Origin of the sequence: Oceanospirillum beijerinckii DSM 7166, assembly GCF_000422425.1 — a bacterium.
In the GTDB taxonomy this organism is placed as follows: Bacteria; Pseudomonadota; Gammaproteobacteria; order Pseudomonadales; family Halomonadaceae; genus Oceanospirillum; species Oceanospirillum beijerinckii.
The window spans coordinates 46,460-150,076 of the sequence record NZ_KE383830.1 but is presented as its reverse complement, the minus strand read 5'-3'; the positions used below and the strand labels follow the sequence as shown (position 1 = coordinate 150,076).

General features: G+C 46.6%; 83 protein-coding genes and 1 tRNA gene. 26 read left to right on the top strand and 58 right to left on the bottom strand.

What is annotated here, in order from left to right; genetic code table 11:
• A partial coding sequence (locus H579_RS0121635) for a transposase (protein ID WP_028301876.1) occupies window positions 1–228 on the top strand: 228 nt, incomplete at its 5' end.
• A gap of 706 nt (window positions 229–934) precedes the next feature.
• Here H579_RS0121635 and H579_RS0121630 read toward each other — a convergent pair.
• Window positions 935–2,242 carry a hypothetical protein gene (locus tag H579_RS0121630; protein ID WP_028302398.1) on the bottom strand — a complete coding sequence of 436 codons (1,308 nt, stop codon included), beginning with the start codon at window positions 2,240–2,242 and terminating at the stop codon, window positions 935–937.
• A 299-nt stretch (window positions 2,243–2,541) separates the two neighbouring features.
• Between H579_RS0121630 and H579_RS0121625 the strand changes: the two genes are divergently transcribed.
• Together H579_RS0121625 and H579_RS27005 are read left to right on the top strand one after the other, a co-directional pair.
• Window positions 2,542–3,522, top strand: a complete 981-nt coding sequence (locus H579_RS0121625; protein WP_028302397.1) for a response regulator transcription factor — start codon at window positions 2,542–2,544, stop codon at window positions 3,520–3,522.
• 9 nt (window positions 3,523–3,531) lie between these two features.
• Window positions 3,532–4,452, top strand: coding sequence for a helix-turn-helix domain-containing protein (locus H579_RS27005; protein ID WP_036567122.1), 921 nt, complete (start codon window positions 3,532–3,534; stop codon window positions 4,450–4,452).
• Between the two features lie 143 nt (window positions 4,453–4,595).
• Here H579_RS27005 and H579_RS0121615 read toward each other — a convergent pair whose 3' ends face one another.
• From H579_RS0121615 to H579_RS0121585, 7 genes are all read right to left on the bottom strand, one after another.
• Window positions 4,596–5,102: an NlpC/P60 family protein gene (locus H579_RS0121615; protein WP_028302396.1), complete on the bottom strand. Its 507-nt coding sequence runs from the start codon at window positions 5,100–5,102 to the stop codon at window positions 4,596–4,598.
• A 178-nt stretch (window positions 5,103–5,280) separates the two neighbouring features.
• Entirely contained in the window at window positions 5,281–6,489 is a 1,209-nt protein-coding gene (gene lhgO, locus H579_RS0121610) for an L-2-hydroxyglutarate oxidase (protein ID WP_028302395.1), read from the bottom strand.
• A 25-nt stretch (window positions 6,490–6,514) separates the two neighbouring features.
• Entirely contained in the window at window positions 6,515–8,647 is a 2,133-nt protein-coding gene (locus H579_RS0121605; protein WP_028302394.1) for a TRAP transporter permease, read from the bottom strand.
• A 134-nt stretch (window positions 8,648–8,781) separates the two neighbouring features.
• Window positions 8,782–9,825 carry a TAXI family TRAP transporter solute-binding subunit gene (locus tag H579_RS0121600; protein ID WP_211224774.1) on the bottom strand — a complete coding sequence of 348 codons (1,044 nt, stop codon included), beginning with the start codon at window positions 9,823–9,825 and terminating at the stop codon, window positions 8,782–8,784.
• A gap of 355 nt (window positions 9,826–10,180) precedes the next feature.
• On the bottom strand, window positions 10,181–11,536 hold the full coding sequence (locus H579_RS0121595; protein ID WP_028302392.1) for a sigma-54-dependent transcriptional regulator: 1,356 nt from the start codon (window positions 11,534–11,536) through the stop codon (window positions 10,181–10,183).
• A 111-nt stretch (window positions 11,537–11,647) separates the two neighbouring features.
• Window positions 11,648–13,501, bottom strand: a complete 1,854-nt coding sequence (locus tag H579_RS0121590; protein WP_157834685.1) for a sensor histidine kinase — start codon at window positions 13,499–13,501, stop codon at window positions 11,648–11,650.
• Window positions 13,502–13,537: 36 nt separating this feature from the next.
• Window positions 13,538–13,753: a TIGR02450 family Trp-rich protein gene (locus tag H579_RS0121585; protein ID WP_028302390.1), complete on the bottom strand. Its 216-nt coding sequence runs from the start codon at window positions 13,751–13,753 to the stop codon at window positions 13,538–13,540.
• Window positions 13,754–14,309: 556 nt separating this feature from the next.
• On the opposite strand from H579_RS0121585, the gene H579_RS0121580 reads away from it, so the two are divergent.
• The 6 genes from H579_RS0121580 (at window position 14,310) to H579_RS0121555 (ending at window position 23,747) form a co-directional block, all read left to right on the top strand.
• A complete protein-coding gene (locus H579_RS0121580; RefSeq protein ID WP_028302389.1) occupies window positions 14,310–15,479 on the top strand; it encodes an isovaleryl-CoA dehydrogenase in 1,170 nt (389 codons plus the stop codon).
• 207 nt (window positions 15,480–15,686) lie between these two features.
• Window positions 15,687–17,321: a carboxyl transferase domain-containing protein gene (locus H579_RS0121575; protein WP_425411362.1), complete on the top strand. Its 1,635-nt coding sequence runs from the start codon at window positions 15,687–15,689 to the stop codon at window positions 17,319–17,321.
• A 17-nt stretch (window positions 17,322–17,338) separates the two neighbouring features.
• Window positions 17,339–18,172, top strand: coding sequence for an enoyl-CoA hydratase/isomerase family protein (locus H579_RS0121570; RefSeq protein ID WP_051228164.1), 834 nt, complete (start codon window positions 17,339–17,341; stop codon window positions 18,170–18,172).
• 13 nt (window positions 18,173–18,185) lie between these two features.
• Window positions 18,186–20,204: an acetyl/propionyl/methylcrotonyl-CoA carboxylase subunit alpha gene (locus tag H579_RS0121565; protein WP_028302386.1), complete on the top strand. Its 2,019-nt coding sequence runs from the start codon at window positions 18,186–18,188 to the stop codon at window positions 20,202–20,204.
• 1 nt (window position 20,205) lies between these two features.
• Complete coding sequence (locus H579_RS0121560) at window positions 20,206–21,117, top strand: hydroxymethylglutaryl-CoA lyase (protein WP_028302385.1); 912 nt, start codon at window positions 20,206–20,208, stop codon at window positions 21,115–21,117.
• 236 nt (window positions 21,118–21,353) lie between these two features.
• Window positions 21,354–23,747, top strand: a complete 2,394-nt coding sequence (locus tag H579_RS0121555) for a sensor domain-containing protein (protein WP_036567121.1) — start codon at window positions 21,354–21,356, stop codon at window positions 23,745–23,747.
• A 186-nt stretch (window positions 23,748–23,933) separates the two neighbouring features.
• Here the strand turns inward: H579_RS0121555 and H579_RS27000 are convergent, their stop codons facing one another.
• Window positions 23,934–24,836: a DMT family transporter gene (locus tag H579_RS27000; RefSeq protein ID WP_051228162.1), complete on the bottom strand. Its 903-nt coding sequence runs from the start codon at window positions 24,834–24,836 to the stop codon at window positions 23,934–23,936.
• Between the two features lie 357 nt (window positions 24,837–25,193).
• Complete coding sequence (locus tag H579_RS0121545) at window positions 25,194–25,886, bottom strand: glycerophosphodiester phosphodiesterase (RefSeq protein ID WP_028302383.1); 693 nt, start codon at window positions 25,884–25,886, stop codon at window positions 25,194–25,196.
• Window positions 25,887–26,280: 394 nt separating this feature from the next.
• On the opposite strand from H579_RS0121545, the gene H579_RS0121540 reads away from it, so the two are divergent.
• The gene (locus H579_RS0121540) at window positions 26,281–28,230 is read left to right on the top strand and encodes an acetoacetate--CoA ligase (protein ID WP_028302382.1); all 1,950 of its coding nucleotides are present in this window, start codon (window positions 26,281–26,283) and stop codon (window positions 28,228–28,230) included.
• A gap of 364 nt (window positions 28,231–28,594) precedes the next feature.
• Here the strand turns inward: H579_RS0121540 and H579_RS0121535 are convergent, their stop codons facing one another.
• The 20 genes from H579_RS0121535 to H579_RS0121440 all read right to left on the bottom strand — a co-directional run bounded on the left by H579_RS0121535 (window position 28,595) and on the right by H579_RS0121440 (window position 48,502).
• A complete protein-coding gene (locus H579_RS0121535) occupies window positions 28,595–28,912 on the bottom strand; it encodes a c-type cytochrome (RefSeq protein WP_028302381.1) in 318 nt (105 codons plus the stop codon).
• A gap of 122 nt (window positions 28,913–29,034) precedes the next feature.
• A complete protein-coding gene (locus tag H579_RS0121530) occupies window positions 29,035–29,271 on the bottom strand; it encodes a hypothetical protein (protein WP_028302380.1) in 237 nt (78 codons plus the stop codon).
• A 273-nt stretch (window positions 29,272–29,544) separates the two neighbouring features.
• Window positions 29,545–29,952, bottom strand: a complete 408-nt coding sequence (locus H579_RS0121525) for a GFA family protein (RefSeq protein ID WP_028302379.1) — start codon at window positions 29,950–29,952, stop codon at window positions 29,545–29,547.
• A gap of 100 nt (window positions 29,953–30,052) precedes the next feature.
• Window positions 30,053–31,309 (bottom strand): DEAD/DEAH box helicase, encoded by a 1,257-nt coding sequence (locus tag H579_RS0121520; RefSeq protein WP_028302378.1) that lies wholly within the window; start codon window positions 31,307–31,309, stop codon window positions 30,053–30,055.
• Window positions 31,310–31,484: 175 nt separating this feature from the next.
• On the bottom strand, window positions 31,485–32,552 hold the full coding sequence (locus H579_RS0121515) for an Rpn family recombination-promoting nuclease/putative transposase (RefSeq protein ID WP_028302377.1): 1,068 nt from the start codon (window positions 32,550–32,552) through the stop codon (window positions 31,485–31,487).
• Window positions 32,553–33,312: 760 nt separating this feature from the next.
• Complete coding sequence (locus tag H579_RS0121510) at window positions 33,313–33,852, bottom strand: cysteine hydrolase family protein (RefSeq protein WP_036567119.1); 540 nt, start codon at window positions 33,850–33,852, stop codon at window positions 33,313–33,315.
• A gap of 69 nt (window positions 33,853–33,921) precedes the next feature.
• Window positions 33,922–34,209, bottom strand: coding sequence for a DUF4351 domain-containing protein (locus H579_RS0121505; RefSeq protein WP_028302375.1), 288 nt, complete (start codon window positions 34,207–34,209; stop codon window positions 33,922–33,924).
• Between the two features lie 285 nt (window positions 34,210–34,494).
• Window positions 34,495–35,466 (bottom strand): Rpn family recombination-promoting nuclease/putative transposase, encoded by a 972-nt coding sequence (locus H579_RS0121500; protein ID WP_028302374.1) that lies wholly within the window; start codon window positions 35,464–35,466, stop codon window positions 34,495–34,497.
• 218 nt (window positions 35,467–35,684) lie between these two features.
• Complete coding sequence (locus tag H579_RS0121495; protein WP_028302373.1) at window positions 35,685–36,227, bottom strand: DUF6155 family protein; 543 nt, start codon at window positions 36,225–36,227, stop codon at window positions 35,685–35,687.
• 436 nt (window positions 36,228–36,663) lie between these two features.
• On the bottom strand, window positions 36,664–37,056 hold the full coding sequence (locus H579_RS28240) for a hypothetical protein (protein WP_051228160.1): 393 nt from the start codon (window positions 37,054–37,056) through the stop codon (window positions 36,664–36,666).
• A 305-nt stretch (window positions 37,057–37,361) separates the two neighbouring features.
• The gene (locus H579_RS0121485; RefSeq protein WP_028302372.1) at window positions 37,362–37,631 is read right to left on the bottom strand and encodes a hypothetical protein; all 270 of its coding nucleotides are present in this window, start codon (window positions 37,629–37,631) and stop codon (window positions 37,362–37,364) included.
• Window positions 37,632–38,310: 679 nt separating this feature from the next.
• Window positions 38,311–40,362: a hypothetical protein gene (locus tag H579_RS0121480; protein ID WP_028302371.1), complete on the bottom strand. Its 2,052-nt coding sequence runs from the start codon at window positions 40,360–40,362 to the stop codon at window positions 38,311–38,313.
• A 4-nt stretch (window positions 40,363–40,366) separates the two neighbouring features.
• Entirely contained in the window at window positions 40,367–40,804 is a 438-nt protein-coding gene (locus H579_RS0121475; protein WP_028302370.1) for a hypothetical protein, read from the bottom strand.
• Window positions 40,801–41,916, bottom strand: a complete 1,116-nt coding sequence (locus H579_RS0121470) for a S1 family serine peptidase (RefSeq protein WP_028302369.1) — start codon at window positions 41,914–41,916, stop codon at window positions 40,801–40,803. Before H579_RS0121470 ends, H579_RS0121475 begins: the two co-directional genes overlap by 4 nt.
• Window positions 41,913–42,920, bottom strand: coding sequence for a ComEC/Rec2 family competence protein (locus H579_RS0121465; protein ID WP_051228158.1), 1,008 nt, complete (start codon window positions 42,918–42,920; stop codon window positions 41,913–41,915). The genes H579_RS0121470 and H579_RS0121465 overlap by 4 nt, the downstream gene beginning before the upstream one ends.
• A 417-nt stretch (window positions 42,921–43,337) precedes the next feature.
• Window positions 43,338–45,104 (bottom strand): hypothetical protein, encoded by a 1,767-nt coding sequence (locus H579_RS0121460; RefSeq protein ID WP_028302367.1) that lies wholly within the window; start codon window positions 45,102–45,104, stop codon window positions 43,338–43,340.
• 544 nt (window positions 45,105–45,648) lie between these two features.
• Window positions 45,649–46,203 carry a YbhB/YbcL family Raf kinase inhibitor-like protein gene (locus H579_RS0121455; RefSeq protein ID WP_028302366.1) on the bottom strand — a complete coding sequence of 185 codons (555 nt, stop codon included), beginning with the start codon at window positions 46,201–46,203 and terminating at the stop codon, window positions 45,649–45,651.
• Between the two features lie 78 nt (window positions 46,204–46,281).
• Window positions 46,282–47,115, bottom strand: a complete 834-nt coding sequence (locus tag H579_RS0121450; RefSeq protein ID WP_245583335.1) for a helix-turn-helix transcriptional regulator — start codon at window positions 47,113–47,115, stop codon at window positions 46,282–46,284.
• A 43-nt stretch (window positions 47,116–47,158) separates the two neighbouring features.
• Window positions 47,159–47,476, bottom strand: a complete 318-nt coding sequence (locus H579_RS0121445; RefSeq protein WP_028302364.1) for a DUF2834 domain-containing protein — start codon at window positions 47,474–47,476, stop codon at window positions 47,159–47,161.
• A 114-nt stretch (window positions 47,477–47,590) separates the two neighbouring features.
• Complete coding sequence (locus H579_RS0121440; protein WP_028302363.1) at window positions 47,591–48,502, bottom strand: LysR family transcriptional regulator; 912 nt, start codon at window positions 48,500–48,502, stop codon at window positions 47,591–47,593.
• A 106-nt stretch (window positions 48,503–48,608) separates the two neighbouring features.
• Between H579_RS0121440 and H579_RS0121435 the strand changes: the two genes are divergently transcribed.
• Entirely contained in the window at window positions 48,609–49,802 is a 1,194-nt protein-coding gene (locus tag H579_RS0121435; protein WP_028302362.1) for a glycine C-acetyltransferase, read from the top strand.
• 147 nt (window positions 49,803–49,949) lie between these two features.
• On the top strand, window positions 49,950–50,981 hold the full coding sequence (gene tdh / locus H579_RS0121430) for an L-threonine 3-dehydrogenase (RefSeq protein WP_211224775.1): 1,032 nt from the start codon (window positions 49,950–49,952) through the stop codon (window positions 50,979–50,981).
• Between the two features lie 186 nt (window positions 50,982–51,167).
• Here the strand turns inward: tdh and H579_RS0121425 are convergent, their stop codons facing one another.
• The 10 genes from H579_RS0121425 to H579_RS0121380 all read right to left on the bottom strand — a co-directional run bounded on the left by H579_RS0121425 (window position 51,168) and on the right by H579_RS0121380 (window position 66,944).
• Window positions 51,168–52,028, bottom strand: a complete 861-nt coding sequence (locus tag H579_RS0121425; RefSeq protein ID WP_028302360.1) for a nuclear transport factor 2 family protein — start codon at window positions 52,026–52,028, stop codon at window positions 51,168–51,170.
• 96 nt (window positions 52,029–52,124) lie between these two features.
• Window positions 52,125–53,021 carry an AraC family transcriptional regulator gene (locus tag H579_RS26990; RefSeq protein WP_036567117.1) on the bottom strand — a complete coding sequence of 299 codons (897 nt, stop codon included), beginning with the start codon at window positions 53,019–53,021 and terminating at the stop codon, window positions 52,125–52,127.
• Between the two features lie 106 nt (window positions 53,022–53,127).
• Window positions 53,128–54,123, bottom strand: a complete 996-nt coding sequence (locus tag H579_RS0121415; RefSeq protein WP_028302359.1) for an aldo/keto reductase — start codon at window positions 54,121–54,123, stop codon at window positions 53,128–53,130.
• A gap of 164 nt (window positions 54,124–54,287) precedes the next feature.
• Window positions 54,288–54,965, bottom strand: a complete 678-nt coding sequence (locus H579_RS28235; protein WP_028302358.1) for an adenosylcobinamide amidohydrolase — start codon at window positions 54,963–54,965, stop codon at window positions 54,288–54,290.
• A 246-nt stretch (window positions 54,966–55,211) separates the two neighbouring features.
• Window positions 55,212–55,496, bottom strand: a complete 285-nt coding sequence (locus H579_RS26980) for a DUF1289 domain-containing protein (RefSeq protein ID WP_051228157.1) — start codon at window positions 55,494–55,496, stop codon at window positions 55,212–55,214.
• 40 nt (window positions 55,497–55,536) lie between these two features.
• Window positions 55,537–57,975 carry a GAF domain-containing hybrid sensor histidine kinase/response regulator gene (locus H579_RS28230; RefSeq protein WP_051228155.1) on the bottom strand — a complete coding sequence of 813 codons (2,439 nt, stop codon included), beginning with the start codon at window positions 57,973–57,975 and terminating at the stop codon, window positions 55,537–55,539.
• A gap of 235 nt (window positions 57,976–58,210) precedes the next feature.
• Window positions 58,211–58,690 (bottom strand): hypothetical protein, encoded by a 480-nt coding sequence (locus H579_RS0121395; protein ID WP_028302357.1) that lies wholly within the window; start codon window positions 58,688–58,690, stop codon window positions 58,211–58,213.
• A gap of 262 nt (window positions 58,691–58,952) precedes the next feature.
• Window positions 58,953–61,532, bottom strand: a complete 2,580-nt coding sequence (locus tag H579_RS26970; RefSeq protein ID WP_051228153.1) for an EAL domain-containing protein — start codon at window positions 61,530–61,532, stop codon at window positions 58,953–58,955.
• Window positions 61,522–65,034: a response regulator gene (locus tag H579_RS28225; RefSeq protein ID WP_051228151.1), complete on the bottom strand. Its 3,513-nt coding sequence runs from the start codon at window positions 65,032–65,034 to the stop codon at window positions 61,522–61,524. The genes H579_RS26970 and H579_RS28225 overlap by 11 nt, the downstream gene beginning before the upstream one ends.
• A complete protein-coding gene (locus H579_RS0121380; RefSeq protein WP_157834684.1) occupies window positions 65,031–66,944 on the bottom strand; it encodes a hypothetical protein in 1,914 nt (637 codons plus the stop codon). Before H579_RS0121380 ends, H579_RS28225 begins: the two co-directional genes overlap by 4 nt.
• A gap of 484 nt (window positions 66,945–67,428) precedes the next feature.
• Between H579_RS0121380 and H579_RS0121375 the strand changes: the two genes are divergently transcribed.
• Together H579_RS0121375 and H579_RS0121370 are read left to right on the top strand one after the other, a co-directional pair.
• Complete coding sequence (locus H579_RS0121375; protein WP_157834683.1) at window positions 67,429–68,850, top strand: ATP-binding protein; 1,422 nt, start codon at window positions 67,429–67,431, stop codon at window positions 68,848–68,850.
• Window positions 68,851–68,899: 49 nt separating this feature from the next.
• On the top strand, window positions 68,900–69,604 hold the full coding sequence (locus tag H579_RS0121370) for a response regulator (RefSeq protein ID WP_036567114.1): 705 nt from the start codon (window positions 68,900–68,902) through the stop codon (window positions 69,602–69,604).
• Between the two features lie 155 nt (window positions 69,605–69,759).
• On the opposite strand, the gene H579_RS0121365 is transcribed toward H579_RS0121370, so the two are convergent.
• Together H579_RS0121365 and H579_RS0121360 are read right to left on the bottom strand one after the other, a co-directional pair.
• Window positions 69,760–70,257 carry an META domain-containing protein gene (locus tag H579_RS0121365; RefSeq protein ID WP_028302353.1) on the bottom strand — a complete coding sequence of 166 codons (498 nt, stop codon included), beginning with the start codon at window positions 70,255–70,257 and terminating at the stop codon, window positions 69,760–69,762.
• 120 nt (window positions 70,258–70,377) lie between these two features.
• Window positions 70,378–71,316, bottom strand: a complete 939-nt coding sequence (locus H579_RS0121360) for a LysR family transcriptional regulator (RefSeq protein ID WP_028302352.1) — start codon at window positions 71,314–71,316, stop codon at window positions 70,378–70,380.
• 310 nt (window positions 71,317–71,626) lie between these two features.
• Between H579_RS0121360 and H579_RS0121355 the strand changes: the two genes are divergently transcribed.
• The 3 genes from H579_RS0121355 (at window position 71,627) to H579_RS0121345 (ending at window position 74,802) form a co-directional block, all read left to right on the top strand.
• A complete protein-coding gene (locus H579_RS0121355) occupies window positions 71,627–72,649 on the top strand; it encodes a TRAP transporter substrate-binding protein (RefSeq protein ID WP_028302351.1) in 1,023 nt (340 codons plus the stop codon).
• Window positions 72,650–72,781: 132 nt separating this feature from the next.
• A complete protein-coding gene (locus H579_RS26960) occupies window positions 72,782–73,474 on the top strand; it encodes a TRAP transporter small permease subunit (protein WP_245583334.1) in 693 nt (230 codons plus the stop codon).
• 5 nt (window positions 73,475–73,479) lie between these two features.
• Entirely contained in the window at window positions 73,480–74,802 is a 1,323-nt protein-coding gene (locus H579_RS0121345) for a TRAP transporter large permease (protein ID WP_028302350.1), read from the top strand.
• Window positions 74,803–74,909: 107 nt separating this feature from the next.
• Here H579_RS0121345 and H579_RS0121340 read toward each other — a convergent pair whose 3' ends face one another.
• From H579_RS0121340 to H579_RS0121325, 4 genes are all read right to left on the bottom strand, one after another.
• Entirely contained in the window at window positions 74,910–75,449 is a 540-nt protein-coding gene (locus H579_RS0121340) for a hypothetical protein (RefSeq protein ID WP_028302349.1), read from the bottom strand.
• A 493-nt stretch (window positions 75,450–75,942) separates the two neighbouring features.
• A complete protein-coding gene (locus H579_RS0121335; RefSeq protein ID WP_028302348.1) occupies window positions 75,943–77,889 on the bottom strand; it encodes a methyl-accepting chemotaxis protein in 1,947 nt (648 codons plus the stop codon).
• 252 nt (window positions 77,890–78,141) lie between these two features.
• The gene (locus H579_RS0121330) at window positions 78,142–78,951 is read right to left on the bottom strand and encodes a flagellar motor protein MotB (RefSeq protein ID WP_157834682.1); all 810 of its coding nucleotides are present in this window, start codon (window positions 78,949–78,951) and stop codon (window positions 78,142–78,144) included.
• Window positions 78,952–79,040: 89 nt separating this feature from the next.
• Complete coding sequence (locus H579_RS0121325) at window positions 79,041–79,814, bottom strand: motility protein A (protein ID WP_028302346.1); 774 nt, start codon at window positions 79,812–79,814, stop codon at window positions 79,041–79,043.
• 259 nt (window positions 79,815–80,073) lie between these two features.
• Between H579_RS0121325 and H579_RS0121320 the strand changes: the two genes are divergently transcribed.
• Complete coding sequence (locus H579_RS0121320) at window positions 80,074–80,679, top strand: MarC family protein (protein ID WP_028302345.1); 606 nt, start codon at window positions 80,074–80,076, stop codon at window positions 80,677–80,679.
• 121 nt (window positions 80,680–80,800) lie between these two features.
• On the top strand, window positions 80,801–81,442 hold the full coding sequence (gene pdxH / locus H579_RS0121315; RefSeq protein ID WP_028302344.1) for a pyridoxamine 5'-phosphate oxidase: 642 nt from the start codon (window positions 80,801–80,803) through the stop codon (window positions 81,440–81,442).
• Between the two features lie 149 nt (window positions 81,443–81,591).
• On the opposite strand, the gene H579_RS0121310 is transcribed toward pdxH, so the two are convergent.
• Window positions 81,592–84,345, bottom strand: coding sequence for a bifunctional acetate--CoA ligase family protein/GNAT family N-acetyltransferase (locus tag H579_RS0121310; RefSeq protein WP_028302343.1), 2,754 nt, complete (start codon window positions 84,343–84,345; stop codon window positions 81,592–81,594).
• Between the two features lie 110 nt (window positions 84,346–84,455).
• Here H579_RS0121310 and H579_RS0121305 point away from each other — a divergent pair, with 110 nt between their 5' ends.
• Together H579_RS0121305 and H579_RS0121300 are read left to right on the top strand one after the other, a co-directional pair.
• Window positions 84,456–85,385 carry a histone deacetylase family protein gene (locus tag H579_RS0121305; RefSeq protein WP_028302342.1) on the top strand — a complete coding sequence of 310 codons (930 nt, stop codon included), beginning with the start codon at window positions 84,456–84,458 and terminating at the stop codon, window positions 85,383–85,385.
• A gap of 150 nt (window positions 85,386–85,535) precedes the next feature.
• The gene (locus tag H579_RS0121300; protein ID WP_036567111.1) at window positions 85,536–87,053 is read left to right on the top strand and encodes a sensor domain-containing diguanylate cyclase; all 1,518 of its coding nucleotides are present in this window, start codon (window positions 85,536–85,538) and stop codon (window positions 87,051–87,053) included.
• A 145-nt stretch (window positions 87,054–87,198) separates the two neighbouring features.
• Here H579_RS0121300 and H579_RS29970 read toward each other — a convergent pair whose 3' ends face one another.
• The 3 genes from H579_RS29970 to H579_RS0121285 all read right to left on the bottom strand — a co-directional run bounded on the left by H579_RS29970 (window position 87,199) and on the right by H579_RS0121285 (window position 90,121).
• Window positions 87,199–88,554: a methyl-accepting chemotaxis protein gene (locus H579_RS29970; RefSeq protein ID WP_028302340.1), complete on the bottom strand. Its 1,356-nt coding sequence runs from the start codon at window positions 88,552–88,554 to the stop codon at window positions 87,199–87,201.
• Entirely contained in the window at window positions 88,551–89,084 is a 534-nt protein-coding gene (locus H579_RS0121290; RefSeq protein ID WP_028302339.1) for a PAS domain-containing protein, read from the bottom strand. Before H579_RS0121290 ends, H579_RS29970 begins: the two co-directional genes overlap by 4 nt.
• 296 nt (window positions 89,085–89,380) lie before the next feature.
• Window positions 89,381–90,121, bottom strand: coding sequence for a DUF599 domain-containing protein (locus tag H579_RS0121285; RefSeq protein ID WP_102049406.1), 741 nt, complete (start codon window positions 90,119–90,121; stop codon window positions 89,381–89,383).
• A 73-nt stretch (window positions 90,122–90,194) separates the two neighbouring features.
• On the opposite strand from H579_RS0121285, the gene H579_RS0121280 reads away from it, so the two are divergent.
• On the top strand, window positions 90,195–90,788 hold the full coding sequence (locus H579_RS0121280) for a transglutaminase-like cysteine peptidase (protein ID WP_028302337.1): 594 nt from the start codon (window positions 90,195–90,197) through the stop codon (window positions 90,786–90,788).
• 194 nt (window positions 90,789–90,982) lie between these two features.
• On the opposite strand, the gene rimO is transcribed toward H579_RS0121280, so the two are convergent.
• From rimO to H579_RS29780, 4 genes are all read right to left on the bottom strand, one after another.
• Complete coding sequence (gene rimO / locus H579_RS0121275) at window positions 90,983–92,305, bottom strand: 30S ribosomal protein S12 methylthiotransferase RimO (RefSeq protein ID WP_028302336.1); 1,323 nt, start codon at window positions 92,303–92,305, stop codon at window positions 90,983–90,985.
• Window positions 92,306–92,528: 223 nt separating this feature from the next.
• A complete protein-coding gene (locus H579_RS0121270; RefSeq protein WP_028302335.1) occupies window positions 92,529–93,128 on the bottom strand; it encodes an indolepyruvate oxidoreductase subunit beta in 600 nt (199 codons plus the stop codon).
• Window positions 93,128–93,925, bottom strand: coding sequence for a thiamine pyrophosphate-dependent enzyme (locus H579_RS29785; protein ID WP_245583333.1), 798 nt, complete (start codon window positions 93,923–93,925; stop codon window positions 93,128–93,130). Before H579_RS29785 ends, H579_RS0121270 begins: the two co-directional genes overlap by 1 nt.
• 1 nt (window position 93,926) lies before the next feature.
• A complete protein-coding gene (locus tag H579_RS29780; protein ID WP_245583332.1) occupies window positions 93,927–95,039 on the bottom strand; it encodes an indolepyruvate ferredoxin oxidoreductase subunit alpha in 1,113 nt (370 codons plus the stop codon).
• A 262-nt stretch (window positions 95,040–95,301) separates the two neighbouring features.
• Here H579_RS29780 and H579_RS28220 point away from each other — a divergent pair, with 262 nt between their 5' ends.
• Window positions 95,302–96,357, top strand: a complete 1,056-nt coding sequence (locus tag H579_RS28220) for a ParB/RepB/Spo0J family partition protein (RefSeq protein ID WP_051228147.1) — start codon at window positions 95,302–95,304, stop codon at window positions 96,355–96,357.
• A 208-nt stretch (window positions 96,358–96,565) separates the two neighbouring features.
• Window positions 96,566–96,946, top strand: a complete 381-nt coding sequence (locus H579_RS0121255) for a rhodanese-like domain-containing protein (protein ID WP_028302334.1) — start codon at window positions 96,566–96,568, stop codon at window positions 96,944–96,946.
• Window positions 96,947–97,038: 92 nt separating this feature from the next.
• Here H579_RS0121255 and sohB read toward each other — a convergent pair whose 3' ends face one another.
• A complete protein-coding gene (gene sohB, locus H579_RS0121250) occupies window positions 97,039–98,106 on the bottom strand; it encodes a protease SohB (protein WP_028302333.1) in 1,068 nt (355 codons plus the stop codon).
• A gap of 285 nt (window positions 98,107–98,391) precedes the next feature.
• Here sohB and H579_RS0121245 point away from each other — a divergent pair, with 285 nt between their 5' ends.
• A complete protein-coding gene (locus tag H579_RS0121245) occupies window positions 98,392–98,706 on the top strand; it encodes an SCP2 sterol-binding domain-containing protein (RefSeq protein WP_028302332.1) in 315 nt (104 codons plus the stop codon).
• Between the two features lie 193 nt (window positions 98,707–98,899).
• Here the strand turns inward: H579_RS0121245 and gorA are convergent, their stop codons facing one another.
• Both gorA and H579_RS0121235 read right to left on the bottom strand, forming a co-directional pair.
• Entirely contained in the window at window positions 98,900–100,261 is a 1,362-nt protein-coding gene (gene gorA / locus H579_RS0121240) for a glutathione-disulfide reductase (protein ID WP_028302331.1), read from the bottom strand.
• A 280-nt stretch (window positions 100,262–100,541) separates the two neighbouring features.
• A complete protein-coding gene (locus H579_RS0121235) occupies window positions 100,542–102,443 on the bottom strand; it encodes a propionyl-CoA synthetase (protein ID WP_028302330.1) in 1,902 nt (633 codons plus the stop codon).
• Between the two features lie 463 nt (window positions 102,444–102,906).
• Here H579_RS0121235 and H579_RS0121230 point away from each other — a divergent pair, with 463 nt between their 5' ends.
• Window positions 102,907–103,191: an ArsR/SmtB family transcription factor gene (locus H579_RS0121230; RefSeq protein ID WP_028302329.1), complete on the top strand. Its 285-nt coding sequence runs from the start codon at window positions 102,907–102,909 to the stop codon at window positions 103,189–103,191.
• 332 nt (window positions 103,192–103,523) lie between these two features.
• Here H579_RS0121230 and H579_RS0121225 read toward each other — a convergent pair.
• Window positions 103,524–103,610, bottom strand: a tRNA-Leu gene (locus H579_RS0121225).
• Between the last annotated feature and the right edge of the window lie 7 nt (window positions 103,611–103,617).

Genomic DNA, 103,617 nt, shown 5'->3' with positions numbered 1-103,617 from the left:
ACAAGGGCATCTCCAGCAGAGAAGATGGCACATAAGTTAAGGACCAAGGCAGGACGAGCGATCTATGCCTTACGTAAACAAACGGTTGAGCCGGTCTTCGGTATTATCAAATCGGTCTTGGGCTTCCGTCAGTTCTCGCTACGAGGACTGAAGGGAGTGACAGGAGAATGGAGCTTGGTGTGTATGGCCTGGAATCTAAAACGAATAGCCAAGTTGCGCCTAAAATAAGGTATTGAACAGGGATATTCTCAAAAAATAGGAATATCCCTGCATAAATCGCAATTTTTTCTGATTTTTAAGCCTATTGACAGCTTAAGTCCGACAGGCTGCTAGGTGCCAATAAGAAAGCTCTTCGACACTTATCCTCTTCTTGCGCTCTTCTTGCCCTCTCCGGCCACTCACCGAAGGGGGTGATTTCCTTATGCTGGCATGTGCAAGTTTACATGAAGTTATAACATGTAAAATATTGTTTTTTCAGGTTCAATTATGATCAGATTACCATCAAATATCGGCGACTCTGTTAAAATTAAATCCATGCAAAATTATGTATGGATCTTCTGAAAAGCAGGATATTTATGAAACCTTTACTATTAACTCTAGCTTTGTCTTCTTTGTTTTTATCAGGCTGTCAGCTTACCCGGGTACAGGGACAGGTCGATGATATCGATGTCGATATTAAGAAGACACAAGAGCAAAGCAGTGAGCCTGCACCTAAATCGAAACATTGCCCTCCGGGACATGCGAAAAAAGGATGGTGTTAGCCAGACTCTTAGAAATTAGTTGCGATAGCAAACTGATAAGGAAGGGCCAACGGCCCTTTCCTGGATGGGATAAGGCACCTGAGAAATTATGCCAGAGACCTATTGCCAACAGCACTTTATCCTAAGCTTTGATAACAACGATACGGAGCCGGGGGAAACCAGCTCCCTTCGCATCAGAAACTGCGATTGATTGAGTTACCTGTTTCCGGTTCAAACTCCACGATACCAATCAAATCCTGTCCAAAAATCAGATTACCCGTATTTTTATTCAGCCACATAGGGCCGTAGTTCAATGAGTTAATCTTCAGAGGGCCGCCCATGCATAGCGGAAACCATTCCCAGTCTGATCGTTTACCGCAGCTTTTATGCGCCAGCAGGTATTTATTCAGCTTTGGATCATAAGCTGTCACCGTAACAGAGTTCATTTTACCAGAGACCCAGAACACTTCCCTTTTATCGTCCCAGACTACACGACGCCAGGCAGGTGGTTTAGGAGCTTTTCGAGTCAGCGCCTTTCTGTTGCCTGTAGCGGGGTCAATCTCAAAGAAGGTTTTCTCTCCACTGGAGTGAGTGTAAATTTTCCCATTATGCAGATACAGGCCTAACATAGGTCCACGCATATCAAACCCTCTGCCCACCTCCAGGCCATCATCTCTTCTGCCACTCAGCGTCACAAAGTCACACTTTGAGCCATCCGGGGAAATACGGGCAATACCTGTGCCCCCCATTTTATTGTTACTGAACGAAAGCAGGAATGAACCATCTGCCTGATCAATGGCAAATGCTTGCTGGGTATATTGCACATATTTCTGTGATTCTATTTTGATACTTTTCCGGCCAGATGGACATTGGCCATATTCTGCCGTCCGCCCTTGCCAGACTACACTTCGGTCGCCAGTCTCAGGGTCCACACGGAAAATTCTGGCCCCGCCACCCGATTTACCCTGCTCATAACCAAAACCGTACCAAAAGCCATCAATACCCGGCTGAATATCTTTCAGCTCAAAAAAGCGGGGGCCTTTAGCAATGACCCGATGGCCATATTCATCTTCTGCATCACCACTGATAAAGCGCCGGGACCAATCAGATAAGTTATAGGCTACAACCAGTCCCTTAGACTCTGCCCCCGCATCCCATTGCACCGAAGCAATCAGCTCATTTCTGTCGTAATCAATAAAACCACCGGTTAGCTCAGAATTGTAGTAATTCGCAAAAGAGGGCCCTTCTGCGATATTGATTCCCATATTTCTTGCTACTTCTGTTGGTCGCTGACAGACATTCAAACCTCCGGTATTCGCTCTGTTATTACCACAGCGGCAATCTGCAGGCAGTGCGGTTTTATGCTCAATATACTGTTTTAAGACACAGCTTCTATTGGCATATTCTGCATCGGGATTGGATAGCGATATTTCCTGCGCAGAAGCCGAAAAAGGCAATAAAACTGTAATCAGACTGGTGAATAGCAATTTATAAGGTTTCATCATTTCTCCATAAATGTAGCCTGCTGATGCGTAAAAACCGAGGGAGTTTTTACAATCGGCGAACCGGTGACGCCTATGTGAACGTGAATTTTATGGAGTCAATTAAACCTGAACAATCGGGGGTTAGTAGCAGCTTTTTTGGCTCTGCGGTACACTGCGTATAGAGCATAAATGGAAAAATCTTCTACTCTCTGCGCTATGTTTCAGCCTGCCGGCCGTTTCATACATGCAGAGAATCAATATCACTATAGGGGAAAAGGGCTAATCTCAAGCTGCACAGAGATATCGCCTCTGATTCAATGGATAGTCAGATCAATCTTTATCACTCGCTCGATGATGTTATCAGCCAACTTTATCAACTGGCCTTAACGACACCACATAGCTCATTCAAGGAGTCTGCATTTAAAGTTTTTGCCCGCTGTTTAAAAGCGGATAGTGGCGTATGGCTAACCCGTGCAGAACAACAGATTCCTTTTTATGAACAGGATGCCTTTACTCTTAATCTGCCAGAAGGCTTTATGGAGGATTACCATCACCTGTCGTCAGTATCGCAACAAGTACAGCAGGTATTTGGCATCATGCTGGGGTGTTTAGGACAGACAAAGGATATTCTTGATATTGTTCCCAAAGATGAGTGGCTGAATTCGGACATGTATCGTCTGTATTGTGAAAAATACTCACTGCATCACTCTTTAATGACCATATCCGTCGCACCTGAAAACCAGTTGATGCATATCGTCACACTGGCACGGCATGACGCAGATAAGCCGTTTACAACGGAAGAAAAGCAGATAAAAGAGTACTTAGTACCTAGCCTGATCGGCGCACTTAAGGTCAATATCCTTAATGGTTTTCAATCGACCTCACTCCCTACTGACGATATGGCCAAAAATGCCAGAGCCGTATTGGATCATTATGGCAATATTATTGAGGCCGAGACGGGGTTCTGGGATTTAAGCCAGCAGCATCAGCTGATTCATCAAGGTAAACTGTCTATCCCGGAAACCTTGCTCGATGGTATTTTTGAAGTTAAGGGGATTCCTTTTACCGCTCAAAGCGCTCATGGCCTGCTATACATTCAAGTACATAATGACCATAAACGCTTGTTAAGCCAGCGTCAGAAGCAAGTTCTGGAACTGATCCGCCAGGGTAGATCGAATAAGGAGATTGCATCTCTGCTGCAGATCACTGAAGCGACGGTGAAAAATCATGTTAAATCAATTCTGAAGCTCACCCACTGTTCATCCCGACAACACCTGATTTCTCAGCCAGACTATTAAGGACAATACATGGCGTTGCTACAATTGACTCCACCAAAAAAGCCACTGCAGCCTGGACAACAAATTGCCGGAATGTATGAAGGGATAAAAATATCGGATGAACTGGCTTTCAAAAAAGCCGTTATAAAACAATTAGCTTCTATAGTTGCAATAGAAAGTTTTTATTGGCTTGTGCAAGATTCAGAACACCAGCCTGATTGTATTACCTACTCAAACTCTGACTTTCATACAGCGTGCTCTCTAACTGAAGAGCAAATTACCATACTCAAAAAGCTACCTTTGACCAAAAAGCCAACCCCCCTGAGCCTGGATATTTTTCCGACAAAAAGCCAGCCCCTCTATATATCATCTCAATGCAATAAAACGGGCTTAATTCATACGCTGGTTGTTTCCGTTCTCAATGAAACAACAGAATACGGTGAACAGACAACAGATCTGCTGACATTGTTTTTACCACACATAATACAAGCATCTGCCCTGCAACAACTGAATGCCGCACGTATAAGCTGTTCGCAACCAGGTAGTCTATATGCAATATGTGGCTCATCAGGCGCCATAATAGAAGCCTCTGAATCCTTTGAAACGCTACTGGATCAAATGGGAGGACAATGGCTGGAGTGCATCTGTGCCTCGGCACCGGGCTTTATAGAAACAGACGATGTATTATGCAGAACGTACCTGTTACATGGCTTTACCTGTCTGGAAGCAATGCCACTACCCGATAGCTTTTCAGTATTGACATCAAAAGAGAAACAGGTCTGCTTTTTTCTGAGCAAGGCCTACACCAACAGAGCGGTTGCGGAACAACTGGGAAGTTCAGAGAAAACAATTGAGAACCAACTGACCAGTATCTATAAAAAATCAGGAGTCCGGTCAAGGGCAATGCTGATCCATACAATAAAGACTCACAGCTATACAGGTACCCTTTAAGCAAAGAGAAACAGTACCTGCATAAAGAGTTTTTGACATTTACACCCTTATCCTCTCCGACCGTTGGCCAAAGAAGAAAAAACCTCTGTATTTGCGCACTTACAAGACTGTATGATGACCTCGTCAGTATCAGTAGTATCAAATTAACGAGTCATTCGTCTGGAGTGCCAATATTTTTCTTTCCAGTAGGGATTATCCAGCCTTGATAAGATGACACCTTTTGACGTCGATGCATGCAGGAACTGATTACCTTCAACATAAATTCCCACATGTCTGACCTTTGAGCCTGTTCTGAAAAAGACCAGATCTCCGGGGCGCAGAGAGTTTTGCTTAATCCACACCCCTGTCTTTGATTGATATAGAGTGGTGCGTGGTAGCTCAATACCAAACTGTTTTTTGTAAACAACATATATCAATCCAGAACAGTCAACTCCCTTTTTGCTCGTGCCGCCAAGAGTATATCGAGTACCTTTCCAGTACTGATATTCTCGGTATAGGGCGGCTTTAACTGCCTGGGCATCAGAAAAACTGATTTCCTTGCCATGGCTAACAGCAGGGATTTCTGTTGTTGATCGCTTGGTGGAAGAGCCACAAGCCACCATCAAAAATGAAAGCAGTGCCACAACAACAATGGATAAGGACCTGTTCATGATGATACCTTCTCAACGAGAAAACCAGACATCCCAATCTATCCAATTGATTTATATGCAGTAAGTCATAATGTCTACTGATGTCACTACCCGATAGTATGCTGATTCTCAGTGATCAGCAAGATAAGACAGGTTATCTGACAAGGGCTTCCAGGAAGGCAAGGTGTACTGAGCTATATTATGTCTCAGATTGAGCCTTTATCACCCGTTCAACAATATGGCGTCCAATAGGAATGGCGGAAGTTGCAGCCGGTGACGGTGCATTACACACATGCAGTGAACGCGGGCTTTCAGCAAACAGGAAATCATGAACCAAGGTGCCATCCTTCAGCACGGCTTGTGCTCGGATACCTGCAGGATAAGGCTCTAAATCCTGCAGTTTTACTGAAGGGCAATATTTCTGCACCAGCTTGAGATAACCCGGTTTCCAAAGGGAATTCTTGGTTTCCACCAGACCGGTAAACAGGTGTTTTTTCAGTACACGCCAAAAGCCCGGAAAACGCACCATATCCCAGATATCGGTTGGGCTAATATTAATCTTGCCATAGCCTTCCCGCTTCCAACCCTGAACCGCATTGGGCCCTACGGTGACTGAGCCATCGATCATACGGGTCAGATGCACCCCCAGGAACGGCAGATCAGGATCAGGAATAGGATAGATCAGGTGTTTGACCACATCACTTTTATCTTCCGGTAAGCGATAGTATTCCCCCCGAAACGGCACGATCTGGAAATCGGTTTCGATACCCAGCATACGGGTCATACGATCCGCCATCAGGCCGGAACAACAGATCAGATAACGACAGTGAAAAGTGCCCTGATTGGTCTGTACCCGAATTTCGTCGCTATCTTCTTCCATCGCAGTCACTTGGGTGTTTAACAGTGTCTGACCACCCGTTTCACGAAAGCGCTCAGCCATCTTATTGCATACCTGGCGATAATCGACGATACCCGTTGTTTTGACCAGAATAGCACCCAGACCCTGAATATTAGGCTCTCTTTCTTTTAGCTGGGCCGCATCCAGCAGCTCTACATCCAGTTGGTTCTGATGACAGCGCTCATAGAGCGCCAGCATACGTTCATGTTCCAGTGGGTTAGTGGCTACCAGTAGCTTGCCACACTGGTCATATTTGATGCCGTTGTCCTGACAGAACTGGATGGTTTTCTCAACACCTTCCCGACAAAACTCCGCTTTCAGGCTACCGGGGGCGTAATAAACACCCGCATGGATCACACCGCTGTTATGGCCGGTTTGATGTTGGGCAAATGCAGACTCTTTTTCCAGCAGTACAATGCGTTTATCTGGACATTGCTGCTGCAACTGCCAGGCGGTGGAAAGCCCCACTATACCACCGCCGATAATCAAATAATCATATTGTTCGGTCATGATTGCTCTCAAATAGATAATCCACTTAAGCTTCGCTGGCTTTCAGTGCTTTACGGCTGTAAGTAAAAATAGCCAGAAAAACAATCAAGCCTGCTACGCTGATCAGCAGCTCATTATGGGGCCAGATCATAGCCACGCCTGCCAAACCGCTTAATACCCGCAGCGCCAGATTCAATTGGCTCTCCAGATAACCTTCCATAAAACCAGCTAAGGCATAGATACCAAACAGAGAGAAGAAGAAAATCGAAAGTACTTCTGACCAGCTGCCACCGATAAAGCCGGTATAGGCAAATAACAGTGGCACAATATACAGACCTTTTGCCACTTTCCACGCCATAAAACCGGTGGCCATCGGGGGCGTTTTGGCAATTGCTGCGGCAGCAAATGCGGTCAAACATACCGGAGGCGTGACATTACTGTCCTGAGATAACCAGAAGATAATCATATGGGCCGACAGCAGGATCATCGCCAATGTATCCGGGTCCAACGCCATTTCTAACAACTGGCCTTTAAAATCCCCAGGCACCAGTGCCAACAGCTGTTGAGCATCCAACTCACTCATAGGTGCCGATAATAACGCCGCTTTCTCAGCGTCAACCAAAAGAAAGATAGTTTGCGCTGCTTCAGGCAAGTTACCCGCCGCCATCATAGTCACCAGCCGCATCTCCGCAATCAGGCCATATAGTGCCGGAGCCGAAAGCGTCGCTAATACAATATAGGATGCGGTTACCGGCAGGCCCATACCCAGAATCAGAGAGGCCAGAGCAACCAGGATTAGGGTGATCAACAGACTACCACTGGCCCACTCAGTCACCATCAGGGAGAAGGTGTTACCGATGCCGGTCATCGCAACCACATTAACCACCAGCCCCACAGCAATCAGCAACATCGCTGTGGTTGCCATATTTTTCGAGCCTTGAGCCAACGCATCCAGAATATCTTTTAATCCCATGGGATGTTTGGATAACCAGGACGCCACCACAACGGAAATGATCGAGATACCCGCGGCATAGGTCGGCGTAAAGCCGTAGATCAGTAACGCAACCAACACCACCAGAGGCAATAGATAGTGCCAACCATCTTTAAATACTTCGCCTAATGGACGGCTTTCCAGTTCCACTGAACCTGCGTGGCTACGCATCGCTTCGATACGGACAAAAAAGCCTACCGACATAAAGTAAAGTAACGCTGGCAAAGCGGCGATTGAGATAATATCGACATAAGGAATCTGGGTATAAGACGCCATAATAAAGGCACCAGCCCCCATTACCGGTGGCATCAGCTGCCCACCGGTAGACGCCGCAGCTTCAACACCCGCTGCGAACTTGGCCGGGAAACCTGCTTTACGCATCAAAGGGATGGTGATCACACCGGTCGAAACGGTATTAGCTACCGATGAACCTGAAACCGAGCCCATCAAACCTGAACCCAATACCGCGACAAAGCCCGGACCACCAACAAAACGCCCCGCTGCACAGCGCGACAGTTCGATAATAAAATCCCCGGCACCGGACTTCACCAGAAAGGCACCAAACAGGATAAACATAAAGACATAGGTCCAGGAGATACGTGCGATCTGACCAAACATACCCTCGGAAGAGAAATAGCTACGATAAAGCACGGTTTCCAGGCTCAAGCCTGGAAAGCCAAACACACCGTCAATATACTGCCCCCACCAAAACACATAGGTCAGTGCGGTGACAATCATTGCAGGGATAAACCAACCGGTAGTACGCCGGGCCATCTCCAGAGCAATAAAGATGGCACAGATCGAGAAGACCCAATCCCACTGAGCAAATTTTACGCCCCCGGAATAGAGTTCATCCTCAAAGCCGATCAAATATAATGTACAGAGCAGTGCCGCCAGCCCCAGCAAGATATCCAGCACCAGAGCAAGCTTTTTACCCGCTGCAGTTTTGCTTCGGGTCATAGGCACCATCAAGGCACACAGCAGAGCAAAGCCGCCAAAGTGAATCGCTGACACCCAAAGTTCAGACAGGGTGCCCAAGGTATTAAAATAGATATGTGCCAGGGCGAATATTACACCCGTCCAATAGATAAAACGCCCCACAGTCGACTCTTCCGAGCGCTGTGTTAATTCCAGACTCTGTAGCTTGTCAGCCAATTCCTGATCGGTATTAGTCGAGGCAGTACTCATAACAGTATCCCGGTCATCAAAAGTGTCATACACAAAAACGATGGTGTCTTAACGACATAAATAACATCGTCAAAAATGCTGTTGCTAAACGAAATGAGGGGCCATCACAGCCCCTCAAAAAAGAGCGCTAAAGCTTACTCAGCAATCAGGTGAGCCGGAATCTCAATCCCCATCTCTTTATAGAAACGAGCGGCACCTGTGTGTAGAGGTACTGGTAAACCCGCAATCGCTTTTTCCAATGCCATCGCCTTAGTCGCTTTGTGAATACCATTCAGGAAGGGCAGGTTTTCGTACATGGTTTTAGTCAGCAGATACACATCTTCCTCTGGCAGATCATCACGAACGGCCAGAAAGTTAGGCTGCGCCATGGTATTAACCGCTTTACTTTGACCTGGGTAAGTATTGGCCGGAATTACAAAACGCGTCCAAAGTTGGTAGTTACCGTTGGCCTTTTTAATCTGCTCATCGGTAAAGTTCAGTAGCGTCATATCGCTGCCCAGAGCCGCATAAGCACGGGTCATTGCACTGGTCGGTACACCTGATGGGATATTCATACCGTTAACGGTGCCATTCTGCAGAGCATCAGCACTAGGACCATACCCCATATAAGCCAGATCAAAGCTATCAGGGTTAATGCCCAGACCGCTCAGAATCTGACGGCCAGAACCCTCGGTACCCGAGTTCTTCTTACCGATAGAAAACTTTTTACCTTCCAGGCCACTCAGGTCAGCAATAGTACCTGTTTTCGCAAACTCAGATTTAACAGCAAACTGTTCGACGTTTTGCCAAAGCATAGAAACTGAACGCAGGTGTTTTTGTGGACCTGAAGCCTTCAGTGCGCCATCGCCATTCCACGCCCAGGCACCATATAACCCTTGCAGAATGGCAAATTGCGCTTCGTTGTCACGCAGCAATTTTACGTTCTCACCAGAACCTGCTGAGTTAATGGCTGACAGAGACATTTTGTATTTAGGCTCCAGCTTAACCTTCGTCAGTGTCGCCAGGGCAACACCCACGGGATAATAGGTGCCACCCGTTGATGCGGTTGCCAGAATATAGGAGCGTTTCTCCTCTGCCTGCGCTAGACCAGTGACGCCCAGCGTACTGCTCATTAGCACGGCCAGGCCCAAGCTTTTCAGGCCCATATTTTTCAGGAAAGTACGTTTAGTCATTTTCATCGTTACGCCCTTAGATGGAATTTTTGTTTTTGGTGACTATAGGTATAGCAACTAAAGGGCCAACTTGCACAAAAACTCATAACATACTGTATTTAAAGGAAAATATAATCAAAACCCAATACAGATCATCAACCGATAAGCAATAATTTGCTTATCGGATACAAAATGATAGGCAAAAAATTGCTTATCAACAGTACGAAACGATTTTGTTTATCCCAATTATCCTTGATTAAGCGCCTTCCAGAGATAACAGTCAGGCTTAATTCCCTTTATATCTAACGGGCTACACCCAATAGGCAATTTTTTGCTTATTGGATAATCCAGTGCTGAAGCTGTAATCCTCTCAAAACTCAGCCTAAAGAAACTCATTACGATTGATATCGTATTTCACCATCTTCTGGTTCAGAGTCCTGCGCGGTAGATCCAATTGGTCCATCACTGCTTTAATATTGCCCTGATGTTGTTTCAGTGTGCGACAGATAACGTCACGCTCAAAATTAGCGACCTGAGCAGCCAGGGATAATGAACTGGCAACCGGCTGCTCAGCATCAAAGCCTGCGTCTTTTGGAAACAAGGTATCTGCTACTGATAACTCACCATCCAGGGCGTACCGTATTGCGGCATTTTTCAGCTCACGGACATTCCCCGGCCAGCTGTATTGCTGCATATTATCGATATCGTGATCCGTGATTCGACGCAGCGCACCTGAATCCTTAGTCACTGCCTTGCGAGCATAATGTTCAAACAGCAGAGGGATATCTTCCTGCCTTTCCCTTAATGGAGGTAGATATAGCGAGGTAACATTCAGACGATAAAACAGATCCTGACGAAAGCTCTCCTCTGTTCTTAGGTCTGCTTTAGAAGCGGCGATAATTCTCAGATTAACCTGAATCTGGTTATTGCAGCCCAGACGTTCAATCACACCATCCTGTAAAGCTCTCAGGATTTTCACCTGAAGATGAGCAGGCATACTTTCAATCTCATCCAAGAACAAGGTGCCATTGTTGGCATGCTCAAATTTACCAATACGTTTTTTTGCCGCACCGGTAAAAGCCCCGGCTTCATGGCCAAACAACTCACTTTCAATCAAGGCCTCAGGGATGGCACTGCAGTTGATTGGGACAAAATTATGTACGCCGCGGCTACTGAATTCATGAAGACACTGAGCAACTAATTCCTTACCGCAACCGGTCTCGCCATATATGATGACATTGGTATCCTGAACTGCAGCTTTTAGCAGATCTCGCTTTAATCGTTGTATAGAAGGTGATATGCCAATAATCCGATTATCAATACCCGACTGAGAGGCAATATTTTGTTGCAGCCGCAGGTTCTCCAGCATTAAGCGACGCTTTTCACAGGCCCTATCGATGGTTTCAACCAGACGCTCCGGTACAAAAGGCTTCTCAATAAAATCATAAGCACCGCTGCGCATTGCGTGGATCGCCATATCCACATCACCATGGCCGGTGACCAGAATAACCGGTAACTCAGGAATCATCGTCCGGGCCTGAGTCATCAGTTGCAGGCCATCCATGCCGGGCATTTTAACATCTGTTACCAGAATACCGGGGAAGTCTTCATTCAGAACGGTCATCGCCTGCTCAGCACTGTCGCGGCTGATAACCTCAAATTGAGCCATCTTAAGCCACTGCTCAGTGGACTGGCGGATCATCGCCTCGTCATCAACCAGTAGGACGGTCCCCTTCATCTTTTTGTCTCCGTTTTATCGAGGCTAAGTACCCGAATATAAATACTCCTGTACTTTCCAGCCGAAGCGGCCGGAAAGTACAGGTTTTATGTAGGAAAAATCACGGTATGCTTACTTATCGTGTAAAGTTGTATCAGTATTATTGATGACACATTTGTGCGTAATGGCAGTGCTTTGAGTATAAATGGGCAGTCGCACGGTAAAACAGGCCCCTCCTTCCATCGAGTTATCCACTCGGATTTCCCCCTGGAGGTCTTTGACGATGGATCGCACAATAGACAACCCCAAGCCTAAACCATCACCAATCGCTTTACTGGTATAAAAGGGCTCAAACAGCTGCTGACTATCCTGTACTGTGATCCCTGGCCCTGTATCTATCACCTGCAGAGTAACACGCTGATCAGTTTCAACCGGGGCCGATATAGACAATATTAATCGATGTTGCTGGTCAGAGCGTTCGCTCGCCATGGCATCACAGGCATTGGTAATCAGATTGCTAAAAATCTGCTCGAGCCGGGCATTATCTCCCGCAATAGACACCGCCTGGTCTGGAAATACACACTCTAACTGAATGCTTCCCTGCGCCAAGCGTTCCTGAAAGGAAGGTAATATATGATTCAGTACCTGAACCGGATCAACCGGAGACAGCTTCTCTGGTTTCTTATAAGCAAACGTTTTAAGTTGTCGGGTCAAGACGGCCATACGTTCAGTGAGTTGAGTGATAAGCACCAGATTCTCATCCAATAGATGATCATTACACCCCTGTTCAGCGGTCAGCCTGTCGCTTTGCTCCCCCCCCTTGTCAACACTTTGCTCTAGCCTACTTTCCGAATTCTGAGCCGTCCTCTGTTGAGCCAGCAGGTGGCGGCAAATAGAGACATAAGTGCGCATTGCCGTTAACGGCTGATTCAACTCATGTACTACAGCAGAAGACATTCGACCCAATGCTGCCATCTTTTCTGCCTGAGCCAATTCGTCCTGTGCCATTTTTAGCGCCTGGGTACGCTCTTGCACTTTTTGCTCAAGCTGATTATTAGCCTGCTCCAGCGCTGCACGGGTTTCCAGACGGGAGAGATTTTTTAAGTGCCGTTCACGTAACCACAGAAGAAAAAGCGCAAAGGCAATGCAGCCTCCCAGGCTATACAGCCTGGCCGTCTGCTCCAGATTATGTGCGCTCTTGATATTTGTAATAACAGACATCTGCCATTGCAGGTCATCCAGCTTTATAGACTGTACTAATACCTTTTGACCATCCTGTTGCTTACGGATATCAGCCACCACATCATCGCTTAAAAGCTGCTGCCTAAAAGGCTGTAAGATCGTATCCACCTCTTGCTGCACCCAGTGGCTATCACTGGCCAATAACACCCGCCCGTGCTGGCTGATCATATAACTTTCATTCTGAGGCAGGTCAGGTTGTAACACATCGAGATTGATACGTACTGTCGCAACTCCGGCAAAATGACGGTTATCATAGACAGAGGCCGATAGATAAAAAGCGCCGTCGGCCAGGGCATCAGGTTTGGACAGATAAATCCTATGCAGACCGTTTTTTGCTTCTACAAAGTAAGGCGCTTGAGCATGTGAAATCAGATAAAAATCCCGTTGCTGTCGCCAATAACTGAACGCTTTTGCTTGCCCGTTGCGATCCAGAATAAACAGTGCTGTGGAACCGGCAACTAAATTGGCTTGTTCAAGATAACGACTCACCTCGGCAATTTTATCCGGCGAGGGTGACAGTAACAGCTCCTTCACTTCCCTATTCTGCGAAATCAGAAACGGTAAATATTTGTATTCGTCCAATGCTGCCCGAAACTGACTGATCAACCCCAGCAAACGATCCTCACCATCACCTTTCAACTGAATCATCGACCAGTCATAAGCGTAGCGTCCCACTTGCCAGGTGAATAAAGACGAGCTGAGAGTTGCCAATAAAATAATCAGCAACAGACGTTGTAGTTTCAAAATGATATCCACCAGCTTGAAATTGAAAGCGCTGTGCTATTTCCAACCCTGCAGCCACTTTTGGTCGTTTTTTAATTCAGTCCAATCAATTGGATACTCTGTTTTCGAAATAACGGCCTCCAGCAGGCAAAAAAGTACTGTGCCGTCCTCCTCAAACTCAACATCCGTTACCAGGAAGTGTTTCTCTCGGTTCATTGGTTTAACCGCAGTCCATTTACTCTTGTATAGCTTGGCAGGATTGATTCTATTCATATAAACCCAGTATGTCGCTGAAACGCATAAAAAAGTATGTTCAAAAATTTACACATGCGGCTATTTTTACGTTAACAGCAAGCATTAGGTTCAGTGATTTATCATGCGATTCAACAGACGAATCTACCGTTGATTAGCCTGCAGACCAAACCCAAAAGCACAGAAGATTTATAAAATAGTCTACACAGGTCAGTGAGGAAACAGTGAGGTTCATTCGGCAGCTTTATTTCCATTTTGGCCTCTGCACTAGAGTCTATTGAAAATCAAAAGCCACCTACTATATGCACTTCCAGTCTACAATTCCCCTGGAAATACGATATAACCAACTGATATACAAAGAGATATATAAAAAAACATCAACCCTGCAGCACTCTCCCAATCGCTATGTATCTAGAACCTAACCACCTCCACTTACTCAACTTTAGTCGCACGAAAAAAGTTTAAATTTCCCTTTACGTTAACGTCAACTTGAATTAAATTTAGCTACAACTTGATACGCTGCTCACTTAATGCAAAGCAGTGAAGCAAACAATAATGAGCAATTGTGAGGCCTACCATGAAGTCCATTTACAAAGAGTTCAATTTTGACCTCGGCGAAACCTACGACATGCTGCGTGAGCAGGTGAATCGTTTTGCTGCCGAAGAGATCGCTCCGCGTGCTGAGCAGATTGATGCAGACAATGAGTTTCCTAATGAGCTGTGGCGCAAATTTGGTGATATGGGCCTGTTAGGCATCACGGTTCCTGAAGAGTTTGGCGGTTCCGACATGGGTTATCTGGCCCACGTAATCGCGATGGAAGAGATCTCCCGCGCTTCTGCTTCTGTAGGCCTGTCTTATGGCGCACACTCCAACCTGTGTGTTAACCAGATCAAATTGAACGGTAACCAGGCGCAGAAAGAGAAGTACCTGCCTAAGCTGGTTTCCGGTGAGCATATTGGTGCACTGGCGATGTCCGAGCCAGGCGCGGGTTCTGATGTTGTTAGCATGAAGCTGCGTGCTGACAAAAAAGGTGATCGTTACATTCTGAACGGTAACAAAATGTGGATCACCAATGGTCCAGATGCTAACACCTACGTGATCTACGCTAAGACCGATACTTCTGCGGGCTCTAAAGGAATTACGGCCTTTATCGTTGAGCGTGACTTCCCAGGTTTCAGCCGTCACCAGAAGCTGGACAAGCTGGGCATGCGCGGTTCTAACACCTGTGAGCTGGTATTTACCGATTGTGAGGTACCAGAAGAGAACGTACTGGGCGAAGTCGGTAAAGGTGTGCGCGTTCTGATGAGCGGCCTGGACTACGAGCGTACCGTTCTGACCGGTGGCCCTACTGGCATTATGCAGGCGGCGATGGATATCGTGATTCCTTATATGCACGACCGTCAGCAGTTTGGTCAGTCTATCGGTGAGTTCCAGCTGGTTCAGGGTAAAGTGGCGGATATGTACACCACGATGAACGCTTGTAAATCTTACCTGTACGCCGCAGCTAAAGCATGTGACCGTGGTGAGACCAGCCGTAAAGATGCTGCCGGTGTGATTCTGTACTGTGCAGAGAAAGCGACTCAAGTTGCTCTGGATTCTATCCAGCTGCTGGGTGGTAACGGTTACATCAACGAATTCCCAACGGGTCGTCTGCTGCGTGATGCCAAACTGTATGAGATTGGCGCAGGCACTTCCGAAGTTCGTCGTATGCTGATTGGCCGCGAGATCTTCGCTGAGTCTAAGTAAGAAATTCCAAGGGAGTCTGCAACTGACTCCCTTTTGTTAGGTGCCCTCACCTTTTTGTCAAAGGTCCCCACCTACGTCAAATTCCGGCTAACCCTGGCATAGGGTTAAGCCGACCCAGGTCTGACGAGGCAGACTGAGAATTTCCCCCTGCACGACCTTTTTTTGGTCTGTCTCGTCAACTTATATAAGCCCACTCACAAGCATGAGCTGGCTTACTTACCCAAGGAGCACAAGATGGCGGTTATCAAAAGTAAAATTAATACCCGCTCCGAAGAGTTTCAGACCAATCGCTCAAACATGAAGCGTCTGGTTCAGGATCTGCGTGAGAAACTAGCAGAAATCAAACAAGGTGGTGGCGAAGCCGCACAGAAGAAGCACCTTGATCGCGGAAAACTCCTGCCTCGTGAACGTATTAATACTCTGCTGGACGAAGGCGCCCCGTTTATGGAGCTGTCTCAGTTAGCGGCTCTGAATGTGTACCAGGATCATGTACCCTCTGCGGGCATTATCACGGGTATCGGTCGGGTCAGTGGTCAGGAATGTATGATCATCGCCAACGATGCGACCACTAAAGGCGGCACCTACTACCCGCTGACCGTTAAGAAGCACCTGCGTGCACAAGAGATTGCAGAAAAGAATCATCTGCCTTGTGTTTATCTGGTAGATTCCGGCGGTGCCAACCTGCCCAATCAGGATGATGTATTCCCGGATCGTGACCACTTTGGTCGTATCTTCTACAACCAGGCCAATATGTCCGCTAAGGGCATTCCTCAGATCGCTGTGGTTATGGGTTCCTGTACGGCGGGCGGTGCTTATGTACCGGCCATGGCCGATGAGTCCATCATTGTGCGTCAGCAGGGTACGATTTTCCTGGCCGGTCCTCCGCTGGTAAAAGCAGCCACCGGTGAGGTGATCTCTGCGGAAGATCTGGGTGGTGCCGACGTACACTGTAAAACTTCCGGTGTAGCGGATCACTACGCCATGAACGACCAGCATGCCCTGCAGCTGGCCCGTCAGTGTGTATCCCGTCTGAACCCGAATAAGAAAGTGGAACTGGATGTCAAAGAAAGCCGTCCGCCACTGTACGACCCGGAAGAGATCTACGGCATCGTTTCTGAAGATCTGCGCAAGCCATACGACGTACGCGAAGTGATCGCCCGTGTGGTAGATGGATCTGAATTCGACGAATTTAAACAGCTGTACGGCACGACTCTGGTGACGGGTTTTGCCCGTATCCACGGCTACCCTGTCGGCATTATCGCCAACAACGGCGTACTCTTCTCTGAAGCGGCGCTAAAAGGTGCCCACTTTATCGAGCTGTGTTCTCAGCGCGGTATTCCTCTGGTATTCCTGCAGAACATTACCGGCTTTATGGTGGGTGGTAAGTACGAGTCCGAAGGTATCGCGAAAAACGGTGCCAAGATGGTAACCGCAGTAGCCTGTGCCAAGGTGCCTAAATTCACCATGCTGATCGGCGGTAGCTTCGGTGCTGGCAACTACGGCATGTGTGGTCGTGCTTATGATCCGAATCTGATGTGGATGTGGCCTAATTCCCGTATCTCCGTGATGGGTGGTGAGCAAGCGGCAGGCGTACTGGCTCAGGTGAAGCGTGACAATATGGAACGCAAAGGCCAGGAGTGGGCTCAGGAAGATGAAGCTGAGTTCAAGAAGCCTATCGTTGAGCAGTATGAGCACCAGGGTCACCCTTACTACGCCAGCGCTCGTCTGTGGGATGATGGTGTGATTGATCCGGCACAAACCCGTGATGTATTGGGCCTGGCGATCTCTGCCGCTCTGAATGCACCTGCACAAGAGACACGTTTCGGCGTGTTCCGCATGTAATCCGGAGAGTGATAACAATGACAACTGCAACTAATTCCTCAGTAGGTGCGACCTCTGCAAAGAGTGCAACCGAGCAAGTGTTATGTGAGATCTCCGCACAGGGTGTAGCAAGTATCGTCCTGAATCGTCCGGAAGTGCATAACGCTTTTGATGACAAGCTGATTGGCGAAATTCTGGCCGTACTGGATGAGATCAACGCAAACGAACAGGTTCGTGTTGTGGTACTGCGCTCCAACGGCAAACACTTCTCCGCCGGTGCTGATCTGGGCTGGATGAAGCGCATGGCTCAGTACAGCTTTGAAGATAACTTCAACGACGCCGGTGAACTGGCCCGTCTGATGCACACGCTGAATAACCTGAGCAAGCCGACGATTGCGCTGGTTCAGGGTGCCGCTTACGGCGGTGCCGTAGGTCTGGCGGCGTGTTGTGATATCTGTATCGCGACAGATCGTGCCCGTTTCTGCCTGAGTGAAGTAAAAATTGGCCTCTCTCCTGCGGTAATCAGCCCGTTTGTGGTGGCTGCTATGGGTGAGCGTGCAGCGCGTCGTTATTTCCTGACCGCAGAAGTGTTTGACGGCGACGAAGCGGTACGTCTGGGTCTGGCTCACATAGTCGTTGACCAGGATGATCTGGAAAGCACAGCCGACGATATGGTGCAGAAACTGCTGGCCAACAGCCCGCAGAGTGTACGTCGCACCAAAGAGCTGATCGCTCGCGTCGCAAAAAGCCCGATTGATAATGAAGTAATTGAATACACCCAGCGCCTGATCGCAGAGATTCGAGTTTCTGAAGAGGGTCAGGAAGGACTGGGCGCATTTTTCGATAAACGCGCCCCAGGCTGGCAGCAGTAAGCGGAGGAACACCATGTTTAATAAGATTCTGATCGCCAACCGTGGCGAAATCGCATGTCGAGTAATCCGTACTGCGCACCGTCTGGGTATTCGTTGTGTGGCTATTTACTCTGAAGCCGATGCCAATGCGATGCATGTGGCGATGGCGGATGAAGCGGTATGTGTCGGTCCAGCGCCGAGTAAAGACAGCTACCTGAAGATGGACACCATCCTGGAAGTGGCTAAGCAAACCGGTGCTCAGGCGATTCACCCAGGTTACGGTTTCCTGTCTGAGAACGCGCCGTTTGTACAGAAGTGTCAGGATGCCGGTATCGTGTTTATTGGCCCACCAGCATCTGCTATTGAAGCCATGGGTTCCAAGAGTGCGGCAAAACGCATTATGGAAGAAGCCAACGTACCTCTGGTACCGGGCTACCACGGCGAAGACCAGGACCCTGCTCTGCTGAAGCGTCACTCTGATGAGATGGGTTACCCGGTACTGCTGAAAGCCACCGCTGGCGGTGGCGGTAAAGGTATGCGTGTGGTCTGGGCCGCCGATGAGTTCGACAGTGCTCTGGATGCCGCTAAGCGCGAAGCGATGAACGGCTTTGCGGATGACACCATGCTGGTTGAGAAATATCTGACCAAGCCGCGTCACGTTGAGATTCAGGTGTTCTGTGACAAACACGGCAACAGTGTTTATCTGGCAGAACGTGATTGTTCCGTACAGCGTCGTCACCAGAAAGTGGTTGAAGAAGCACCAGCCCCTGGCATGAGCGACGAGCTGCGCAAAGCCATGGGTGAAGCGGCAGTACGTGCCGCTGAAGCGATCGGCTACGAAGGTGCGGGTACGGTTGAATTCCTGCTGGATGAAGACGGTTCTTTCTATTTTATGGAGATGAACACCCGTCTGCAGGTAGAACACCCGGTGACCGAGCTGATCACTGGTCAGGATCTGGTGGAATGGCAGCTGAAAGCGGCTTCCGGTCAGACTCTGCCACTGAGCCAGGACGATGTTCAGATCAACGGTCACGCGGTAGAGGTGCGCATCTACGCGGAAGATCCGGATAACGACTTCCTGCCTGCCACCGGTAAGCTGGAATATCTGCGTACTCCAGAAGAAAACCGCTACGTGCGTGTGGACACCGGTGTACGTGAAGGCGATGAGGTCAGCATCTACTACGATCCTATGATCGCTAAGCTGATCGTATGGGACGAGAACCGTGACCGCGCCATGCAGCGTATGAGTCAGGCACTGGCCGAATATCGTATCGCTGGTATGAAGACCAATACCCATTTCCTGAAGCGTCTGATCGATAACACCGCCTTCCGTGCTGCTGAGCTGGATACCGGCTTTATCGAGAAACACGAAGAAGATCTGTTCTCTGCCGCTCTTGGAAACAATAGGGGTGGCAGCCATAGTGCGAATCCGCTGGCTCTGGCCGCTCTGTACACCCTGCTGAAACAGGGTCAACAGCGTCAGACTGAAGCGGTACACAGCCATGACACTACCTCCCCTTGGCACCAGTTTAACGGCTGGCGTCTGAATGAAGAGCCTGCTCTGGCGGTGCGCTTCAAGGTGGACGACGAAGAGAAATCCGTACAGGTTAATTGGTTGAACCAAGGATACCGTCTTTCTATTGATGGTCATATTGTGATTGCCGATGGCAAGCTGGAAGACGACGTACTGAAAGCCAGCTTTAACGGCCATAACCGCAACGCTTTTGTCGCTGAGCTGGCAGGTCATATCACCGTCTTTACCGATCAAGGTGCGTTTGAGTGTCAGTGGTTACACCCAGACCTGGATAACCATGAGTTTGAAGAGGAAGGTGGCAGTCTGACCGCACCAATGAACGGTAGTATCGTCGCTGTATTGGTCGCAGCGGGTCAGAAAGTCACTAAAGGCACCAGTCTGGTGATTATGGAAGCGATGAAGATGGAACACACCATCACAGCGTCTTCCGACGGTACGGTAACTGAAATCTTCTATCAGGCCGGTGATCTGGTAGAAGGTGGTGCTGACCTGCTGGCCTTTGAAGCTGAGGAGGCCTGATATGGCACTGCCAAGCAAAGTGCGTCTGGTTGAAGTAGGCCCTCGTGATGGCCTGCAGAATGAGTCTGGCGTGATCAGCACCGAGGTCAAACTGGAACTGATCAAACGCCTGGAGGAGGCCGGTGTCAGCTATATCGAAGCGGCTAGCTTTGTCTCGCCCAAGTGGGTGCCGCAAATGGGCGATGCCAAAGAGATTATGCAGGCGATTCAGTCGAAGACCGACGGTCAAGAAGGCAGCGTAACTTACGCTGCCCTTACCCCGAACGTAAAAGGCCTGGAAAGTGCGATTGCCTGTGGCGTAAAAGAAGTAGCGGTATTTGGCGCTGCTTCTGAGGCTTTCTCCCAGAAGAACATCAACTGTTCGATTGAAGAGAGCCTGGAACGCTTTAAGCCGGTGATGGCGATGGCAAAAGCCAACGGCATTCGCGTGCGCGGCTATGTCTCCTGTGTACTGGGTTGCCCTTACGACGGTGAAATCGCACCAGAGAAGGTGGCCGAAGTAGCTAAAGCCCTGTACGACATGGGCTGCTATGAGATCTCCCTCGGTGACACCGTGGGCGTTGGTACGCCACAAAAGGCAAAAGAGATGGTGCGTGCCGTCAGCCAGTTTGTTCCGGTTGAAAAGCTGGCGGCCCACTTCCACGACACCTACGGTCAGGCACTGGCGAATATCTATGCGGTACTGGAGGAAGGTATCAGCGTCGTAGACAGCTCTGTCGGTGGTCTGGGCGGCTGCCCATACGCCAAGGGTGCAGCAGGTAACGTGGCCAGTGAAGATGTGGTGTATATGCTGCAGGGTTTAGGCATAGAAACCGGTATTGATCTGGAGAAACTGGTAGCCACAGGTCAATACATTACCGATGCTATTGAACGCCCTAACCGCTCGAAAGTCGGCCTGGCAATGAGCACGTAAAATATTGTCGGCATAAACCGCATCTTTGATCCTCGCGAAACTAAAAATCCTTTGACTTCGTAGGGATTACCAAGGGTTTGGCCTTGATTTAGGAGACTTCGGTCTCCTTTTTTTGTTTATTAACATACAGTTACAAAACATAACCCTTTCGAACTTATTTGACAAAAAGTATTGTTTTTTTTGTGATAAATCCATAGGCTAAGCCTTTGGATTTGAGCCAAGGTATTACCAGTTTCATGAGTACACCGTCTTTTACACATTTGGATTTTGCGGATCTTCCAATCCCTGCCGTACTGCTTTCAGCTGAAGGCAACTGTGTGTATTGCAATCAACCCGCAAAACAGCTGACAGCTCAACTGGAACTGGATAATTGTATCAACCTGATTCCTGCCGAATTTCGCCATCGTGTGCTCTCTTCAGCACCATTAGATCTGGCACAGGGAGCTGTTTATGACACAATTTATACCTCAGTTTATACCTACCGCTGGCAAGTTATTGGTATTCACGATAACTGTATTCTTTTCCTGGCTTACAACCTGACTGATCGCGAAAACTACCGTGCCATTCTTGAGCATTCGGTAGACGGTGTTTATCAAACCAACCGCGAGGGCAAACTGGTTTATGCCAACCAATCCCTGGCGGATACCTTTGGTTATGCGAACCCTCAAACCATGTGTGATCAGATAGAAAATCTGGCTAACGACCTCTATGCCCACCAGGAAGACAGAAAACATTTCCTGGAACAACTGGATATGTTTGGCCAGGTGAAAAGCATGGAGCTGCGCATGCGTAAGCTTGATGGCAGCCTGATCTGGATTCGCCTCAACGGTAAAGCGATCAAAAACACAGAGGGCCGCACTCAGTCCCTCGTCGGTACTGTACATGATATAACCGCGCAGAAAGATGCTGAAAGTGCATTAACGACGGCAGAAGAGAAGTTCCGTAGTATTTTTGAGAACTCCCTTGCGGGATTGCATCAGAGCACCTTAGATGGCCGTTACCTGAATGTTAACCAAGCCTTGGCTCGCATTCTGGGTTACGACTCACCGGAAGAGTGCATTTCCAGCATTTCTCATATCGGTAAAAACGTTTACGTTCGTCCACATGAATGGCTTAAGGCGATGAAGCGCCTGCGCAAAGAAGGTTATTTCACTCTGAATGAAGTGGAGATCTATACTCGTGATGGCCAAAAGCGCTGGGTTGCCGTTAGTAACCGCCTGGTAAAAGCGACCAGTGATCAGCCGGAGCATATCGAAGGCTCGGTTATGGACGTCACCGATAGTAAACGGGCTCTGGAGCGTATTCAGTATCTAGCCCATTACGACAGCCTGACAACCCTACCCAACCGTGTATTTTTCCATAATGAGTTAAGTCGTCAGATTGAAGATATTGATGATGGTATACTTAGTTCTCTGAGTTTGATCCTGATAGACCTGGATAACTTCAAAGACATTAACGACACTCAAGGTCATGTAACTGGTGATATGTTACTCATCAAAACAGCACACCGCTTACAGGATCTGCTGGGTAACAGAGGCCAGGCCTATCGCTTGGGTGGCGACGAGTTCGCAGTGATTCTCCCGAATATCTCAGAGCGCGGCAAGATCAGCGAATACCTGCAGGCGATGATGGACCTGCTTAGCCAGCCAGTTGAACTGAATGACAACGATATCTCCTGTAATATCAGTGCGGGTGTTGCGGTTTATCCAGAGGCGCGCGAGGTCATTCTCGAAGGTGACAATCATCAACAGCTTTTTAGATATGCTGATCTGGCCCTGTATCGCTCCAAATCTTTAGGCCGAAACCGTTTTACTTTCTTCGCTGCAGAGATGCAGCATGAAGCTCTAAAAGAGCAGCAGATAGAGCAAGAGCTAAAGCGTGCGATTGAAAATGACGAGCTTTGTCTGCACTATCAACCGCTTCTGCATGCGAAACAGAAACATCTGATCGGCTCAGAAGTGTTAGTGCGCTGGCCTCACCCTGAACGAGGCTTGATTCCTCCGTTTGAGTTTATCCCTATCGCGGAAAAAACCGGTTTGATCACCCGGCTTGATGACTGGGTACTAGAAGCGGCCATCAAACAGATTGCCACTTGGCTGGCAGCAGACCTGAATACGGTCCCCTTATCAGTCAATATCTCAGCCAACCGCCTGAACCAGCGTGATTTTGCTCAGTTTGTTCAGAGTGTAATCCACAAATACCAGATTCCATCAGAGCTGCTGTGCATTGAGATCACGGAGCAAAATATGATTGCCAATCTGGATAATGTACACAGCACTTTGGCCCTGTTACGTCAAACCGGTGTCAAAGTGGCTCTGGATGACTTTGGCACCGGATATTCTTCGCTGAGCTACCTGAAACGCCTGCCCGTTGATAAGCTCAAAATCGATCGTAGCTTTGTGATGGAGATGCACGAAGACCCTCAGGACAGAGCTATTATTAAAACCGTCCTGGAGCTGGGCCATGGCTTAGGTATCTGGGTAAACGCGGAAGGCGTTGAAAACCAGGTTCAGGTGAACATGCTACAAGATCTGGGCGTCGATGAATTCCAGGGCTTCTTCTTCAGCCGCCCGCTGCCACTGGAAGATTTTGAGCAAACTTATCTGATGCAGCTGGAAAAACAGGTCTAAAACCTCATTCCACAGGGAAAATTTGAGATTCGGCTTGTGATTGAGTGACGACAAAATCCAACGCTGGGTTTCGCGAGACAAGATCTGCTTTATTTATCAGCATCCTGCCACCGCTCTGCCCAGCCTTCGCACCCCACTGCGCAGGGTGTTAGCGTAAAACCCCTTCTATCAAGCTGCCCACTGCTATCAAGCTGCTTTTAAACCCAACCTTTTATCTTTATAGAGCCGAATAAAATTATCACTCATAAAGAACAGCAAGCTGGACAGAATAATCGCTGCACCAATCATCATTTCAGCCGTTATAGGCTCACCATACAGTTGACTACCTATAAATAAGGCAATCACTGGCGTCACCAGAGTAATCAAAGCCACATAGGCCGGAGCCAGCTTAGCGATCAGGTGAAAGTAAGCGACAAAGCCGACCAGAGAGCCAAGAATCGCCAGATAGGCCACACCCAACATGCTGTTGAGACTCACCTGCTGCCACTCAACCGCACTACCACTGACAAAGGATGCTAAGGCATAAAGCGGCAGCGAACACCATAGGCCGCCCACCGTTTGCTGTACCGGGTGCAAACCTGAACCAAAGCGCTTCATCAGGATATTACTGATACTAAACAGCATTACCGCAGCTAAACAGAACAGCACACCGTAGACACCCTGACCAGTGATCACCAGCTGATCGGTAAACACAATCGCCAGACCGATCAGCCCCACCACTACCGACAGCCACTGCTTGACAGACAATTTATCCTGCAAGAAAAAATGCCCCAGAGCGCCTGTGGCAATCGTAGTTAGGCCAAACAGCACAGAGATCAGACCTGAAGGCACCCATTGCGCAGCAAGATAGGTCGAAGCCATCGCACCAAAGATACCTACGACAGAGGCCAGATAGGCTCGAAATGCATGCCAGTGCCAATTAAACCTTAGCTTAAATAGTTTCAGCATCACCAGCCCCATAGCTGCCGCAATGCTCATACGCAACATCGCCGCTATCATTGGTGGTAAAGTTTCGTTGCTGATAACAATGGCTAAAGGTGTGGTGGACCAGATGATAATTGCTAGTCCGTAAGCGATTGGCACTGACATCGTCATTTCCTGCCTAAAAAATTCCTGCTCGGAAGATAAAAAATGGCAGCGCCCTAAAAAGAAAGGCCGCTGCATGAGCGACCTTATAAAAGCAGACAAGCTTCAGAAACGTCGCCTAAATTGCGCACACGCCATCGCATGACGTGCGAATACGCGCCATGGTGCTAGTGATAGTGCAAAAAAGGCCATAATCATGGTGAAGTTTCCTAATACTTGAATCTAAACTCTAATCAGATCGACAGCTACTATCGCTTAAACGCAGGCGACTGCGCAAGTCCTTTAACGGTTAACTTTTGTAACAAAAACCAGCCTATTCTCTAAGTCCATGCGATATAAGAGCTTGAGACGAACTACACATCATTGCATACGGGCACGGTATTGCTGCCAAAGCTCACTTCGATCCGTAAAAACACCATCAATACCCAAAGTTTGCAAACGATCCAGCATCGATAAACTATTTACGGTATACACATAAACGGCTAACCCCTGAGCTTTTATCTCAGCGACAAAACGTGGATCAACAAACTCATCAGACAGGTGTACAGAGGACACCTTGAGAGGCCCCAGCGTAGCCTTAAGATCCAAAAGTGTACCGCATATCAACAGTCCCAGCTCAATATCAGGACAGCACTGCTGAAAGTGCAACAACTCTCTGTGATCAAATGAAGAAATCAGAAGATCGGAGCGGGTAAAACTAATCTCATTTTTTTGTAGTAACACTGCCAGCAAGCCCGCACTGCCAGGGCTTTTCAGCTCGATGTTTAGCTTGACCCGCCCCTGTGTCAGCATTAAAACCTCTTCCAGGTAAGGAACCTGCTGCCCCAAACCCGCATCCAAGGAGCGTAAATAAGACAAAGGGTAGTCCGCAATATAACCTGCACCGTTCGTGGTACGCTCCAGAGTAAGATCATGAATCACCAATAAACGCCCCTGATGGGCGACAATATCGATCTCAACCCACTCCGCACCAGCCATAATGGCCTGCTCAATTGCAAACAGTGTATTTTCCGGTCCATCGAACTTTGCCCCTCTATGAGCAAAAAAACGCATAATAGCCTCCAAGCCGACCTTTACGTTAACGTCAACTTACAGTAAATTTAACCTAAGCTTTTATCATAGCTGATCCTTGATCATCACTAATCACTCGCACAGAAGTTTTTCTGTCATAAAGGAGTTACTCTTTAGCGGTTTAACCGCAGGCTATCCAAATACTTCTGTGCAAATATGAATGATCTTAAGACACGGCTAAAACCCTGTGTCGCCAATGTCCAGATGCCAAGCATACTGCAGGAATCAGCACTAAATAAGCATCTAAACAAAAGTTTCTCAGCGAGACATTACACTGACCTCTGGCCAGAGGGTTGAGCATCGAAAGACTTTCGTTTAGGTGTGTACAACAATAAAATTTTGCCCACCAAACAGGGCAAAGAATAAGGAGCAAACTATGAGCGCCCCTCTATGGCAGCCAAGTCAGTCCCGCGTTGAAAGCAGCCAGCTGCACAAGTTTACCCAGGAAGTAAACCAGCGCTTTGGTTTATCTCTGAACGATTACTCCGACCTATACCAGTGGAGTGTTGAAAACGATCAGGATTTTTGGTCTCTGATGTGGGATTACGGCGGCATTATTGCCGATCAGAAAGGTGATACCGTACTGGTCGATGGCGATAAAATGCCAGGGGCTCGCTGGTTCCCGGAAAGCAAGCTGAATTTTGCCGAAAACCTGCTGAAATACCGCGATGATCGCACCGCCCTGGTTTTCCGCGGTGAAAAAGACCAACGCAGCGCTATCACCTACGCAGAACTGTACACCAAGGTAGCCCAGCTGGCCGCTGGTCTGAAAAAAGCCGGGGTCGGTAAAGGCGACCGGGTGGCCGGTTTTGTGCCTAACTGTGCAGAAACTGTCATCGCTATGCTGGCAACCACCAGCCTGGGTGCAGTATGGTCCTCCTGCTCACCGGATTTTGGTATCAATGGTGTGCTGGACCGCTTTGGTCAGATCAAACCCAAAGTACTGTTCACCACCGATGGTTACTACTACAGTAAAAAGACGCTGAACTCTCTGGAGCGCGTAGAAGGTATCCTGCAACACCTGCCTGAGATCGAACACGTCGTCGTCATTCCATTTGTTGAAGAGACACCAGAGATCGGCAATATCAATAACGGTGTTCTGCTGGGCGACTTTATTGACCAGGATGCTACAGAAGTTGAATTTGAGCGCGTCAGCTTCGATCATCCGCTGTATATTATGTACTCCTCCGGTACCACAGGTGTGCCTAAGTGTATCGTGCACTCTGTGGGCGGCACCCTGATCCAGCACCTGAAAGAGCATATCCTGCATACCGATGTCACCCGTGACGATGTACTGTTCTACTACACCACCTGTGGCTGGATGATGTGGAACTGGCTGGTCAGCGGTCTGGCAACCGGTTGTACCGTACTGCTGTACGATGGCTCTCCATTCCACCCTCGTCCTAACATCCTGTGGAATATCGCCGAAGAGGAAGGCATCAGCATCTTTGGTACTTCTGCAAAATATATCGCTGCACTGGAAAAAGTAGGTGAGAAACCTCGCGAGACTCACAATCTGGAGAAACTGAAGGCCGCACTATCGACCGGCTCTCCACTGGCCCACGAAAGCTTTGAATACGTTTACCGCGATATCAAAGCCGATCTGTGCCTGTCCTCCATCTCCGGCGGTACCGATATTGTTTCCTGCTTCGCACTGGGCTGCCCAACCCGCCCTGTATACGCTGGTGAACTGCAGTGTCGCGGTTTAGGCATGGCAGTAGATATCTATGGCGATACCGGTGAACCGGTTCGTGGTGACAAAGGTGAGCTGGTGTGCGCCAAACCATTCCCATCCATGCCTATCGGCTTCTGGAATGACGACAAGGGCGAGAAATACCACAGCGCCTACTTCGATACCTTCGACAATATCTGGGCCCATGGTGACTATGCTGAAGTGACCGAAAACGACGGCCTGATTATCCACGGTCGCTCAGACGCCGTACTGAACCCAGGTGGTGTACGTATCGGTACTGCAGAGATCTATCGTCAGGTTGAAAAAGTCGACCAAGTGATGGAAAGCCTGTGTATCGGTCAGGACTGGCAGGATGATGTACGCGTTGTACTCTTTGTACGTATGAAAGAGGGTGAAAGCCTGAATGCGGATATCGAAAAAGAGATCAAGGACACGATCCGTGCCAACACCACTCCCCGTCACGTACCAGCTAAGATTATCGAGATTGCTGATATACCACGCACTATCAGTGGCAAGATCGTGGAGTTGGCCGTGCGTAACGTTGTGCACAACCGCCCGGTGAAAAACACTGATGCCTTGGCCAACCCAGAAGCGTTAGAACTGTACAAAGACTTGCCACAACTGCAGGACTAAGCACTTCTGTTTTTGCTTTATGTTTCTGCTTTACACCTCTGCCTGACCCCACCGGATTCTCCGGTGGGGATAGCCTTTAACCTGGTTCATAGCATTATGCACAATGCCATATAATTCTTAGTGTTAAGCTTCCAGATGGACTATAACCTGATGAATCGAGTTTAATCACTGCGCGGGATCACCGAACGTCTCGGCAATATGTAACAAGGCCTGGATATCCTTGGACAACCACAACCAGGGTAAATACTGCAGAATCAAAGGCAGATACAGCCAGATTAGAAGATCACTGGCAAGTATTCTCGACCATTACCAAAACGTGAGCTGAGCCCATGCAGATGAGATCACTAAAACGCCTGAGCAGATACTAATCCTGTCTCTTAAGCGTCCAGAGATGATCGGTAATCTTTCGAGCCTGAGAATAGCTAATGCCTTCAATGGAAGACATCTTAGGCTTCGAGCTATGTCCGTTTTTAATCAAAGAGGTAACATCAGCCTTACTCATACGGGTCATTTTGTTGGCTGGAATACGCATCAGGAATTTACCGTCACCATTTTTTTTGTGACAACCCGCACAGTGGTAATTATAAAGCTCTTCGCCGCTGGAGAAATCATCAGGCTTACCAGAACAAGCTGCCAGTAAAACAGTTAACCCCAAACAAAAAATCTTTTGGCACAGTTTCATAGCCCGCCTCTCCATACATCTGCCTTACCTTAAATATTTGGCTTTAACCCATTGATTGTCAATATTTTTAAGGTCCGACCACATGAAGTTTAAGCGAGCACAGCTTTCTTACGGACGCCTTACTAACGGATACTGTCTTTAACAGTCTCCACTGCCTCATCGAGGTTTGATAAACTGCCTATCACTTCAGGCACCAGCTTGGCCGACTGAATTAAGCTAAACAGTAAAATACCATGATGTGTCGCTAAACGATTTTCAGCACTCTCCCAACCTAGCCAGGTTTCATAACCCGCAGTAAACAGCAGAGCTAATGCTCCCAACAAGCTCACAAACGGATTGTTAATAATCGACTTCAGCATACGGCCTCCACAGTTAATGAAAGTTCTGGCTATATACCGCTCCAGTTAAGCCCTGCTTCCTGGAACAGAACTGCACTAGCCAGTGCCTCATTATGCAAAATACCATCACCTGATCAATTTCACGTTATTACACATTAACACCGTACTCCTTCCCAAGAGAAACACTTGTGACTGCTCCCCGCCCTGTCGGGAGGCTTCCAACTTTAGAGGCAACACTACCGTTAGACCGCCATGGCCGCTGTGTCAGGCGATCGCGGTCCAGCAAGAGTCCAATCACTCTTCCCGACCGGCAGAAAATGCGGGAATATTGGATGGCAGCTCGCACCAGTTCGCTTTGTGGTCGGTATAAATCTGAGCGTCTATTGTCACGGGAATATCGACATCAAAAGCAGATATTGCTAACTCGATCTGCTCCAATGGCTCGCCCTTGACCCGAAAGCCCAAACTGGAACCGCACTGGCAACAAAATGTTCGAGTCGTCCCATTGGGAGCGACATACTCCTTCAGGGCATCTTTACCGGAAAGCCAGACTAAGCCTTCCACGGCAACCAGCGTTCCAAAAGCAGCACCATGGAACTTCCGGCACATGGAACAATAGCAATTCGCCGCCTGTTCACTAAAACCATCAACCGAAAAGCGCACTGTTCCACACAAACATGAACCGTGATAACTTTTACTCATCCTGATTTATCTCCCTGTTGTATAAAATCTTGGTAAGCCCCTGGACGGCATCATCATCCAGGTCCTGCGACAAAGTACAGCATTAAAGCACGCCATTGACCTAACGCCGACGTCGCTTATTCACTTTTGCTTTACCGCCCGCATCCTGTCCTAATGCTTTGGCACGAAGGGATTTTTTCGAAGGTTTACGCTTACCTCTATCAGCTTCTTCCTGGGCCATAAAATCAGGTTCAAAGCCGGGGAACCATTGCATCAGGAACTCTTCACCGGTCAGTTTTTTGACCTCATCAAACAGATATTTCTCTTTATGGGAGATTAACGATACAGCAACACCCGCCTGCCCCGCTCGACCCGTGCGACCTATACGATGGATGTAGTCTTCAACATTGTATGGTAATTCAAAATTAACCACGTATTGGAGTTCTTTGATGTCCAGGCCACGGGCAGCAACATCCGTCGCCACAAGAGCTCGCACCTTCCCATTTTTAAACTCTTCTAATCCACGATCACGGGCACCCTGGGATTTATCTCCGTGAACTGCCGCCGCTTTGATACCATCTTTGGCTAACTCTTTGACCAGCTCATCTACCGCCTGCTTGGTACGGGTAAAAATCAGCACCTGCTGCCAATTATTTGAACCTATCAGGTAAGCCAGCATCCCCGCTTTTCGCTGAGAATCGACTTCATAAAAACGTTGCTCAATTTTTGCAGCCGTGGCATTACGCTCGGCGACTTCAATCAGTTTCGGCGTTTTTAGCAGCGTTTTGCTCAGAGCAAAGACGTCATCATTAAAAGTGGCAGAGAAAAACAGGGTTTGGTGTATTGCAGGCAAACGCTTCAGGATACGATTAATATCGTTGATAAAGCCCATGTCCAGCATGCGATCGGCCTCATCAAGCACCAAAGTTTCAATACCGCTTAAATCGATTAACTCTTTGATAGCAAGCTCAAGTAAGCGCCCGGGCGTCGCAACCAGAACATCACAGCCCTGATTGAGTGCTTCGATCTGCGGGTTAATACTTGCCCCCCCGTAGGCCACCACAGAGTTAAAGCCTAAACCCTGACTGTATTTCACAAAGCTTTGATGTACTTGCTGCGCCAACTCCCGTGTTGGTGTAAGCACTAAGACACGAATGACTTTCTCGCAGTTTTGCTCTGACCGGGTAAGGTGGCGATGTATCAGAGGTAACGCAAAGGCCGCCGTTTTTCCCGTGCCCGTTTGCGCTCCGGCCAGGATATCATGGCCTGCCAGCACCTCAGGAATGGATTCCTGCTGAATCGGTGTAGGTATTTGATAATCGAGGGATTTTAATACTGCCAACAAATCTGAATGTAAACCAAGGGGCGCGAAACTCATAACCAAACACCGAAAACAAAATTAAGATGGCGCATTGTAACACCGAACGCTTAAACGGCAGACTTGGTTACTGCAAAACAATCACAAATGATAAAACACTCAGAACCCAAGAAATGATATTAGCCGAATCTCTCGTCGCCCGATCAAGATAGGGACATCAATTCAGCCAGCCACACTACGATTTGAAAACCTCATCCAAGCTTTTAGCATCCACAAAATTATCCACCCACACCTCCAGCTGCTGCTCTGTTGCCTGACTGATCTTGCCTTCAACATCTTTTGACAAAGGGCCAAAACGGCGGTTTAACAGGCGGCGCAGGGTTTTAGCTTCACCTAACGCAATGCCCGCTTCAGTACCTATCTCAATACCTTGAGATATACCCTGCTCAATACCTTGTTCAATACCTTGAGATATACCTTGTTCAAGACCCTGAGCTAGACCCTGTTTCTTCCACTCTTCAGTCCAGGAAATCACCCGTTCCGCTAACATACTATGTACCCCATGCAAATCATGAACCTGTTCAAATTGTACACCAGGAACCCTGGCGGGGAGCAATACTCTCTTTATCCAGACCGTAAAGTTACGTCGTAGCCCCATCTGTTCGGGCTGTTTAAGCCATTCGATCAAAGCAGTCAGAATACGCTGGATATCTTCAGGCTTTTTACTGTTTTCCAGACCAAAGAGTGCAGAAACCAGATTCTTAACCTCTGGTAAAGGCTCACCCTCAAAAGCTCTTTCTTCCAACAAGGCATAACGGATATTGGGCTGATAAAGATGGATCTGACCGGGAATACTATCGATCAGTTCACACAGCTCCAGCGGAGCCGTCCATTTCCGTTCACCGTTATAGAGCACCAAAGGGAAAACCGGTGGCAACTTACCATTGGGCGTCAGCTGATTCTTTTTACGCAGATCATCCAGCAACATGCTGCTGTAAATATTCACCCGCAGTGGCATAAAACGATCTACAGAGGATTGGAACTCCAATAGCAGATAGATATACAACCACTGTTTCTGCCCCTTATCCTGCCACAACACCCGCCAGACAATATCGTCTTCGCGGTCTCTCAGGTCATCAGTGACATAACTATCTTTAGTCGTTTCCAGAGTGGACAGATCCAACTGCTCAACCCAAGGTTCATTGACATACCCTATCAACAGATCTGCCACCATTTCGGGATGGCTAAAAAGCAGCTTGTAACTATTATCGTGGGCATTATGCGGGAGAGATTGATCAACCATAGTGCATCCTTGCGGGTAGAAGTTTAACCGTACTACTCAACATAGCACCTGTTGGCGGCATCTTGCATACTTCAGTGAAATAGAAGAACCCTCAAATAGCTCAAACTTTCAAAATAGTGCTTACAAATCAATGATCAAAAAATGGTTGTCCTCTGTTTTCTAGTACCAACTCCCATCATCAGCCTTCTTGGTCACTGTAATCACAATAATCCCTCACATCGTATAAAGAGCAGCGCCTGTAATCAGAGCAATTGCTGCAAAACGATCATCAATTTAAAAGCCAGAACCCAAACACTTCCGATAGTTCATCAGACAAAACTCAGCCATTTCACTAAAATGGCTAATCTTGTCTCAAACATTACACTATCTGCAGGTGTTCCATCATAGCTTCAGAAACATAAGGCACTGATTTAGTATCAAATACCTCAAATGAGTTTACATCTTGCTTACAGAGAAGAGGAAAGACTATTAAGTACCCGAACATAAATATTTCGGTATTTTCCGGCCGCTTCGGCCGGAAAATACGGGCTTTATGTAGGGAAAAGTACTGTATGCCCACTTACCAACCATTACAGATAGAAAACCAGCACGACAGCATATTACACATTAGAAAACACTGAACATAATTATAAAAATTTATTAATTATAAGTTCTTGTTCATAACGGTTAGTTGAACTATTGTTTGTACCAACTCGGTATTTTTCAAGATAGTTGCCCAATAAACTGGCTTACTCAATCAAAGATGATTGAATTAGACTTTTCACAACACAATCTCATCTGTCTTGATGACACTTGGCCTGAAACGGTAACTCGTAATGTTTTCCCAGGTGCTGTTATGGTGCCTGGATATCGTAACGGCGGGGATAATGTCATTATCTACAGTTGTATGGCCATCGGCCATTACAGTAACCGCGTAATCAAGTGATAACGCACGCCTTAACGTACTATCAACACAAAACTCACTTTGCATACCGCATATGATGAGTTCCTGCACACCCAGTCGATCCAGATGTTCTTTGAGATCGGTTTCTTTAAAAGCATCAGAGCCCTGCTTTCTTACATAGATATCTGATTCTGAGTTTTCCAGCTCTCTTGGCAGCAACCAACCTTCACTTTGGTATCTCATAGTCCCGGCTTCCGTATCATGCTGAACATAAATCACAGGAACACCTGCCAACCTCGCCCTGGAAGCAACCAAGTTGATGTTATCTATTACATCCAGCGCATTATAGGTAGCACCTTCACCGTGGCAGAGAGCATTTTGTACATCAATAACCAGCAGAGCTTTTTTATTTCTCATTACCAATCCATATCTGATTGTAGCGGCCTAATAATCCAGCACCCAGCATTGACCATTTATTCAAAATGGCTATACAAAGACTTGCTCCAGCGTTTCGGCATCCAAAAAATTATCTTCATATTTCTCAAGCTCTTGGGGAGAGGCAGATTGTAACTTCTCAACAGCCCAATCAGGCAGTTCACCAAATTTCTTGGTTAGTAGACGGGAAATTAGCATTTGTTCACCTTGAACAATTCCCTCAGAACGCCCTACCTGCATTGTTTTATCAGTGATCTGGCGTTCCCACTCATCTATTCGATTAGCGAACACAGTATGTACCTCGTCAAAATCGTCGTGGGGTGTATTCTTACTCATCATTGTTATCCTCCTGATAACTCAAACTATTCAGAATGTCGAAAAGTCCTTAAAAATTAGCTCAATAATATTGAATACCCTGTTTTTCAGGACAGGTTGCTCTCGATTGGAAGGAAAACACGTTATATAACAAGGAACTCACATCAAAGCTGATCGATAGGATTAAACGGCAGGCTTGGTTACTACAAAACAATCACAAATGATAAAACGCTCAGAACTCAAGAAATGATATTAGCCGAATCTCTCGTCGCCCGATCAAGATAGGGACCAGCAATTCAGCTAGCCATACTACGATTTGAAAACCTCATCCAAGCTTTTAGCATCCACAAAATTATCCACCCACAACTCCAGCTGCTGCTCTGTTGCCTGACTGATCTTGCCTTCAACATCTTTTGACAAAGGGCCAAAACGGCGGTTTAACAGGCGGCGTAGGGTTTTAGCTTCACCCAACAAAATACCATCTTGCTTCCACTCTTCAGTCCAGGAAATCACCCGTTCCGCTAACATGCTATGTACCTCATGCAAATCATGAACTTGTTCAAATTGTACACCAGGAACCCTGGCGGGGAGCAATACTCTCTTTATCCAGACCGTAAAGTTACGTCGTAGCCCCATCTGTTCGGGTTGTTTAAGCCATTCGATCAAAGCGGTGAGAATACGCTGGATATCTTCAGGCTTTTTACTGTTTTCCAGACCAAAGAGTGCAGAAACCAGATTCTTAACCTCCGGTAAAGGCTCACCATCAAAGGCTCTTTCTTCCAACAAGGCATAACGGATATTGGGCTGATAAAGATGAATCTGACCGGGAATACTATCGATCAGTTCACACAGCTCCAGCGGAGCCGTCCATTTCCGTTCACCGTTATAGAGCACCAAAGGGAAAACCGGTGGCAACTTACCATTGGGCGTCAGCTGATTCTTTTTACGCAGATCATCCAGCAACATGCTGCTGTAAATATTCACCCGCAGCGGCATAAAACGATCTACAGAGGATTGGAACTCCAATAGCAGATAGATATACAACCACTGTTTCTGCCCCTTATCCTGCCACAACACCCGCCAGACAATATCATCTTCTCGATCCCTCAGGTCATCAGTGACATAACTATCTTTAGTCGTTTCCAGAGTGGACAGATCCAACTGCTCAACCCAAGGTTCATTGACATACCCTATCAGCAGATCTGCCACCATTTCGGGATGGCTAAAGAGAAGCTTGTAACTATTATCGTGGGCATTATGCGGTAGAGCTTGATCAACCATAGTGCATCCTTGCGGGTAGAAGTTTAACCGTACTACTCAACAGCACCTGTTGGCGGCATCTTGCATACTTCAGTGAAATAGAAGAACCCTCAAATAGCCCAAACTTTCAAAATAGTTCTTACAAATCAATGAGCTAAAAATGGTTGCCCTCTATTTTCTATTTTTTTTCGCTATTTTGTCACCGCCAACTGGCGAAATCCTTTTTCAGCTCATGCTGATCACTGCTCATCCTCTCTGTAATAAGCATGATAAAGATGATTCAACTCATCATGAAAACCCCAGCCACAATGAGACGTATTGGTGACGATATCTTCTGCCCGATCCTGAAACTCAAGCAACAAGTCTTCTTTCACCATATATTTCAGCGCACTCTCATACATACTTTCCATACTGTTATAAAACGGCTCATCAATATCACCGTATTCGTTAGTACAATGAACACCAGACTCAACATAGGTTAGCATTATGTCTGCAATCCCAATATTCGAACACGACACCTTCTTATAATCAGAGATCGCTTTACGTGCCACAGATGCCCGCATTTTAGGGAATAGCGAGCGGCCAGTAGCAATGAACTCATTCTGTACAATCTGTTTATATTTTTCCAGAACAGCTGAGTCATCATTAAAAAAAGAAGTCTGGTAAAACTCTTTTACATTGCTGAACGTTTTATAGAGGTGGGCAATCTCCTCAACTAATTCGTTCTGGGTTTTCTTTCTTAGCTCTTTTTTTAAATCCGTTAATGTCGGTTTCTTCGCCATATTCTACTCACCTGTATAAACTGGATGACTGAATCAAAGAGATTCATCTAACCAACGATAGTACTTCTTAACAGATTTGAAAATCTACTCCCTCGCACATTCAAACACCTGCTAAAAAGTTTATGCCATCAGAATATCCCCCCCACTGCTCATATTACTCAGACAACGCCCCATTAAGCAGGGCTACCGCATCAGTCAGACCACCCCATCACTTTGAGACATCAAAACAACAACAAAGCTGATGCGCTAACCCTCGCCTGCCTCTGCCTCTGCCCCTCGCCAATAGCCAATAGCCAATAGCCAATAGCCAAACCTCTGTTCTCGCCAATTAGCACCCTCTGCCGCGTTCCCTGTTGTAGGTTGGAAAAGCCGTAGGCGCCTTCCGACAATAGCCGCGCACCCAAGCCAATGTCGGATGGCGCTTCGCTTATCTAACCTACTCCGATATCGAGAAATTTATCGGAAATGGCATTAGCGGGTTATTGAGTCGACGGCTAATACCACGGGCTTCTTCAGCTATTTCCCTACCCTGAAAATCACGCTCATAATTCAGAAAATCCTGAAAACTGCCATGCACCTCCACAATCGGCGCAGCCCTGTGTGTTTCAGATGTCGTCAGCGACCACACCAGATGCAACAGAGAAAACAGATCCTCCTCCTCAGGATGCTGACACAGCAACTCATCCACACCATCCTGATGCCGATACGCCACCACATGTAAGCGCTTACCGTACAAAACATGCTGCTCACCCACAGCCTGAGTTAACTTCTTCGCCAGTTGCCCGGCTCTCTCATTACTGGCCTGCAGCCAGCCTTCTGGATACGTCATACATTCCCTCGCTGACTACCTCCCCCCACTTCCGCCAAAACCAGCAAAATAAACAGCCAGACACAGCAGAAAACCGAAACAGAACAGCCAACACAAAAAGCAAAACCAGAGCGCCAAAACAACAAAGCACACCACCGCCATTTGTAAAAAACCACCCAGAATCGGATCGGGATCAGTAGCTTTCAAATAATTCCGATAACGACAAATCGCCTAAAGTGCCACATTCCACCACGAACATGGCACAGGTAACGTCCCTACCGGCAAAGCATTTAAATCACCCAACACCCTGCCTACTGGAGACAGAGTTATTGTAATACGCCAGATTTCAGACCTTTACTGATCATCGCCTGAATCTGAACCAGCTCATCAAGCAAATCAGCAGCGTAATAACCCACACCACTCGCCGCCGCTTGGTGATGAAAAGAGCCCTCGCTATAAGCGATATTCTCCAACGCCACCAACAAAAAAGCACAGCGATGGTACAAACTCTCAAACGACTGACTTAACAGATCCAAATCCAACTGATCATTAGCGCCTTGCTTCTCGCCATCCTTAATCTCCGCAATCTTACTCATAGCCCAGCCTCCCGGCAGCAAAGTTCACCCAAGAGACAGACCGCCGCCCAGATAAACGCCCGCCAGAGCAAACCAAAGACAAAAAGAAAGCCCCAAAGAAGGACAGAGTAGACGCAAAGACACCACCGGATACAACACCCGAACGGAGCCGAAACGACCGAAAAAGAGGATTTGAGCCAAAAGCCCGAGAAGAATTGAAGACGCAAAAAAACCTGGCACCGCAAATGCGATTACAGGCCGTAAGATCATGAAAATAAAGAAATTTTTCTTTAGCCAAGCGAAGCCCTAGCGTAAAATGTGAATTAGCCATTTATTGATACCTTGCTTATCGATGATGGTTAGCTGCCTCTTGGTGTTACCAGCACCTTGAGGTAGCGCTTATAAAGATTTAAATACTTGTGATAGGCAGATTCCTTCTGTTGATTAGATTAGCAAGTAATCAAACACCAGTTAGCGATGTAATGCAATCGCTGGCTGGTGTTTTTGTTGGGTCAAAGGTAGATGGGCTTTGCTTAGCTGAGTTTACAGAGCCTAAATCATCGGCAATACCACATAGCGGTGATGTCCGATGCATTTGTTTGCTCTGTATACCAACATATTTGTGAACCAAGTGCACTGGATTTGTACCCTAATAAAATAACTGACTCTTGGCAGACATATTGATCATACGAAAGACCTATTATTCAGCATTGTTGGTAGGAGTTTCAGTTGGAGAGATACAATAAGTTTTGTCTTCAATATGAAGCATGTGAATCATATTAGAATCAATACCCTCTATTAATGTTGAAATATTGACATCTTTTTTGTCGTAGTCTCTATCTTGCGATATCGCAAGGATCACTTGTTTCCCTAACTTAGAACTATGTGACAATAGTTTTTTCATACTGTCTACCCGCATCTGATGCTGTCCTGGTTCATCCATTACCAAAAAGCCAGGATGTAAAGATCCCATCTCCAATAGACAAAGATAATAAGACCAGATTGATCTTACGAAATCACTGGCGGAGGAAACATATCGAATATATTGAGGCTCTTGCCCCTCTATAAAGACAATTGGCATGAGTCTATGAGGAGACTTGTCCCTGACAGTTATATTTCTCACGCCATTACTTTTATAACCAAATGAGGATAACAATGAGATAAATGACCGTTTGAATGCAAGAATTTTCTCTTCATCACTAGAAACCAGCCCTCTAAGCTCTTTTTCTCTCCCATCTAAAATAAAGTACTGTTTGCTTAATTTTTTCATCCTACCCTTCATAGATTCAAGGTAAGAATTAAACTGTTTGATATCATTAAGCCGGTATTTTAGCTCTGCTTGTATTTCAAGCTCGCTTCTAATTGATTGCGAGCTAGGGGAGTTCAAATCTTTATGGATACTATCAAGTTGCATCCGCTTTAACGCAATACTTTTATCATAATAATCTAGAGCTGATACATACCGTTCAAGAACAGTTTCTGAAGCTTCAATGTATCTTTCATAAGTAGATTTTTGAGACTTAAGAAATGCAATGCTCTTTTCAATAGTCTCTTCTGATAGTTCAGCATCTTTTTTATTCTCTACACTATTCTCACAAACAGGGCACTTAGATGTTGACAAACCATCCCAGTTTCTACCAATAGATAATTTCTTAACATCTTGAAACCCTTGAATGTCATTTATCGCAGAGGACAAAGAGCTTTTGAAGCTAGCTAACTTCAATTTTTCCTCTTCATAAAGCCCCGAAGCATCATTTCTTTCAGATACAAATGTAGATAGCGATTCTCTTATCTTTTCTCTCATGTCAATTAAGTTTTTAGATACGTCTTTAGAAGCATCCATGAGCTCAATGCGTTTGTTAGAATCGTCAATTTTATTTTGAATATTTTTAGCTAGTTGACTAGTTCTAACTTCACTTCCCTCATTATTTAGTTCAGCTGCATATATCCCTTCGATCCTGGTATCTGGAATTGGCTTATTCTTATCAAAAATCGACAAGTAAAGCTGAGTTGCTTGAGAACGATATCTTAGGTCGTTATCGATCCGTTTCCATTCACCTTTAACCTGGTGCTTATCAGCCTTAATTTGATCGAGCTCTATATTTAGTTCTAGAGAATTAAGCCCCAGAGAATACTCCACAATTTTTTGTTTAGGATCTTTAATACCAAAACTAGGCATCATTGAGAATATATCCGACCAACCTTTTGTCTGTTCAATGAAAGCCAATGAAAATACATTCTGCATATATAAAGGTTTGGTCGACTCACCATTAAATGATTCGACATTAAAAATTTTCAAATCATTAACTTCTGCGAGCCACTTATAGAACCCTTGATCGCCATGATCTCTTGCAGAGTGAACAAACTTTGGTGTAGTTTTCGTACCATCTAATATAATTATTTCATTAACAGTGACTTCACTGGATGGAGCTATTTGACGTGTAAGCGTGTATTGTTTACCGTTATTTGCAGTGATGGTAAGTGAACAGCTGGACTCATAAACATTACAAGGCTGGCCTTCAAAATTAAGCACTTGATGCAAAGCAGGGCTTAGAGCATTAATTCCCTTGCTCCCCATTAATTGCTCCATCCCGAGGCAGTAATAAATACAGCTAAGAATAGTGGACTTACCACTGGAGTTGTCACCAGTCAGAATATTGAGCCCAGGCTTAAAACCATACTCAAAACCAAATGGCTTTAGCCCATCTTCTGTTCTTGCAATAATTTTCGCTGAGACTGAATCGATGCGCATTTTATCAACTTCTAATAATTGGATTATCAAATCTATTTTCAGGAATTTTAACTTCCTTCAAATACTCTAAATAGTTTGAAAACGCCTTATGACCTTCAACCAAGCCAAGATACATATCACCTTTATCAGTTAGTGAAATTCTAACCCCCTTAGATGATTTATCTACTATTAATTCTATAAACCCATTGGACTCAGCCATTATGAGTGACTTTTTAAAATCATTATCAATATTCCAGGAAGATAGAGTTATCTTTGAAGAAAATGCATTAGCTTCTAAATTTATAGTTTTATCAAATATATAAGCCATCTTGATAAAAGACATAGTCTTCGCACTTCCAAGACAATATTTCAGTGCACCACACATAATAGCAAGATGGGTTAGAGTGCTATTATCAGGTGCACAATCAAGGAACCGAGACTTTAGCTGTATTTCTATACTCATTTTTTAAAATCCAAATTGCAATTTGCTAATAGCCGGGCAACCTCCCCAGCGGCTATAACAGGGCTAATAGATTTAATTGAAGTTCCATCTAGCTCTTCTTTTAAAAAATCAGTTAATTCATCTAATATTTTATGAAAGCGCTCGTTACCTTGCTGAATACTACTTACTTGGTATTTTTTATTTCCAGAAGCCCATATCGCTTTCGCATTTTCTATAAGATCTCGGTATGAGCTATGATTTCTGATTTTGGAATGCTCGATATCATCCCATACTAAAATATCGTTTATAAACGCATCTAGGTCTTCAGGTGTCCAACCCACTATGAATGAATCCATCTTTTTAGTAAGATTTTCAACATCTCCATAGTTATTAGCTTTTTTTCTTTCATCTATCATTCCTTGAGTGATACTTCTTTTAATCTCGGCAATATTCAACTTTAACTGGGTATTTCCACCATGAAAATCTGCGATATCAATGTCCGGAAGAAATGAATCTTTAATGACTTTGATAGATCGACAATTTACGCCTGTGAAGTCATCGTTGTCTATATTCTGGGCAATGCCAACCAAATAGTTATTGTCGGCTTCTTTTATGAATATTCCGCTGCCTGAATATCCGCCAAGTACCTCTGCTCCTACGCACCCTTTCATATCGGTATACGCTTCGAGCGGAACCTTGAGGCAAAACGAACGTTCATCATTGATAGGGGTATCTAGATGGCAAGGAGTTACAGTATGAGCTTTTAAAGCTGGAGATCTTTGCGTTCCTCTGAAGGAATATGAATTCTCAGGAAAGCTAATATCTTCGCAAAAACTTATTTTAGGAAAATCAGGAAACTTGTGCTTCTGATCAACAGCTATAACGGCAATATCGTAATGCCGAATCGCTTCATGTTGTCCTATAAAAGCATCAAACTCAATCTTTCCATATATCTCTGATATACCATAGAACCCATCAATTATTAAAGGTTCACTAACATCTTGACTAATAACATGGGCAGCACTCAAAACATAGAATACGCCACCAGTTTCAACCAATATTCCTGACCCGTGATAGTTCTCAGACAAATAGATCTGTACGCTAGTTTTTGGGAGCACATCTAATTCATTCATATTATACAAAAGCTACTTCGTTCAATTAGATTTACATTATATTCAATCTTTTCTTCTGGTCTGATTAATATACCGTTTTTAGAAGAAATTTTTTCAACTGGATAGTTGAAAAAAAAATTAATGTCATTGCTACCATTTCTGTCAACATTCAATGCCAGTTTTGCCAATGTTTCTCTGCTAGGGTGCATGCTTCGAGCCTTTCCACCATTAGTACTCAATATGTAGTTAGAACAACTAACCATTGAGATAAATTTTTTCGATATACTTGTTATACTTCCATGATGAGAAAGCTTAATATAATCAAAAATATATTTCTTATCTTCAGAGAATCCTTTTCCTTCTAGGTAGTCGGTAACAACTGTAGGGTGAGCATCCCCTAGAAACAGTAACTTTTTTTCTTTGTACTTAAGAATGAATGCTATTGATGCAGCATTAGTGAAGTCAGACTTCTTGGATTTATACACATCTGGATTTTCTGCCAACGTCTCAAACGGAATGATAGTGCTGGTCTTTGATATTGGATCGGGGCTAGGAATAGAACATTCCCTAACCTCCTTGTACTTTCCAATAAAATACTCTAAATCCCCCCGAAAAGGCGATATTATTTCTAAACTAACATTCTTAGAAATATCAACTGTATCACCAGCTAGGAGAGATTGGTACGATATATTTTTTCTCTTAAGTAAGATTTCAAGTGTGATTGCTTGATGTATGGAAATGTTTCCACTTCCAGCTCTAACCTCAAATGAGCTTGGTACATTGACGTACACTTTTCCAACAGTAAATTTATGTGGCATATCTTCAATCAGAGGAATCGCACCATTGATATGGTCTTCATCTGAGTGAGTTAAAATTAGATAATCAACACTCGAGGTTAGCTGCCTGATCTTATGCTGGTAAGTAATCTTGAACCCACAGTCCAATAGTAATTTTCTAGGATCATCCATATCTTCAATTAAGAAGCTATCTCCACAGTTTGCCTGTATATTTGTAATTTTCAGCATGATATCGATTTAATATTACTATAATAAAACCTTAAGAGTGCTAAGTTCTCTGTAACCCCTTGACTCCAAAGAAAACAATACTTTTCTCGAAAAAAGTGATTCTCAATAAAATCAATATGTTATGTGCTTTCTGATGAGAACTTAGCACTCTCCAGTAAAAAGTGAGTTTGCATTTATCCAAAAATACTACACTCGATGCATTGTTTTATTGTCATGTTATCTCATTTATTTTACCAACGATTTTAGTGTATCGTCGCCGAAAAAAGCATCAGATAGAGATCATCAAGGTGAAACAGGGGCATCTAATATTTACCCTTGATTTTCAATTTTTTTCTAGTTGTCCTATTTGTGACCTGCGCCCCGGTATTTTAGGAGTAAAGCGAGTAAAGTTTCCACTACAGAGGCTTGTTAGCGCTATTAATCGGCACAGTATATTATTGGAATTGCATTCATATCTCTCACAGCATGAGCAAATGATGAAATTATCCAGAGTAATTGAACAATATGTCCTCGGACTGATTCACCACGCTGAATCTTAGAAAATTCTGTAGTCACAGATGATTTTGATAAAAAAGAGCAACTTAGAATGCACTTCCTATGAAGCTTGTAATCTTTTAATAATCCATCAAGGTATGCTTCAGCATTCGATGGGTCGCCTTTTCTAACTCTTGCTATATTTGTATGGCACCCACTATTTGAGCATGTATCTACAAACTTACCATTTATTCTTTCGAGCATTTGCTCTTTGTTAAAGTACATATTTCCAAGATTTTTTATTCCTTGGCCAACCACATCATGAAGGTTGCTTGCAGAGGTGCTAGAACTACCATGCTTTGAGTGTATGAAGTTTATGTTAGAGTCTGCACGATTAAATGTAATATGATCAGCCCACTCAATACCTAAGTCGTCACAAAGTATGTAATCATCGTTTTGGTGTATACTTTCAACCATGCCAAACATTGAGTTCTTCTCAAATTCAGTACTGGCACTAGTGAAGCGACCTTTTTCAGAAGTAACTGTAGATATTTCAGCTTTAGGGTGCATTATTTCTAATATGCTATTTATCTCTGAAACCCCTGATGAGTCTTCGAAGCAAGCTCCCATAAAGTACATGTATTTTGGGTCCGTGAACGTGACACTGTAGTAACCATTTTTCACTATGAATTTCTGCAGGGTTACTTCCTTACCATTCTCAACCACCCGAAACTTTGTCAAAACTTTCGATGTTAATGTTAAGCTTTTTTCATTCTTTCTAAGACGTGTACAGGTCTCTCTTCCAACTACTTTACAGTCTGAATCAAGCTCATATACTTTTTCAAGTTCAGCAAAAAGCTTATTTTTTACCCTTGAAGAAATAACTATATTTCCAGCTCTGGCGGTCTTATATTTTAAAGCTAGTCCATCCCGTTCAATTCTTTCCTGTAGCGGAGTACTTTCCACTAGAACCCCATTAGGTTCACATGCCCTTAGAACATCATTTAATTCTACTTTTTTGGCAAATGAGCCTAGAAAGCTATTATCGTTTGAAGGACTTTCAATAAGCTCAACCTGCTCTTTAACCCAAACGGCTATCTCGTCAAGGGACTTTCTCTGGGATGACTCAACTAACCTCCCAGTTCCAGAAATAGTTTTTGTAATAGCGCCTTGACGTAACTTTAAATAGAATGGAATTGATCTCCCTGCAGAGTGCGTCGAAAGAAGCCCTTTTAGATCTGCAGCTTCATAAGACCTAGCTCTCATTGCTCTATCTGATATGGTCATGTTTCTCAAGGCAATTTTTTGAAACTCAACATCGCTATCGCCAAATGTACTAGATAAATCCTCACTATCAACGAGTGTAAAATATTTTTTTATTGGCTCGGATATATTTGCACAACTTTTCTTAAAAATTGCCAAATAGTCATGATATTCGATCAATATAATAAATGCGTACACCCTATCTTCGAGAGCTTCATCCATAAAGTATACAGGTCTAATAGAGGGAAACACTCTAACTGAATATTTGTATTCTAAACCTGCCTCTTCAACCCTCCTATCAGACCTGAACAAATCAATAACAAACTGTGCATTATTATCCATATTATCAATAGCTGCACTAAGAATGTCATTTACAATTGAATCATCAATAGAGTTTTTAGGTACGTAGAATTGAGCATTCTTTGTTAATTCTAATCTTTCAGGCACATGTAATACCTTCTTGTAGTACTAGCATTTGATTTATTCATCCACCCATGCAAGACTAAAAGTTAATCAAAGAGGATAACCATGTATAGGCGAACCAAAAGTATCAAAAAAACATAGAGCACCAAGCTAAGCAACACCTAGCGGGAGAACAGTAACAGAACTTAAATGATGACCATTATTAAGTTCTGAACTACCTGATCTGCGCAGAGCTGTTGAGATCACCGACCTCAACTCCGGCACTCCTATTAAACATAGAACGGAACTATACCTTACTAGAAGCATTGTTTTCTATGATATTTTGGTTGATAACTGACTAAGGAAGAAAAAATAGGCAGGAGTAAAGCTATTGAGGCACGACATAAAGTAATGCCGCATTAAATGACTGAGCAGTTCTTATCTTTGTATTTTATAAACCCATCAACCCTCATACAAATATAATGCGACATACTTGGTCTCAATAAAATCTTTTATCACCAATAAAACCAAAACAAGCGCATTAGTCTCTAACACGCTTGTCTTGGTTTATCTCACAATAAAACTCTTATCAATCCCGCTTATAAAGTGCCTCGATCGTTCTCTCTGCCAGTGAGTGGGCTTTTACCATATATCCAGTTAGCGCGCCTGATGGATCAGCAGGCAATTCCAGCTTTTGGGATAGTGCGTGAATGGTGAATTGGTAGCGGTGTGCGCCGTGGCCGTTGGGTGGGCGGGCGCCGCCAAAGCCTTTAAATCCGTAGTCGTTGCTGATTTGTTGGCTGCCTTTTGGCATCTGGTCGTTGTTGCCTGCGCCGGTTTTCAGGCTGGTGATGTTGGCTGGTATATTGATCACTTGCCAGTGCCACCAGCCGCTGCCGGTGGGGGCATCTGGGTCGTGTACGAGCAGTGCGTAGGCTTTTGTGCCTTCTGGGGCTCCGCTCCAGGAGAGTTGTGGGGATTGGTTTTTTCCGGTGCAGCCGAAGCCTTGGAATTCTTGGTTTTTGCTCATAAATTCGCCGTGGGCGATATCTTTACTGGTTAAGGTAAAGGATTCTGCCAGGACGTTATTTGTCGCTAGAACAGTGGTGATTGCCAGGGCGATTTTTTTGATCGTTGGGTTCATAACGGCTCCATATCGGTTGAGTTGATAGAAGCCATGTTAGGGGTTTGCTGTGTTTTGGATTAGCACCTAACCGGTCATCTATTCGCCCGTTTCGGGCAATTGGGTTTTTCTGAGTTCTGTTGGGGTGGTGCCGAAGAGTTGTTTGAATTTGTCGGTAAAGCGGGATTGGGACTGGTAGCCGCACTGTTCGGCGATTAGTCCGATGGGTTGCAGTGTGGTTTGTACCAAGTGTAGGCCCAGACCCAGCCGGACGCGGTCTTTAATCTCTTGCAGGCTGGTGCCTTCGGCTCTGAGTTTGCGCCTGAGTGTGGACTCACTCATCGCCAGTTGTTCGCACAGTTGATCCGCTTGGCGGTCTGCGGTGGGTTCGGCGCTAAACAGGGCGTGTAGTTTGTGGCTCAGGCTGGATGAGGCCATAAATGCGGTGATCTGGTGATAGCCCTGATGGTAAAGCAGTTGCAGTATCTCTTGTCGGCGTGCAGGCCATAGGGCTTGCGGGGCGAAGGTGGACCATTCGATAAACTGTTGCAGGGTTTGTTGCAGCACGGGGTCTATGTCGCCCTGTACGGCACTGATGTTGGCTTGTGGTTGTAGGGCTGGGCTTTGCCCCAGGCAGGCGAAGTCGGAAAATTCAAACTCGATCAGCAGGGCGAAGTATTGGCTATGGCTGGGGATATTGCGCATTTCTACCTTGGGGCTGTTGGATAGAAAGACAAATTGCCCCGCCGGGCAGTTGACTTCGCGTTCCTGCCCCAGCTGTTTGCAGCCATCAAACACGCAAACCAGTAGCGGTTTGATCATGGGTACGTTCAGCAGGTGTTGCTCATATCTTGATGAGTAGACGGCAAAGGGCAGTAATTCACGCTGTTGCAGTGCTTTTTTGGCGCTAAAGATCAGATGTTGCATCGTCATGGGCTGTACGGTTCGATATTGGTATAAAAAGCGCGTTTTCAATTCAGGATTCAGGTTGCGACTGACGTTCTTTCAGGTACAGATACAGCGGTAAACCACAGGACACGCCTACCGTGCAGGTGCCCAATAAGGCCAGGTGTCGATAGCGTACCTGATGGCGTTTGCCATCCACCAGAATAAAAATAATCAGGGTGCAGGCGGATACAACAACATCCAGCCAGGCGAAGACGCTGATAGGGTTAGACAGAATTGCGTCGATAAATGCGCCGATATTGATGCCATTATCCACTAGCCAGGGCAAAAATGCGCCATAGGGTAAGGCGATACCCAGTAGGGTTAAGATAAGATAGAGGTGTTTCATTGGAGTCCTTTCGCTGTTTTTGCTGCTTGTTCTGTCGTTATTAATAGCGGTTAGATGATTGTCGGAAGGCGCCTTGCGGCTTTTCCGACCTACAACAACTTATCTGGTTTGGTATTAATGAATCAACTGCGCCTGGGCAAAGTCGATAAACGCCCGCAAACGGGCGGGTCTGTATTTAGTCTGAGCGTATTGCATAGCAATAGCGCCATGATAGTTACTTTTGATCGTCCAGTCGGATAATACCTTAACCACACTCCCCTCCTGCAAGGCTTCCTGAATAACAAAATCGTGAAAGATACCGATACCCAGGCCATTTTTTACGCCCGATAGCCGCATTTGTGAGTGATTGACCGCATAGCGTCCCGATACGGCTACCGTGAGGTGCTCCTGCTCTTTGTGGAAACTCCACAGGTGGTCGGTGTTGGTTTCTGCCAGATAAAGGCAGTCGTGTTGTTCCAGCTCTAAAGGATGCTGGGGCATTCCCCGCTGTTGCAGATAGTCCGGGCTGGCACACAGTACCAGATAGGTTTTGCTGATCTCTTTCAGCACCTGATTTTCATGGGGCTTGTCGGTCAGGCGAAAGGCGATGTCGATGTTATCCCGCAGCAGATCAATATCACCGTCGGCGACTCTGAGCTTAAGCTGTATCAGGGGATAGCGCTCCAGAAAGGGGATCACCAGAGGTTGCAGGACGGAATTCAGAAACGCCTCGGGCGCGGCAACAGTGATCGCGCCGGACGGTTCGGTATGGTCCGCAGCCGATAGATCCACCGCCTGTTGTGCGGCGTTGACCATAATCAGGCTTTGATCATAAACCCGTTTACCCGCCTGAGTGATCACTAACGAACGTGTGGTGCGTTCAAACAGTTTGACCGATAACGCTGCTTCCAGTCGGCTGATGGTTTTACTAAGCGCTGAGGGTGTGATGTTCAGTTTTTTCGCTGCGGCGGTAAAACTGCCTTCGTTGACCACCAGAATAAAAGCCGCCAGGTCGGGCAAAAGTGAAATCAGTTTCTGGTCCAGCATAGCGCGCCCTTTTTTTGTGCCTAAGATTCACAAATGATTTTCCACACACAGGGATAATAGTCGGCTTATGCTTTAATTAATATGAGAAAAAAACAAGGAGCAAACGATGAGCGATAAATTTTACCAGCAGATCCGGGATCAGCTTCAAGATGTGAAAGAGGCCGGGCTGTATAAACCTGAGCGGGTGATCACTTCGGCTCAACAGGCGGCCATTACGGTATCCAGCGGCGACGAGGTGCTGAACTTCTGCGCTAATAACTATCTGGGTCTGGCCAATCACCCGGCGTTGATTGAGGCGGCGAAAACCGGCATGGATGAGCACGGTTTTGGTATGGCGTCGGTGCGTTTTATCTGCGGTACTCAGGATATTCATAAAGCACTGGAACAGAAGCTATCGCGGTTTCTGGGCCAGGAAGACACCATTCTCTACACCTCCTGTTTTGATGCCAATGCGGGTCTGTTTGAGACACTGCTCGACAGCGACGATGCGATTATCTCTGATGCCTTAAACCATGCGTCTATTATCGACGGTGTGCGCCTGTGTAAAGCTCAGCGTTACCGCTACGCCAATAACGATATGGCCGAACTGGAACAGCAGTTGATCGCTGCGGATGCTGCCGGTGTGCGCCATAAACTGATCGTGACCGACGGTGTGTTCTCAATGGATGGCGTGGTGGCTAATCTACCGGCGATCTGTGATCTGGCGGATCAATACGATGCCTTGGTGATGGTGGATGATTCCCATGCGGTGGGTTTTATGGGGCCAAACGGCGCGGGCACACCGGATTATCACGGCGTAACAGAGCGCATCGATATTATCACCGGCACCCTGGGTAAAGCTCTTGGCGGTGCGTCCGGCGGTTATACCTCGGGCAAAAAAGAGGTGATCGACTGGTTGCGTCAGCGCTCACGCCCCTACTTGTTCTCTAACTCCGTTGCTCCCGGCATTGTCGCGGCGTCTATTCGCGTGTTGGATCTGCTAAAAGAGAGCGATGATCTGCGCGCCCAACTGTGGGATAACGCGGCTCACTTCCGTCGCCGAATGTCTGAAGCGGGCTTTACTCTGGCCGGTGCCGATCACGCCATTATTCCGATTATGCTGGGTGATGCCAAAGTCGCCGCCGAGTTTGCTGAACGGGCACTGGAGAAAGGGATCTACGTGATCGGTTTCTCATTCCCTGTGGTTCCTCAAGGTCAGGCACGTATTCGTACCCAGATGTCGGCGGCCCATAGCCGTGAGCAGCTGGATCGGGCGATTGATGCCTTTATTGAAGTCGGTACGGATATGGAGATTATCTAGCTTTCTCCCTCGTGCTACTGAGGGGGAAGGCGGATTTTAGATGCTATGAACAGACAGCAAATACAAGCACAAGCACAAAAAACAGATACAGATACAGATACAGCTGATACGACAAATACCGGCGTCCCGAAAACAGATACGGTGAAAATAAAGGCCTTAGCCAAACTCAAGCCAGAACCGGGGATCTGGATGACCGAGGTGGCTCCACCCGCATTGGGCCATAACGATCTGCTGATTAAGATCAGAAAAACCGCCATCTGTGGTACAGATGTCCATATCTATAACTGGGATGAGTGGGCACAAAACACCATCCCTGTGCCTATGGTCACCGGCCATGAGTATGTCGGTGAAGTAGTCGGTATCGGGCAGGAAGTGCCCGGTTTTACTATCGGTGATCGTGTCTCCGGCGAGGGCCATATCACCTGTGGTCACTGCCGTAACTGCCGGGGTGGCCGGACTCACCTGTGCCGCAATACCATCGGCGTGGGCGTCAATCGTACCGGCTGCTTTGCGGAGTATCTGGTGATTCCCGCGTTTAACGCCTTTAAGATTCCCGATGAGATCTCCGATGATCTGGCCGCGATTTTTGACCCCTTTGGTAATGCAGTACATGCGGCGCTGTCGTTTGATCTGGTGGGCGAAGATGTACTGATCACCGGCGCAGGCCCGATTGGCATTATGGCCGCCGCCATCGCTAAACATGTGGGCGCCCGCAATGTGGTGATCACGGACGTCAACGAATACCGCCTGGATCTGGCCTTTCGAATGGGCGGCACACGGGCGGTCAATGTGGCGGAAGAAAAACTGGAAGACGTGATGGATGAACTGGGTATGAGCGAAGGCTTTGATGTGGGCCTGGAGATGTCCGGTGTCCCCAGCGCCTTTAGCACCATGCTGAACACCATGAATCACAGTGGCCGCATCGCCATGTTGGGTATTCCACCGTCCAGTATGGCGATTGATTGGAATCAGGTGATATTTAAAGGCCTGACCATTAAAGGCATCTACGGTCGTGAAATGTTTGAAACCTGGTACAAGATGGTCAGTTTGATTCAGTCTGGGCTGGATATTAATCCTGTGATCACCCATCACTTTCATATTGATGACTTTCAACAGGGTTTTGATGTCATGCGATCAGGACAATCCGGTAAGGTAATTCTGGATTGGGTGAACGGTTAAGTACAGGCGGAGCGTCTACGGCAGGGCTTGGATTCAAGGGATAAGTAGCAACGGTAATCCACTCTTGTGTTTATTTTCTTATACCGTCTTTTATCCGGGCTTTTAGCGAAATACCGGATAATGGTCGGAAGGCGCCTTGCGGCTTTTCCGACCTACAGCAACTTATCTGGTTTGGTTTTATAAAGCTTAGTTAAAACCAAACTTTCCGTTGCTGTTTTTCCACTGACTTTGGGCAGGAATCTCCTCGATTACATCCCAGTGTTCGACAATTTTGCCATTATCAACCCGGAACAGATCATAAAAAGAGACATGTTGACCGGCAAACTCACCCTCACTGATGGTCAGCACAAAGTTACCTTCGCCCAGCACTTTATGGTTCTTGCTATAAGACATGGTTAAACCCTGCTTGGCCATTGCTTCCAGTGCTGCACCTAAACCGCTTAAACCGTCACCAATCGCACTATTGTGTTGCAGGTAGTTTTCTTCACCTGCATCGATAAAACGTGGCAGTTGATCAAACTGACCTTGCATCAAAATGGTATCGACAAAATCAGCCACTAACGCTTTATTTTCAGCGGTTTTGTTCAGGTCTTTAACCTCTGTAGGGCCATCCAGCTGGGTACGACCGCTCGGGTTTGGGCCTGTTTTCTTCGCCAGATTGTCCCAGTGCTCAACAATTTTGCCATTTTCAAAACGGAAAATATCAAAGCCTACTTTCGGACCAAAGAAGTTGTAATCCGTGTGCGTAAACACATAGTCGCCATCCTGGAAAGCCCGTTTGACATCGACCTTGGCACTGCCTTCAGGCAGCGCCTTTAGAACCTCACCAAAACCCGCCAAACCATCGGCAACCGCCAGGTTGTGCTGAATATATTGGTTGGCATTTACATAGCTCACCGCATGATGATCACCATTTTCAATGCTGTTCAGCAGGGCAACCGCTTTGTCTTTATTGGATAGGGTATGTTCCTCACCAACAGATTGGTTTGAACAGGCGGTTGTAGAGATAACAGTAGCCGCCAGTGCGGCAGATAGAATTTTTTTCATGACTTAACCTCTCGTTTTCATTGAGATCATGGTAAGTCAGAGCTTGAATTAGCACATGGTCACTATCAGAACAAAAATGGTAAATATCGAACTTTTTCAAGGCTCAGTCGCGCGATATTGAGCCAAACCCCGCTGTTTCTGAAAACGTGCCGGTGTAGATCCGGTATGTTTCTTAAAGTACTTAACGAAATTGCTGGCATCCTCAAAGCCCAGATCATACGCCAACTGTTGTGTAGTCAGGCGATCAATAGAGAGCCTTCTTTTTGCTTCCAGCACGGTAAAGGCATCGATAATCTGCTTAGCCGTTTTGCCAGTGGCGAGCTTGCATAATTGGTTCAGGGTTTTATAGGTGCAATGCAGCTGCTCTGCGTAACAAGTCGCGTCTCTATTACTCTGGAACTGCTGCTCAAGCAGCGTCGCAAAGCGAATCATTCTCTGTTGCTGCTCTTTGTTTAAACGCCCCTCACTCTGAGGCGGCCTGGCCCTGCGTAACAGCAGAAAAAGTGAAGAAAACAGATGCATCGCAATCAATGTATTGGCATCTTCCCGCGCCAACTCTTTCTCTATTTCACCGAATAGAGCAAAACAGCTGTCACGCAGCGCCTGATCAGGGGTAAATACCGGCACTAAACCGGTATCCAGCGAGGTAGGTGAAAACTCGGATAGCCGCATATTGGCCAAAGCCTGATCGACAAAACGCTGAGTAAAAAGCAGAACTTTGCCCTTGATCGGTGAGCTGAAGTCAAAGGCATGAATCTGATGCCTTTGGACTGCGATAAAGTCACCGGCCTGAAAAGCATAACGGTTGAAGTCCACCAGATGCAGTCCCTGACCTTGCTCAACCACAATAAGATTGTAGAAGCCGATACGATGGGGCTTGTCCGGTGGATGAGTGGGGTTATGCTGCCTCTGCTGCAGCATCTCTAACTCAATCACCTGCAATTCCCGTTCTGCTGAACGCTTGTAGTTAAAGCCTACGTCTGGAAAACTCACGTTTCTTTCTTGCCTTTATTTCTTAGCTTTACTTTACCTAAGATAGCTCGCTTAGAGAGTTCGCTTATTATCCGAAACCGCGAGCGATAGAATTGAACCCAAATGCTTAAACAGCAAACTCTTCTGTATCGATTTCCAATTGAGTGTTGGCGTTATAACGGGGACCAGCCACTGTTGCTTGATTGATAATCTGATCCAAGCGCTCAAAAGCACCAGCACTTAAGGTCACATCCTGAGCGCTGAAGTTTTCCTTTAAATGATCAGGATTTGTCGTACCAGGAATCGCGATAATATTGTCATCACGACCTAAAACCCAAGCCAGCGCCAACTGTGCCAGAGAACAACCCTCTTGCTGGGCTACTTCGGCGACCTGCTCCAACAGGGCCAGGTTTTTAGCATAATTATCGGCATCAAAACGCGGCATATTGCGACGCAGATCATTCGCCGCCAAAACAGATGGATCGGTCAGCTTACCGGTAAGAAATGCCCTTGCCAGAGGGCTAAAAGCCACAAAGGTTGTACCCAGTTCACGGCAGGCTTCCAATACCGCTATCTCGGGGTTACGGGTCCACAGCGAGTACTCCGTTTGCATGGCGGCAATAGGATGTATTTTATGTGCCTTACGCAAGGTATCCGCAGACATCTCAGATATACCTATACTCCTGATCTTACCCGCTTCCACCATACGGGAAAGTTCACCGACACTGTCTTCAATGGGCACATTGCGATCCAAGCGGTGCAGGTAATAGAGATCGATAGCCTCAGTTTGTAAACGCTGCAGGCTGCCTTCCAGAGTCTTGCGAATAGTTTCCGGTCGGCCATCTAAAACCCGCTTCCCCTGATCATCTTTATACAGCACGCACTTACTGGCTAAGACAAACTCATCACGCCGACCTTTCAGCACCTTACCCAGTAAAGTTTCATTGGCTCCAAAGCCGTACAGTGATGCGGTATCCAGGTGGTTATAGCCCAGATCCAAAGCACTTAACAGCAAGCGCTCAGCCTCCTGTTCGGAGGGCGGCGTACCATAAGCATGGGACAAATTCACACAGCCCAAACCGATTGGAGAACAAGTAAAAGGGCCCAGATTACGTGTAGCCATAATAACCTCTGATTAAAAACGGATGACTTTCTGCGGTTTCGGATAATAATTACCGACCTTACCACTCAGATAATCGCCTGATCTGCCAGTAAGCATTGAGTCGAGATCTCTGATCTTAAAGCAGTGTAGCCGGATGTTTTGTGCTCATTTACAACACCTTGCAGTCAGGCCGCTCTGGTGATGGATCGGGATAGCGCTTCTATTACCGCCTGAGCCAGTAGCTCGCCAAAGAGTACATGCTTACCACAATAATGCACCTCTTTCGGGCCAAAGCCATTTACAATAGCTACGGAGTCAGTCCCTGTGCCTGTCGCAACATCGCCGGATACCGGGCTGATCACTCCAGCGTCCTGCAAAACCGCAGCTTTAGCCTCAGTGATCACCATCAAGGCTTCAACCATCGCCGCCTGAGTTAAACAGGCATTGGTCAACATAATCAGGTTAATTGTGCCGACCTCTTCCGGCTCAGAGACTATCTGTCGGTATTCTGCTAAATCGCCTGCCCTACGGGCATTAGCCAGGCCAACTGTTGCCAGAACAGTAATCTCAACACCTTGGGCTGATCGCACTGATTGACGAAACGACTTCATTGAGGCTGCTGTCATCATACCGACTAACTGGCCTTTACCGCCTAATGCACTGGCATAGTTAACAAGCGTTTGTTCCGGTGGCTCTGCTGCCTCGGTATGTTTTGGTACTTTCAGGTTTAAAACCTGATCTGCAGAGACTAAGCCGCCGTTACACACGGCGGAACTCAGTACCTGATGAGATTTACTCAGGCTTATGTGAAGATAGTCTTGTGTGTGACTGAGAGAAGCAAAATGGGTTAATGGTATCGGCATATATTTGTTGGATAAGATTCGTTGGCAGGGATTTCTTAGCCTGAGAAGTTATACCAAACAAGATAAGTGGTTGTAGGTTGGAAAAGCCGTAAGGCGCCTTCCGACAATCATCTGATACCGGAGCCAATGTCGGATGGCGCTTCGCTTATCCAACCTACTCTGATATCAAGAAACTTATCAGGACTGGTATTAGTACAGACTGCACTGAAAGGATTGGTCCAAGTCTACAGCAACGATCCCATATCATCAGCCAGAAAAAAGCCGGGGCTTTAAAGTCTTACGCTCGCTACTGCGTTCCAGAATGGCCTGTTTCTCGGAAACTGTAGCCTGATACCATTGCAGAATCTCATCATAACTGCGGAAACAACCCAGACAGATATCATTTTCATCCAGGCAGCAGTTACGTACACAGGGAGATTCAACATCTTCCTGTGTGTCTTGTGTGTCTTGTGTGTCTTGTGTGTCTTGTGTGTCTTGTGTGTCTTGTGTGTCTTGTGTGTCTAAAGGTGGCTGAGACTGTAAGTCACTCATATTATACCTTACGCAAAGTCCCTGAAACGCCCAATAAAACCTAGCAGCTCTTATTTCTTAACAGGTAATCCTCTGCCTGCTGGATAAAGTCACTGATCGCTTGCTCCAGATCTGGCAGGCGATGGATGACAGCATCAATACTATCCGACTTCGCAACTTGCTCAAGGGTTTCACACAGTTCAGCCAGCAAGATGGCTGAACCATTTGCAGCAATACCTTTTAACCGATGCAGTTGGGTCAAGAGCAGGTTTATATCCCGTGTTTGAAGATGCGCGTTAATCTGATCAAGCTGATTAGGCAGCTCATCAATGGTCATCGTCAGGGTGATTTCAACCAGGTCATGATCACCTATAAGGCGTGAATTCAGAGCAATACTGTCGAATGCCTGAGTAGCTATTGATGGTGTACCCAGAGTCGTTTGCACAACGCCCTTCTCTTCTGAAGATAACCAACGTAACAGGCACTCTTCAATGGCTTTTGGGCTGAGAGGCTTAGTCAGATAATCATCCATACCCGCTGCGCGACAGCGTTCCGCCTCACCTTTCATAGCATTAGCGCTGAGGGCGACAATAGGTACTGAGGATTTATCCGGTGCTTCCTGTATCTGACGAATTTGACGGGTGGCTTCCAAACCGTCCATCACGGGCATCTGGCAATCCATCAGAATCAGATCAAAGCTGCGATGATGCAATTTCACTAATGCTTCCCGGCCATGACTGGCGACTTCAACGTGATGCACATATTTTTCCAGCAAGCCCTTAGCAACGATCTGGTTCGTTTCATTGTCATCAACAACCAATACACGGGCATCAATGATCTTTGCCAGCCCACCGCCTCTGGTTTGTGTTTTCTCTTCGGATGTTTCCACTCCAGAAAGCATAACCAGGCAACGATATAACTCCGGTAACACAATGGGATGGTGCACAATACCAGCGTATTGGTTATAGAACGTCTGCTCTTTTAACTGTAAAGGGTGACTTAACAGAATACACTTAAGATCCCCCAGTAACGAATCCTGTGTCACCTGCTCGGTAAAGCGCAACGGCTCACTGAGTTCTAAGCTCTCATCCACAAGCACAAGATCATAAGGTTGTTTTGTCTGGGCAGCCTTATGCAGCTCCAATATGGCATCTTCCGGGCGTTCGAGCACGACATTATCGATACGCCAGGCCGTCAGCGCTTCTGACAATAACGGGCGATAACAAGAGCTGCCATGCAACACCAATACCTTAAGCGCACCAGCAGGCAAAGCAGAGGCAGAACGCTGGACAGAACAGTACTGCATTGGAAGCGTAAACCAGAAGGTTGTACCTTCGCCCGGCATACTTTCAACGCCAATTTCCCCCCCCATCGCTTCAACCAGTTGTTTGGAAATTACCAAACCCAAGCCTGTGCCACCGTGCTTACGACTGGTAGAACACTCAGCCTGAGCATAGCGATTAAAGAGCTTGCCGATCTGCTCTTCGGTTAAGCCAATCCCACTGTCTCTGACCTCAAAACGCATACTGACCTGATTGTTACTCTGCGTTTCGGGAAATACCGACACATGAATCTGCCCTTGATCAGTAAACTTAATGGCGTTACCGACAAGATTATTTAGAATCTGGCGGATTCTCAGGGGATCACCAGTAACCCAGCTGGGTTCCAGATAACAATCGGGGCAGATTAACTCAAGACTCTTTTCATCCGCTCTTACGGCATGACTTGCAGCAATATCTCCCAACAGGCTGAGCAGATCAAACTCTGTACTTTCCAGCTCTATCATTCCGGCTTCAATTTTCGACAGATCCAACACATTGTTTACAATCGCCAATAAGGATTCGGAGCTTTTAATTGATAAATTCACCAGATTCGCCTGGCCAGGGGACAATGGCGTATCCTGCAACAGTAGTAATGTGCCCAGAATCCCGTTGATGGGGTTACGCACCTCATGGCTCATATTGGAGAGAAAATCGGTTTTATGTTGGCTGGCCTCTTCCAGTTGGCGAACCTTCTTGCGCAACTCAAGCTGCGAAACCACTTCCCGACTGAGGATTTCCAGGGCATTACGCTGTTGCTCTGTCAGAGTCTTTGGCTGATCACTGATGGCACACAGAGTGCCTAAAGCATATCCGTCGGGCGTCACCAACTGTGCACCGGCATAGAAACGGATATTAGGATCACCTGTGACCAGCGGATTATCAAAAAAACGATCATCCTGAGTCGCGTCGGGAATCTCAAATACCTGCCGCTGCAAAATAGCATGGGAACAAAAAGCAATATCACGGGAAGTCTCGGACGCATCCAGACCTACCGCAGACTTAAACCATTGACGGTTGGGGTCGATCAGGCTGATCAGCGCGATCGGAGTACCACAAATCTCTGACGCCAACTGGGTCAGGTCATCAAAAACTTTCTCTGCTTCAGTATCAAGAATATCGTAATCATAGAGCGCATCTAGGCGTTGTTTCTCATCATCTGGCAGAGAGGCCGTTTTCATATATCCATCCTTTTATCGGCATAAAGTAACACCCTTGAGTACGCACTTTATCTGGAAACAGATCTGTATGACCTATTCTAGCAAGCCTTGTTCCGATTTGAGATCACTAATTTAGCCAGATATGCCTTATACGCTTTAGATTCTGGTCAGAACGTCCTATCTTACACCCCGCTTGATACAATGCCATAACGCCGCTCTGACACTGCTCTAACGTCATAACGCTGTTCTAAAAAGGTTAACCAATCAACTCCGCCAGCTGTTTTTTACTGGCATCAAACTCACTAAGATGAGCCAACTCTTCCATCTCTGCTTTAAACTCTGCCTCCATGGCGACCAGCTCAATTCTGAGTTCTGCCTCAATCTCATTCAGGTAGTTTTCAATATCCTGTAAGCCTGTTGTTGCATCAATCACATCAGCCTGAGCCTTTGCTTCAATCTTGCTGGCTTCCAACTCAGCTTTGTAGTGCTTAATCGCTTTTTTTGTCTTGCTCAGCTTTTCCAGTGCATGATTGATCAGCGCTTTATCCGCGAATTCGAATAACAGGGCATCCTCGCTGTCCTCATCATCAATACCGGTAAAGCTCTCGGGTAGAAAAATCTCTCTGTAGCAAAGTAGTTCCAACTTAACATTAGCCAATTTAATAAAAGCTAATGCGATAGACTCATTATCCGTTAGATCCTGAATCTTCCGGGTGACTTTCAACGGACAATTCATTGTCGTACTCCCTTAATCTGTTATCCTGCCACTGTGTTATTTCATAGAGCGATATAACGGCCTTAGCAATCCGCCAAGAGCGATATGCACTACACATTACAAAGCTAATATGACAGTTAAGCATATGAAAAGTAACAGATTAACGACTGAGCTAAGACACTAAATATTCAAAGGCCAGTGCTGTATATGATGAGTCAACCATAAAAAAATCGATTGATTTAACGTGACAGCGCTTTGAACGAACACCGCCAGGCCAACCGCATCAGTCGGCCAGCTCCAGATAACTTTCCAGCCAGACCTCCAACTGATCAGCACTTAAAGGCCTGCTAAGCAGGTAGCCCTGAGCGACATCACAGCCACTTTCCAACAGAAAATCCAGCTCACTTTGATTTTCCACACCTTCAGCCACAACCTTCATACCCAAAGCATGACCCATGGTGATCATTGCCTGCACCAAAGTGCGATTACGCTCATCCAATGAAAGATTTCTGATAAAAGAGTGATCAATCTTCAGCTCATCCAAAGGAAATACCTGCAGATAACTCAACGAGGAGTAACCTGTGCCAAAGTCATCAATAGAGACTTTCAGGCCTGATTCCCGCTGACTGCGCAGTTGATCGATCGCATAGCTGTTTTTTTCCATCAGCAGATGTTCCGTGATTTCCAGTTTAATCTGCTCGCGGGATAACTGATAACACGCCAATGTCTGCTCAAAGAAGCCAAAGAAACTGTCCACCGCCTCTAACTCTCTACTGGCGATATTAACTGCGATCCGCTGAATGTTAGAGCCGCTGTCACACCACTGCCGCAACTGGCGACACGCCTGTTCAATCACAATCATGCCGATATCCTTGATCAACCCACTCTCTTCAGCTAATGGGATAAACTCATCGGGTACTAATAATCCCTGCGTCGGATGCTGCCAACGGATCAGCGCCTCGACACTCATCACCGTCTGAGATTTAAGGTCTAACTTGGGCTGATAGAAGAGCACAAACTCCTGCTTCTTAATGGCCAGTCGCAACTCTTCTTCCATGCGGATACGGTTTAACGCATGGGAGTTCATTTCAGTCGTATAGAAACGGTAAGTATTGCGGCCTGCTTCCTTGGCACGATACATCGCCATATCCGCATGCTTAAGCAGGGTTTCCATATCCGCCGCATCCGCGGGACACAGCGTAATTCCGACACTACCACTGATATAGTTCAGCTCTTCACCGTTCACATGGAAGGGTTTTCTCAACTCCTGGACAATTTTTTCCGCAAACTGTTCCAACTCGTTGATATTATTGACCTGATCAAACAAGGCGGTAAACTCATCGCCACCCAGCCGGGCAACCAGATTGTTGTTACCGGCGACCCGCTGCAGGCGCTGTGCCGCTTCCAATAACAGCAGATCACCGAAGGAGTGGCCCAGAGTATCATTCACCTCTTTAAAGCGATCCAGATCGATAAACATCAGCGCAAAAGGACGGTCTTCCTGCTTCTGTCTGATCACCGCTTCCTTTAACTTGGCGGCGAACAGAGTTCGATTCGGCAGATCTGTTAAGGCATCATAGTTAGCCTGATACCAGATATCCTCTTCGTATTTCTTCCTTTGGGTAATATCGCTAAACAGGCCGATATAACGCAGCACTTCACCTGTGTCCGAGTTTTTTACGGTGTTAATCGACAACCACTCGGGATAAACTTCACCGGTTTTGCGCCGATTCCAGATCTCACCTTGCCAGGAGCCTTTTGTTTCCAGCTGCTGCCACATCTGATGATAAAACTCACGGGGATGACGACCTGAGGATAATAAAGAGGGAGAGTGCCCTGTGACCTCTTCCTCACTGAAACCTGTAATTTTACAAAATGCCGGATTAACGGACAGAATGCGGTTACCGGTATCCGTAATTACAATCGCCTCTGAGGTATTATTAAAGACAGAACTGGCCAGGGTTAGTGCTTCTTCATGGGCCAGACGCTCGCTGATATCCCGAATGGTCAGGGTGTAAAGCGGTGGGTTGGAATAAGAGATACGCCCACAGGAGACTTCTACGGGAAACAACTCACCTTCCGGGTGCTGACCGTTATAACGTATTGCTCTAAGCTGCTTCAAACGACTTGTCGAGCTGTCACTCAGTTTTTCATGACCGCCCTGTTTTTCGTACCCACTACGCATCATAGCTTCGCCTGATTTCTGCTCAGTATCAAACTCTACATCAGACTCTATTAATAGGGTATGGAAATCCGGTAACAGGCACTCCAGGTTCAGCTTCGATTGCTCCTCCGGGTTGATAAGGCCACTGTCAAAGCGTAAATCAAAGATCCCTTCAGCTGCGGGATTCATATCCACGACAAGACCAGACTCACTGATCGTGATAATACCATCTGCTGTAGCATTCAAAATGGCACTTTTACGGGCTTCGCTTATTTTCAACGCCTTGGTTGCTTCGTTTACCTGCAGCAGATGGCTCAAACGGTTTTTCAGTACCGCCCAGTGGATCGGTTTGGTGATATAGTCACTGCTACCGGCTTTAAAGGCCTGATCAATAAAGCCTTCATCATTCATAGCCGTCACAATGATAACAGGCGTGTGCTCACCTTTTGGTAACTGCTTGAGTGTCTGACAAATATCCACACCGGACAGATCTGGCAGGTCTCCATCCAGCAACACAGCATCCGGCTGATGCTGCTGAAACAGGCGAATAGCATCCAAACCACACGCAGCTTTCACAACACGATAATGATGACCGGTTAAAAACTGCTCTAACATCAGCAAAAAAACCGGATCATCATCCACAATCAGTATCAGTGGATGATGGACTCCAGGAGGGTTAGCCGAAGTATTATTCACCATGGCAAAGCGTCTCTATTTCAATATCCGTAAAGGCGGCATCCAAACTAGCGATGGCCTTAGGTAGCTGCGTTACTAATTTCTCTAATGACTGGAGCTGGTGATCTTTTGCACCATGTTCCAGCTGCTCAGCCATATAGCCAACCTGCTCAGCCCCCAGGCTGTAGGCGCTGCCTTTGAGACGGTGCGCGGCTCGCCGTAAGCCATCAGTATCCTGACTGGCATAGGCTTGCTCAATACTCTCCAACAGAGCAGGCAGGCTACCGGAAAAGGTTTTCATCAAAGGCTCTAACGCCTGAGATCCCAGGTCATCACCCAGGCGTTTAAAGATCTTCACATTTAATACAGGTCGCTGACTGTCAAGCGACGCCCCATGATCCTGCGCTGCAAAAACCGCCTCAGGCTTCCAGGCTGCCTTATCAATGGATTTATCTACGGCTTTTTCAACGATGCTTTCAACAACCCGTTCGACATTCCTTTCAACATTCCTTTCAACATTTCTTTCAGCAATAGGCCCAGAAACAGGTTCAGAAACAGGATTAACAGCAGAAGGGCTTGGGACACTTACAGCCTGTTCCGGTAGCCAATGCAGCAGGATGTCTATCAGCTTATTTTTTGACAGCGGTTTGGCCAGATGATCATCCATACCTCGTTGCAAACACAACTCTCGATCGCCTCCCATCGCATGAGCTGTTAAAGCGACAATGGGTGTACGATCACCTGTCCTCTTCTCGATTTCGCGAATCTTTTCTGTTGCCAGATAGCCGTCCATTACCGGCATCTGAATGTCCATCAAAATCAGATCAAAGTGACTCTTACGGTAAAGCGCGACAGCCTGGGCACCATCTTCAGCCAGTTGAGCCTCAAAACCCAACTGACTTAACACACCCAAAGACACCTGCTGATTGACGGGCGTATCTTCCACTAACAGTAACTTGGCACCAAAGCGTTGCGCCAATGCCTGACTCTTATCAAATGCACCCGTTTGTTTCGCAATAGAACCCGTACTTTTAGCGGCACCGTCCCAAGCATCAACAGAACAAAACTTATCATACTGAGAGACCTGGCTGTATCCGGTAAGTACCTTGATCATGGCATTGTAAAGTTCGGACTGACGGAATGGTTTACGCAGGTAATAGTCAACCCCGGCATCCATCGCCTGTTCGCTGTCTTCCATATCCATAGAACTGAGCATAATGATTTTCAGCTCTGCCAGATCAGGCTCCTGCTTGATCATCTGCACCAGCTCCAGACCGCTGATATCAGGCATCATCTGATCAACCAAAACCATCTGGTAAGGGTTGCCTTCGCGAGCCCGCTGCAACAGCCGCTCAAAGGCCGCTTTGGCATGACTTTCTGAGCCGTTCTGCATACCCCAGGAGATCACAATATGATGCAGCAGCTCCCGGTTAGTGCTGTTATCATCGACAATTAATGTCGCGGTACGATTCAGTAGCGCCTGGTGCTCTTCGGTGATATCAAAGCACTGGCCGCCCTTTTGCAGTGGCAGATCAAACCAGATCCGGGTGCCCTGACCCACATCACTGTCCAGCTTGATCTCTCCTCCCATCAGTTCAACCAGCTGACGGGAGATTGCCAGACCTAAACCGGTGCCAGCATATTTACGGGTACTGGAACTGTCCAGCTGAACAAATTTCTGAAACAGTTTTTTTCGCTGACTATCAGAGATACCGATGCCGGTATCGATCACCTTAAAGCGCAGCAGCAACTGATCTGCCTGCTCGTCGATAATCTCAACACTGACGACCACTTCACCTTTATCGGTGAACTTGATGGCGTTATTGACCAGGTTCATCAGAATCTGGTTGATACGATCCGCATCCCCTTTCAGGTAGTGGCTGAGGCGCGGCAAAGTGACAGGAATGAGTTCCAACCCCTTACGGTTGGCATTATCCGCATAAAGCAAAACGCAGTTTTCCAACAGCTCATTGGGATTAAACTCAGCGATATGGATATTAAACTTGCCTGCCTCGATCTTCGACAGATCAAGAATATCATTCAATAGGTTCAGCAGAGTTTCGCCGGAACGTTTGACGGCTTCCAAATGTCGGCGCTGCAACATATTCAGCGGGGTATTCAGTACCAGCTCTGTCATGCCCAGTACGCCATTTAAGGGCGTGCGGATCTCATGGCTCATGGTGGCCAGGAATTGCGCCTTCGCAACAGTGGCTTCATTTGCCTGTTCTAACGCTTTTTCCAGCTCCTGAGTGCGGGAGGCAACCTTTTGTTCGAGCGAGCTATTAGCATCCGCCAGATCCTGCTGGGATTGGTTCAGATGCTCCAGCATCGCCTGGATCGATTGCCCCAGGGATGCAATCTCATCGTCACCTTGTACCGGGATGTCGGTACTCCTCTCCCCGGCAGTGATTTTATCTGCAGCGGCTTTTAGTCGCAGTAAAGGTTTAGTGATATGGTAAGCCAATACGATTGAGGCCAGCACCAGGAGTAATACCCCTACCAGCATCATTAGAGTGATGCGCTTAAACAACCCGGCGGACTCATGGCTCAGATATTCCAGATCAGTGATAGCACCGATAATGATATCCTGACTTAAACCATAGCGTGTCATAGGCAGGCGCCTGAGCGCCAGTCCCATATCATGGGATTCCAACTCTAAGGCGTTCTGTCCATTCCCGTTAGTAGCGGGATTAAAAATAGTAACATCACTGCCCGCCAGCTCCTGGAAATCCTTGCTCAGATTAAACTGAGGGTTAAGTTCGTAAGCCCAGTTTCTCTCCAGGTCAGGATGGCTTAAATACCGGCCATCCATATTGGCGGCAAAATAGCTGACCTGCCCGGAACCCTGGCGCAGATTAGCCGTGATTTTATCGAAATCCACTTGGATGATCAGCACACCGGCCGCAATACCGTAGTGGTCATAGATCAGCTGACCGGCATAGAAAATTGACTTAGGGGGATAAACAATCTGACCGGCAGATTTTAGCAGCTTGGGATCGCTGACCCAGATCTGCTCTTGATTATTGTCCAACAGCTGTTTTCTGGCCCAGGCAAAATCACCCTGGTCTGGATTAAAAATCTGAGTTTTATCCAGCACAATCTCACCGTTACGCTCAATGTGCAGTAGCGGCTGTGTCTCATCCAGTAAATGTAGCTGAATGGATTGATAAGCCGAACGCTGACGTATGACAGTATGAACAACCGTCAGAAAACGCTGTCGCCACATAGACAACGTCATATTCTCCTGTTCATCGTACCCGCCACCCTCTTTGGCCCGTACAACCCCTGAAATCGCATTACTTTGACCCAGCAGATCGATATCATCTCTCAGTGTTCTGATCTTCTCCAGCATCAGAGACTCTTCCCGCTCCAGATCCTGCCCCAGACCTTGCAGCGCCTGTTGTTCCAGAAGGTCAGCAGAGCTGTTATAGCTGATCATACCGATCAACAACATTCCGATCAGACTGATGACCAGAGAAAAGAAACCAATTTTTACCGGCAGTGAATAAAGCAATCGTCGATTCATAGCGGTTCCGGCATTAGCATAAATTTCAGTCGTTTTTCCAGCTCATGTAACAGTAGAGACACCTGTAGCATCTCACTGTATTGATCACCTGCCTGCAAGCTCTGTGTTAACTGCAGTCTTATGCCTGTCTCAGCAATCTGTTCAGATGAGTAACGGCCTGAGTCTGAACGAAAAATTCCCAGATGAGGCTTCAAGGCAATCAACTCATCATGAATAAGATTCAGATTGGCATAAAGGTCGGCCTGATTAAGATTGCCAGGCAGAAAGTAGTCCGGCGGCATGGGGCTAAAACATCCCCCTCGCTTCTTAATCTCCCCCACCAGCCGCAACAGTGTACGGCTTTGCAGCATAACACTACCGATATCAGCCTTAATCAGGGATTTATTGGCGCGATTCAAGCGGGTATAAGCATGGTTCAAACGTGGATTAGCATCATTAAGCTGATAAGTACTGTCTGAACCAGCATCAGTGATCTCATCCGGTAGCACAAATTCCCGGTCAAGATGCAGATAGATACTTTGTAGGGCCCGGACGATTTCAACACCTTGAGACCACAAATCCTGAGTGTTTACCAGATGCTGACTTGTCAGAAGATCCAGCTGCGTCTTAACCTGCCACATTTTACGATACACATCCTGTGGTGTTTTATTTTCCACCAACGGAATATCCACTTCTGAATAAGTGAAACTCAGACGTTTAAAGTGCAATTTCAGCTCCTGCTCTAAACGTAACATCAGTTGATAGACATCATTAGGGCTTACTTCACGCAGTGGCGGATGAGGAATGGCTGTTGCCGCCAGACCCAGTTCACGGCGTAACAGATCAGCCGTCTTCAGATTATGCCGAGTGATCTGAAAGACATGACGGGGAGCGATGCTCTGGTTCAACACCAGCTCTGTCGCTTCAGCCCTGGCCCCCCGGGCTTTATTCAGCGCTTCCATGGCATGAAGAATTCGACTGGCAACAAGATAGGTATCATTAGGGGTTTTGTCTAAAGCGACATTGTCATACTGAAATAAAGCACTTTGGAGGCCAAAAACAGGTAGTAGCTTTTCAGCGTAAGCCAGCAGCTGAATCACATCATCCGGGGTTTTGTTTTTGCGTAAGGGAGGCAGGGGCAATTCCCGATCGACCCCCAGACGATATTTGATACGCTGCAGTTCAGCAATAACGACCTGTAGAGCATCGTATACGTCTGTTGGACTAATCACTCTTCGAGGTACTTCCGGGGCCCTTTCTGGTGCAGGCATCCAGAGGTTTTTCTGCGCCTGGGCAATCTTATTCTGCAGTTTGTACGCGGCCTGAAGAGCATGGTTAGGGTGTTTGCCCTGAGTTTTCTCCGGTTTTTTCAAATGTAACGCCTTATTTTGGCTCAGGCGTAAAAAATCAATCTGCTGAACAATATACTCCGCTTGCTGATAAACATCGTTGGGGGTAAAACCACGCACACCCAACAAGGGATCAAACGCCAGGGAGACTTGCCATAAGTTAGCATATACATCAGTCGGTGTAATATGACGCTCAATCCGTTCAGGCGCAGACACCTGAGGCGGCGGCTCAGGTAACAATAACCGAATCTCATCCCGTACAGACAGCACTAGATCATAGACTTCATCCGGGGTGATCTGTCGGGCAGGGTAATGGGGAATGACGATCTCACCCATGCCTTTAATGTGACGGTAGCGATTGACCTTAGCCAGGACTTCCAACGCTTTCTGATACACGTGGCGCGGTTGTTTCGGATCAACAGGCGGCAACTGCTGATGCAGAATCTCTCTTTGCTCCAGTTCCTGCAACAGGTAAACATCTTGCTTCATCTGTTCCGCAAGAACAAAATTATCCTGGGGTGTTTTGGCAGGTGAGATAAAACGGGCTTCAGCTAGCGTAGGCCAGCCAGAAAGAATAAACAAACAGGCAACAGTTCCCAGTACAAAAGTCCATTTTGCAGGTATACGGGGTCTGCAGACTGTATAAATGCTGTGGGGTAGCATCAAATCAGCCTTTTAATCATCAGAAGTTAGCCTTTCTGGTTTTAAGTCAACTTGTCATCCGCAGCTGCAGCCAGAAATTTGCATTTTATATACTTATATAAGATTTAGCTAAGCTATTATGAAAGTTTCTGCCAGGAAAGCAAGTCTGTATTGTATAAAAACACTAACTTTGTCATGACTCTATACGTCTCAAAGAGCATGGAAATAAGCCTCTCTAAACTAAGATTCATATTTACTCCTTATTTGGCTTTTATCGTTATACTGAACGGTCAGTTTAAGACTACTTTCTCTAGCAGGCTCCATATTACCGCAGCAAAAGGATGTTCTGATTTTGTTATCTCGAGCACCATCGCGAATTTTCACCAAATTCCTACTAGCACTACTCTGCACCTTAGTAGCTACAGTGCTACTGACGCTAATGGTGACCAACTGGTCGTTCCAGCAGGGATTTATCGATTACTTGGAGCAGGGTGAAATCTCTCGCGCAGAGAAAGTAGCCGAACTGTTTTCTCAAGAGTATCAGGAAGAAGGTGACTGGTACTTTATGGAAGAAAACTACTATGTCTGGGGTAAAACTATGCGAGCAGCAGGTATTCCTCTTGCCGACAGTCCTAGAAGACCCCGCCCGCCAAGAAATGGCGTCCCACCGGAAAATGACGAGAGAACACACAGAAAACCTCCCAGACCGGACCCGATGATAGAGAGTAATGGTTTTAATGGTGCTCAGGCTGGACCCGGTTTTGATATCCGCCTGGCTATTTACGATCAAAACAGAAACCCAATACTGTTTAAAAAACCCAGAGAGAAGATCAAGCACTGGTTGCCGATACAAGTAGACAACGAAACCGTTGGCTGGATCGGGCTTGAAGGCTTCCAGTTAGAAACCGATCAACTCGCCAGCAGCTTTCTGCAGCAACAACAGGAAAGCGCCTATCTGATCGCTGCCGCTATACTGATACTGGCCCTTGGCGTTGCCGCTTTGCTGGCACGCCAATTTCTTCGCCCTATTCATAAAGTCGCTTATGGTGCTAAGCGGGTCGCTTCGGGGGATTACTCACACCAGGTCGATGTAAAAGGGCAAGATGAACTAGCACAACTGGCCCGTGACTTTAATCAAATGACAGCTACCTTAAAACGCACTGAAGGGCTACGAAAACAGTGGATCTCAGATATATCCCATGAGTTACGTACACCTATTGCTGTACTGAGTGGCGAAATTGAAGCGCTGCTTGATGGCATTCGCCAACCTACACCTGAACGTATTAATTCCTTGTACAGTGACGTACAGGGGCTGGGCCAACTGGTAGAAGATCTGCATCAATTATCACTGGCCGATCAGGGCGCTTTAGAGCTTTCATGTCAGCAGGTAGATCTCTATAAAATCATCTGTAATCTGATGATTCCTTTCGTTCCCCGCCTGGAAGAAAAAGGTTTAACACTGGAGCTAAATGCTAATCGTAAACTGAGCTTTATTGTCTATGGCGATGCCCGACGTTTAACCCAGTTGATCACCAACTTGTTGGAAAACAGCCTGCGTTATACCGATAGTGGCGGTATAACCCTGCTTTCATTGCAACCACAGGAGGATCAGGTCTTGCTGATTATTGAAGATAGTACACCCGGAGTGCCGGAAGACTCCCTTAACCGTATTTTTGATCGTTTGTATCGCGTGGACAAATCCCGTAGCCGTTCTGTGGGCGGTTCCGGTCTGGGTTTATCGATTTGTAAGAATATCGTTGAGGCTCACGGTGGTAAGGTTTCTGCTTCTCAAAGTCATCTGGGCGGCTTGAAAATCAGTATCTACTTACCGCAAAATGCCAGTTAATTACGCTCAGGAAACACCTGAGCCAGATTAACCAGGGATTCAAGCGCTTATGATGGACTCAACTCAACAGGTTCTTGTTGTTGAAGATGAAGAGAAACTTGCACAAGTACTAAAAGAGTATCTGCAACAGGCAGGCTATGAGGCTCACTGCCTGTACCACGGCGATAAGGTGATGCCTTGGTTGGAAAGTAGCAGCCCCGATATGATCATTCTGGATCTGATGCTACCTGGCACCGATGGCGTTACTCTATGCCGCCAGATCCGCGAAAACTCCAATGTACCTATCATTATGGCAACGGCCAAAGTCGAAGAGGCCGATCGCCTGCGCGGTCTTGACATAGGTGCAGATGATTATGTCTGTAAACCCTACAGTCATCGAGAGATGGTCGCTCGGGTTAAAGCCATTTTACGCAGGACGACCCCGGACACAGCTGTCCAGGAAAAAAAAGGCGACAATAGTACTCTGTTTACGGTGGATGCAGATAAGATGACGGTCTGTGTGCGACAAAAAGAGCTCGATCTTACCCCTGTAGAGTTCCGTTTGCTCAGCCATATGCTACAGCGCCAGGGGATTGTTTTCAGTCGCAATGACCTGTTGGATATCATCTACGATGATTACCGTATGGTATCCGACCGAACCATAGATACCCATATTAAAAATGTACGTAAGAAGCTGCAAAACGCTCTCCCCGACCTGGATGTGATCCATTCCATTTATGGCGTTGGCTATAAACTGGAGGTCAAAACAGCCTAAACTTTATCCTACAAGAACATGAGAAAGAGGTTGATTAACAACCCTTTCTCCATGCGCCAGAACAAACGCTAAGCCACTCGAAGTAAACAAGCTTTTGAGACAAACCTGACCATAGAAATCAGCCAAAATGTAAAACTCCATGACATACGCACACATCAAGAGTCTGTTTCTTCATATTCATACACTAACTGAGAACTATCACTGGCTGTGATAATCAAAGTAGTCTCTGTCACGTCATAAGACACTGCTGACATTAAGGCATTGATAATAAAGCTTTCCTGAGCCCGGTAACCTTGCTGCCCCATGCCGATACAAGCCATCTCCGTCGCCGCAATAGCTGTGAAAGTTAGCTGTTTATTGTCTGCCGTATAAGGGGTAGAGAACAGGTTACAGTCCAAGGAACCAAAAGCCTCACCGGAGTGATCAAATTGTAGATGATAGGATGAATTTTCAACTAAACCGATTTTTGGCTCTTCACTTAAACCGAAAGAAACCAGCTGCCAGTCCTTATTCTGCAAGGCCAGTAGCACCTCATCAGAGTGTTGAGATAACGGATCAAATTGCTCATCCACTATCTGCCCTGTTTGACCATCACTGCTACAGCCCCAGACAAACAGTGTCAGTAACGATGTCAACAAACCATAATTATTCATCACAAACTCCTCATCATTTGAGGATAAATCTTAACGAGCAGGGTTAAATCTTGTGTTTTTGGTTTGTTTACGAAATGTAGGTTTCAAATATAACGTAATCACCGGCTGAGGAGTAAAGGCCTAATACGGTGCCTGCATCACCGCGCCGGAGAAACAGTCCTGAATCACACGAATAAAAAGCTCTTTAGCTCGATTAGGCTTATGGTTGTGTTTAAAGATTACCGCAGCCCCCAAAGCAAAATGCTTTTTATCCCGGCCGAAAACTCTTAATTGCCCGCCTTCAACATAGGGTCTCGCCACTTCCTCCGGCAGGAAGCAGATATATTCACCGGACAAGATCAGCCCGATGCGGGACTCATAATGATAGGAGGAGCCGGACAGATTCATCTGGGAAAGATTCTGATAGATCTCTTCATGAGGTTGCAGGCCCGCGTGAATGAGTTTCGCCTTATTAATTATATCAATACTGATGTCGTCTTCATCCAGGTCAAAGAAAGGATGACCCTGGCCGCAATGCAGATAGTTATTGTCGGTAAATAAGTGAATATAGTGCAAGCCTTCCAGCTTTCTATGATAGGGAATAAACGCCAGATCCAACTGATCATTCAGGATCTGACGCTCCATATCGCTCATATGCTCAACCTCAACCTTAAGGGTCACATTTGGCGCCAGTTTGCAGAATTTACTGTATATTTCCGGTATTTTGCACCGTTGATCTGTGCTAAAGGTATCACTCAAAGCAATACGCAAAACACCATTCGGGCTATCACCCAAATTGTTAATGGTATTTCGAAACTGATCCATTTGATCTAACAGCAGATTGGTTTGCTCATAAACCACACTCCCTTCAGCAGACAGAATAAAGCCACTGCGCCCCCGCTTACAGAGTGTCATTCCCAGTCGGCTCTCCAGGCTGGCGATATGGTTGCTGACGGTGGGGCGGCTGATATTAAGCTCAGCCGCAGCCGCACTGAAACCACCACACTCCACCACCGTCTTAAAGACCTTCAACTGCTTAATTTCATAATCACTGATCTGACCAAGTGAGAGTTTTTTCATCTGCCTGTCTCGAAACACTGTCTGCCGGGATAAAAGCAAATTGTCTGAATTAAAGCATTTCCCAGATAATGCCTCGCATTGATAACAAAATGCCGCGAATCAGCACTGATGCTCAATGATTCCAGAGCAGCTGTCAACGGCGCTGACGTAACCGCTGTATATGTAAAAAAACTCAAACCTATAGGTAGAGATGCGTTGATTTATCTGACCAGACAGTTCTGAAATCATGCCCCTGCATTTGGCCAATGCGTTTCAAAAAGTACACAACTAAAAGAACAGCATAAGAAAAATATAAAACATAGGTGATGATATGTTTCAGACTCTAAGTCGTATCAAGAAGACACTGTCTGTCAGCACATTGGCAGTAGCCATGGGGCTATCTGCCGTAGCAGCAGAAAGCCATGCCGCAGAGCACAACTGGCGCTTCAGCAATCTTTATAGTCGCGGAACCGCCTTTGGTGAAGTGTACGAAAGCCTGGCAAAAAACATCGAAAAGAACTCTGAAGGTCGTATTAAAGTTCAGGTGTTGTACTCTGGTGAAGGCGTCGGTACCAGTGGCCTTTTGAGCGCTGTGAAATCCGGTCTGGTGACTATGGGCGCACCTTTCCAACCCATGCATGCCGGTGAGCTGCCTGCCGGTGTGGTTGAGATCGGTCTGCCAGGCGGCACTGACAACCCTGACGAACTGAAGAGCCTGTTCCACGATAAAGACTGGGATAAGGTACTGACCCAAGCCTATGGTTCACAAGGCATGACCTGGCTGGAACCCTACATCCAACCACCGGTTTATGTCCTGACCAAAAAACCGATCAACTCTATTGAAGACTTTAAAGGCCTGAAAATTCGTGCTCCGGGCGCTTACGGTAAGTTCCTGCGTAATCTGGGTGCTTCCCCTGTAACCCTGTCCTGGAGTGAAATCTACACCAGCCTGGCTACTGGCGTTATCGATGGCTCCATTGGCAGTAATATGATCGACCACAGAGACGGTAACCACGTTGAAGTCGCTCAATATATGTACCGCCTGCCACTGGCCGGTGCTCAGGTACTGCCTATCGTAGTGAACCGCAAAGCGTGGAAAAAGCTGCCGGATGATCTGAAACAAGTGGTAAGAGAAGCCACTGAGACTCATGCGGCCGATCAGTTGCGCCTGTCCCGCCAATGGGAAGCAGAGGCTGTGACCGAAATGGAAAGCAAAGGTCTGAAGTGGAGCCCTCAGCCAAGCAAAGCCGATAAAGAAGCCTGGGCAGCCGCCGGTGCCAGCCTGTGGGACGAATACGCAGCTAAAGATAAGTACAGCAAACAGCTGATCGATATTCTGAAAGCCAATCAGTAACAACCCGGTTAGCTGACCAAAACCAGACAGGGCAACATTCTGTCTGGTTTTTTCGTTTTACCCTGCTGTGATTTTTAAGCCCTGTTTCACTGATTTGATAATTGATTCCCCAGTCAGTATGACGGTTCAGTGGTGAATCAATATCAACTGTTTTATCTGAAAGGTGTGATTATGGTTACCCCTATCCTGCGATCACTGTGTCGGAGCGTTGATACTCTGGTCATGCTCTGCGACAAAGGTTCGGCATTTTTAATGCCGGTACTGGCGGGTGTCGTCGTGTTTGAAGTGTTTTCCCGTTATATCCTCAATAGCCCGACCATCTGGGCTTTTGATCTATCTCTGTTTCTGTTCGGCTATATTGCAGCTTTAGGCGGTGCCTATGCCCAGCAGAAACGTGCCCATATCAACGTGGATATTCTCTATCTGAGCGTACACCCCAAGGGACGCGCTATTTTCAATCTGATCTCCTGGTCGTTGGGTATTTTCTTTCTGTATCTGGTACTGATGATGTGCCTGGAAAAATACGATGAAGCCATCGAGTTTGACTATCGCCGTCAGAGTGAATGGGCCCCACCTATGTTCCACTTCTGGATCATGATGATGATCGCCAGTTCACTTTTTATCGCTCAACTTGCCCGGGATATGCTGGAAGAGCTGTTTTTCCTGATCACAGGCAATGCCCTGCTGCCGGAAGTGTTAGACAAGCACCATCACGATGAAGAAGAACATGGTTCTCAAATAGAAACGGATATATCTAAGTCAACACCCTCGGACGCTAGCGCCCCAAAATCTAACACCACTACATCTGACAAAACAGGAGAATAGCCATGATGGAAATTGAAATGCTTACCGCTGTTCTGCTGCTGTGTATTCTGATCTTTTTTGCTCTGGGTGCTCAGGTCGGTTTGGCATTGGGGGGTATTGCCATGGGTGTGGGTTATCTCACCTGGGGTGATAGCCTGTTTAATATTATTCCTACCACACTGGAATCCACTTACTTCAGCTTTATCCTGCTGGCGATCCCCCTCTATATCTATATGGGACAACTGCTGACTAAATCAGGCATTGGAGACGCCATGTTTAACTTCAGTCAGATGATTGTCGGTCGTTTACGGGGCTCTCTGGCGATCAGCGTGATCGGTGTTTGCTCTATGATCGGTGCTATGGTGGGTATTATCGGTGCCGGTATTATGACCTCCGGTAGTATCGCCCTGCGCCCTATGCTGGAAAGAGGTTATAACAAACGCTTGGCATTGGGTGTGATTATGGCCGGTGGTGGCTTGGGCATTTTGATTCCGCCCAGCATTCCTATGATTATGTTTGCGGCTTCAACGCAAAACTCTGTCGGCCGTATGTTCCTGGGTGCCATGATGCCTGCCCTGCTGACGGTGGTAATGCTGATCGCTTATGTGATTATCAGCTGCTGGCTTAACCCGGATCGTGCCCCCATGGATCACGAGCAGGAGCAAGCCCCAGAGCTACCCGCCAATGAGAAATTCAAAATCATTCGCGACGGTCTGTTTTCTATGCTGCTGATTGTTGCCGTTTTGGGCAGTATTATCACAGGTATTGCCACACCGACGGAGTCCGGTGCCATTGGTGTTGCCGGTGCAATCCTGTTAGCAATCGTATTTAAACGCTTTAAATGGAAGATGTTTACTGAAGCAGGCTTTCAGACTGGTATTCTGGTCAGTGTCGCTATGTGGATCATCTTCGGCGCCTCGGTATTCAGTAATTTCCACTTGCTGATGGGGGTACAGAATATGGTGGCAGGCTTTACCGAAGGTCTGGATATGCCACCGATTATGATCATCATCATGTTCCAGCTGATCATGCTGCTGCTGGGCTTTATTATTGATGAGTTTATTATCGTGCTCATGTGCGCCCCACTGTTTACACCTATTGCGGTGTCACTGGGCTACGATCCGATCTGGTTTGGCGTACTGATGATCATCAATATCCTCATCGCTGTACAAACCCCACCCTACGGCTTTGCCCTCTTCTATCTGAAAGGCATTGCGCCAGCAGGCGTGACGATGGGCGAAATCTACAAATCAGTGACACCGTTTATTCTGGTTAATCTATCTGTGCTGATTCTGTGTATGGTATTCCCAGAGATCGTGCTGTGGCTGCCGAATATGGTAATGGGTTAAGACTTTTACCTCGCAAGATACAACCAAACGATATAACCAAAACAAAACGGCCCGATAAGTTCGCTTATCGGGCCGTTTCTTTTGAAAACCTATACCAGCTTTGGAGGTCAGTTACTTTGTCTCGCCTTGGTCATTAACACCATCTCTTCAAAACGCGCTCTGGCCAGCTCATCGTTATCCATATCTTCAAATGACAGCGCGTCTTTCACCTCATCAAAGTGGATCGTTTGAGCACTGCGCTCCAGCATACGTTGCTTTAACTCCGGGTGAGCATCCAGCGCTGCTTTCATCTGAGGCGCAAAAGGATAATCTGCCGGAAGTAGCAGGTCGCCTTCTGTATCAAACACCAGCTCTACAGGGGCAACAGGAATACCGTACTGCATACGCACCTGATGAAACAACTGAGCATCTTCCGGCGGCAGATCTTTAATTCCAACCGGGCGATAAGCCTCATAAGAACGGTCTTTATACTTTTCACGCAGCACATCAAAAGCTCTGTCTTTGTACTTATCAGACTCACCCTGACGACCTTGACCTGCAACGGAGTGGCTTAGGATCTGCGAAAAATCCATACCAGGGGCGCGCTCAACCGTAGAGTTGTAACTGTCCGCTGCCATTTTACTTCTGGCATATATTCTGAAATCCATAGACCTACCCCTTTCTTACCCGCCTTTATGACTCACCGGGAGTCGTAAAGTTCTACTTGATCTCTGACAAGTGAGAACCAAGTCTCAAAACAGTAAAAACACACACGAATCGCTATAAACAAAGGAAAAACCTGGAAAAACATGTGCGCCTTTGGGGTTTATATCGGAAGGACTGAGCCAATACTTTAATCTTTTATCTGAATTTTTTGTAATTCTTACAACATTCATCAGTAACAGAATGTATGCAAGCCCCGAAATAAGCGACCTCGGAGCCTTGAGTTTACCTGTCAGCATTAACTCAGCAGAAGCAGTGAATCAACTGAACAGAGCTTTGAATCTCAAAGATTTATCCTTACCTTATATCAGAGAAAATCATCGCTTAACCAGACCCGGTTCTGTTGACGCCTCATCATAGACACAACTGATGAAAGTGCATCCAGCTAGATGCTCTTGTCGAGAACCTCTACGCTGGATGCTATCAGGATTTAATGAATCAGAGCTTAAAGTGACTTACTATTTTGGCCAGTTCTTTTGAGATCAGCGATAGATCGCTACTGGCATCAGCGGTTTGTTGAGCACCTTGAACAGTTTGATCAGAAAGCTGAGTTACCGTGGTGATATTCTGACTGATCTCTTCTGCGACCACCGATTGCTGGCTCACTGCAGTTACCACCTGAGCATTCATCTCACTGATTTGCTGGATACTCTCAACGATAGTATCCAGCGCCGTGCCCGTCTTTTCAGACTGCTCTACCGTGTTAAGCGCTTTATCACGGCTCGACAGCATGGTTTCAACGGCATGGTTAATATCTGTTTGTAACTGGTTGATCATATCCTGAATGGTCTGAGCAGACTCCTGGCTGCGCTGAGCCAGGCTTCTCACCTCATCAGCCACTACCGCGAAGCCTCGACCCGATTCACCGGCACGAGCCGCCTCAATAGCAGCATTCAGAGCTAATAGATTGGTTTGTTCAGAGATATTCTGAATCACCTCAGTCACCGAACCAATATTGGCACTGCTCGCTTCCAGAGACTGAACAATCTCTACCGATTGTTCGACGTTGCTTGCCAGGTCATTGATTGCTGACAACGTGCGCTGGACGGTTTCTTTACCTTGCGCGGCGTAATCCATACCGATAGTCGCAGCTTGGGCTGAAGACTCAGAGTGAGCAACCACTTCATGAATACTTGCAGCCATCTCTGTAGCCGCAGCTGCAATCTGCTCAATACGACGCTGCTGCTCATTCACTACAGAATGAGTGTGCTGTGCCACGGCAGATGCAGATTCTGCGGTCTCCTGTAAGCGATTTCCGGTTTGCGCAATTGAAGCAATGATCTCTTTGAGCTGAGCAGCCATATAATTAACCGAGGCCAGAATACCTGTCCCTTTACCTTGCTGCTTCACTGTTAGATCACCACAGGCAATTTGACGGGTAATTTCTGCGATATCGCCAGGTTCACCGCCAATAGGAGTCTTAATGATACGCAACATAACAATGGTAAATGCAATACCAACAGCAACAACTATTGCTGAGACCAGCAGAATCAGATTCGTTAAGTCTTCAATCTCTTCCTGCAGAACAGGACCCACTTTCTCCTGATCATTTAAGATTTCTTGTTTGATCCGATCCGTTTTTTCAGTGATCTCTACAGACAAAGGAATGATAGCCTGCTTGGTCACCTGTGAGACCTGGCTCACCGTTTGATAAACCTTTTCCAAAGCTGCCAGGAAAATTAACTGATTATGATCAAAACGGGCCAATAACTCATCTTCTTCACCATCGAGTGTATTTTTAAGCAACTCAAAAGAGTTTGGCATAATCTCATTCAGCTCTTTTAAAGCTCGCCGATAGTGCTCCTCCTGACGAGTGATCAAATATCGATTAGCGTATAAGCGGCCTAATAAAAGGTGCTCCTGCACACTGGCAGCATAAAAGATGGTATCTCCGACACCACTTAGATAGGCATTCTCGATTAGCGTCGTCATTGTCTTACGCATCTCAAGGCCAGATGGAAACAGTTCGTTTTGAGTGATGTTATCCGTTAATGCAATCTGTTCTTTTACCTGATCAAAAGCTTGCTGAAATTGCTTTATTTTGGTCTCAATATCATTAATCAAGTTCAGGCGCTGAGCATCTTTGAACTGACTTTTGGCAGAGGCAAGTAAAGCTGCAACTTCGCTTGCTTGCTTCCGATAATGCTCCAACGTGACTTGATCTTGCTGTACCAGATAACGCTGTACATCAGCCCCTTGCATCAACATGCTGCTTTGCAGATGACTGGCAATATTGGTATCCGCCACGAAACCACGGTACTGCTGTACCCCTTGATAACTGCTGCTAAGCCCTTTGTATGAAAATGCGGTTAAAATAACACTGAGTAAAATCAGTACTCCAAAACCGATACCTAACTGCTGTGCCAATCGAAGCTGTGAGAACATAGGCCGCCCTTAAAATTAAACCAAGATTTACATCACTAAGCTCCTAAACAAAACTTTTCTGCCGGAATTGACGCTTAGCCGTTCAACAGCCAGTGAATCTCAGCGTGTTATTCCCGTATACTTTGTTTGGATATAGATAGTACGCGACTGACTTTAAGACAGATTCAGCCTTATGGAAAAAAGCACAAAAAATACAAAATTTTTACTGGAGCAAAAAAAAGCGCCATAAAGGCGCTTTTATTTATGTTTTGACTAACGAAGTAACGGTGACTGCTGAATCCCCTGGTAAACATCACGCTCGGTTTTCTCCGGACGCTCAATCAACAGCACCTCAACTCGACGGTTTTTAATACGATTCTCAGGGGAGTCATTTGGCACCAGAGGGCGGGCATCAGCATTACCAACAACATAGAGAAACTGCTCGTCTAAATCTGTTAACCAAGTTAACTCATGAGCAACAGAAACCGCACGGGCGGCAGAAAGATCCCAGTTAGAACGGAAACGATCAGTATTAATCGGCTGATCATCCGTATGACCACCTACAATAGTGAACATTTCATACTCAGAAATTAGCTGTCCAACTTTCTGCAAAACAGGGATTACGGCAGGCTCTAAGTAATCGCTACCTGAGGTAAAGGCTGACTCATCAGGAAAACGAATAATAATGTGATCCTCATCGCGCTCAACAATAATCACACCTTTTTCAATTTCTTCAGTGAAGTTGGTTTCCAAGCGGTTACCAATGCTCTCCAGCTGGCTCTCTTCTTCCGAATCCTCCGCGTCGGTAGATACGTGGGGCTTCAGAGGCTCAATAATATTTTCACTCTCTGGTGGATTATCCGCAGGAATAATACTTAGCGGATTTAAATCTTGCAGACCGAAAGAATCCTGTAAAGCCTGAGCAATACTCTTATAACGCTGAATATCCGTGGTAGAAAAGGATAGAATCAAGACGAAGAAGGTTAACAGAAGCGTCATCATATCCGCAAAAGTTACCATCCACTCAGGAACCTGTTCATTATTGACCTTTCTACGCCGCTTTTTAGTATTAATTCCTACCACCGTCACAACCCTTAACAAGAGCACTCCGTCATCAGGAATGCCGTGTATGCTTAAATACTAAGTGCCCGAAACAGAAACGTTGGAGTTATTTATATTTCTTCAGACATTGACATACCACCGCGCAGATAATCAGGCAAGTACGTTTCAAGCAGCTCATCCATTACGGTTGGATTAAGGCCTTCCTGAATACCCAGAACCGATTCTGTGATCAGGGCCATATTGGACTCCATCTCACTACTCTTCAGTGCCAGTTTATCAGCCATGGGCAGCATAAATAGCTGAGCAATTAAAGAACCATAAAGTGTTGTTAACAAAGCAACAGCCATACCAGGACCCAGCTTGGATGGGTCATCCAGGTTATTCAGCATCTGAACCAGACCGACCAATGTGCCTATCATACCAAAGGCTGGTGCAGAACCCGCCATATTGCGGAACACCTTCTCTCCCAGCTGCTTACGGTCAATAGACATGCTCATCTCATTAATCAGGACCTTCTGGATAAACTCAGGCGGATGACCATCCACACACAGCTGAATTCCTTTTGCAAAGAAAGGGTTATCAATCGGCTCATCTTCAAGTCCCAGCAAACCATTGCGCCGTGCAATCTTTGCCAAATGATTAGACAACTGAATAATTTCCTGAGGATTATCATTGCTTTCCAAAAAAGCAACACTAAAGCCCTCTTTGATGCCTGTAAAGAAGCTGGAAATACGATATTTCACTAAAGTTACGGATAAAGTACCGCCGAAAACAATCAGCAAACCGGCAACATTAATAAAAATTGAAGGGTCATCACCTTGAGCAATACCTAAGCCGACAAAGGCGATACCTGTAATAAGCCCTAATAGCGTGGCGAAATCCATTGACTCTACCTTATTCAATGTAATCCAAGATTGTCATTCGAAGCATAACTCACTGAACGCTTGATTAGTAGCCTTATCTCTGAAATTTCAGTGAGTTATTAATTTCGGTTCTCTAACAATTCACTTTAGTTTACAGACAGTTACACACAAACCTTTTCACACAGTAAAAAAATACACGGCACACATGAAAGCTAGATAAAAAAACCATTAAAAACTAAAATAAAAAGAAATATCAACCGCAACACTATGGGAAACCGAGATGTCTCTGTTTTTTTCTACTTTGATGCAGTTCTTCTTTCTGTTTGCTCCCTTTTTTGTAGTGTCGATGTTTCTGGCACTGACACGAGGTGAATCCAAGCAACAAAAGAGGGCAACCATCAATCGCGCTGTATTTTCAGCCATTTTAATCAGCTTAGTCCTGTTTTTCTTTGGTACAACATTATTTGAGGTTCTGGGAATCACACTGGACTCTTTCCGCATCGGTGCCGGCTGCCTGCTCTTCCTTTCGGCAATCAGTCTTGTTAAAGACGGTGTACGAAACCATGCCACCGACGTCCCTGGAGAAACACCAGACGATGTCTCAGTTGTACCTCTGGCTATCCCAACTATCATAGGACCTGCGACCATAGGTGCTATTCTTGTCTATGGTGCTGAATTAACAACAACAGTGGACATGCTGATTGGCGTAAGCGCCTTGATTTCTGCACTGTTAGTACTGGGGGTATTACTTTACCTGTCCAATGAGATTGAACGTATTATTGGTAAAACCGGACTTAATATTCTGAGTAAAATGACAGGCTTAATCCTCAGCGCCATGGCCGCACAAATTGTTTTCTCAGGGATTAAGAATTTTCTTGAGCTTTGACAGCCGAGTCGAAAATTAGGTTAGTCAGTATCAGGCAACAATGATATGGTAAGTATCAATGGGTGCAGGTAGTTGTTTTATCTGCAGAATTTGATTCAGGCATCGTTAGAGACATATTAAAATGAATCAGGATATCTCCTCTTTACGTCGGGTATTTGATCAGCAAGCCTTACATGAAAGTGAACTGGCGAAAAACCCATTTGATCAGTTTCATAACTGGTTCGAGGAAGCCGTTGCAAATGAGCCTTTTGACCCGAATGCGATGACCTTGTCGACCATTTCACCAGAGAACAGACCTGCTTCGCGAATCGTTCTACTGAAAGGCATTGACTCCCGTGGGTTTATCTTTTACACCAACTATCAGAGTGAAAAAGGCATGCAACTTGCGGGCAACCCTCACGCGTCTGTTGTTTTCTGGTGGGGGGAAAAACAGCGTCAAGTACGTATTGATGGCGTAGTAGAACGCATCTCGCCACAGCAGTCCGACGATTATTATGTCAGTCGCCCACGTGATAGTCAGCTGGGTGCCTGGGTGTCTAAACAAAGCACTGCAATCCCTAATCGCGAGTGGCTATCAAATCGTTGCGACGAACTGACAGCACAATACGAAGGCAAAGATATACCTCGCCCTCCTCACTGGGGTGGCTATCGTATTGTTCCTGATCTATTTGAATTCTGGCAGGGTCAACCAAGTCGCCTGCATGATCGCTTCCGTTACACTATTGAGGCCAATGGTTGGAATATCCAACGTCTTTGCCCATAACTGATTTCGGCTTTCACAATTAGAATGTAATAACCCTTTTATCCCATCAAAAAAGCCTGACTCATTTCTAAACAGAATTGAGCCAGGCTTTTGGGGGTTTCAATCTCTATCCAGGATAAAACCTTCCTGATGCATTCAGCCTTACAGGCCTAAACGCCACTGGTACTTTCCAAACGGTGCCTCTGCCACTCACTTTGCGGTTCATTCAGCGGCATCACTGCATCAATAACCTGTTCCTCTGAGTTGTAATGACATTCAAACCCCAGATAACGCATCAAACCGCGCATGGGATGATTTTCAACCAGGATCTTACCGATCATCTCCAGAGTGCCCACGCTCTTAGAGTACTTGATCATCTTACGCATCAGTAAGGCACCAAGTCCTTCCCCCTGAAGATCATCACGGATCAGAACGGAGAACTCAGTACGGATATTATCCGGGTCAGTCCAAACGCGAACCACACCCAGAATATCCCTTTGATCATTTTCCTGAACCTCTTCCGCAATAAACGCCATTTGACGGTCATAATTAATCATGGTCAGAGTCGCCAGGTCACGCTTGGTCAGTTCAGATTTATTATGAAAATAACGGAAACGGATACTTTGCTCACTGAGCTTACTGTGGAACTGTACCAACGCCGGAGCATCTTCACCCCGGATCGGACGCACTTCAACCACACGGCCCGTCTTTAGGTTCACTGTTTCACGCAGTTCTTCCGGATAAGGCATAATAGCATGATAGCTTGGCTCACCCAGATCTACTTTCACATCAACAACTAACATCTCATCACGGTTGATGATCAGCGGGTTGATCTCTAAACCTTGCAGCTCAGGAATATCTGCCGCAATCTGACTGAGCTTGACCAGCACCTCAGCAATGGCTTCAATATCTTCTGCCGGATGATCACTGTGCTCTTTGATCAGTCGATAAGCATGGGAGCGTTGAATCAGCTCAAATGCCAACGTCATATTCAACGGTGGCAAGGCCACCTGACGATCTGACATCACATTTTCTTTATAACCACCAATACCAAACAGAATCACAGGACCAAACACCGGATCACGGGTGATGCCCACATTTAACAGCATAGAATGCTTACCACGCTGCATCGGCTGAATACAGTATTCGTAGATCGTATTGTTCGGAAACTTCTCTTCGACTTTTTCCCGTAATTTGACCACCGCATTGCTCATCTCCTGGGGAGAGTTAATATCCTGCAGTAAACCTGCTGATAATTTATGCGGGTGTTTACGATAAACAAAAGGCTCGCAGCTGGTTTCATGAACAATTTTCACCGCCAGCGATTGCTTCTGATCCTGTGCAATTTCAGCGGCTTCATATTCATCCTTAGCGTACCAGGTGGGCGCAACAGGAATAGAATAAGCTTGCAGAATCTGAGTGCACTCTTGGTGAGTCAGTACTTTACGCCCCTGCTCTTTGGCTGTTTCAACCAGTTTACGGGCACTGCGACGCACTTGATAGGGGGTTTCGTGAGGAATGCTGGGCGGAGTTTCCTGCAATAAAGCCTGACTGCGGCGGTAGTTGACCATATGCATAAAGGCCTGCACCGCGTGCTCTGGCGATATGTAGGTCGGCACACCGGCCAGATTGAATTCATGGCGAGCAGGCCCCGCATCTTCCAACCCCATCCAACAAGTCAGGATGCTCTTACGGAACTTGCCCCGATTATTGATCACAGCATGAGCGGTTTCGTCACTGGGTGCCATACGAGTGGGTGCATGTAACACAACGACCGCATCCACTTCAGAACTGTTCGCCAGAATATCCAACACATCAATATAACGGTCTGGCGTTGCGGAGCCACCAATATTAATCGGATTACGCCCCGATACCTCAACAGGCATTTTCTCGGCGAGTTTAGCCAGGGTTTCTTCCGATAGAGTCGCTAACTTACCACCAGACAATAGCAACTTATCAGCAGCCAGGATACTCGGTCCCATGCCATTACTGACAATCGCCAAACGGTCCCCCTGTACGGGCTTAATACGAGACAGTGATTCCAGGGCGTCAAACAGCTCTTCGACATTATCAACCCGCACCACACCGGCACGATTCAGTGCAGCAGTATATACCGCATCACGATTAGGCAGTCCCGGGGTGACTAACTGAGGCGCATGATCCGATGAGATCATACGACCACTCTTAATCGCCAGTACAAGCTTGTTACGGGAGGCCTCACGCACTGCAGTCATCAAGTGACGGGCATCAGAAATCGATTCCAGGTGCAGAATGATCGCCTGGGCATGGCTAAAGCGGTTAATGTAGTCGATCACATCCGGCAGCATCACATCCACGCTATCCCCCAGTGTGACCACGTGGGAAAAACCGATACCCTGACCATTAGCCCAATCGATCATGGCATTACCTAACATACCGGACTGGCCAATATAAGCGACTTTGCCCGCTTTAACATTGCGTGAAGAGTAACTGGCATTCAGCTTACGTCCTGGCACCAGAATACCCAGACACTCAGGCCCCATGATGCGGATACCGGATTCCCGGGCAGCCGCAAGCATCTCGTCTTTCAGGGTATGAGCCGGATTGGCACTAGGCACACGGGACAAGCCACCAGACAGAACCAATGCGGCTTTAACTCCCAGCTTGCCTAAGCGCCCCACAAGATCGGGAATCGCTTCCGGTGGCGAACAGATAATCGCCAAATCAGGTAACAGATGTTCAACCATGGCCTCGGCACAGTTAAAACAGGGCACATCAAAAACATGATCATAGCCTTTGATATTGACCGCAAAAAGCTTGCCCGGAAACTGACTGTCCTGCAGGTTACGAATCACCTGCCCACCCATGCTGAAATCTTTTTCTGAAGCGCCAAAAACGGCTATCGATTTTGGTTCAAAAAAGTGTTTTAAAGAACGTGTACCCACGCTGAACTCCGCTAAAAAATGAGGTTGCTGCACCGCAATATCGACTATATGCCACTATCTCTTAAATGGACCTTCTTTTAAACTACTTCTTAATAGGGAGAAGTTTAATAATGATCACATCGTATATTAGTCACTCTGAGTGTATGCTTCATGACATGGGCCCCTGGCATCCGGAAAGTCCGCATCGGATCTCCTCGATCAACCAGAAGTTGGAACGCTCAGGCCTGGCCCAGGAACTGATGCACTACAGTGCACGTCCTGTCACAGAAGAACAGGTATACCGTGTCCATCCGCAAGCTCACGTTCGTTCGCTGGAACTTAGCCAGCCAGACGAAGGGGATGCCCTGGTCCAGATTGATGATGATACCCTGATCGGTCCTAAAACCATGCACGCGGCAACACTGGCGGCCGGCGCGGTGGTTCGTGGTACAGAACAGATTCTTAAAAATCAGGCGGATAATGTTTTTTGTGCTGTTCGCCCGCCTGGGCATCATGCTGAGCGCGTAGAGAGCATGGGTTTTTGTTTTTTGAATAATGTTGCCATTGGTGTTGAGCACGCACGTCAGAATTTTGGCATCAAACGAGTGGCTATTGTAGATTTTGATGTCCATCATGGGAATGGCACAGTCGATATTTTTAAGAATGATCCTGACGTATTAGTCTGTTCCAGCTTCCAACATCCTTTTTTTCCTTGGCGCTTTGCCGATTCTGAATGGGATAACATAGTCAATACGCCACTAAATGCAGGCTGCCCCGGTTTGGAGTTCAGGAAAAAAGTGGAAGACAGCTGGTTACCGGCACTGCAGATGCACCGCCCTGAAATGATTTTTATCTCAGCCGGTTTTGACGGTCACAAGGATGACCCTATGGGTGAAATTAATCTAACAGAAGAAGATTTCTACTGGGCCACCAAACTGATTATGGATGTTGCCGCAACCTATAGTAACAACCGAATCGTTTCTGTGCTGGAAGGTGGATACAACCTCACGTCTCTGGCACATTCCGCCCATCGGCACATAGAAGCACTAAAGGGTATGTAATTCCTTGTAACGTAATGATTAGAAAAAGAAAAGAGGATGCCAATATCCTCTTTTTTTGTTGTGTTCATGCCGCCAAGCTCATATCCTATAGGATACTAATAAACTGAATACTGAGATCGCTGCCTTTATTTATATCCACGGGAGTAATGAATGGATCCGGCGTTACTTGAAAAGCTTGAGAATTGCCAGACGCTCCCGTCTCTGCCAATTGTTGCCATGCAAGTCATTGAGCATGCCAAACGCGATGACAGTGACTCAAAGACAATTGCCAATATTCTGGAAAAAGATCCAGCCCTTGCCTCCAAAATTGTCGCTCTGGCCAACTCCGCAGCAAACTTTCCGCGTACCCCCATATTAACGATTCAGGATGCCATCACACGTATGGGCCTGGATATGACAATGACACTAGCCCTAAGTTTCTCGTTTGCAAAAGCGATCCATGACTGCAATATGAACAGCATGGACCATGAGAGCTTCTGGAAACGCTGCCTGATCTCTGCTGCAGTTGCACGCGCTATTGCCCACCACTTGAAATTAGACAAACCTGAGCGCTTCTTCCTGGCAGGCTTGATCCAGGATGTAGGCATGCTGGCAATGAATGAGATCGAGTCTGAACGCTATGGCGTGATCTACCATGGTGCACGCAACCATGAAGAACTATACCGTTTTGAGAAGGCGGAGTTTCGTTCTACTCATGTCGAGGTAGGTGCGTGGCTGTTATCCTTTTGGGGAATGCCTGACTTTTACGTCGACTTGATCAAAAACAGTCATGAAACGTGCAATAAAAATAGCGCACCTGAACAGAAAAGCATTGTTTTTGCCAGCAAATATGCAGAGCTCTGGGTACTTGACGATACTCAGGCTCAGATGGGCAAACTGCTTCATGAAGGCGACCAATGCAAGCTGTTTAATAGTGAACAGATCGAAAATATACTGGACCAGGTTAACAGCCAACTCCCCTCAATTAACAGTATTTTTGAAACCAACATTCAGACCCAGTTTAAACCTGCAGAGCTGATAGAAGAGGCCAAGCACCTATTAGTTGAACGCAATCTGAAACTAATGCAACAACTGGCAAATGCGAGAACTGAGATCGCCAATGCCAAAACAGAAATGGCTGAAGTCCGAGCCAGTGAGCAACAGCTCAAGGATCAACTGAAAAAAGATCAACTGACCGGTGTATTTAACCGTTCTTACGTAGAAACTATTTCTGAAAAGGCATATACCCGCTCACTAAGAACCAACACCCCACTCACAGTGATGTTTTTGGATATTGATCACTTTAAACAGGTGAATGATCAATATGGTCACCAAGCCGGTGACTTAGCTCTACGCCAGTTTGCCCGGGCATTGATCAAGTTCTCCGGTAAGCACTGCTATGTAGGCCGCTATGGCGGTGAAGAGTTTGTTGTTATTATGCCGGGAATGTCGACGGATATCGCTGTAACTATCGCAGACCGTATTCGTACCGGCCTGAAGAAAACCCCACTTAAAGTATCTGACAATATTCGCATTACGCTAAGCTCATCAGTGGGCATCGCGACGTTTGCGCCATCACAAGGACAAAAATTCAGTAGTGCAGAAAGCCTACTTGATGCGGCAGATAAAACGATGTACCAAGCTAAAAGAGCAGGTCGGGATCGAGCGATGATTTATGGAGCTAACTGACTGGCTAAAACAGACATGGATACAAAAAGCGCCCGCAAAGGGCGCTGTTTTTAATTCTTGAGTAATGTTTTCCCTACAATAAATCCTCTAGCCATAAATCACGCCAGCTCCCAAATAACTGAGTGGAAAGCTGTTTTAGCACGAATTAACGATTAACAGCCATTAAACTGCGACTCTTATCCTCGACGACTTCTAAGCCCTTTAACAACTCATCACTCCCGATTTCCTGCTGTACAAAGCCCATTGCTAACTGATTCAGACGCTCATTAAGGTCATGATATTTACTGCATTTAGCCGTATCAGACTCAACAGGTAAGGAAGCACCACACTTCTCTCCTTTAATCACATCCTCTAAAACAGCATAGATACTCTGCTTAAATATTACATGAGATATACGCCCAGCAGCAGAATCAGAATACACCTGTACATCAGCCACCTTCTTAGTTGTCTGACCAGCGCTGCACTCTAAAGCCTCGAATAGCGACAGGAAGTCATCCAACTGCGTAGAAACCCGCTGACTCAAATCTGCACTTTGCTCAATACCGGCCAGCATTTGGCTAACCTGTTTATTTAACAAGGTAACAACCTGCCCCACCTCAGCCGCAGTTCCCTTAGTCCTATTGGAGAGATTTTTAACTTCATCGGCCACTACGGCAAAACCTCGCCCGGCTTCACCGGCCCGAGCTGCTTCAACTGATGCATTAAGCGCTAATAAATTGGTTTGATCCGCAATATCAGAGATCAACCTCATCGCATCTTCAACAGACCCGCTGGCATCATTTAGCATTCCTGCCTGCTGCTGCAATTGAGCAATATTCTGAGTAGCCTCATGCAACTGCTGACTCATCGCGTGAATCGCTAAGCTACTGCGTTTAGCAATGGCACTGTTTTCTTCCGCAATGGCATTTACACCGGAAATGGCCTGTTGAATAGCACTCAAGTCCTGCTCACTGTTATGCAAGTCAGAGCGCAGGTGAGCAATATTTAAATGATGCATTCTACCCGTCAAAGCATTTTGCTGGGTAAAATCGACATTTTGCTCAATGGCATGGATAGCGGTATTGATTGAGTTTAATGATTCGACAAAATCCCTAGGCAAGCCAATACCTTTGGCCTCTCTGGAAAAATCATTATTATTAACCCGGGTAAAACAGAGCTTCACTTCCTTAAAGTAAGTCTCAACAAAATCCAAAAACTCATTCACGGCCCAGGCAGCTGAAGATGCTTGCTTCAAATCTTTTGTTTGAGTAACCCTATGATGTAGTTCACCAGACTTGGCCTGAACCAAAACCTGCACCACAACATTAAGCGCCCGATTGAGCGGTAAAATCTGATTGCGGGCATATAAAGTCAATAAAGGAAGCAATATAGCGCTGATAGAAAGCTCATAAGAGAGAGCCTGTCGTAGGTAAGCACTGACCACCAGTAAAGCAGAAAGAATCAGTGCCAACCATAAGGGCCAGACCAGTGCCAATGAAGCATTGATCGGTTTTGAAGTCATTTTGAAGCAGCCTGTAGTCTCATCACAAAGCGTTCGTAGCTGACTCCCTGCCCCTGTAGCAGTTGCTGCAAGAATTCCAGGGAGCGATCCGGCGCTTCCTGACCCGAGGATCTTTGTTCAATCTCCAGCATCTTTTGATAGATCTCTGAAACCTGCCTAATGGCTTCGCGACTTGGCCTGCGCCGCACAGAGAAATAACCTTTCACTTCACCTTTGGAGTTAAGATCAGGTGTGATATTGGCAAACACCCAATAAAATTGGCCATTGGATGTATAGTTTTTAACAAAGCCAAAAAACTCATGTCCCTGTTTCAGCTCCTGCCATAGAAAACGAAACACGCCTCTGGGCATATCAGGGTGCCGAATCAGGTTATGAGGCTTACCCAATAACTCGTGCTCCTCATAACCGGCAATCTGCATAAAAGTCCGGTTAGCATACGTAATATGCCCCCGTGTGTCGGTCTTGGAAATAATCAGGTCTTCAGGCTGAAGAAGCACTTCTTCTGAAGTGTCTAATTGATACGCCAGCATTGTTATTGTTCCTTTGGTTGCGGGCAACCCAAACATAATGCGCTGAAGGGATAATTTTTGAATGACCTGAATCAAGAAAAGTGATGTAAAAACGCCCAGAGAAAGGTAAAAATAGCACTTTCAATTGTTATATTTCTAACGACTATCAACTATTTTAAACAAAATATTTATTAAAAACACTGCCAAAACAATAGATTAGCAATCAGCTACGACATCATACCGCTCTCGAAGTAGCCAACTGACTTCACTTTCGAGGTATATTCGAAAAGTGTTAACTTTAACTAATAGAGCAAATACTAACGAATTATTCCCTTAAACTTATGATTCACATCCTTGGCTGCTATCAAAGCTTTAAGGGTTTTAGAGTGGAACTCGCGACGATAAAGTACTGCAGTGATCAAAACAGTAACGACCATAAAAATCACGGGATGCCAGAACCAACACAATACCGCCAGACCGTAATAATACGCCCTCAAGCCAAAGTTAAACTGATTAGCTGCAAGATCAATCAGATCTGCAGTATGCTCGATATAAGCTGATTTATCTTCCTCTGTAACTATTTTATCCCTGGGTTCAGGGGCTGCACCAATTAAAATTGCACAAAAATTGTACTGACGCATCGACCAGGAGAAAGTAAAAAAGGCATAGACAAAGATAGCGATCAATAATAGGATTTTCAGCTCCCACTCAGTTCGCGAATCTGACGTAGCAAATGGTAACTCAGACAGCAAACCCATCGCCTGCTCCGCAGACCCCAGCATAGTGAACAGAGCCGCCAGAATCAGCAACGAACTGGAAGCAAAGAAGGCACCATTACGCTCCAGATGCGTCATAATAGTAGCATCAGCCACACGCATATCACGCTCTAATAGCCGGGACATCCAGTCGTAGCGATAGCCGTGCATCACACGGGCCAGGCAGGTTTTGCTCTTTAGTGCATATTTGCAGTACAGATAATAAACCGTCCACCAGGCCACAAACCAAGCAAACGATATATAGTCCAGCCATGTGAGATTCATTGCCTGCAACTCAGACATACCAAAAATCCTCTTGATTAATTATGACTTTTATACGATACATGTATAATACCTATTTAATGAGACTAGCGCTTTGAAATATATAGGCTTTTTTCTGCTCACGCTCTGGTCAGCTCTGAGCAGCGCTCAAAGCTGGGATGGATTTATTGCCAGATTAGGCAAGGAAAGCCCCAGCTCGCAACTGCAGCTTACCAATCACTTCTTTAATCAAAATTTACGCTATACCGAAGAAAGAGTAGACCGCTGGCTACTACTGGATGACTTCCTGGCTGCCGGTAAAGGCGACTGCGAAGACTTTGCCATAGGCAAGTACCAAACATTACTTTTTAAAGGGTTTAGGGCTGAAGAATTCAGTTTTATCTATGCTGTTCAGCGGGGGTCGGGGCAGGCACATATCGCGTTGCAGCACAATCCAAGCCAATCGTTACTGGACAGCATTACCGATGAGCTTACTCCTTTAGAAGAGCGCAACGATTTACAACCTATTCTGGCCTTTACTGCCAATGAATTCCAACTACTCAATAATAAGAAAAAACTGACATTGCCTGAGCGCAATCTGCTAAGTCAGTGGCAGCGCATTATCTATCGAGCAGAAAATACTCGACCATATCGTTTAAAGCGCGGTATCGCTTTAGTGGCCAGCGGCGTTAAAAATAACGACCACTAATCACTCTCATTAAAAACCTGAAACAAGGCAAAAACTTGAGTTCAAAGTTTAACATTCCGTTATAAAAAAGCCGGTAGACCATACTCAATCTACCGGCTTTTTTGATCTTCAATCATGCTAAAACAGGTCAAACAAGGTATCACCTCTGATTGGTATTCAGTACAACTAAACCCTGACCTTAAATTAAGCAGAGATTAGATCGCTTCACCCCAAAGATCGTGCTCATCTGCATCAACGATACGCACGCGCACCACATCACCTTCGTTGAAATCAGTCTGGTCCAGCAGGTGTACTTCACCATCAATTTCAGGGGCATCACCTTTGGTACGACCAATCGAGCCATCCTCGCCTACGATATCGATCAGCACATCCATCTCCTGGCCAATTTTCTCCTGGAGCTTTTCTGCACTGATAACCGCCTGTACTTCCATAAAGCGTGCCAGGCGCTCTTCTTTTACCTCTTCCGGTACTTGGCCTTCCAGCTCATTAGCTGGTGCACCTTCGACAGGAGAATAGGTAAAGCAGCCCACACGATCCAGGCGAGCTTCTTTCAGGAAGTCCAGCAGGTATTCAAAATGCTCTTCGGTTTCACCTGGGAAGCCGACAATAAAGGTGCTGCGAATCACAATCTCAGGGCAGATCTCACGCCATTTTTTGATGCGCTCCAGCGTCTTTTCGATATCACCCGGGCGCTTCATCTTCTTCAGCACTTCAGGGTGAGCATGCTGCAGCGGTACATCCAGATACGGCAGAATAGTACCATCAGCCATCAGCGGGATGACATCGTCAACACTTGGATATGGGTAGACATAGTGCAGACGCACCCACACGCCCAGCTCACCCAGTGCCTGACACAGCTCTTTCATGCGCGTCTTCATCGGACGGCCCTGCCAGAAGCCCAGCTTATACTTCTGATCCACACCGTAAGCACTGGTATCCTGAGATACGACTAACAGCTCTTTAACACCGGCATCGACCAGACGCTGGGCTTCATCCATCACACTACCGATAGGACGGCTGTCCAGATCACCACGTAGTGATGGAATAATGCAGAAGGTACAACGATGGTTACAGCCTTCAGAGATCTTCAGGTAAGAGTAGTGACGAGGTGTCAGCTTAACACCCTGTGGCGGTACCAGATCAACAAAAGGATCATGATCTTTTTTCGGCGGCAAATATTCATGCACCGCGCCAACAACCTGCTCATACTGCTGAGGCCCGGATACGCTCAGTACCTGAGGGTGAATTTCACGAATCTCACTTTCGTCAGCCCCCATACAGCCGGTTACGATGACTTTGCCATTTTCTTCCAGCGCTTCCTGAATCGCCTGCAGGGATTCAGCCTTAGCCGCATCAATAAAACCACAGGTGTTTACAACAACCAGATCCGCACCATCGTAGGTTGATGAAATTTCATAGCCCTCGGTACGCAGCTGGGTCAGAATGCGTTCCGAATCAACCAGTGCTTTTGGACAACCCAGACTCACAAAACCGACTTTAGGATTTTCAGCGGACATTCAACAACCTCAGATGGATAAGAAAAAACCCGCGCATTCTAACCCAGAGTGAACAAGGGTTGTAGAGGAAACATAGTCGGGATGGTTAATAGCATTGATATAAAAATGAGATTGATTCTTAGCATCAAAAAAGCCAGCCCAAACGGACTGGCAAAGCTCTAACAAAGTAGATAGCAGTAACGAAAAACTGCGTGAGAAGGCAAAGCACTTCATCAGAAGTACTTTAATTACGCTGAGCGGCCTCTCTACCCGCAGCAAACGCCACTCGATTCATCTCAACCAGAGCCTCAGACTTATGAGCAAAGCGCTTCAACACACTCTGCTCCAGCACATCCGTATCAAAGGGCAACTGCTCAGAGATCGCACCTAGCATAATGGTATTGATCAAACGGCGATCACCTAGTTTGATAGCGATATTACCGGCATCAAAGGCGTGTACCTCGCGCTTATCCTGAATATCGGCAATAGGATCTTCGGGATATTGAAACAGGCCAGAACTTACCACTGGCGGCGACTGGCGATAGGTATTCACCATAGCCACGCCACTGCCTTTCAGATGATTGATCCAGCGCAAAGCCTCGGCAGGCTCAAACGCCACCAGCACATCGGCTTCTCCCTCTGCAATAGACGGTGAATGCACACGGGGACCAAAACGCACATGAGAGGTCACAACGCCTCCGCGCTGAGCCATGCCCGCTACTTCAGTTTTTTTCACATCCATACCCATGAATAGGGCGGACTCGGCCAAAATCTCAGCCGCCGTCATCACGCCCTGGCCACCGATACCGGCCACTAATATGTTGGTAATACCTTGCGCACCCATTACTTCACCTCCACAGCCAGATTTTCCACTGCCAGCCCCTCAGGAGCCTCGTAACCGTTACCCACCACAGGGCCTGCAGGCACAATGGCATTCGGCGCACAGGTATTTACACACAGATTACAACCGGTACAGGCACTGGTATCGATATCACAGAAAGCCAGCTCCTTCTCTTTACCGTTCGGTTTAACCACAGTCTCACGGCGGGTCACCAGAATGGCCGGACAGCCCACATCCAGACAGTTACCACAACCGGTACAATCCTTCTCTTCAACGGTCAGCGGCTGCATCGCTTTATAGCGCTCGGTCAGTACACAGGGCTGATTAGTGATAATCACAGAGACATCATCAACCTTGGTTTCATCACGCAGCGCTTTAAACAGGGTTGGCAGCTCGTAAGGATCAAGAGTATGAATACGCTCTTTTTTCACGCCCAAGGCTTCAACCAGTTGCGGGAAGTTCACCTGAGCAGTTTGCTCTCCCTGTAGATTGATACCGCTGGAAGGTGCATTCTGACCTCCGGTCATACCCACCGCACGGTTATCCAGCAGCAGGATGGTGGCATTACCTTTGTTATAGGTCAGATCCAGTAGACCTTGCATGCCCATATGCAGGAAGGTGGAATCACCAATCACAGCGACTACCTTTTTATTGGCATCTTCCGGCTGACGACCTTTATCCAGACCCAACGCCACCCCCATAGAAGCCCCCATACTGATACAGGTATCCAGCGCATTCCATGGATGACCGGCACCCAGGGTGTAACAACCGATATCACCGGAGATATAGGTATTTCTCACTTTAGACAGTGTGTAGTAAACCCCCCAGATGCGGACAGGCGACACACATGGTGGGCGGACGCGGGAATACCTCCTGGGCCGCTGCAATCAGCTCAGGCTTGGCCTCGCCGCTCTGCTCCTGCTCACCCTCGATGGCTTTTTTCAGTACACCCGGTGTCAGTTCACCCTGTTTCGGCAGAATAGACTTACCCTCCAGGGCGATGCCTTCCGCTTTTAACTCTTTCTCCAGCAGAGGCTCAACCTCTTCCACCAGAATCAGACGTTCAACGGTTTGACTAGATGCTCGTATTTTTTCTACAGCCACCGGGTAGCTGAAGCCCAGTTTCAGCACAGGCGCATCGGGATAAGCTTCTTTAACATGTTGATAGGCGACACCTGAAACGACGAAGCCCAGATCGCTGCATTCGCCTTCTTCCACCCAGTTCAACTCAGACTGTTCAGCAGCCTCGGTCAAGATACCATCCCGCTCCAGCATCATAGGAATGCGGTGCTTAGCATTACCCGGCACCATCACCAAGCGGGTTGGATCTTTAACAAAACCCTGTTTCGGTTCAGCGGTGGTCGGCTCTTTCAGCTCCAGAGTACCTTTTACATGACAGATACGGGTGGTAACGCGCACAAGCACCGGTACCTGATATTGCTCAGACAGATCAAACGCCAGGCGGGTGAATGCGTAAGCTTCCTGAGTATCGCTCGGCTCCAGCACAGGTACATGGGCAAAACGCCCCCAGTAACGGGAATCCTGCTCATTCTGAGACGACGACAAACCCACATCATCAGCCACCACAATCACCAGACCGCCAATAGCACCAATCAGGGTTTGCGTCATCAGCGCATCCGACGCTACATTCAGGCCTACATGCTTCATGGCACACAGGGCACGGCTGCCTGCCAGCGAAGCACCAATAGCCACCTCAAGTGATACTTTTTCGTTAATCGACCACTCTGAATAAATATCACTATATTGCGATATATATTCCAGAATTTCTGTCGAAGGAGTACCTGGGTAAGCTGAAGCAACTTTTACATTAGCATCCCTGGCAGCGAGTGAAATAGCCTCATTACCCGAGACAAATAATCTTTTATCCGTATTTACAGGAGATCTGGCGTTCAAATGGGTCGTCCTCAATCAAAGGTTATCTCTTATCAAGCTCTGCAACAAAGTATTACTTAATACTTAACCCGCATTATCATTTGTGTATTATTTATTTGACGGGCGTAGCCATGCTAAAAGGAAGTTAATCTTTTCTTGTTGACACATATCAATACAATCCCGACCCAAGACTAAAGGTGCAGTTGTACTTAAATACCGCAAATACGAAGACATTCACTCAAGACTATGTACAATATCTTCGCCAGGATTTCGGGAGGCCTACATGATTACGGATCCACACGACACAAACGCTGCAGACAAGAATACAGAGTCAACCAGTAGCAGCTTGCTGTTAACCCTAAACAATGAATTGCAGCACAACTCATCAGAAGTCATAGAATTGCGACTGGACCAGGTCATCCCGGACCCAGACCAACCCCGCCAGACTTTTGATGAAGACAGTCTACTGGATCTGGCCCAAAGTATTCAGGAAAACGGTCTGCTGCAACCTATCGTAGTCCAGCCCACCGGTCATGCAGATCAATACAGAATTGTGATAGGTGAGCGCCGTTGGCGCGCCCATCAGTTTACGGATAAAACCGCTATCCCTGCACTGATTCGCAGCCCCAACGACGTTGATGTACTTGCCCTGCAGATTATCGAAAATAATCAACGAGAAGATGTCGCACCACTGGAAGAAGCTAAAGCCTTACAGAAAATGGTCGCGCTCGCCGGTAGTAAAAAGCAGGTTGCAGAAGCCATTGGCCGCTCCCCCAGCTGGCTATCCAAACGCTTATCTCTGCTAAACGCCCCTGATGCGGTCCAGAACCTGGCAACGACCAGTGCCGTGCAGGATATTAATACCTTGAACAGCCTGGCTAAACTGCACCAGGAAGATGAAGCAACGGCTGACCGTTTGATTGCCGAAGCGATGGAAGGTAATAGTGAGGGTGGCTTACGCGCCAAGGTTGAGCAAGCTCGGAAGGAGCTTAGTTTAAGTAGCCAAATTAAAGAACACGACCAAACTCGGGAGCACTCTCAAAGCCAGAGCCCACTGCCGGAAAGCCATTATCCTGAACTTGTGACAGACGCTTCGACCTTCGGCCAAAACCAGAGTCAAAGCAAAGCCAATCGATCAGACAGTGATCCTCTGGTTTGTTTGATTAAAGAGTTTAAACACCTGCCTCTGGCTCAACTGACAGGTATTGAGTTACTCAGCCTGCCACTGGCTCAGCTGGAGAAAAAGTTCACCCAATTCCTGCAGTTACAGAACAATCTAGGCTCAGCCAGCCTACAGCCTCTTTGGCAACAATTTGTCCAGGAGCATAGGCAGCACTAGCCCCCCCCTTGTTTCACAGGAAAGCCAGGTTGAGGCTGTAACACTAATCCACGTTTCTAGAAAAGACTGCGACTCAATGCTTCTTGGATTCAAGTAATAAATTGCAGTCTGTTTCGCTATCTCAAACGCCGTTAGCCAAAAACACGCTTTATAAGAAAACCCTCAATTAGTATAATCCTACTAAACTGACTATATGAGGTATGACTCCATGGCACTGACTACCCAGGATTTTGTTGCTCAAGCTAAAAGCGCTATTGAGGAATGTGATGTAGCTACAGCTGCACAACGCTTACAAGAGGGTGCACTAGCACTGGATGTACGCGAACCCCAGGAATTTATGCAGGGTCATATACCCAATGCGGTTGATCTACCCCGTGGCGTGATTGAGTTCCGTGCCCCTGAACACCCAGCTCTAAGTGATAAGGATCGTGAGATTATTGTTTACTGCCAAGCTGGCGGCCGCGGCGCTCTGGCCACATATACCCTGCAACAGATGGGCTTTACTAAGGTAATTAATATGCTGGGTGGCTATGGTGCATGGCTGGAAGCGGGTAACCAGGAAGAGAAAGCACCAGAAGAGTGGCGTTAAAAAGGCTGACAGACACAAGCTTCTGCCAATAGTAAAAAACAAAGGCCATTAGAAACAATGGCCTTTGTTAGCGTTGTTCCAATGAGAGTAGATTAACTACGCTCAATCTCAGCACGACGTGCGCGGGTTAAGAAGCGATCCGTAGTTTTCTCAGCAGCGATAGACACCATCTCTCCCAGCTTATCCATAAAGCCTGTTTTCACTTCGTAGGTGACCAAATAAACATCAGACTCGTCACAAGCATCCATTAGATACTCATCACTGGTCTTGATAGCATCAATCAAGCCCAGATCCATCGCCTGTACGCCATACCAGACATCGCCATTAGCAACCTGAGACAGATCCAATTCCGGACGCTGCTGATGAATGTAATCTTTAAACAGGTCATGGGTTTCGTTCAGATCATGAACAAATTTCTTACGCCCTTCCTCTGTATTTTCACCAAACACAGTCATGGTGCGCTTGTACTCACCCGCAGTCAGTACTTCATAGTCGATATCATTCTTCTTCAACAGACGATGAAAGTTTGGAATCTGAGCCACTACACCGATAGATCCCACTATCGCAAAAGGGGCCGCCAGAATCTTATTGGCAGTGCATGCCATCATATAACCGCCACTGGCCGCTACCTCATCGACACAGACAGTCAGGTTAATCTGCTTGCTGGTAATACGCTGTAACTGGGAAGCCGCCAGACCGTAGCTATGCACCATACCACCGCCACTTTCCAGCTTAACCACAACCTCATCCTGCTCAGGACGGGCAATAGTCAGTACCGCTGAGATGGTTTCACGCAAAGAAGCCACATCAGACGCACGGATGTCACCATCAAAATTAAGCACGAACATACGCTTACGGCCATCGTCATGATAAGGCTGACCTTTTTTGTGCTTGGTGGCTTTATGTTTTTCTTTTTCAGCTTTTTTCTCTACTTTGGCTTCATGCTCAAACAGAGATTTTTCAAATACTGCTTCTTTAATGCCTTGCGTGGTATGAGCCAGCTTCTCATTCAGATGCTCAATCTCAATTTCACCTTCACCCGGTTTCTTCTTATTCTGGCTTGCAGCCACAATAATTGTCAAAATACTTCCAACAAACAGCACAACTAAAGTCACTGTTTTTGCAAGGAAAATTCCATATTCACTAAAAAAATCGTACACGGACAACTCCCACATTCTTTTCTGCCAGTAAGCATACAGCATGCCTAAATTACTGTGTATCATTTTTAGATTAAAGTACTGCAGCTTGCACTAATCACCTGTAAAGCTGCGAAACAAAGTATCTAAGAACACTGGATACGCCTTTTTTCTCCATCCTGAGAGGAGAATATCAAAATACTTATGTTTCGCTGGCTATAATTTTAAGTACAACAAGGGGTTGATTCAAACGTATGTTTGAAATAAGCTTGAATGATCAACACAACAATTAGATATAAGGTCTTAGCCATGACAGATGTAGCCACCACTCTGAACAATCTTCAAAACAAATTCAATGCTGATGCCGCTCAGGGCATGGATGAAGTGTTCCAATTCTGCATCTCTGACGATAATGATTACTTTATCGAAATCAAAGATGGCGCTTGCATCATCGAAACAGGCGAGCACGATGATCCATCTGTAACTCTGAAGATGAACAAAGATACCCTGAAAGGCCTGCTATCCGGTGAAGTAAACGGTATGACTGCGTTTATGACCGGAAAGGTAAAAGCTGAAGGTAATATGATGCTTGCGACCAAGCTGAATAGCCTATTCGATATGTAAGTAAAACGGTTATATCTGAAAGAGTTTAGAAACAGCACTTTCAGACAACCGGATTACTGCTTCTCGCCTGCCGATGCGCTTTAGTCTTTCGACTAAAGCGCATTTTTATATGTCAAAGAGCAGATCCCACTGATTCATTGAACAGCAATCAGCCCTAATCCATCCAGCTTCAACTTGCTTTAACAGGTTGTGATTAATTCCGCGTTACGGTTCGCATAGTAACAAACTCTTCCGCCCCTGTTGGGTGGATACCAATGGTGCTATCAAACATCGCCTTAGTCGCACCGGCTTTAATAGCCACACCGATACCCTGCATCACTTCGCCGGCATCCTGGCCCACCATATGGGCACCCACCACTTTATCCGAGGTAGCATCCACTACCAGCTTCATCAGATGACGCTCTTCAGAACCTGACAGGGTATGCTTCAGAGGACGGAAAGACGCGCTATAAATAGCGACCTGATCGAACTGTTCACGAGCCTGCTCTTCGGTCAAACCGACTGTTGCTATATTGGGATGGCAGAACACCGCCGTTGGAATATTACTGTAATCCATAGTTTTAGTCGGTAGTTCAGGCTGGAACAGGTTATTCACTAGTACCATAGCCTCAGCCAGTGCTACCGGTGTCAGCTGCATACGGTTGATCACATCGCCCAGTGCATAGATAGACGGCACACTGGTTTGGAACCCTTCAGATACCTGAATCGCACCGCCACGACCAGTTTCAACGCCAACCGTTTCAAGACCCAGACCATCAATATTCGGTACACGACCTGTAGCACATAGCACCAGATCCACTTCCAGTTGACTACCATCGGTCAGAGTAACCAGCAAACCCGAGTCTTGTTTCTCAACCTGCTGAATATTCACTTCCAGATGGAAGTTCACGCCTTTTTTGCGAATCTCATCACAGGCGAACTGGCGCACCTCTTCGTCGAAGCCACGCAGAGGCAGCTCGCCACGGTAAACCAGGTGACTTTCCGCACCCAAGCCCTGGAAAATACCGGCAAATTCCACCGCAATATAACCGCCGCCCAGCACCAGGGTACGCTTAGGAAATTCCTCCAAATAGAACACTTCATCAGAGCTGACCGTATGCTCACTGCCCGGGAACTCAGGCGTAAAAGGCTTGGCACCCGTGGCAATCAGGATATATTCCGTTGTATAGGTTTTGCCATCTACTTCAACTTCATTAGCACCTTTAACGGAAGCGTAGCCCTCAACCAGTTCAACACCAGAGTTCACCAGCAGGTTATGGTAGATGCCATTTAAGCGCTCAATCTCTTTGGTTTTGTTATCGCGCAATGTTGGCCAATCAAAGCTCTGTGCACCAACAGACCAACCAAAACCTGCGGCCTGTTCAAACTCTTCATGAAAGTGAGAACCATAGGAGAACAGTTTCTTCGGCACACAACCGATATTCACACAAGTACCGCCCAGAAAACGGCCTTCAGCTACCGCGACTTTTTTACCTAAACCTGCAGCGGTACGTGCTGCACGAACACCACCGGAGCCCGCACCGATAACAAACAGATCAAAATCAAAACGACTCATAGAAATTCCTTAGCTTGTCACTCAGTTATTCAGCACAGTCTAACATAAGCCCTAAGAAATTTTAGATACAAAAAAACCGGCTGAATTAATCAGCCGGTCAAAGAGGCAAAACAGATTACAATGTAAATCCCGAACACCCGTACCTGAAGAATGCAATGGCACACTCAAACCAAAACATTCATCTTCAGGACTGAGTGTTTATCAGCCTCCGCCGAAACGGAAGCTGACTGAGTGGCAGCTCATCGGGATAGGATTGAGCACAAATCGGTTAAACCTCAAATTATGCATCAGCAGCCAAACCGATCTTATTTTCGGCCATAATGGCTTCAATTTCCGGCAGGCTGGCAGGATCATCAATCGTGGATGGCACCTGATACTCCTTTCCGTCTGCAATAGAGCGCAGAATATTACGCAGGATCTTACCGGAACGGGTCTTGGGCAGACGATCTACCACGATGGTTTGCTTATAACACGCCACTGCACCGATCTCGGAACGTACCAGTGCTGCCAATTCCGCTTCAATGGCTTCATCGGAAGCGTTATAGCCATCTTTCGTGGTCACCAGTCCAACCGGAAGCTGACCTTTCAGCTCATCATTCACACCGATTACCGCACACTCAGCCACACCTTCATGAGACGCAATAATCTCTTCCATCTCACCGGTAGACAAACGGTGACCCGCAACGTTAATCACATCATCGGTACGACCCATGATAAAGATATAACCATCTTCATCGATATAACCGCCATCCCCCGTCAGGTAGTAACCATCAAAGGTGGATAGGTAAGAGTTCTGGAAACGATCCGGATCGCCATAAACTGTGGTCAGAGAGCCTGGAGCCATCGGCAGCTTAATACAAACACTACCCTGCTCACCCGCAGGCATCTGATTGCCTTTGCTGTCCAGAATCTGCACGTTAAAGCCTGCAGTCGGTACTGTAGCAGAACCCGCTTTAGCTTCACGGGGCTCAATACCCATCTGGTTGGAAGCAATCGCCCAACCTGTTTCGGTTTGCCACCAGTGATCCACTACCGGAACACCGACCAGCTCTTGCAGCCAGTAGAAAGTTGGCGGATCCAGACGCTCACCAGCCAGGAACAGGTTTTTCAGCGAAGAGATATCGTACTTCTTCAGCTCTTCACCGTTTGGATCTTCTTTCTTCACAGCACGGAAAGCAGTCGGTGCGGTGAAGAAGGCTTTGATCTTGTATTCTTCAATCAAACGCCAGAAAGCGCCGCAATCCGGGGTACGTACCGGCTTACCTTCGTAAACGATGGTGGTACAACCCGCCAGCAGCGGTGCATAAACAATATAGGAGTGACCCACAACCCAACCCACGTCGGAAGCCGCCATAAAGACTTCACCTGGGTTCATATCATAGATCGCCTTCATGCTGTACTTCATCGCCACAGCATGACCACCATTGTCGCGTACAACACCTTTAGGCTTACCGGTTGTACCCGACGTATAAAGAATATACAGAGGGTCAGTCGCTTTTACTGGCGTGCACGGTGCAGGCTGTGCATCAGCGATAATTTCCTGCCAATCAAAGTCACGACCTTCGATCAGTTCAGCAGTTTCCTGTGGACGTTGCAGCAGTACACAGAAGTCCGGCTTATGCTCAGCCAGCTCAATGGCTTTATCCAGCATCGCCTTGTAAGGAATCACTTTTTGGATTTCGATACCACAAGATGCTGATACAATCGCCTTTGGCTTCGCATCATCAATACGTACCGCTAACTCATGTGGCGCAAAGCCACCAAACACAACAGAGTGCACAGCCCCCAAACGGGCACAGGCCAGCATTGCAACAACCGCCTCACTCACCATCGGCATATAGATGATGACACGATCGCCTTTCTCTATACCTTGAGCCGCTAAAGCACCGGCAAAGGTGGCGACTTGATCACGCAGTTCAGAGTAAGTCAGACTCTTTTTACTATCAGTCACAGGGGAATCGTAATACACCGCGACCTGATTACCACGACCGTTTTCGACGTGATAGTCCAACGCGGCGTAGCAGGTATTCAGCTCTCCATCGACAAACCAGCGGTCTGTGCCAAACTCATCTTTACCCAGAATTTGATTGGGTTTGGTATGCCAAGGAATATCTTCAGCTTTTTCCGCCCAGAAAACTTCCGGTTGATTGATCGATTTTTCGTATTCGGCCTGATAGGTCATGGGATAAGACCCCTTTTTGTATTTGTTATGATTAAGTATTAACTTTTTCGGGGTTATGATTGTCGACACATCACCCCCGAGATCGTCGACAACTTTAATAGAAAATACTGATTTTGAAACTAAGACAAAAGGTGAAGATCAGCCTACAGCCTTATATACAGAGGCATACAGCGGTTTTTGCATACTAAACAACCAACCATTAAACTGTCGACAACCCTATATATTAGAAAGTGTAATACTAAAGCAGACCCGCAAAAATGTTGACAATTACAATAAAGTGAATACTCGACTTTAATCCCAAGCAATCTCCCTTTATAATCAACCGCTTTGTGGAAATGAGACTAATTTTTGTTGAACTCCGCAAGATTTATACTAACATCAATAAAAACTAAATTAGTTCTAGCGAGTAATATAAATGGCGACTTTCGAGGAATCTGTCCAAGAAAAAGTTGATATCGTGTCAATGCGTGACAATGCCAAAGCGGCTACGGCACTGCTGAAAGCACTAGCAAACGAAAACAGACTGATGATTCTTTGCTACTTAGAAGGAAAAGAACTGTCGGTAAGTGAACTGAATGAGTCACTGGATCTAAGCCAGTCCGCTCTTTCCCAACACCTGGCGGTTCTGCGTCGGGATAATCTGGTAAAAACCCGTCGCGAGTCTCAGACAATTTACTATTCTCTGAATGGCGACCGGGCAAGCACAATTATTCGGACGCTGCACGAGATGTACTGCCCAACCGAATAAATGTAAACTTCTTAATCGCAGGGGGGCGGGAGGATTGAGCAGATCGTTATCGAGCAACTGCCTACTCCCAACATTAAGACTGACTTTTATAAGAACCAATCTCAGATTTAGCCTCATTAACCACTATTATCATAGCCCATTCCATTTCGACATACAGTGATTAAACCGCACCCCTGCACCTCTCTTTTTTAACTTTCAGAAAGCATAGGTAAGGAAACCTGCCTTTCTTGAATATGTAATGCTGCACTTCAGAAAAGGTAAAGTCTAAAATATGGATTGTCACAGAAGATTTTTGAAAGGGCTAAAACTAAAAAAGCACCATGCTTAAGCTATGGTGCCCGGGGCCGGAATCGAACCGGCACGGTGTTACCACCGAGGGATTTTAAGTCCCTTGCGTCTACCAATTTCGCCACCCGGGCTTATTGG

Bases quoted from the DNA above. Each gene is read 5' to 3' on its own strand.
- H579_RS0121630 (WP_028302398.1), bottom strand. From the start codon at position 2,242: ATGAAACCTTATAAATTGCTATTCACCAGTCTGATTACAGTTTTATTG.
- H579_RS0121625 (WP_028302397.1), top strand. From the start codon at position 2,542: ATGGATAGTCAGATCAATCTTTATCACTCGCTCGATGATGTTATCAGC.
- H579_RS27005 (WP_036567122.1), top strand. From the start codon at position 3,532: ATGGCGTTGCTACAATTGACTCCACCAAAAAAGCCACTGCAGCCTGGA.
- H579_RS0121615 (WP_028302396.1), bottom strand. From the start codon at position 5,102: ATGAACAGGTCCTTATCCATTGTTGTTGTGGCACTGCTTTCATTTTTG.
- lhgO (WP_028302395.1), bottom strand. From the start codon at position 6,489: ATGACCGAACAATATGATTATTTGATTATCGGCGGTGGTATAGTGGGG.
- H579_RS0121605 (WP_028302394.1), bottom strand. From the start codon at position 8,647: ATGAGTACTGCCTCGACTAATACCGATCAGGAATTGGCTGACAAGCTA.
- H579_RS0121600 (WP_211224774.1), bottom strand. From the start codon at position 9,825: ATGAAAATGACTAAACGTACTTTCCTGAAAAATATGGGCCTGAAAAGC.
- H579_RS0121595 (WP_028302392.1), bottom strand. From the start codon at position 11,536: ATGAAGGGGACCGTCCTACTGGTTGATGACGAGGCGATGATCCGCCAG.
- H579_RS0121585 (WP_028302390.1), bottom strand. From the start codon at position 13,753: ATGAATAGAATCAATCCTGCCAAGCTATACAAGAGTAAATGGACTGCG.
- H579_RS0121580 (WP_028302389.1), top strand. From the start codon at position 14,310: ATGAAGTCCATTTACAAAGAGTTCAATTTTGACCTCGGCGAAACCTAC.
- H579_RS0121570 (WP_051228164.1), top strand. From the start codon at position 17,339: ATGACAACTGCAACTAATTCCTCAGTAGGTGCGACCTCTGCAAAGAGT.
- H579_RS0121565 (WP_028302386.1), top strand. From the start codon at position 18,186: ATGTTTAATAAGATTCTGATCGCCAACCGTGGCGAAATCGCATGTCGA.
- H579_RS0121560 (WP_028302385.1), top strand. From the start codon at position 20,206: ATGGCACTGCCAAGCAAAGTGCGTCTGGTTGAAGTAGGCCCTCGTGAT.
- H579_RS0121555 (WP_036567121.1), top strand. From the start codon at position 21,354: ATGAGTACACCGTCTTTTACACATTTGGATTTTGCGGATCTTCCAATC.
- H579_RS27000 (WP_051228162.1), bottom strand. From the start codon at position 24,836: ATGTCAGTGCCAATCGCTTACGGACTAGCAATTATCATCTGGTCCACC.
- H579_RS0121545 (WP_028302383.1), bottom strand. From the start codon at position 25,886: ATGCGTTTTTTTGCTCATAGAGGGGCAAAGTTCGATGGACCGGAAAAT.
- H579_RS0121540 (WP_028302382.1), top strand. From the start codon at position 26,281: ATGAGCGCCCCTCTATGGCAGCCAAGTCAGTCCCGCGTTGAAAGCAGC.
- H579_RS0121535 (WP_028302381.1), bottom strand. From the start codon at position 28,912: ATGAAACTGTGCCAAAAGATTTTTTGTTTGGGGTTAACTGTTTTACTG.
- H579_RS0121530 (WP_028302380.1), bottom strand. From the start codon at position 29,271: ATGCTGAAGTCGATTATTAACAATCCGTTTGTGAGCTTGTTGGGAGCA.
- H579_RS0121525 (WP_028302379.1), bottom strand. From the start codon at position 29,952: ATGAGTAAAAGTTATCACGGTTCATGTTTGTGTGGAACAGTGCGCTTT.
- H579_RS0121520 (WP_028302378.1), bottom strand. From the start codon at position 31,309: ATGAGTTTCGCGCCCCTTGGTTTACATTCAGATTTGTTGGCAGTATTA.
- H579_RS0121515 (WP_028302377.1), bottom strand. From the start codon at position 32,552: ATGGTTGATCAATCTCTCCCGCATAATGCCCACGATAATAGTTACAAG.
- H579_RS0121510 (WP_036567119.1), bottom strand. From the start codon at position 33,852: ATGAGAAATAAAAAAGCTCTGCTGGTTATTGATGTACAAAATGCTCTC.
- H579_RS0121505 (WP_028302375.1), bottom strand. From the start codon at position 34,209: ATGATGAGTAAGAATACACCCCACGACGATTTTGACGAGGTACATACT.
- H579_RS0121500 (WP_028302374.1), bottom strand. From the start codon at position 35,466: ATGGTTGATCAAGCTCTACCGCATAATGCCCACGATAATAGTTACAAG.
- H579_RS0121495 (WP_028302373.1), bottom strand. From the start codon at position 36,227: ATGGCGAAGAAACCGACATTAACGGATTTAAAAAAAGAGCTAAGAAAG.
- H579_RS28240 (WP_051228160.1), bottom strand. From the start codon at position 37,056: ATGACGTATCCAGAAGGCTGGCTGCAGGCCAGTAATGAGAGAGCCGGG.
- H579_RS0121485 (WP_028302372.1), bottom strand. From the start codon at position 37,631: ATGAGTAAGATTGCGGAGATTAAGGATGGCGAGAAGCAAGGCGCTAAT.
- H579_RS0121480 (WP_028302371.1), bottom strand. From the start codon at position 40,362: ATGCGCATCGATTCAGTCTCAGCGAAAATTATTGCAAGAACAGAAGAT.
- H579_RS0121475 (WP_028302370.1), bottom strand. From the start codon at position 40,804: ATGAGTATAGAAATACAGCTAAAGTCTCGGTTCCTTGATTGTGCACCT.
- H579_RS0121470 (WP_028302369.1), bottom strand. From the start codon at position 41,916: ATGAATGAATTAGATGTGCTCCCAAAAACTAGCGTACAGATCTATTTG.
- H579_RS0121465 (WP_051228158.1), bottom strand. From the start codon at position 42,920: ATGCTGAAAATTACAAATATACAGGCAAACTGTGGAGATAGCTTCTTA.
- H579_RS0121455 (WP_028302366.1), bottom strand. From the start codon at position 46,203: ATGAACCCAACGATCAAAAAAATCGCCCTGGCAATCACCACTGTTCTA.
- H579_RS0121450 (WP_245583335.1), bottom strand. From the start codon at position 47,115: ATGACGATGCAACATCTGATCTTTAGCGCCAAAAAAGCACTGCAACAG.
- H579_RS0121445 (WP_028302364.1), bottom strand. From the start codon at position 47,476: ATGAAACACCTCTATCTTATCTTAACCCTACTGGGTATCGCCTTACCC.
- H579_RS0121440 (WP_028302363.1), bottom strand. From the start codon at position 48,502: ATGCTGGACCAGAAACTGATTTCACTTTTGCCCGACCTGGCGGCTTTT.
- H579_RS0121435 (WP_028302362.1), top strand. From the start codon at position 48,609: ATGAGCGATAAATTTTACCAGCAGATCCGGGATCAGCTTCAAGATGTG.
- H579_RS0121425 (WP_028302360.1), bottom strand. From the start codon at position 52,028: ATGAAAAAAATTCTATCTGCCGCACTGGCGGCTACTGTTATCTCTACA.
- H579_RS0121415 (WP_028302359.1), bottom strand. From the start codon at position 54,123: ATGGCTACACGTAATCTGGGCCCTTTTACTTGTTCTCCAATCGGTTTG.
- H579_RS28235 (WP_028302358.1), bottom strand. From the start codon at position 54,965: ATGCCGATACCATTAACCCATTTTGCTTCTCTCAGTCACACACAAGAC.
- H579_RS26980 (WP_051228157.1), bottom strand. From the start codon at position 55,496: ATGAGTGACTTACAGTCTCAGCCACCTTTAGACACACAAGACACACAA.
- H579_RS28230 (WP_051228155.1), bottom strand. From the start codon at position 57,975: ATGAAAACGGCCTCTCTGCCAGATGATGAGAAACAACGCCTAGATGCG.
- H579_RS0121395 (WP_028302357.1), bottom strand. From the start codon at position 58,690: ATGAATTGTCCGTTGAAAGTCACCCGGAAGATTCAGGATCTAACGGAT.
- H579_RS26970 (WP_051228153.1), bottom strand. From the start codon at position 61,532: ATGGTGAATAATACTTCGGCTAACCCTCCTGGAGTCCATCATCCACTG.
- H579_RS28225 (WP_051228151.1), bottom strand. From the start codon at position 65,034: ATGAATCGACGATTGCTTTATTCACTGCCGGTAAAAATTGGTTTCTTT.
- H579_RS0121370 (WP_036567114.1), top strand. From the start codon at position 68,900: ATGATGGACTCAACTCAACAGGTTCTTGTTGTTGAAGATGAAGAGAAA.
- H579_RS0121365 (WP_028302353.1), bottom strand. From the start codon at position 70,257: ATGAATAATTATGGTTTGTTGACATCGTTACTGACACTGTTTGTCTGG.
- H579_RS0121360 (WP_028302352.1), bottom strand. From the start codon at position 71,316: ATGAAAAAACTCTCACTTGGTCAGATCAGTGATTATGAAATTAAGCAG.
- H579_RS0121355 (WP_028302351.1), top strand. From the start codon at position 71,627: ATGTTTCAGACTCTAAGTCGTATCAAGAAGACACTGTCTGTCAGCACA.
- H579_RS0121345 (WP_028302350.1), top strand. From the start codon at position 73,480: ATGGAAATTGAAATGCTTACCGCTGTTCTGCTGCTGTGTATTCTGATC.
- H579_RS0121340 (WP_028302349.1), bottom strand. From the start codon at position 75,449: ATGGATTTCAGAATATATGCCAGAAGTAAAATGGCAGCGGACAGTTAC.
- H579_RS0121335 (WP_028302348.1), bottom strand. From the start codon at position 77,889: ATGTTCTCACAGCTTCGATTGGCACAGCAGTTAGGTATCGGTTTTGGA.
- H579_RS0121325 (WP_028302346.1), bottom strand. From the start codon at position 79,814: ATGGATTTCGCCACGCTATTAGGGCTTATTACAGGTATCGCCTTTGTC.
- H579_RS0121320 (WP_028302345.1), top strand. From the start codon at position 80,074: ATGTCTCTGTTTTTTTCTACTTTGATGCAGTTCTTCTTTCTGTTTGCT.
- pdxH (WP_028302344.1), top strand. From the start codon at position 80,801: ATGAATCAGGATATCTCCTCTTTACGTCGGGTATTTGATCAGCAAGCC.
- H579_RS0121305 (WP_028302342.1), top strand. From the start codon at position 84,456: ATGATCACATCGTATATTAGTCACTCTGAGTGTATGCTTCATGACATG.
- H579_RS0121300 (WP_036567111.1), top strand. From the start codon at position 85,536: ATGGATCCGGCGTTACTTGAAAAGCTTGAGAATTGCCAGACGCTCCCG.
- H579_RS29970 (WP_028302340.1), bottom strand. From the start codon at position 88,554: ATGACTTCAAAACCGATCAATGCTTCATTGGCACTGGTCTGGCCCTTA.
- H579_RS0121290 (WP_028302339.1), bottom strand. From the start codon at position 89,084: ATGCTGGCGTATCAATTAGACACTTCAGAAGAAGTGCTTCTTCAGCCT.
- H579_RS0121285 (WP_102049406.1), bottom strand. From the start codon at position 90,121: ATGTCTGAGTTGCAGGCAATGAATCTCACATGGCTGGACTATATATCG.
- rimO (WP_028302336.1), bottom strand. From the start codon at position 92,305: ATGTCCGCTGAAAATCCTAAAGTCGGTTTTGTGAGTCTGGGTTGTCCA.
- H579_RS0121270 (WP_028302335.1), bottom strand. From the start codon at position 93,128: ATGGGTGCGCAAGGTATTACCAACATATTAGTGGCCGGTATCGGTGGC.
- H579_RS28220 (WP_051228147.1), top strand. From the start codon at position 95,302: ATGATTACGGATCCACACGACACAAACGCTGCAGACAAGAATACAGAG.
- H579_RS0121255 (WP_028302334.1), top strand. From the start codon at position 96,566: ATGGCACTGACTACCCAGGATTTTGTTGCTCAAGCTAAAAGCGCTATT.
- H579_RS0121245 (WP_028302332.1), top strand. From the start codon at position 98,392: ATGACAGATGTAGCCACCACTCTGAACAATCTTCAAAACAAATTCAAT.
- gorA (WP_028302331.1), bottom strand. From the start codon at position 100,261: ATGAGTCGTTTTGATTTTGATCTGTTTGTTATCGGTGCGGGCTCCGGT.
- H579_RS0121235 (WP_028302330.1), bottom strand. From the start codon at position 102,443: ATGACCTATCAGGCCGAATACGAAAAATCGATCAATCAACCGGAAGTT.
- H579_RS0121230 (WP_028302329.1), top strand. From the start codon at position 102,907: ATGCGTGACAATGCCAAAGCGGCTACGGCACTGCTGAAAGCACTAGCA.